Here is a 115,343-nt window from a genome sequence, read left to right as displayed (position 1 = left end):
GTAGCTATCGGATAGGATTTTATCAGTCTGCTTCCTTCATACAAACTTAATCGGTGTTTTGATGTTGATACGTCAATCCATTTCGCCACGAAGATCAACTCCATTTTTTTAATAATGTATGTAGAAACTCAAGCCTTTGTTATTTAACAGAAATTGATTGAACAGCATTGTATGAGAAGTTAATGAACAGTGCGTTGGGATTACATGCAATAGCAGAGAAGGGGCTGGTTAACCAACAGCTAATAAATACCTCTTGTGAAATATCTTCAGCCAATTGTTTTTGTTTAACATAAGTAAAAGCAAGCCTTACCACCATGTCCCCGTACTCTTCCATCAGCCAACTAAGCTGGTCTTCTTTCGATAACTGACCAAAAGGACTAGGTGAGGCAGTAGAATTTATCTTTTCCAAAAGCATTTAACCCCTCTCTTTCTTTCCAAACCTTAGACGAAGCAATCCCATAATTGGTTCCGTAAATATTGCTTTTCATTCATTCTTTTATAAATTTGATTTTTTGGAGAGGTCATCGTTTCGCAGGTGAAACCTAACAGATTATAATGAATGAAGTGAGTATAAATATTGTACTATTTTCATAGAATGAGAAGGATGGATAAGTCTTTGGTCATAAAAATTTTAGTAATAAAAGGGGATATTTCATGAGGAAAAGAATGATACTGCTGCTTAGCGGTATACTGCTGTTATGCTTGCTTGCTTCCTGTGGAAAGGATAAGGATGAAGAAGAGATAAAGGAAACAGAAACAATCGAAAAACCAAAAACACCGATCAAAGAGGAACCAGCTAAAGAAGAGCCAGCCAAAGAAGAACCAGCTAAAGAAGTACCAACCAAAGAGGAACCAGCTAAAGAAGCGCCAGCCAAAGAAAAACCAACCAAAGAAGCACCCGCCAAAGAAAAGCCGAATGAGCAGGCTGCACTTACTATAGAGCAAACGAAAGTGATCATGGATGATTTAGTTGATAAAATTAGAACTGTCTATCATGAAGCTGGACCCAAGTATAATTTAGTCAATCAGGTTTTAACGGATGATATTTATCAATCTATGTCAAAGGATTTGCAGCCATTTGCAACAGAGCAACTCATAAAAACGAACTTGTTTAAGATCGCTAAGGACTATTGTTACATTGGCTGTGATGCAAGTTATTTTCCTGGTCCTACTGGATACGCCCTACGCTTTAAAATGATCGTTTCAACTAGTGAAAAAGTAATTATAGAGTATATTGTCCCTCAGAATGAACTAACGGGCCCTAACACAGAAAGAGTTACGATAAAAAAAGTTGATGGAACGTGGAAATTGGACGATTTTACTTTTTCTAATGTTCCGCTGAACTTGACGAAAGAAGAAGCTATGGTAGTTATGACAATAAATGGCTTCAGCGGATATCAGTTTGTTAAAGAAGCTCAATTGGAAGACCCGAATATGGGACTACGGAAAGTATATGTGTTTCAAGCCAACGGCAATATAAATGAGCAGGTCGTAATCTATGCAGATACCGGATATAACTATATTCTTCCAGAGAACACACCATTAGTAGGCAGCACAGATGACCAAGAAAGAAGCACCATGCTCACAAAGAGAGGAACACCTTCAAATGCTTAACAGCCTCGGGTAGCCGAGCTTGATTACAAAAACTGCTTAATTCATGCCAAAAATGAATAGAAAAATGGCTCAGTTCAACTAGACTGAGCCATTTTGTTTTAATACAGTGTGGGGAGGAAAAAGTTAAGCAGCACGAGGCGGTTCAGCGTAAAATAAGCGGAGATTTTCCGGTTAAATGCAGAATGGAGCTCGTATCGGGGTAAATAAGCGGAAAATTTCCGGTTATACAAGGAAAAATCCAACATTTTTGAACTTTTCGAGTAAATAGGCGGAATCTCTCCGCCTATTTACACCTTTTTTAACTAGAGTTAACGAATTAAGCGGAATTTCTCCGTCTATTTATCAGCTCGGGTGTTAATCAGAACCCCTAATCATTTAGCGGGCCCTCTTAGTTGCTCTTTTAATGTTGTGTCTTTTCAAGAGCCAGCTTTAACCCGAAGCCGATCAGAATCGTACCCGTAATACCTTCCATTACACGTTGAGTCCTAGGCCTTTTCATGAAAGCACTAATTTGGTTAAGCAAATAAATGTACAACAAAAACCATACTGCGGTTAAGGTCGTATACGTGATTCCCATGGTGAGAAACGGAAGAAACGTGTCGCTCCCGGCATGCACAAATTGTGGCAGGAAGGTTAGGAAAAATACAGCGACTTTTGGGTTGAGAAGGTTAGTCAGGAAACCTTGTTTAAAACAGGATTTGCCTTCATATTTACTTTCGGCATTGATTTCAGGTGTGGTTTTCTTGTTTTTGAGTGCCCATAATGTCTTGGCACCTAAATACACGAGATACACAGCACCTGCGTATTTGAAGACAGAAAATAACAAGGCTGACTTCACAATAATCGCTGAAAGACCGATGACCGCCGCCAATGTATGAATGAGTAAGGCGCAGCAGGTGCCGAACATGGTTCTAAATCCACCGGTCCTTCCGACAACAAGCGTATTTTTTGTAGCGATGGCGGTATCAGGGCCAGGCAATAGAATCAGCAGAATACACATAACTACAAACAAATAAAAGTTCTCCATTTTATCTGCACCTTCCCAGAGAAAATTGTTAAACTTACTTTAGCATAAATATTTTGAATAGTGATAATTTATTTTATTTAGAGTGAATGAGTTTTCGAACGAGCTATATATTAAACAGAAGAGTTGAAAATATAAATGGATAAGCGATTGCTGAATACCATAGTTTCCACTCATTGTAATAAAAAAATTTAGTGTGTAGACAAAACCATTCAAAAGCTATTGAGAAAAGGGTCTAGCCTAAGATGTATACTATCTATTTTCGTTTATTACTTTCTAAAGGATATAGATTAAGAAACGTTAGATATCATATATGTTGCGACGTTAAAAATACCAAAACATAGAAATACAAGCTTCCACACAAAGTATTCTCCTTCATACTAATTTCCTATAAATGATTATAAATCAGCTCCATTTTAAAACCTAATTGGTTTAGTCGAAGTGATTCATGGAGAGGGCAGGATGAAAAAAGCAGTGGAGATGATCCACTGCTTTTCTAATGATGAGCCTTTTCTAGAGCCGGTTTGACTCGAAACCATTCAAGGCTGCATTATTTCCTCTTCATCTATACTTATAGGTGAAGAATATTGATTGATAAATAAGATGTAAACCGGGAACAGCAAGCAAGACCCAAAAATCAGCAGGCTAAATCTCGGAAAAAGAGTTACTCCTGAATTAAGGGGAACAACAAAAGTGAAAAATAAGAATAGCAGGATAAAATAAGGCAGCCACAAAATGAGAGACCAAAAGCTTTTTTGTCTCCATTTTTTTGTTAACCTAATGAACATCAGGGTTAATAGTAAAAGTCCAATCACATTTATAACAGCAATGACAATGTAAACATCATCCCATTTCCATCCTGTTATGCTGCTAATATGAGATACATTGATAATGAGTTCGATTGCTGTAAACAACGCTAAAGCATATAAGGCACTAATCGCATTTAACTTTATAAAAAAATTCATCCCTAAACCCTCCGTAAGTGAAACAGCACGTATTCCATTATACAACTTCTTAAAAAAGAATGCTTCTTTAGAAGCACTATAAAAAATGATCGCTGTTAAAATAGAAGAGGGGGTGTGCAAAACATGATGAAAGCTGTTCTATTCGATTTAGATGGAACATTATTAGATAGAGACTCGTCTGTAAAAAGCTATATTAATCGGCAATACGAGAGGTTGAATTTCAGGCATATTCCACGAGAGAGCTACGTGCAGAGGTTTATTGAACTTGATCAGCGCGGGTATGTATGGAAAGATAAGGTGTACCAGCAAATGGTAAAGGAATTTGGGATTACGGAGATTACGTGGGAGGGCCTGCTTCAAGATTATATCGATGAATTTAAAAATCACTGCGTTCCATTTCCCAATCTCATTCGTATGTTGGAAGAATTGAAGAGTATGAATCTCCTTTTAGGGATGATTACAAATGGCAGAGGGCAGTTTCAGCTGGATAATATCAGGGCTTTGGGAATTGAAAAGTATTTTAGCAGTATTTTAATATCGGAATGGGAAGGAATAAAAAAGCCAGATCCTGTAATTTTTAAGAAAGCGTTAGAGCAGCTGAATGTTGCGGCAGGTGAAAGCATATTTGTCGGAGACCATCCTGAAAATGATGTAAAAGCAGCGCAGAATGTTGGGATGATGGGGATTTGGAAGGCAGACCCTCAATGGAATCAGGTAGAAGCGGATTACGTGATAAATGATCTTGCTGAACTGCCATTATTGTTAACGGGAGGCATATGATATGAGAAAGTTAGTATTTTACGGGGCGATAAGTTTGGATGGGTATCTTGCCCGGGATAATCATTCGTTGGATTGGTTGATTGGGACGGAAGGTGAAGACGAGACGGGATACGATGACTTCTATAAGAATGTGGATACAATTCTAATGGGCAGAAGCACATATGATCAAATCAACATTCTCTCGCCGGCAAAATTCCCGTATGAAGGGAAGGAATGTTATGTTTTTTCTCGGACGGTAACGGGTTCTACGGAAAATGTAACATTTATCAATGAGGATATTGTTGGGTTTACCCAATCGCTGAAGGAACAGGAAGGCAATTCGATTTGGATCGTTGGCGGCGGAGAGGTGCTGAAGCCGCTGCTGCAAGCAAAGCTGGTGGATGAGTTTATCATTCAAATTGCTCCCTCCATTCTTGGGCGGGGGATTCCGATGTTTACACCAGGCGATCATGAGAACAGGTTGAAGCTGGTCGATGTTCGACGCTACAAACAATTTGCGGAAATGCATTATATCACTTGATGTATGGGCAAAGATCTTATTGGTCTTTGTCCTTTTTTTATCAAAAACCCTCTACCTGCCAAAATATGTTCCCTACCTGCCATTCTGAAGCTCGAATCTGCCAAAATTCCGTTTTACCTGCCAAACCCCTTTGTTTATTTGCCAAACAAATTCAGCGACCGGAACCCATCCCTGAAAAAGCCAGGCTGCGACCTGGCTCAGGTATTTGTATTTCCTATATATGGATATTATGTTCGAAATTAAACGTAGATTCTGAAATCAGGTTGGTTTTTAAAGTTACCTTTTTTATCAAAAATCCTCTACCTGCCAAAATGTGTTTCACACCTGCCAATTCGAAGCTCTTATCTGCCAAAGTTCCGTTTCACCTGCCAAACCCCTTTGTTTATCTGCCTAACAAATTCAGCGACCGAAACCCACCCCTGAAAAAGCCAGGCTGCGGTCTGGCTCAGGTATTTGTATTTCCTGTATATGGATATTATGTTCGAAATTAAACGTAGATTCTGAAATCAGGTTGGTTTTTAAAGTTACCTTTTTTATTAAAAATCCTCTACCTGCCAAAATGTGTTTCACACATGCCATTCTGAAGCTCTTATCTGCCGAAATTCTGTTTCACCTGCCAAAACCCTTTGTTTATCTGCCTAACAAATTCAGCGACCGGAACCCACCCCTGAAAAAGCCAGGCTGCGGCCTGGCTCAGGTATTTGTATTCCCTGTATATGGATTTTATGTTCGAAATTAAACGTAGATTCTGAAATCAGGTTGGGTTTTTAAGTTACCTTTTTTATTAAAATCCTCTACCTGCCAAAATGTGTTTCACACCTGCCAATTCGGAGCACTTACCTGCCTAAACTCTGTTCCACCTGCCAATATCCATTGTTTATCTTCCTAACAAATCCTCACCTGCTAAAATTAGCCAAATCACCCAGTTTCCCTTTAAAATAGGTTTAAAAAGGTGTGTGGCTTTTATTTTTCAAAAATTAATTTCTTATGTGGAGGATATAAAGGAACGCAATCATAGCAGCGCGGCAGCACTTGTAGTCATCAAAGACAACAAAATCGTGCTTGAGCACTATAGCGGCTATCATTCAAATGTCCCTGAGGCTCGGCCAATTCAAGAAAACTCTCAATTTAATATCGCTTCTGCCCGAAAAAGTTATCTAGGGTTAGCGGTTGCCTACGCACTACATGAGGGGAAAATAAAAAGTCTCGATGACTTAGCATTAAAATACTTTGATATGGCGTTATTAGAGGAAACAACAATCAGGCACTTGGTCACCCACTCTCACGGTTTACATCAGGAGGAGGATGGGAAGATTTTTCGAGAATTCTCCGCTGGCGAAGGGTGGGAATATAGAGGTATTAACATTTTAATGATAACGGAGCTGATCAACAGACTTTACGGCAAAAGTTTCCCTGAACTGCTGGAAGAGAGAGTGTTCAAGCCATTAGGATTTAAGGAAACACATTGGCAAACCCAAAAAAGCGAACATCTGGTGAAGGTCATCCATCATCCCAATGAACCTGCTTCCTATACACTGGGCCTCACAAAGGATGGGACAGAATCAAATCTGCATACCTCTGCCCGGGAGCTTGCTATATGGGGGAATCTCCATTTAAACAACGGATACATAAATGGGGTGCAAATCGTTCCAAGCGAAGTGATTCGGTTAGCGGTACAGGCCCAAAATCCCCCTTATAAAAATAAAGATTTGCCCCAAAATGGATTGTTTTGGTATGTCCAAGATACACCCTCGTCAAAAAGTGAGATAGGTGAAAGAGTACCGAAAGGGTCATACCAAATCCTAGGCATTTCGGGACCAACATTATTAGTGAGTCCAGAATACAATCTCGTCGTCGCGAAATTGTACAATAAAAGATACAACTATGGGGGCGCAAATTATCTCCATTATTTAAGGGAGTTTAGTAATTTAGTAGCAGATACATTCTTAGAATCATCATCCCGCGTAATCATATAGAAATGAGGGGATAGGAATGAAAATGAGAAATAAGCTGGTCCGGATGTCTAAGGTGCTTTCGATGGCTTTTGTCATTTTCCTGCAAATCTATTGGTATAAGATTAGAAGAAAGCCGAAAGAGGATTGGGACCTGCTTTGGGGGAAAATTGGAGAACGGTATCGAAAGACACTTTTTGAATTAGAGGGCTTACTCATTAAAGTAGGGCAAATTTTAAGTACACGAGCAGACTTGCTGCCGAAAGCTTTCATCAGTCAAATCGAGGATCTCACCGATAAAGTTCCGCCATCAGAGTGGAGTGAAATTGAGGCAATTCTCGCAGCTGAATCGCTGCAACAACAGTTTATTTCCATCGGGAAAACAGCTGTTGCTTCCGCTTCCATTGGAGAGGTATATAAAGCGAGGCTGTTGGATGGAACCGAGGTCGCGATTAAAGTAAAACGTCCCCATATTGATACCATTGTACAAACGGATTTCCGGGTTTTAAACATTATCATTTGGTTTGCGGATCATTTTGTTCCTATTCCAAAAGGGTTTATCAATTTTAAAGTGCTGTTTAAGGAATTAAAAGAAGTGATTGAACGGGAGCTTGATTATTCGAAGGAACTCGACAATATTCTATTTTTTCAAGAGCGATTTAAGGATATGGAGGGCATTCAGATTCCTTCTGTCTATCCTGAGCTATGCACCTCAAATGTACTGGTAATGGAATGGGTCGATGGAGTCCGAATTACGGATTTCGAGTCGGAACAAAAGGATGTTGCCCAACGGCTTATCAAATTGTTCCTGCCTCAATGGCTTGAGCCTGGCAGGTTTCATGCGGACCCACACCCTGGGAACGTTCTCGTATCGAGGGAGGGGAAAATCATCTTACTTGATTTTGGGATGATCGGGGAAATCACCAAAAAGGATGCCGCCCAATTTCAAAAATTAATTGAAAGCTTTCTTTCTAAAAATTACAAGAAAGCGGTGGAGTGTTTAGCTCAATTAGGATTTTTACTTCCCGACGCAGAAACAAGAACGATGGAAAAGCTGTTGGCCGAATTCGCCTCATTCCAGCCTGAACAGTTAAAGGAAATGGATTTGCTAGCATTAAAAATGGAAATGAACGATATGATTAAAGCCCTGCCGATTCAGGTTCCAACAAGATTTGTTTTTTTAGGACGTTCTTTGGTCACTATTGAAGGAATCATCCGCAATTTGGCCCCAGAGGAGGAACTGATGGACCTAGGGAAGCCTGTATTCATGGAGTGGCTAAACAAACAAGGGAATAACAAATGGTCATTGGTATGGCAATGGATTCAATCCCAGCCTGTTTTTAAGCTGATCCATTCAGTAACTGAATTTCTAGACACTCCACAAAAATTAGCGGACCTTAAGGAAATCGAGCAACGAAGACAATTTCAATTTACCATCTATGAAAATAATAAAAGGCATTTATTTCAAGTTGTATTGCTCGGATTGATAGGGACCTTTGCGGGTTCCTATACTGCTGATGATTTAATTCGGAACCTGTCCGCAGGAGTAACCGCTGCAAGTTTAATCGGTTATTTCATAAGTAGTCATAAACAGAAAAAATGGATGAAGTACATGCATGAAAAACGATAAAGACACTTATGTTGTTCTGCTTGTTTTTTCATCCAGAGCAAAAAAGATGACGGAGCAAACGATGGCGGGGATAAAGAATTCTGGTTCAATGAAGAATGTACCCAGCCCAAATCCAATATGGATAAATCCCGATATTAAGGAACGATAGTTTAAGAACTTATTCGATGTCAGCTCAGCAATAATGGAGACTGGTAAGCCATAAGCGAAATTTCCAACTAAGGAAAATAACAGCACGATGACTAAAAAGGGTATAACCTCTAGGGTTAAGTTATTATCCGATAGGATAGCTAATAGATAAAATAATACGGTAAAGATCAAGGATGTATAAAAAGCGACTTTTATTTTCCTGCCTTTATTTGCAAGCAGAGTTTTTCTAACTATAGGAAAAAGCAGCGCAACAGCGTTCAAGGCGAGTAAAATTTTAAGGAGCATGGGTGTAGATGAAACAAGTAAGATGATTAAAAAGACGACCACTGTAAAAACCAGAATAATAGAATTTTCTTTGAGCATAGAGACCTCTGGATTTTTTAGTTACATTGTATAATAATTGGGTGGAATTGGGAATCTGATTTAACTTTATTTAACTGAATATTAAGTTCACTGCGTTTGAAAATAAACGGAGAAATTCCGTTTAAATTGGGAAATATCCATATTTCCTTAAAAATAAGCGGAGTTTTTCCGGTTATATGATCCAAATCGTAGGATTTTGTATTAATTAGAGCAGTTAACCGGAATACTCCGCTTATATCTGCTTCTTACGTCTCCTCTACATACATTAGCCGGAAAATCTCCGCTTATGAATGATCATACCTACACGAAAATCAACAATGAACAATAACAGAACTTTATTAAAGAACATACTGGCCCGGATAGTTACGACTAGAAAAAAATAAAAAGGTGTGATGAATGTGAAAAAAAGAATGGGCTGCCTGCACGCACATTATTCGAATATCGACTATATCGAAGGCGCATTTTCATCCTATGACATCGAGTTAAGTCATTTCGTTGATCCTGGATTATTGCAGCGGGTGACAAACGACGAGAGTTTTCCGGATTGGGCTGCGGAAAAGAAAGTGAAGGATCAAATCGAATGGATTGGTCAAACGGAAGTGGATGCCATCCTCATTACCTGTACAAACTATATTGCCTTATTAAAGAAGGAACAACTCTCGATGAACGTGCCGATTTTCCTGATAGATGAACCCTACTTTGAAGCCATTTGCCGTATCCAACGGCCACAGACCATTCTGTTTACAAACCCTGCTACCGTATCAGGAACCATGAATCGGCTGCATGAATATGCACACATTCATCAGAAAACGGTGGATATTGAGGCTGTGATCATTGAGAATACATTTGATTTAATCATGCGTGGGCAAAAGGAAGAATACATAAAACAGGTTTCAAATGCTTTGAAAAAAATGAATGAGCAGAGGGTTGTTTCGGTTGCCCAGCTATCTATGGTTCCGGCCGCACAGGAGGTTGAGCGCCAGACTTCTAAAAAAGTAATTAACCCACTTGATACCCTGGTTTCATCGATTGTGGGCCAATTAGTTTTATCGAAAAAGGAATAACGTTTCCCAGCCAAAAAATAAAACAATGGCCGTAACCTACGGCCATCCCTTCTATGAAAAACCATAAGTCTAAAAAACGATTACATATGATACTTAGAAAATCGCTGAACTTCATTTTCCTCATATAGTTTTTTTACGATTTCTTGATGGATAGCTTCTTCAATAGAGTATTTCCGTTTTTTGATCATTATCGTAAAGGACAATATATTTATCATCATGTAAAGCCCTCCTTTAACTTTCTAATTAAAGTATATACAGTGTTGAAACAAATGAAATCGTGTCAATGGAGGAATGGTTAGTACTCTTTTAGTCTGAGAACTGAAACTAGTTCCCTAGACCCTTTGATGTAGGAGCGATTTATTTTAAAAAATTCGAAAGTCCTAAAAAACAACACATTTAGGTTTTTGGAGGTGGTATAGTTTTCTAAAAAACCAGTAAAAAGGGTGGAGTTGTATGGGGTATCTAAAAATAATAGGAATTATACTTGTTGTGGTAAAACTTGTTCTACTGGCAGTTCGGTGGGGGAAACAGTGGAAGATTAAACAAGCAGGAGAGGAAATCGTAAAGAACGGCGGGATCAGCGAGCTCGTTGAACTAAAAGTTAATGACACGAAGCAGTTTTTACTAATTGAAGGAAAAGATAAAAAGAAGCCTATTATTTTATTTTTACACGGTGGACCAGGGCAGCCTTTTCCTTTCGGTGTAAGTGCAAGGACTGCTTTTCCTGAAATCACGGATCATTTTGTTGCGGTTTACTATGACCAAAGGGGCTCTGGGAAAAGTTATAGCAAGGATATTCCAATGAAAACAATGAAGATTAACCAATTTGTTGAGGACACCGATGTCATTGTGGAGTATTTGATGAAAAGGTTTAATACCGATAAGGTGATGATTGCGGGGACTTCCTGGGGAACGATAGTAGGAACAAAATACAGTGTTCAGCATCCTGAAAAGGTCAGTGCCTATATTGGTATTTCTCAATTTGTTAATATGAAAGAAAATCAACAACGGGCTCTGGATTGGCTATTGGATATCGGTGGGAAAAATAAAGATAAAAGTATGCTGGAAGATCTTGATTCCTTTGGTAAACCACTATTTACCGGAAAAATAGAAGAACGTTTTATGAAGTTTGTTTCAAAATACGGCGGAGATAACTACAGTGATGAGAACGTAAAAAAAGCCGACATTTTCGGAATGCTAAAACCCTCGCTGATTTCCCCTGATTATTTGCTGGGGGACATTTTTAAGGCGACCGTTTCAGGTGCATCCTTTAGCTTATTAAAAGCAAAGGGATTGCTTGCAGAAATGAATGAAGTGAATTTCATTACAGAAGTCGATGAACTGAAAATGCCCGTTTATATTTTTCAGGGATCACACGATAAATTAACAAATTACGAGCTTGCTAGAGAATATACTGCAAAACTTAAGGCACCGGCAGGAAAAGAGTTTATTACACTTGAGCAATCGGCACACTATCCAAATGAAGAAGATTTCAAAGTGGTGTTTGCAAAGTTACAGGAAATCGCTGCTGCAACAGCTGTAGCCCAATGATGACCAAAACCTCAAAAAAATCATAATATCAGTCATCATATGACATCTTAAAAAAGACCTCAAAAAATGAGGTCTTTTTAGATTCATACCTTTTCGAACTAAATTCCCTTTCCACCTCTAGGAATAAGTGTCGATATCCTTTCCATCCCAGCAAGGATCGGTTTCGCACGTTGAATGAGGGTTTTTGTTGATTCCAGAGTTAGGGAGCCTTGATGGGCACTCTCGCTGCTCCATACCTCATAAACATATACAGAGTTTGGGTCCTCAGGTGCTACACTCACGAGATAGAGTTCACAATCATCGAGAGTTTCCATGGATTCCGCTGCCTCTAAAAGAATCGTGGCCAGCTGTTCACGTTCGCCTTCTTTTGCAATCAACTTTCCGTAAATTCCGAATTTCTCCATGTTCATTCCTCCTCATTTTGGTTACCATTCTACTTTGATAGCCGATAAACCTGTTTTATAATCCATCACTTTCAAAAAATATTTTCCCGGATTCCACTTTTTCGGAAAAATATTGGGTAAATTAAAATGGAAAATATGTTCAAGGCAGGGGTTCCGATGAGTAGTGCTCAACGTGAGGCTTTAGATAAATTGGTTAAAGAACAACTAGAGGGTGCAAGCAACTGGCTCCGCTATTGGTTCGAGTATTCTGCATTTGATACGTGGCAATTTTGGCTGCATGTCCTTATGTTTGTGGGACCTTTAATTGTCCTCTATTTTGCGATGGATTGGAAAAGGGCACTTCAGCTTGGCTTCTATGGATTCAATATCCATGTTTGGTTTGCGTATATAGACTCATTTGGGACAACTCAGACGTTTTGGACGTATCCTTATAAAATGGTGCCATTTATCCCAAACAGTGTGGGTTTGGATTCGTCACTGGTGCCGGTACTTTATATATTGGTGTATCAGTGGACGATTAAAAACAAGAAAAACTATTACCTCTTTACTCTGCTATTAAGTTTATGTCTTTCCTTCATCTTAAAACCTATCTTGGTGATGCATCATTTGTTTGAGTTCCACCATGGTGCAAATTATTTTCACCTGTTTCTAACCTATATCGTCATACTGGTTCTCTCAAAGGCCATTACAGATTTCTTCTTATACTTTCAACGAAAAGCAAAACAGGAACCAGTTCAAGATAAAAAGGTAAAGAGGAGGAGGTAGGGGACCGGATTTTCTACCGAATATGCAGTGCTTCCTGCATGGATGGTTTGCTTCACTACTTCCTCCGCGATTCAGTCCCGAAGACAATTCTACATAGCTAAAAAAGCCAGGCACAATGCCTGGCTTCATTTTAATAAAATCGCTTAAACCCATCAAAGTGCTTAGTGTAATAAGGATTAGAAAGGTTTGCTATCGAAACGCCTTTTTTCTCATCGGCATGGATGAATTCGTTGTTGCCGATATAGATGCCGAGATGGGAGATTCCTTTTTTATATGTATTTTCGAAAAATACGAGATCGCCCGGTTGTGGCTGGTCGACGTAGTGCGTGCGACTATAGTAGCCTGCTGCGGAATAGCGGCCAGTTTTGTAACCTGCTTTGTTTGCAGCATAGTAGATGAAGCCGCTGCAGTCAAAGCCAGATAAGGAGCTTCCTGCCCAAGCATAAGGGACACCCATTAAGCTTTTGGCAACACTAACTAATTCAGTCTGGAAATCAGAACTGGATTCTGCAGGTGGTTTGACCTCCGTCACCTTCGCGGTACCGGAAACCTTCAGTTGTTGTCCCACATAAATCATATCGGATTTCAATCCGTTAAGATTCTTCAGTTCCTGGACAGTCATAGTATGTCTAGATGAAATTGCACCTAACGTATCACCGCTTTTGACTGTGTATACAGTCGTTTTTGCAGGTTCAGCGGGTGGTGTAACAACTTGTGTTGTTGGTGCAGGAGGCGGAGTTGTGACACTTGCCTGTCCCGAAACCTTCAATTTCTGCCCCACATAAATCATATCGGATTTCAATCCATTAAGCTGCTTTAATTCCTGAACGGTCATTTTATACTGGACACCAATTTTACTCAAGGTATCACCACTGACAACCGAATAAACAGCAGTGGATGAAACATTTGCCGGCGGCGATGCCACGGCAGCAGGTGGGGGAGTAGCTATCTCAGCCTTTCCTGAAACCTTCAACGTTTGTCCCACATAAATCATGTCGGATTTCAACCCATTAAGGTCTTTCAACTCTTTCACACTTGTAGCAAATTGCTTGGCGATTTTCCCTAGGTAATCACCGCTTTTAACGACATATACACTCGTTGGGGAAGCAGCAGGTGCAGGTAAACTAACAGCTGGCTGGGCTGCAGCGGAAACCTTAAGTGTTTGATTGACAAAAATCAAATCAGATTTCAAGCCGTTCAAGCTCTTTAGTTCTGAAACGGTAGTTTGATATTTTGAAGCAATTTTTGAAAGTGAATCTCCTTTTTGAACCGTATGGGTGCTGGCATATGCCGAACCCGCATATACGACCGAAAGGAAGGCAGCAGTCGAAACTGCTCGAACAATCGTTTTCTTCATTTACAGATCACCTCTATTATTCTGGTATTTTAAACATATTCTACCATGAATTTCCTCGGATTCGTATAAAAACTTGCAATTCAGTGCGAGAGGTGTAGAAATGTACAAGTTTAATAGGAAAAAACGCACTTTTTGGAGAATGAAAATGTTCTGTTAATAGCACAAAAGTGGTATTTTTTTAAGGAAAAATACCTATATAATGAGTGTACCCAAAATCCAAGGAGGTTTCTTTTAGTAGTATTTTTCTATATTACTGCTTGTGAAAAAAGTCTTATTCAACGAATCCCGCGCTATCCACTAGTCTTCTAGGATTACATTAAAAAAGTATCAAATAAAATGCATGGAGTGAAGGAAATGAAAAAATATTGGTTCGTAGCAGCTGCGTCCGTCGTGGTAATATGTTCAGCCCTTTTACTAGTGATCAATAAGGATAAAAAAGAAACAGTAAGCGGAGAGAAAAAAGCAGTGGAATCGACCCAAAATGCAGATAGCAGCGGGAATACCGGAGTGATCAACGTGAATTCAAAAGCAGGTGATAAAGGGATATCCTCAGAAAAAGAAAAACAAGATGAAATGATCAAGGATATAAGAAGAATGTACCAGCCAGAATGGGAAAGGATAAATCAAAATGCGGAGAAAAGATTAACAGCTTTAATCAGGGAAGCTGAGAAAGAGTATAAGGTAAAAAAAGAAAGAAATATTGATGTTTCGAGATTAGAAGGAAAGTATCGTGCTATATACAACGATTATGAAGAAAGTACAAAGACATTGGTCGATACTATCATTTCCAATATGCAAAAGGAAGCAATTGAAAAAGGCCTGAAAGAAAATATTGGTGATGAGTATTTTGATATGTATGAGATCCAAAAAGAAAAACGGATTGAAAAAGTAGTCACTGAATTAAAGAAGCTATCCTAACTATTCACGCTCAACCACCTAATCCTTTTATATGTTTAAAAAATTGCTGTCGATTGCCACACAACGGTGTCAAAAGATCTAATATTTTTGTAATATTTGAAATATTTAGCAAACAAAACATTATAGGGTTCTAAAATGGTCTGAAATTCCTATACATAGTAAAAAAGGAGGAGATGAATTGTTTGAGAGAAAAAAGTATAGGGAGGGCTATGTTTGAAAAGAAGAACCATCGCAATTAGTACTATGTGCGTATTATTAGCCCTGCCAAGCGGTGCTTTGGCACAAGATAATCCAGCACATACTCCACAAACGGTGATAGTGGAGGGAGGAAAGCAAGGTACAGAAGCAGTTAATTCTACTTTTATTACGACATTGACGGAAGATTTCTCTGGACCTGCTCTAGAGGGGATAACCGTCAGTCCAACCACGGTGGTAGTGCGTGATACGGTTACATTTACTACCAAGGCCACAGATGAAAGCGGTGTAGCAGAGGTATATGCTTATTTGAATTTTCCAAATGGAATGGGGTTCAAAGAAATTCCATTGGTTCTTAATACTGCGACACAGGAGTGGGAAGGTACATATACTATCGAAGAATTAGATCAAGAAGGTACCTGGTTTGTTGATTTTATTGCGTATGACACCCTAGGTAATTACACCTGGGAGGGTGCATCTGATGTTGAAGTTACGAATCCAAATGGTGACGCAGAACTTCCAACAATAGGCGATGTATTAGTTTCTCCTTTAAATGTAGGACCGGAAGAAGAGTTTACGATTCGGGCAAAAGTAACTGATAATGTCGGTGTTGCTTCGGTTTTTGCATCTGTTTCTTCTTATGATGGTTTCGGTGGTGAGTATTATTTACCTTTAACCTATGAAGAATCAACAAAAGAATGGGTGGTTAGCCATTCGTTTACCGAAAGTGATATGCCGGGTAATTGGTATTTTAAAATTATGGTTGAAGACAAAGCCGGGAATTACGAGGATAAATACCTCGAGGAAATACTGGTATTAACCAATCCAAATGTTGATTCTACCGGACCAACGATTGGGAAAGAAACCTTTACCCCTGCTACAGCCTCCCCGGGTGAAAGTGTTCATGTAAAAGTTCCGGTAACGGATTCACAATCTGGTGTATCTACAGTCTACGCTGAATTCTCACATGTAGATTATCCATCAGATATCAAAACGCTTTTCTTAACTCAGGATCCATTGACAAAAGAGTGGGTTGGAGATTTAAACATTGAATCAAGTTTCCATTCTGGCGTGTGGGAAGTTGTATTTTACGCTGCAGATAATGCAGGAAATACCACGCTCAAAGAAAATTTTAGTGCCTTTGATGTCATCAACAATGATGGTGACTATGATGCTCCAGTGATTTCAAATGTACAAGTGACACCACAGGGAGACGTCCAAGTTGGTGAAAGTGTCACGGTTACAGCCAAGGTTAGTGACAATGTAGGAGTAGACTCTGTAAGGGCTGATTTATATACCCAAGGGGGTTCCGAGTACATTGATTTGAGATATGATGAAGCAAGTGATCAATGGATTGGGAGCCTTGTGGTCCAAGAAACCACGACACCAGGTTTCTACGTGGTGAGTATTTCTGCTTGGGATACATCATATAATTTTGATTTTACAACTGCAAAAGGTGGCTTTACAGTCGTTAATACTGGTGATCATACAGGTCCTGTCATTTCAAAGGTTGAGCTCGATAAACCAGAGGTCAATGCAGGCGAGCAGGTCACGATATCTGCTAGTGTTGAAGATGTGTCAGGTGTAGCGAAGGTGACAGCATACTACTATGACAATGAAAGTAAAAGTATTGATTTAGCATATGATAGTACCTTGCAGAAATGGATAGGAACAATCAGTGTTCCACTGAATGTTCCTGACGGGGATGTTATTCAGATTGATATGATTGAGGCAGTAGATTCGATAGGAAATCCAACGGTACAATTCCCAGAGGGTGTTTCCTTCCTAGTGCATAACCCGGACGGAGATTTTACCGCACCGGTAGTGGAAAACTTTGTAATGACTCCATCTACAGTGAAGCCAGGAGAATCCGTTCATTTTGAAGCAAAGCTAATGGATGACAAATCAGGAGTCAAATCTGCGATCGTTGATTTGTTTAATAGCTCCAATTCGGAAATAACAAGTGTTGACCTAACGTATGATAAAGCTATTGATGTATGGAAAGCAGACTATGTCATTCCTGCTAACGTTGTAATAGGCTCCTATTCTGTAAGTTTAAATGTCGTGGATAATGCAGGAAATGAAGCGGACTATTTGCAAACTCGGACGTTAAGAGTGGTGGCAGAAGGGACAGATATCACTCCACCAATGGTACCAACAGTGGCAGAAGTAAGTGACCAATCGAGGGAGGTACTGGGAACAACAGAAGCAGGAGCAAATGTAACAGTTTCAATTGGTTCAGAAACCTTCACGGGTACAGCAGATGAAGGCGGAAACTTTAAAATCACCATACCTGTCCAAAGTGCAGGAACTGTCATTACAGTGACGGCAAAAGATGCCTTTGGTAATGCCAGCGAAGTAACTACGGTTACAGTAGTCGATAATACTCCGCCAGCATCTCCAACGGTAATTACCGTAACTACCGACAAAACGACTGTAGTTAGAGGGACGACAGAGAAGAATTCGACCGTTACCGCTAAAATCGGTGACACATCATACACTGGTAGTACCTTCGTTGATGGAGCTTTCAAAGTAATCATTCCTCGCCAAGCAGCGGGTACATCCATTACCTTTACGGCAGAAGATGAAGTAGGAAATGTCAGTGCAGAAACCGGTGTTATTGTTGGTGATGCAACAGCACCATCCGTCCCTCAAGTAAATTATGTATCAGATAAAGCAACACAAGTGACTGGACAAACGGAAGGTGGAGCAATAGTTACAGTAACAATTGGTACTGAAACCTATACGGGAAGTGCGCTTAGTGATGGAGCGTTTAGTATAAGTATCCCAACACAGTCGATAGGCACTATAATAAGTGTTAATGCAACCGATGCAGCAGGTAATATCAGCAATGTGAGAACTGTCACCGTTGTTGATAAGACAGCTCCATCCATCCCAATTGTGAGGTATGTATCGGATAAGGCGACAGCGGTAACGGGCACAGCAGAAGCGGGAGTGACAGTAGCTGTCATTATTGGTACTGAAACTTATACCGGTACTGCAGATAGTAATGGAGATTATAGTGTGACGATTCCTCTGCAAAAGGCAGGAACATTATTGAATGTAAGAGCAATAGATGCAGCAGGAAATAAAAGCACTTTAAAAAAATTAAATGTTGTAGATAAAACAGCACCATCCATGCCGACAGTGGATGATGTATCAGACAGAGCAACAGTAGTTACTGGAACCACTGAGGGAGGGGCTTACATTACAGTGTTGATAGGTACTGAAACCTATACAGCAAAAGCATTTAGTAATGGAACCTTTAGAGTAACAATTCCTCAACAAGAATTAGGTACATTAATAAATGTAAGATCAACGGATGCAGCAGGAAATAATAGCGCCCTAACGAAAGTGAGAGTTGTAGATAAGACACCACCTGAAATACCATCAGTTAATCTGATAACAACTAAAATTACAAAAGTTACCGGAACCACTGAAGGAGGAGCGTATATTACAGTATCCATTGGCACTGAAACTTATACGGAAAGGGCGTTCAGTAATGGAACCTTTCGAGTAAGTATCCCTCTACAAAGTGTTGGAGCGCAAATAAGTGTCGTCTCAGCAGATAGATATGGAAATACCAGTAAACCAAGGAACTTAACTGTAATAGAGTAAAACCTCGTTAAAAAACCCCTTCCTGATAAAAAGGAAGGGGTTTTTAGTTCATGTTAAAAGAATACTATGCGTAGATAATCCCATTGGGACCGTCTATGGTGTTAAAGGCTTTGATTCCGCAATCACGTGCATCTGGAGTTCCTTTTGTTGTGTTTGCTTGTTGAGCATTAATCGTACTGCCACTTAGTACCCTCATATCGAGTCCTTTATTATCCCTGCTAGTTACATTCCTAGCATTAATGATGGAGCTATCGACGCGTATTCCTTCGGCACCACACTGAGAGGCAATAAGTTCACTTGCATCAATATGACAAGCCTCTCGGATATATAATCCAATTTCCTTCGCTTTGGAAACGTCTGATCCTCTCACAGTCCCTGTTGATCCAGTTTCTACTCTTATACCGTTGTGACCGCATTTTGTAGCATTTATAAACTCTCCTGCAATACGGCTTCCTCTTTGAACAATTAAACCTGTTAATCCCGCATTTGAAACATTAGCACCTTCGCAATTTACAATTGATCGAATTACACTAATCCCATTTTGAAAGGCATTAGAGACATTGGCTTCAAGGATGTTCGCCGTGCTTCCCCTGCTAACGTAAACTGCATTTTCACCACCTTTGTTTCCAGAGAAATCGGCTACTTCGGCAGAAAGTGTACTAGCACGGGTAACCCAGACGTTCCTGTTATGACAACCAGTAAACTCACTCCCCCTTGCCTCGACACCGCTTGATTCATTTACGTATAATCCACGTCCTTTCGCACGACGGATGCCGCAATTAACCTCTACAAAACCACGGGAACCTTTACTTACATGATAGCCATCTTCCCCACGATTCCGCATATCAATCTTAGCAGCCAAAATAGGAAGCTGCGAATGAATACCCTTTATAAAATGACTGGAAAAATCATCTGCTACTCGTACTATCGAATCAGAGGTTATTTTGAATTGAGAACAATCAGTGTTTTCAATTGTAATTCCAGTTGAAGGTTGGTGACCTTTTTCAATTTTTAGTTCGATCATCACATTTTTTGCAATAATCATCGCAGCGAGATCATCGATAGCCGCCTGAAGCGTGGCGTAGTCAGAAGGTATGAGGAACGTTTGATTCGAGGTGATGAATCTAACATCTGTATCATCCGCTGCACTACGTTTGTCCATGCCCGTGCTTGCTTTGGCTGTCCCTGTTAAAAAGCCAAATACGAATAAAATGGCTCCAGCAAAAAAATTTATGATGAAGTTTCTTCGTTTCATCTGCATTCCCCCCTCTAAAACTATACCTTGTACTATAGTTATTAAGCAATGATTCAATAGTTTTAGATCATTACGAGGAATTTTCATCCTTCGGCAATATTTGACGATTATTGCCCTTTACCCAAATAACGATAGATGGTAAAATAATTAAGGATTTTGAAGATTTTTGGAAAAACCAGTCAACTAAAAAAGAATACTGTCGAAAAAAGTGACAGTTACATTGTTAATCCAAAAATAGAATAAATATCTAATGAAAGAGTAAGTGAAAAAACTTAAATTTCCATTAGATATTTATTCTTTTTGTTTAATGTCGCTCTCTGCAGAAGAAAATAGAATGAATGGATGTAAATGGTCTATTAATTGGAGCGTAGCGACGGGGGCTTTCGGTTCTCCTCCGGAAAGCAGAATGTCTGGAATAGACATCCATCGACATAGCAAAAAATAAAAGGTGGTTACCTGTTCGTGAAGAGAGTATTAATCATTTCTCAGCATTTTTATCCAGAAATAGGAAGCCATGCGAATCGCATTAAGCACCTTTATATACAGTTGAAAAAAAGGGATTTTGATGTAACTATTTTCACAACTGAACCATCTTACCCGAATAAGAAAATTTATGAGGGCGGAGACTTTTGGGATGAACCGTCTTTAAATTGTGAAAAAGATAACATAGTTAGAATTGGTATTAAGAATAGGAAATATTCGAATAGTATATTTAACCGTTTATATTACTATTTGGAAATTGCTCTAAAGATGATTCTCCTTATCATAAAAGACAAGAAAAAGTATGATTATGTTTTTGCAACCTCCCCGCCAATCTTTACCGGCTTTGTGGGACTGTTTGCGAAGTACAGATATAGAAGCAACTTTATTTTGGATGTCAGAGATTTATGGCCCGAATCGTTAAAGGGTGTTGGTGTATTTAACTATCCTTTTGTACTTAGTATTTTCGGGGCACTTGAAAAACTCCTTTATAAAAAGGCGAACAAAATTGTCATTAACAGCTTAGCTTTTAAGAAATACATCCAAGAGAAGGCATCTATCGCTTCCGAGAAAATTCTTTTTATCCCTAACGGTGCGGTAAAAGATGAACTAGCTTCTTTACCAATAAATGATCATTCGGATAAAAAAATTATCTACGCAGGAAACCTGGGTCTTGCTCAGGATACAGAATTTATCCATCACCTTGTCCCGCATTTAAATGAACAGAGAATTAAACTGACGATCATCGGCTATGGAATTAATAAAAAGCAGCTTGTTGACTCGATCAAGCAATATAAAAACGTAACAGTGGTGAATCCAATGACGAGAAAGGCAGTTTTTAGAGTCATTGCCGAGCATGATTTAGGCCTGGTGACGTTAAAGGATAAAGAAGTGTTTAAAACAGTACTGCCAGGAAAAATTATTGATTATTTGACTTGTGGTGTTCCCGTTGTTGGTGTGATTGATGGGTATTCTAAGCAAATCGTTGAGAGAGAAAGAGTAGGAATTGCGATTAACGGCAATGACCCTGAGCAAATGCTTAAACCTATTAACGAGCTGCTAGAAAATCATTCACTCCGAAATGAAATGTCACAACGGGCACAACAATTGATTCTAAAGGAATTTAACTGGGATAAAAATATTGAGAAACTTGTTGAATATATGAGGTAAACCTCGACGAAGGAATGGAAACTATGTCAAAAAAAGTTGGTATGTTTGTCTGGAATCATTTTACCAATGACGCCAGAGTGTTACGAGAATGTACGGCCTTGTCAGAAGCAGATTATGAAGTAGACTTATTCTGTATTCATGACCCAAAGGATGCATCGCTTCCGATGTTTGAACAACGAAACGACCGATTTAGGATATTTCGGTTAAGAAGATACCCCGTCTTACTTGAACTCATGCAGAAAGTTTATCGGTACTCCATGCAAAATAAGTTGTTTGGGGCTTTTTGCCTAATCGTATGGGCATTAATCGCCTATACAGCTCCAATTCCTGTAATCATACTGACGGTAGTTGCAGTACTGCTTTTAAAAACAAAAGTACGTGTTATATGGGTTAGAGGCAGCCTGATCCTTCGCATGATGATTAAGGGGCATCGTGGTAATTACGATATTTATCATTCAAACGACTTGAATACATTACCACAAGGATGGATCTCGGCAAAATGGCGTTTGAAGCCCAAAAAACTTATTTACGATTCCCATGAAGTTCAGACAAGTCGGACCGGTTATAACAGCCCGATTTATGGAAAGCTTGAGGCTTTTCTTATTAAGAAAATTGACGAAATGATGGTTGAAAATCATACAAGAGCAAAGTATAACGAAGATTTATATGGCTTTTATCCACATGTAGTTCATAATTACCCATTTAAGCAGGAAATGAAAAATCAGGTCGAAAAAGTCAATTTGCATGAAATGTTAAATATCCCTGAAGATGAAAAAATCCTTTTATACCAGGGTGGTATTCAGACAGGACGGGGCTTGGACAAGTTAATCAAGGCTGCGCCCGACTTTCATGAGGGAGTCGTAGTCATGATTGGCGATGGGAAAATTAAGAACGAGCTCCAAGTGATGGTAAAGGAAATGAACCTCGAGGAGAAAGTAAAGTTTCTTCCAAAGGTACCGCTCGCAGATCTTCCAAAGTACACAAAGAACGGCTACTTAGGGTTTCAGGTCTTGAATAATGTCGCTTTCAATCATTACTCGGCTTCATCAAACAAGTTATTTGAATATATGATGGCGGGTGTACCCGTGGTCGCCTGTGACTTCCCTGAGATTAAGAGAGTGGTAGAGGGAGACAAAACAGGGCTTACGGTAGATTCTCATGATCCAAAGCAAATTGCAGAAGCGGTTAATACATTATTGGCGGATGAGAAATTACGCAACGAATTAAGCGAAAACAGCTTAAGAGCAAGCAGCAAATACAATTGGGATACAGAAAAGCGAAACTTCTTAGAAGTATATCATGAATCACAAAGTATGGAGGAGGATTCCCTTGGGACAAAACGTTGATCGCATTACAGAAGCATATCATGGGAAACTAGGACCGCGATTGGCACAAATGACACGGGATCGTGTGCATTGGATTATCAAAAATATTAATGGCAGTACGGTATTGGATGTCGGCACGAGCCAAGGTATTGTACCCATCCTTTTAGGTCGTGAAGGAAAGAAAGTAACTGGAATCGACTTATCAAAAGAAGCAATCACGTTTGCAAATGATTCCTTAGCGTCAGAGCAGGAAAGCACAAAGGAAATTGTTCAGTTTATTCAAGGGAACTTCCTTCATGAAGAACTGCCAGAAAAAAAGTATGAGACCATTATTATTTCAGAAGTCTTAGACCAATACTCCACTTCTAAGGCAATCTTGGAAAAGGCTTCTAGTCTGTTGAAAGATAATGGACAAATGATTATAACGGTGCCATTTGGTATGAACGGGGCTGCCAATCAAAAAAGAACGTTTTACTTAATGGAAATATATCAAGAAATGTCTTCTTACTTTAAGGTCGAACATGTAGAGTTTATGGGAAAATGGATTGGCTTGCAGGGGACAAAGGGTGCAAATCCTGACGTGGTGGTTCCACAGAGTTTATTTGTTGCAGCAGAAAAAGCCTTTTATGCTAATGAACGTAATTCAAGTGTGGAATTGATTGAAAATCAAACCAAGCTTGACGAAACAGTTGGTACATTAAACAGGAAAGTGGAAGAGAGCAAGACGGTCATTAATGGGTTGCATGCGGACAATCTTCAGATGGAAGAAACGATGACCAATATGATAAAAAACTTCAACCTAGAAAAAAGGAAATTGGTTGATACTAATAAAAACTTAATGGATTCCAATAAGAATCTAATCAATCAAATGGATAAAAAGGAACAGCAGCTAACGAAATTAAAAGCGGATATGAAAGAGGAAAGCGCCCAGCTTAAACAGGAGATTGATTCCTTAAAGCACCAGGCAGAACTTCTCGATGTGAAAAATAAAAATACGCTTGAAAAGCTAGAAACAGAAAAGACCGGACTACAGGAAAAAATCGAATCCCTTATCCTTCAATCTGAACAGCAGAGCGAAGAAGCAAAGCAAAGAATGGCAAAACTTGAAACAGATTACCAAAGCTTGCAAGTTAAAAGCGAAACACTAGCTCTTCAATCCCAGCAGCAAATTGAAAGTGCAAAACAAACCATTGCGAAGTTAGAGAATGAAAATCAAAACTTGACCCAGCAGTTCCAGGGAAAACAGGAAGAGTTAAAAAATGCAATTAAAAAGTTGGAAAATGAAAAGCAAACCCTGCACGAACAAAATGAAACATTAACCCATCAATCCCAGCAGCAAATTGAAAATGCAAAACAAACCATTGCGAAGTTAGAGAATGAAAATCAAGACTTGACCCAGCAGTTCCAAGGAAAACAGGAAGAGTTAAAAAATGCAATTGAAAAGTTGGAGAATGAAAAGCAAACCCTGCACGAACAAAATGAAACATTAAGCCTTCAATCCAAGCAGCAAATTGAAAATGCAAAACAAACCATTGCGAAGTTAGAGAATGAAAATCAAGACTTGACCAAGCTGTCTCAAGAAAAACAGCAAGAATTAAAAAGCGTAATTGAAAAGCTGGAAAATGAAAAGCATATGCTGGAAGAACAAAATGATTCATTGTCCCTACAAACGAAGCAGCAGATGGAAGAAGATCAGAAGAAAATTGAGCATTTGATTGGTGAAAAGGATTCATTACAGGAGAACATTAAGCAGGTACAATTAGAAAAGGAAGAAGCCTTGGTCAAGCACCTTGCTGAATTGGAAGAAATCGAGCAACTGCTCGCAACTGAAATTCACGATCGCAAACAAGTTGTGGAGGAACTAACCCAAAAGGTTAACCAGCTTGAAGGAGAGCTTGTACAGGAAAAGGGCAAGTTAACGGTAGTAACTACTGAAAAGTGTGAGCAGATTGAAAGCCTCAATGCGGAGATCCTGAAACTCAAAAGAAGTAATCAAATTTCAGAAATGGAATATAAGAAGGAAGTTCTGCATTTGAAAGAAAACCTAGCAGGTCTTTTGGAAGATACGGAAGAATTGACGAAGCAATTAATTAGAGAAATGAAGGATAAAGAAAAGCTTCATCGTAAATATGAGTCCTTGAAGAATTCCAAGCTTGGAAAAATGACCATGAAATATTGGGACCTTAGAAGGAAATAGCTTTAGAAGGGAGAACCCACCACATGGATTTTACTCAACTAGAAACAAAACTGTCTGAAATTAAAAAAAGAAAAGAATCCTTAAGAGAAGAGATTCAAAAGAGTAGAAAGAACTTGAGCACCATTGAAAATGTGTTTGGAAGTGAATGGTGGTACAGCACGAACTATTCTTACAATGTCTTAAATGATGGGGAAAAGTTGCAGGTAGATCTTCCTGAAAAGCAGCATCTTTATCTTTCTTATAAAGAGAATAATGTTAATTTTTCTATAGCGCCCAATTATCCCATCAACGTTGATGGTACAAAGATCACCTGCAAGCTTAATGGGAAGGCAAGTGACACCTTGAAGGTAACCCTGCATGTGATTGGCTATAAAGCAGGAGAAAAGATTAAGTTTTATAAGGTGCAGCTAAATACAGAGGAAACCTTTGAGATGAACAAAGGGGAGCTAGATAGCTTCCGTATTGCCGTAAAACTTGAGGGAAAAGGATATTTTCAATTAGAAAGCGTAAAATTAGGCGCTAAACTTATCCCTGGCTTTCAAGAACTTGATACCTATGAGGAAGAGGAAGTGATCAATCCCGTTCTCACTCTTGACCGCGGATTTGATCAAACCATGGAAGTCAGCCTGGAGAAACTAAATGTTCCTGTGGTTTTCAATTCTTATGTAGAAAAGCAAGGAATGAATCTAAAGGTAAAAGCGCCAGACGGAAAATACGCATACCTGCAGAATGGCAATGAGCGGTTATTTGAGTTTAGTGGACCGGCAAAAGAAATCAATCCGACCAGCTATTATGAGTTTGGGCTGGCGGCAACAACCATTAAAAATGCTTCGATTGAATTAGTGATTGTGGGACACGCAGAAGGAACACCGGTAGAAGTAAAGGCTGTACCCAACAATTCGAAACAGTTAATCAAATTTACTAGTAATACAAGCAGTGTAAAGCTGTTATATAGGGTTCAAGGTGAAGGCACGATTTCCAGCCTAAAGGTAGGAATCTCCGAAAAGCCAAGAAAATCTACTTTTGAAATGAAGGTAAAGCTTCATGAGGACGAATGGTTTATCCCTAAAAACGCTGAGAGCAAAATGCATACCCAAGCTGGAAACCTAGAGATCAAGGTAGACCTTCCAGGAGGTAAGACAGGATATATTTCTTATCAAGAAAAGAATATCAGCTTTAGTAAAGTACCAAAGGAGTCGGCCTTTACCATAAAGGAAAACGCCTATTACGAGGTCATTCCTAGTGGTGAGGTAACGGGCGCTGGAACGATTACGCCCATTATCATCACCTACAGCGAGGATAAAAAGGAAGAAATCTTAAACCTTAAATGGAATGAAGTGAACAAAATTCAATTTAAGGAAAACATCCGTTATTGCAGGCTAGCTTTTAAAGTGACAGGAACCACACAAGGTAAAGTGAAAGAATTCGCAGTGTCAGAATTTCCAATTATGGAAACTACCGGTGAGATGGAATGGTTAGATTCTAAAGAGGTATCTATGTTAGGCTTAGTACCGAAAAAGGAACTAAGCAAAGTAAAAATGGCAGCAATTTTTGATGAGTTTACAACACAGTGTTTTGCTAATGAATGTCAGCTGATTACCTTTACGCCTGACAATTGGAAAGAGGTTCTGACAGCCGCACAGCCTGATTTGCTCATCGTAGAATCAGCATGGCGCGGGAACAATGGTGCGTGGGTTAAAAAGGTCCAATACCTTGGAGAAGACTCCATCAAGGATTTGAAAGAGCTGCTTTCCTGGTGTAAAGAAAATACCATTCCAACGGTTTTCTGGAATAAAGAAGACCCTGTCCATTATAATCAATTCATTGAAACCGCCAAGAACTTTGATTTTGTCCTTACAACCGATAAGAACATGGTTCCAGTTTACAAAGAAGCTTGCGGGCATGACCGTGTCGACTTTTTACAATTCGCGGCCCAACCTGCGATTCATAACCCGATCACGATTGGAGAAAGAGAAAATGCAGTTAGCTTTGCCGGTTCTTATTATGCAAAGCATGTAGAGCGATCAGAAGATATGCTGCGTATTTTTAATACGGCACTGCCTTATGGATTGGCCATCTATGATCGGAATTATGAAAAAGTGAAACAGGGCTTACTGCCAAATAACCGTTTCCCAGAGCACCTTGAACCATTTGTAAGAGGCTCACTCAAATATTATGAAATTGACAAAGCATACAAAGGCTTTAAAGTCATGATTAATATCAATACGGTGAAGAACTCACCAACCATGTTTGCGCGCAGGGTATATGAAGCACTTGCCTGCGGTACACCAACTGTCAGCAACTACTCAGAGGGTATTGACCATTTATTCGGTGATCTCGTTTGTGTCTCCGAATCCGATCAGGATTTAAAAGCGGCCTTTGAACGTTTATTTAAGAATGAAAAGGAATATCGAAGAATTACGGTCGAAGGAATTCGCAGAGTTCTAAAAGAACATACGTATTCGGAGCGTCTTGAAAAGATTGTGGACCTTCTGCAATTACCGTATGAAAAAGTCAGTCAGAGTGTAGTCGTGATTGGACAAGCTGACAGCAAACAGGAGATTAAAAGCTTAATCGAGAAATTCCATCAACAAACATATGAGAATAAGCGGCTATTAGTGATTTGTCCAGAGGAACTGACGAGCGAAGAAAATAATTACGAACATGTCCAGCTTTATAGCCTAGATACTTTTGTCCAATCTTACAGCAATGTAGTGGAAATCGTGGACTGTGATTATCTAGCTGTGATGAATCCGAAAGTGGAGTACGCGGAAACGCATTTACTTGATCTTATGCTGGCTACGAAGTATGCACCATGGGAAATCATTACGGTTGATAACAGTGAGACATTGAAATTTGAACAGCTTGAGGATGCCGACATGGCGTTGTCGATTGTAAAACCGTCACTGTTTGCGGTGATGTCCTCAGAAGAGACGATTGATTTCTTGACGAAGGATAAAGATATTTCCTATTTAAAAGCCAGAGGGGCTCGTATCTTAGGAATAACAACATATTAAGTCTAGAAAGGATAGATTTATGAATTCTCATGTTATTACAGCTGATGATTTACTCGATGTTCACAGTAAGGTGAGCAATCCGAAGAAATTAGAGAGTATCTTTCATGATTATAAAGAGAAGGTATACATGGTCAGTGGAAGATATACACCAGTTCGGCTAGAAGATGATGAGCTTTGGACCTCCGAAGCTCATGATCGCAGCTGGCTGTTTTGGCACCATTGTTTAGTCAGTGTCGCTTATCTTATTGATTCCTATAATGTGAATCATAACAAAGAAAAGTTATACCTTGCCTTTGAAATTGTAGAGAAGTGGTATGATGCGAACTACCCTGAATCACCGTCTGTGATGGGCTGGCATGATCATTCCACCGCATTAAGGCTTCTTCACATTGTTAAGTTGTATTTAGTGTTCATTGAACTAAATGACGAGAAAGTGTTAAGGAAGCTGGAGGAAGTTTCTGAAAAGCATATGGAAAAACTATCGGATCCAGACTTCTATATGCCAAAGCATAATCACGGGCTTGACCAGGACATTTCCTTGTATCTTGCCTCAAGTGTGTTAGGCAATATTCCAAGAAGTCAGAAGTGGAATGAGTTAGCGCTGAGGAGATTCTGGGGTCAGGTTAACAATATTTTTGCACAAGATGGCTCTTACCTGGAGCATTCGCCCCATTATATTTACTTAATGCTCGAGCGATTGATTAATTTTTATAAAATCGTCATGAAGTCAAACGAAAAAGAGGGAGAGAATTTAAAGAAAAGAATTGTTGCGATAACAAAGTTCTTTATTTATTCTCTGCATCCAGATGCGACTTTTCCAACGATCGGTGATTCAGAATCGCAAAGTTTTGATGTGAATAATGAAACATGGAAAAGCCTTCCGGAGGATATATACTCTGTCCTTGCTTCAATAAAGAAGGAAAATGAGCTTGAGATTGAATTGCCGCTGGACACATTCTATCAAGATGGAGGGTATGCGTTCTTCAGAAGTGATTGGAATAATGATGAGTCCACCACTCAATTGACGTTCTACTCTGCCTTTCACTCAAGAGTGCATAAACACCATGATGATCTATCAGTCCTTTTGTATGGACATGGTAAACCGCTTCTAATCGATGCCGGAAAATTCACCTATCAATATGACCGGGCTGAAAGACATTATGTGGTTTCAGCTTACGGCCACAATACGGTTCGCTTAAATAATAGTGAAACGGATATTTCCAGATTGAATATCAATAAGAGTGGAATCCTTAGCTTTTTAAACACGAAAAACATTGGCTATGCTTCAGGTTTCCATACACTGATGGATGGAGCGACACATAGAAGGCTGGTTTTCTACCTTAAACCTGGAGAGACGATTGTGCTAGACTTAATTAAGAGTAGTACAAGCATAGACAGCGAAATCATTTTTAACTTTCATCCAGATTTACGAACCATGAATATGGACGGGAAAATCGTTGGTTTTAATGAAGGGAACCCAGAAATCTATTTAGAAAACTTAATTGGAAAGACCAATTACCAAAAGGTAAGAGGACAAACCGATCCATTACAAGGCTGGTCTTCGAATTTTTATGGTGAATTGCACGCAAATGATATGATTACCATGAAACAAAATGGTTCACTGACAACATTTGCAACCTACATCCATTTAAATGAACAAACTTCGGTAACTGATTTTGCTTGGAAGGATGACGTCATCAGCTTCAAGTGGAAAAGCTTTTCTATTAAGCTGAAATTGACAGATTTCTATGAGATGCTTGAAATTAATGGGAAATTGTTTAAAACACAAAAGGTGTTTAATAAACCAACTTTATTTGAGAGTATAACAAATAATGAGCTGGAATTTTTTAGAGCAAATAATAAGTAAAGGTCTGATTATTTATGCAACTTTTCTTAGCCTATAAGTTTATTAAGGAAATTGATGAGGCCGATTTAGCTGTTCGAAGGAAAAGGGTTGAGGATTATTACTATTCTCCATCTGATGGCCTTAAAGGTGCAGGAGAATTGGAGAGATATGAGTCAAAATTAGAAAATATAGGACTTAACTTTTGGCAATCCTCTATTGAAAAATATTACTTTATTCCCTGGCAGGAAAATGAAGAGTTTGCTTCTTGTTTTACTTATGCTCCAAATGGTTGGGAACAAATAGTTGAACCTTCGAGTGCGACAACTGAAATTCCACTCCTCTTTGCTAGAGAAATAAAGAAAAACCCTGGAATCATAAAAAAAATGACTCCCCCATTAATATTTTCATTTTTAGATAAGGACAAGAAAGAAATCAATATTTTTAATGACAGCTTGGGGATGGCTAAATTATATGAATTACAAACATCAGAAGGAGTAGTTTATTCAAATAAGTTAGCAGCCTTATATCTGTTTATGAATAAAAAAGCTGAAATGGATATCCACGCTTGGAACGTATTTTCAAGTGTTGGATGGTTTATGGGTAACACATCACCTTTAAAAGGTTCTTTTAGAGTAAAGCCTGGCACAATGATAAAGTTAAGGAACGACAGGAATCAGCCGAAATCTGTATCACAATTAGATGGATTACCAACCTGGGTTTCACCAAGAGAATTAAATAAGGATGCTTTTGAATCTGAAGTTCAAAATATAATAGAATCTACTCGCTCCTATTTTAAAATGTTTAATTTCCCTGTTAAATCAATGTTATCAGGTGGCAGAGACTCTAGGGTTTCATCTGCTATTTTATATAAATCCGGAATTGATGCCACATTTAGAACATTAGGTCCGATAACGGGAGAAATCGAAACAGCAAAAGAGCTAATAAGGTTAGCTGGATTATGGGATAAACATGAGATTGATAATCCCGCCGAAGGAGCATCTAAGAGGGAAATAACTGTTTTATTAGAAGAAAGATTAAAATTATTGCATTTTGCTTATGATGGAGATTTTACTCCGATTAAACAAAAAGGAATGATTCATTTAGTTGATTTCTATAAAGTTAAGGGTGTATCTTGTGTGGGTGCAGGCGGGGAAATCGCAACGGGTAATTATTATTCGAATCAGAGGATATATGAGAGTATTTTAGAAAAGGGCGAAGAAGGATCTGAATGGAGACTAAAGAGATATTTAGCGAGTTTAGGGGACACAAAGGAAGGAATATCCGAAGCTGTTGATCAAGAAGTTTCGGCTATATTAGAAGAAGGAAGGCAATTTGGATTACAAGGTCTTAGTCTGATGGATTACTTCTATCTAAAAGAAAGGTTAAGAAGGTGGGCTCCAATTGGTGGTCAATTTAATTCTTTTACTCCTTTTGCCACACCTGGATTTATAAGGCTTTCGTTTGACCTTACTCCTGAGCAGAGAAGAAATTACGAACTCCATAAAATGCTACTAAAATATTTGATGCCAACTTGGGCAGATGTACCATTCTTTAAAGCAGATATTAAAAAACAACAGCGTGATGAAGTGGCTCAGAGTCAAATGAGAATATGGCAAACTCTCGATAAGGAATATGTAGCGGATGTATTAGAGAATAATTCAATTTGGAAAATGTTCTACAGGCCAGAAGAAACATTAGAACTTTGGAGTAATGCAGTTACTGATGGTGTGGTAGGGAGATACGAGGCACTATTTCAACGAATAGTTTGGATTGCGAGCTTCGAAAATCACTTAAATAGCATAAATAAAGTAATTGCTAATTGAACTGCTACCGGGAAACATTGGAAATGAGTTTTGACACCGTCAGCTTTCAATCAGTTGATATTATTAGAACAAATACGAATAACGAACTTAAGTACTATAGAAATCTTAACCAATAAATCATTATTGGAAAATAATTACCAAGGATAAAAAGCAATTTACGTACTATAATTATATTTGTTGCTGGGATACATAATCAGCAAAGCATAGTACGAATTGCTTTCCGTGAGTAAAGAAAAATTTTACTCAGAGGGAAATAATTATTAAAGTAAATTCCTATTTATATTATCGTTCTATTGTGAATGACCATCAGAGAATGTTCAGGAGTCTAGCAAATACCTGTGTTTGTTAGATTCCGTATGTCCATAAATAAAAAAGTATACTTATTAGGGGGAAACTTTACATGAAATTAGTAACGGTTGGATTGGGATATATTGGATTACCAACATCTATTATGTTTGCTAAGCACAACGTAGAAGTTGTCGGTGTCGACGTAAGTCCTAGAGTAATAGATTCATTGAATAATGGAAAGATTCATATTGAAGAGCCAGGTTTACAAGAAGCATTAGAAGAAGTAATTGCAAAAGGTAAGTTCAGAGCTTCATTGACACCGGAAAAAGCAAATGCCTTCATTATTGCAGTTCCAACTCCAAACCATAATGATTTATATAAATCTTGTGATTTAAGCTTTGTAGTAAGTGCGATTAAATCAGTTCTTCCTCATGTCGAAAAAGGAAATGTTATCATCGTAGAATCTACCATTGGACCACGCAGTATGGATGATGTTGTAAAGCCATTAGTAGAAGAGGCTGGATTTGTTGTTGGGGAAGACATCTTCTTAGTACACTGTCCAGAGCGTGTATTACCAGGTCAAATTATGCACGAACTTGTCTACAACAATCGTATTGTCGGCGGTATTACACCTGCATGTACAGAAGCCGGCGCAATGGTATACGGTACGTTTGTTAAAGGTGAACTCATTAAAACAAACGCAAAAACAGCGGAAATGTCTAAGTTAATGGAAAACACATTCAGAGATGTGAACATTGCCCTAGCGAACGAGCTAGCAAAAGTGTGTAACGAGTTAGAAATAAATGCTTTAGATGTTATCAGCATGGCGAACAAGCACCCACGTGTAAACTTGCATACTCCTGGACCAGGTGTAGGCGGACACTGTCTGGCGGTTGACCCATACTTTATCGTAGCAAAAGCACCGGAAACAGCTCAGTTAATTAACCTAGGACGTACGATTAATACTTCTATGCCTGCGTATGTAGTAGAAAACGTAAACAAGTTAATGGAAAATGTTGACGGTAAAGTGGTAACAGTATTTGGTTTAACATACAAAGGAAACGTGGATGACATTCGTGAAAGTCCAGCAATGGAAATCTTAGAAATGCTTCAACACGAAAACAAATACGAAATCAGAGCATTCGATCCACACGTTCAATTAGACTGGGTCATCTCTGATATGGAACAAGCTGTTGCTGGTTCTGACTTAGTTCTAGTATTATCTGACCATAATGAATTTAAAGTATTAGATGGACAAGAGTTGGCTAAGATGAACACGAAGCGTATTTTTGGTACGAAAAATGTTGTAAATGCTGTAGCAGACGATGTTGAATATCTAAACTACGGTAATCTTTATGAATCTCTTAAAAAGGAAGCTAGCCTTGTATGAACCTTGTTTGGCAAGTCCTGAAAGAGCAAATCTTTCATCTTAACCTGATCTTTCGATTAAGCTTTTATGAAGTGAAGGGCAAATACAACATGCACTATTTAGGTGTATTTTGGCAAATATTAAATCCAGTTGTTCAAATCGCGATTTACTGGTTTGTCTTTGGATTAGGAATCAGAGGGGGAGCTCCTGTAGGGGGTACCCCATTTTTCCTATGGTTACTAGCAGGTATTGTTCCGTGGCTGTTTATTAATCCGACGGTCACCCAAGCTTCAAACAGTGTACACACCAAAATCAGTCTGGTAGCAAAGATGAAATTTCCTGTTAGTATCCTACCTTCCATCAGAATTGTCGGGAATTCCTTTTCCTTTATCCTAATGCTAATCATTACGATTATTATCCTGGCACTTAACGGAAAATTTTCAGGCACTTATTTACTTCAGCTGCCTTATTTTTTGTTATGCCTATATGTTCTATTATTTGGATTAACGTTATTGTTCTCCACCCTTACCACCATTATCCGCGATATCGCAAACATGGTTCAATCCACGATGCGGGTCATGATGTATATGCTACCAATACTGTGGAATGTCGATAGACTGCCAGAAATCTTCGTCACGATTCTGAAACTGAATCCGTTTTTCTATTTGATTGAAGGTTTTAGAAAGGCCTTAATCGGCGGCAGCTGGTTTTACGAGGATCTACCATATATGATTTATTTCTGGTTATTCACGATCTTGATTTTGGTCATCGGCTCGAGTGTGCATGTGAAATTCCGTCATAAGTTCGTTGACTATATTTAATTGGAGGCTTTAAAAAATGAGGCCGAAAATAATCTTTAAAAACGTTTCAAAAAGCTATAACCTATATAAAAAACAAGCCGATAAATTATTGGAAGTTGTCTCGTTAAAGAACGATAAAAACAGCTTTCGGGCGTTGAAAGATGTATCTTTCAGGATTAATGAAGGGGAAGCCATTGGAATTGTCGGTCTTAATGGGTCTGGAAAATCTACACTTTCCAATTTATTAGCACAAGTGATTCCACCTAGCTCGGGTTCCATTGAGATTAATGGCGAGACCTCTTTGATTGCGATTTCGGCCGGATTAAACAGTCAATTATCTGGACTAGAAAATATTGAACTCAAATGCTTAATGCATGGACTTAAAAAAGAAGAGATTCAGGAATTGAAATCAGAGATCATTGAATTTGCGGAACTTGGAAATTTTATTGACCAACCAGTGAAAAATTATTCTAGTGGGATGAAATCTAAATTAGGATTTGCGATTTCCGTTCATACCAATCCGGATATTTTAATTATCGATGAGGCTCTTTCTGTCGGAGACCAAACCTTCTATGAAAAATGTCTGAAAAAAATTAATGAATTTAAAGCCCAAGGGAAGACGATTATCTTTATCAGTCACGCGCTAGGGCAAATTAAAAATTTATGTGACCGCGTGATGTGGATTCACTTTGGTAAGCTTGAACAGTTTGGAGATACAAAAACAGTTGTTCAGGAGTATACCGAGTTTATCGATTGGTTTAATTCTCTAACGGAAAAAGAGAAAAAGGAATATAAGAAGCAGATGTTAGAAAGCCAGTACAAAGGGGATAGCAATCCAATTGAGATTAATCCATTTGGACGGCAGGCTTATCGTCAAAAGAAAACACCAGTGAAGAAAAAGAGTAATGCCCTATTTCTTTTGCAGTGCATTGTGTTGTTCCTGGCTGTCGTAGTAAGTGCAACCTTCATGTTTGGTGCGAATCCCGTGAAGAGCATCGGAAGCTATATTAGCGATAATTTTTCAAAGAACCCATCGCAGTCAGATAAAGAAAAAGTAGACAAGAAAGATCAAGAAGTGGCTCAGCAAAATACAGCTGAAATGGTGAATAAGCCTGGATTAGTTTCAGCTGGAACGGTGGTTCTTTATCGTGATCAGAAGTTACGTTCAACGGCGGGAGAATTAGCTTTCGCCGATCAGATTCAAGTGTTAGAAAAGATTGGGGAAACCTATAAGGTCCAAGCAGAAAATAATCGTGTGGGATATACAAATGCTGAAAATATAACGTTATTAGAAGCGGATCTACCTGTTGCAAAGAGCAGCATAACCAATTTTCTTCCGTTATTCCCTGAACGATTTTCGAATGCGTATTCCTATTTCCTCACTTTCCTAAATTCGGATTCTGATGAAGTGATTTCAACCCTTAATGGTTTAACCAATGAAGAGACTTTGAGTAACGGAAAGAAAACGTTATCCTACTCTGTTTACGACGCACTGTACACCATTAACAAAGAAGATATTGCTGAATCCATCACGATTAATAATATTGATACAAATGCTGAAGAATGGGAAATGCTAAAAGAAAGTGCATCCTTCACTTCCAATGATGAGCAATATTTTTACTATGTAACGAAACCATTTAAAATCGTCATAGATACAGTGAATAAACGGGCCACTGTGAGAGAAAATGAATGAAATCAAAAAAAGAGGGATATAAATTGAATCAAAAAATTAAAGTAATGACAGTTTTTGGGACGAGGCCAGAAGCCATCAAAATGGCGCCGCTCGTAAAAGAATTAGAAAAAAATCATGAAAACATCCAATCGATTGTGACTGTAACGGCCCAGCACCGTCAAATGCTGGACCAAGTATTATCCATTTTTGAGATTAAACCGGATTATGATTTAAATATCATGAAGGACCGCCAGACATTGGTAGATGTTACCACTCGTGCACTGGAAGGATTAAATCAAGTGATGCAGGAAGCAAAGCCGGACATTGTTCTTGTTCATGGTGATACAACCACGACGTTCGTAGCAAGTTTGGCTGCTTTCTACAATTCCATTCCAATTGGACATGTCGAGGCTGGGTTGAGAACCTGGAATAAATTCTCTCCATACCCAGAAGAAATGAATCGACAATTAACAGGAGTAATGGCAGACCTGCACTTTTCGCCGACAAGTATGTCGAAACAGAATTTATTGCAAGAGAATAAACAGGAAGAAACGATCTTTGTTACGGGCAATACCGCAATTGACGCGTTAAAGACAACTGTAAAAGCTGACTATACCCATCCTGTCCTTGAAAAATTAGGTAATGACCGTTTGATTTTAATGACGGCACATCGAAGAGAAAACCTAGGAGAGCCGATGGAGAACATGTTCCGTGCAATCTCAAGATTGGTGGAAAAGCATGAGGATGTTCAAGTAGTATATCCTGTACATATGAATCCTGTTGTGAGACAAATTGCCGACAGAATACTTGGCGATAATGACCGAATCCATTTAATAGAGCCGCTGGATGTAATTGATTTCCATAACTTTGCGTCTAAAGCCTATTTAATTCTAACGGATTCAGGCGGTGTTCAAGAGGAAGCTCCATCACTGGGAGTGCCTGTTTTGGTGCTAAGAGATACAACAGAGAGACCAGAAGGCGTTAAGGCTGGAACGCTTAAGCTTGCTGGTACAGATGAAGAAGTGATTTTTGGATTAGCTGATGAGCTGTTAAGCTGCCAAGAAGCCCATGATCAGATGGCGAAAGCGTCTAATCCATATGGAGATGGTCAAGCTTCTAAAAGGATTATCGAAGCGATTCTCTACTATAAAAATGTTACTCAAACTCGACCTAGTGATTTAGGTGAGGTTTAACAATTAAGGTCTGTTTGGTTATCCAAACAGGCCTTTTTAATTGCACTAAATTGGCCGCTATATTCGTAATTTTTTTGTCCCCTTTTCGGTCGTTGTTCGAATAATACGCTATCATATCCGCATTTAACCAGTTTGACATCCTAAAGTTGGGATCCGTTGGTTCAGGAACAATTTTTAATACACTGCGATTTTCACTACTCAATCCGTATCTCCTAATTTTCCAAAGGTTAATTTATGGTCTACTTCATTTTATATTTATGATCTGTGACAGATATCAGAACCCGCTACGGTTATTGCCCGGTTTTTCTTATTTCTCATAAGTAAAAAAGCACCATTATTTTAGGGTGCATTCAGTCATGTTTGGTGAATCCGAAAGTATATGTGTCTGAATCAAGGGTGATGTATTAACTATCTCTAGGGAAAAACTTCTATAAAGCATGAAATAACTTCATTTATCGACTAAGATTATACTAGTTTAGTTGCCAAATTATGCAGGTCTCTGTCTTTTTTTGTAATATTAGACTAATATATTAATAGGGTAAAAGATTTAGAGAGGAGTTACAAATGAAGAAACTGACAAGTATTTTTTTAATCGGAATTCTTCTCCTTGGTCTAATGCCAATGAGAATGGAAGCCGAAGATAGTATGACAGAACCAGAGCTACATGTAAAACTAGTAAACTATTTAGGGAACCAGACAAGTATTTCCTTAAGGGTTTCCGGAAGTTTTTCTCTAGATGGAACATTGACACAACTATCTAGTACCAAAACTTACACAGTAAAGGCAGAGCAGTCAAAGATAAGCCTTTATGAAGGAAGCAAGAAACTTATTACGGAAGCAGATATAGCGATTACACCTAATAGTGATCAAAATAGTGCCTTTATCAATGGCCGTGAATATTACGGAAGTTTTAATTTTATAGTTGAAAGTGGGCAATACGTACGACCGATAAACAACGTTTATTTAGAGGATTATTTAAAGTCTGTGGTGCCTGTTGAAATGTATGCCTCTTGGGATAGAGAAGCGTTGAAGGTTCAGGCTGTTGCAGCGAGAACCTATGCCTATTACCGATTAGGTAAGGTCATTAATGATACGACATCCTATCAAGTGTATGGCGGAGCGGATACGTTACATCCTAATTCGACAGCAGCCGTGGAAGAAACGACTGGCGAAATTGTAACGTATAATGGACGTGCAATTGATGCTTTATTTTCTTCTTCAAATGGGGGAATGTCCGAGAGTAATCATAACGAATTCGGAAGTCCACCACTACCTTATTTTCCGATCCAAAGAGATGATTATGATAAAAAAGTTGCATGGGATGTTAGTATCCAGAAGCAGCAAGTAAATTTATCAGGATTAGATCTGAAAAATCCTAATTTATGGTGGAATAGTACGAATGAAAAGGATGGAAGCTTCACATCCAAAATCAAATCATGGCTTAACCAGAATGGTTATAGTCAGAAGCAAATTAAGATAGTTTCAATCTCAGAGCTATCATTCTATAATAAAACCGAAAGCGGTCGTGTATCAAGAGGGGATTTAGAATTTCAATTTCTAGTGAAGGATCAGTTTGATTCAACTGGAAAACTCGAGCTTCAACATGGAACCATAAACAATGTGATTGCGGATAGGATCCGTTCTTACATTGGGATGAGTATTATGAAGAGCACGTTAATTACGGAAGCGAACGAAACAAGTACTTCCTTTTCGTTTGCTGGCTTAGGCTACGGCCATGGAGTTGGGTTGAGTCAGCATGGAGCGAATAATCGAGCAAATGCTGGGCATAAATACCAGGATATTCTATCTTTCTATTATCCTGGTACAATACTAGTCAAGCAATATGAACAGAAAGAAGTGTCAGCGTCTTATTCACCTGTTAAGGTCCAATTAAATGGGAATGATTTTGCCAAGGGAGGATATTTCCACAACGGTTCCACATATATTAATTGGAATTCTTTAAAGACGCTGAAAATCGGATACACCTATCAAGGAAGTGGACTATTTATTATAGAGGGTCGTCCTGTAGAAGCGAAAGCAATTAATGGAGACTGGTACATCGAATGGAGATTACTATCACCAAGAATAACAGCTGAAAATATTATAGGCGGATATAACTTTAACTACACAACTTCTATTAAAATCCAGCTTAATGGTGTTGACTTTGCTAAGGGCGGACACTTCCTGAATGGGACAACCTATGTCAATTGGAATGCCCTAAAGACGCTGAAAATCCCATACACCTATAAAGGAAGCGGAGTATTTGTTATTGAGGGCCGTTCTGTTCGGGCAAATGCAATTAATGGAGATTGGTATATTGAGTGGAACTTACTGGCACCGGAGAAGATGACGTTGGAAGTAATAGAAGGCGGATATAACTTTATCTATACTTCTTCTATTAAAATCCAGCTTAATGGTTCTGACTTTGCCAAGGGCGGACACTTCCTGAACAATACAATCTTTGTAAATTGGAATGTTATAAAGACATTGAACATTCCATATTCGTATAAAGGTAGTGGAGTATTTGTTATTGAGGGTCGTACCGTCAAGGCAGATGCCATTAACGGAGAATGGCATATTCCGTGGAACTTGCTTTCGCCTGGAAACATCACATCGAAGACAATTGATGGTGGATACAATCTAATTTATTCCACTCCAATCAAGGTCCAGCTCAACGGGGCTAACTTTGCCGACGGAGGATATTTCCATAATGGTACAACCTATATAAAATGGAATGCTATTAGAACATTAAAGATTCCATACACGTACAAAGGCAGTGGAAGTGGGGTATTTATTATTGAGGGCCGGACTATCAAGGCAGAGGCGATTAATGGCGACTGGTATATTCCATGGAACTTGCTATCACCTGGGAACATCACGTCGAAGACAATTGATGGTGGATATAACTTTATCTATACTACTCCTATTAAAATTCAGCTCAATGGAGTTGATTTTGATAGGGGAGGATACTTACGAAATAATACACCATATATTAATTGGAATGCGCTAAAGGATTTAAACATTCCATACACGTACAAAGGCAGTGGAAGTGGAGTATTTATTATTGAGGGCCGAACTATTAAGGCAGAGGCGATTAATGGAGATTGGTATATCCAGTGGAATTTGCTTTCACCAGAGAATATTACATTCAACGAGATTACAGGTGGATATAATTTCAACTACAAATCATAAAATATTGGTGTCACTCCCCGATTTAAAAGGTAGCGATCTCGAAGCTTCGTAATCAAGATCTAACTGATGTTATTGAACAACTATAAGCTGAGGGACGAGAAAAGGAAATCCAAAAGCCCTTCAAGGTTATAAAGAAAAGAATCCAGTGATACCAAAAAATTTGAAGAATCATCCGAGATTGTTTTTTTATCAAACCCGTTAATAACTTCAAAGCAAGCCAAAAATATACACCTAGAGGATATAAAAAATCATAGTGTAATAGTTTAGAGACTACTTTTAGTCTCTATTTTTTTTCTCATAAGTAAAAAAAGAATATGGTGTCAGGTACCATCCAATGTACAGAGACGGCAACTAATTATAGGAAGTTTGCAAAATTAAAGGAGTTACAGCACGAAAAATTAATTGAACGCCAAAAAGTATTTGATGAAAGAGTCAAGTGCTTGCTTATGCATGTCCAAATTCAGATTACATTATAGTAGAAAAGTTAAGATGAAATATATATTTTTTATGCTGCACACTAAGTTGATTGGTGCTGAAATAACCTGTAAATCTAATTTAAACAAAATATTAAATACTATCTTCGACAAAAATATTATTGGTGAACTCCCAAAATCTAACAAATTAATTATTGACTTTGTGAAAAAATAGAGGTATCAAACAAAGTACAAAGGGGTTGTGGATTATGTTATATGTTAGTGATCCTTTATGTTTTAAAGAGTCTATGTTAATTTCTTTGGAAGCGCTTTCGGGTTATGGTTTTTTAAGAGGGTTTATTGAGTCTATTCCGAGCACTAATACGAAAGTAAGTATAGAAACAACAAAGGAGATAGAAGACCAAGTAAAAAGTTGTATTAAAGAATTTAAAGGGACCAAAACATATTTTTGGCTTAGGGAGGATTTTAAAAATATCCTTTATGACATTGAGATTCAGGCGATGGATAAAATTTCCTGATAATTATCAATTCATAATAAATGTATGATTATGGTAATAAAAATAATAGGCTCTATATATCGATCGAGTTTACTATTTTTTTAGTTGTAAATAATTATGAATATAAAGATACTCAAGTATTCACCTTAATATAGATGATACCACAGTCTAACTTACCTTAATTAATGCACGACTAATGGGTACTTAGCAAACTATGTAAAAAGTGAAAGAGCCTGGAACCAGGCTCTTTCACTTTTAAAAACTCGTATTAGTTTTGTGCTGTTGTAGTATCTAGTTCTAATTGTGCTTTCAACTCAGTTTGAACTCTTAGCTTCTCATCTTGTGGAATTTGCAGATAATAAATTCCATCAATTTTTGTGCCCGTACCCTTGATTTCCATCTGTTCGACATTAGTACCAACAGACTTGTAGTTCTTCTGGATATCGACCATTTGTTCAAACGTTAGGTTCGTTTTAATATTGGTTCCGATTGCGTTAAAGATTTCCGGGAAGTTGGTTAAACTAGAAAGGCTTGCCCCTTCTTTAATAACGGCCTGGATAACTTGGCGCTGTCTTGTGTTACGACCGAAATCTCCATTAGGATCTTGCTTACGCATTCTAACGTATGGTAAGGCTTCCTCACCAGTTAAGGTAATTTCGCCAACAGGGAAATGGACCTTATCTTGAGTAAATTCAAGATTGTTCGTAACGGTAACACCACCTACTGCATCCACAATATCCTTAAACCCTTCCATATTTACCTTCATATAATAATCAATCGGGATATCAAGGAAGTTTTCGACGGTATCCATTGCCATTTCGACACCGCCAAATGCGTGGGCATGGTTGATTTTATCATCAAATCCTTTACCAATGATCTCTGTGCGTGTATCACGTGGAATACTCAACATTTTTGCAGAGTTAGTGTTCGGGTTAACAGTCAGGACAATAATCGTATCAGTCCGTCCTTTATCACCCTTTGAATCAATTCCAAGCAATAACACAGAGAACGGATCCTTTTCTACCAACTCAACAGGTTTTGGACGTTTTTCTGATTGCTTGCGTTCGATTGGCTCGTGCATTGTATTGACAGCCGTTTTCAATGAATTATATACAGTATAAGCATAAGCACCTGCTCCAATAATGAGAACAAGAAAGATAATACCAGTGATTTTTAACCATTTTTTACTCTTTTTATTTTTTGATCTCATATATTTTCCTCCGAAAAATTTACAAATTTTGACCACAACAGATAGAATACCAAAAAAATAGGAAAATAGATAGGTGTAACATGTGGATAAATAATGGAATTATGGGAATTTAATAGGGAGGAATATGTAGATTTGGTAAAATAACCTACAAAATTTCTGAAATTACACTAAATTCCCACAAAATCAGACTGGAAATGTATTTACATTTAACTAGTAATTTATTAAAATACTTAATTAGAGAGAAAAACTAAGGAGGAAAGTCAAGGTGACACCTAACGTAAAGAGCGAGAGCTCGAAACAAGCTGATTTTTCAAGGCTATTGAAAAAAGCCTATGAAAAGGGCTTGAATGAAAATGAATTAACACTTGAAAAGATTATTGAAGATTTGAAGGCTGATTTGAAGAATATGATGATCAATTAATCATTAACAATTATATAGAATATTTTATCAAGGACGGTGGCGTCATGATCGCTTTTGACCAGTTGCCAAAATCGATAAAGAAATCACTGCGCTATATCAATCAAGATGTAAAATCGATTGAGAAATTAGAGCTGCTTGAGAAAGCACTGGTGCTTTCTATCAAGAAACGTAAGCTTCAATTGAAAAATGAGGCCTGATATAATAAATAAAGAAGGTTAGATATCTAGCCTTCTTTATTTATATTTATTATTTATTTACAAAATATTCAACAAGAAACTGTGCCCAGACCTGGTAGCCGAGTTCATTGGGACCACTTTTTCCGTTTAAATAATTGTTTAATTCTGGATCATTACTAGCTGGCCATTGAGTCCAGTGATCAAGAAATGTTAGTTGGTTTTCAAAAGCATATGCTTTCAATGCGGTGACTTGCTTTGGATAGTGTTTGGCTTTATATAATGGATAAGAAGGCTGTAGGATGATAGTTGTCTCCGGGTTTTTCGCTTTGACCGTTTCAATCATCTTCGTAAGGTTATTAAGTGTATTTCCAATTGATACTTTTCCATTATCGTTTAACAAAAACGGTTCAATAACAATTAGCTGTGCTTTTTCAGCAGCAACCTCAAGCTGCTTACCTTGGTCAACAATCTCCTTGGAGGTCAAGTCGTATGAAAAAGTGCTGGTAATGACATGTTCACTGCTGAAACTATCCGATAGGCTCTGTGTGACTTGTTTCTCCCATTGATTTACAGCTGAGCCCACAAAGAGAATCTTAAAAGGCTTTTTATTTTCTATAGCTTGTTTTAATGACTGTTTTGCTGTTTCTGGCCAATTCGCAGCCAACATTATGTACTTATCAATGTTGACATCATTCGACTGCTCTTCTAGTACATTCGACTCGTTTTCTGCTGATACTGACTCTTGGTCTAATGTTGTTGTAGGTATATCATCTGCCCTTGCTGTTGTTTGCTGATTCCAATGAATATGACTATAGGCAAGGATACCTATACATATGAATGCCCATAGGGCTGTTAGAAGATACTTCATTAAGCGCCACCTCTATAATTTAATTCTTCCTGTTATTATAGCAAAATCCATTAAAAGAAAATTATTCCATTACAATAAATCAACATTATTTTACAAGAATCCTTGATAGAATTGTTAAGTGATTTACAAATTCCTACAATTTACTACTAAATCCATTAGACAAATTACATTAAAAAACATGATATACTTAAAAAATAAAACAATATTAAACATTCTTCATAAAACGACAAATAACGACTGCAACACATGGTATAATACTTTTGTTTTATAAGAAGAAAGTACTAGGAGGACCAAATGGAAGAAACAATAAATTTAAAAGAATTATTATCAACATTAAAAAAACGTCTAGTTATGATTATACTCATTGCGATAACGGCAGCATTAGTATCAGGAGTTATTAGTTATTTTTACCTTACACCGATCTACCAAGCTTCTACTCAACTTCTAATTAACCAAAAGAGAGAGAATCAAACCGTTAATTCTGGGGATATCCAAGTTCAAGCAAATGTACAGTTAATTAACACCTACAATGTAATTATTAAAAGCCCGGCAATATTAGATAAAGTTGCATTAAAGCTAGGTTCAGATATTACATCTGGTCAATTAAATGGGGCCATCACAGTTGGTCAAGAAGCAAACTCTCAGGTTGTAAGGATTTCCGTAAGGGATACGAGTGCTAAACGAGCAGCAGAAATTGCCAATACAACGGCTGAGGTGTTTCAAACCGAAATTGTAAAGATAATGAATGTAGATAACGTGAATATTCTTGCTAAGGCAGTAGAAAACAATTATCCGGTTGAACCAAATCCAATCCGAAACATTGCCATTGCCCTGGTAATAGGTTTGTTACTTGGGGTAGGCCTTGCATTCTTACTAGATTATTTTGATAACACGATTAAAAGCGAAGTAGATATTGAAAAAGAGTTAGGGTTACCTGTTCTAGGTGTCATAGCAACAATTGATGAAATAAAATTGGAAGAAATGAAGGAACGAAGGGCAGCGCGGAAATCAACGGCTAGGAGTGAAAACATTGGGATTTAAGAAAAATAAGAAAAAAATCAGTGCAGATAATAGTAGAAAATTAGTGACAAGTTTTGACACTAAATCTCCCATTTCAGAACAATATCGGACAATCCGAACGAATATACAATACTCATCTGTCGACACTGAACTAAAAGCCATTATGGTCACCTCTTCAGGACCTGGGGAAGGAAAATCAACAACGATAGCAAACCTGGCAGTAGTATTTGCTCAGCAAGGGAAAAAGGTATTGGTTGTGGATGCAGACCTTCGTAGACCAACTGTTCATTATACCTTTAGTCGGAACAATCTCCATGGTTTCACAACAGTACTGACGAAACAAACTACCTTAGCCAAGGCAGTCGAGGAAACCGATGAAGAAAACTTATATATTTTAACGAGTGGACCAATACCTCCCAATCCAGCAGAGCTATTAAGTTCTAAATCAATGGAACATTTTATTGAAGAGGCGAAAAATGAATTTGATTTAGTTCTATTCGACACTCCACCGTTACTGGCTGTAGCTGATCCGCAAATACTTGCTAATCAATGCGATGCTTCAATTTTGGTGGTCTTCAGTGGTAAAACCGAAATTGATTTAGCGAAAAAAAGCAAGGAATTACTAGAAAATGCACAAAGCAAGTTGCTAGGGGTTGTCCTTAATCATCAGGAAGTTGCGAAAGATAGTTATTATTATTACTACGGTAGTAGATAATGATTATTCGACAAAATACCACCCTTTACCTACATCGTCAGACAATGATACTATTATAAAAGATATAGAAATTTACACTTTACTGGAAGTGAGGGTGGTACAATGGTCGATATACATAGTCATATATTACCGGGTGTTGATGATGGAGCGCAGGATATTGCTGAAAGTATTAAAATGGCGAAAGCTGCTGTAGAGCAAGGCATACACACGATTGTGGCCACCCCCCACCATTTGAATAATCGGTATGAAAATCATAAAAAGACTATCATAGATAGAGTTGCAGAATTGAATCTGATATTTGAACAAGAGCAAATAGACCTACAAGTCTTTCCTGGGCAAGAAACACGTATCTACGGAGAGTTACTTGAAGGATATGAACTAGGTGAGATTCTACCAATTAATCAAACTCAATATGTTTTAATAGAGTTTTCATCGAATCATGTACCCCAATATACAGAAAAGTTATTTTACGAAATGCAGGTTCGTGGCCTTATTCCAATTATCGTCCATCCAGAACGGAACCAACAACTAATTGAACAACCGGATGTCCTCTATAAACTTGTGAAAAATGGAGCATTATCACAAATTACCGCTGCGAGCGTACATGGTGCATTTGGAAAAAAAATTAAAAAATTTTCTCAGCAATTAATAGAGGCGAATCTTACTCACTTTATTGCCTCTGATGCCCATAATACAACGAGTCGTTCTTTTAGAATGAGAGAGGCATACGGTATGATTCAAGCAAAGTACGGGTCGGAAATGGTTTATTTGTTTAAAGAAAATGCTGCACTTGCCATTGAGGGCAAGTATGTTTATAAAGAGCCACCTGAAAGAATAAAGAAGAAAAAAATATTTAATTTATTTTAGTAATTCTGTTACCGAAAAAGTCAGAACTTTCTAAAGTTAAACGAACAGCATTGTCAGGTAGGTTACCTGACCGGCGAGGTTCCCTGCCCGTTATACATGGGGGCACTCGGTCACACTGTGGGAGGGGAGATCTCCTCCTTAGACGCGAGTCGTCGAGAGTGTGATGTGAGGGCGGGTTAAATGCCCGATTATAAATATCTAATGAAAGGATAAGTGTGAAAGCACTTGCATTTCCATTAGATATTTATTTTTTTGCTCATCATGCTTTAGTAGAGAAAAGTAATCTATAGAAAAAAGGGGGATCAATCAAATGACTTACAAGAAACGCATAACAACACTCGCGTTGCTAGATTCAATTATTGTGTTAACGGCTATCTACATAAGCACATTTACTCTTACTCCGGATTTACAGATTTTGAAAAATCCATTTATACTAGCGACAGCCATTACACTATTAGTGTGCCATCATTTCTTTGCTTCTATTTATAAACTTTATAACAAGGTGTGGCAATATGCGAGCGTTGGCGAGTTGCTTGCAATTGTGAAGGCTGTAACGTTCTCGATTATCTTAACGGCAGTTATGCAAAAGCTTGCTTTTGGCCATATCAATGTAAGAACGTTAATGATTGCTTGGATGATACATGTATTGTTTATCGGCGGAACAAGGTTTTCATGGAGGATGTTCAGGGATAATTATATTATTAAACAAAACAATATGAAGAAGACACTCATTATTGGTGCTGGCCGCGGCGGGACAATGGTAGTACGTCAACTGCTTCATAATCCTGATACGGATTTAAAGCCCATAGCTTTTATTGATGATGATCCAATGAAACAAAAACTCGATTTACTTGGGATTCCAGTCATCGGTGATTCTAGGTATATTGCAACGGCTGTGGAAAAATTTAATATTGATAATATTGTGATTGCGATTCCGTCATTATCTCAAAAAGAAATTAAGCGTATTTTTGAAGAATGTGCAAAAACGAGGGCAAAGACACAGATCATACCAAAGCTAGAAGACTTAATGACAGGGAAAATATCGGTTAATCAATTCCGTGAAGTTGAAGTTGAGGACTTATTGGGCAGAGAACCGGTAGAGTTAGATATTAATAAAATCTCTGAAATTGTTACCGGAAAGACAGTCCTTATTACAGGTGCTGGCGGCTCAATTGGTTCGGAAATATGCCGACAGATTTGTAAGTTTAACCCTCAAAAGGTTGTATTAGTAGGTCATGGTGAAAATAGTATTTACCAAATTGACATGGAGCTGAGAAACATCTATCAAAATCAAATTGAGATTGTACCTATTATAGGGGATATACAAGACCGCGTTAGAATGTTTAATGTAATGGCAGAACATAAACCATTTGTCGTGTATCATGCTGCCGCGCATAAGCATGTGCCGTTAATGGAATACAACCCAAGAGAAGCGGTAAAGAACAATATTTTTGGTACGAAAAATGTTGCGGAAGCTGCAGAAACATTTGGTGTAAATACTTTTGTGATGATTTCATCTGATAAGGCAGTGAACCCTACCAACGTGATGGGATCAACAAAGCGTTTTGCTGAAATGATTATTCAACAACTTGCACAAACGAGCAATACAAAATTTGTTGCTGTACGATTTGGAAACGTCTTGGGCAGCCGTGGTAGTGTGATTCCGCTATTTAAAAAGCAAATCCAAGCTGGTGGACCAGTTACTGTAACACATCCAGATATGACTCGTTACTTTATGACTATTCCAGAAGCGTCAAGACTTGTTATACAGTCTGGAGCACTAGCAAGAGGCGGAGAAATATTTGTGTTGGATATGGGTGAACCTGTTAAGATAGTAGATTTGGCTAAAAACTTAATCAAATTATCTGGATATTCTGTAGAGGATATTGGGATCCATTTTGCTGGGATACGTCCTGGTGAGAAGATGTACGAAGAGCTTCTTAATGAGAACGAAGTTCACCCCGAAAGTATTTATCCGAAAATTCATATTGGTAAAGCCACTGTAATGAATTCGGATGTTTTAAGTGAATTAATAAATAGCTTATTAGGTATGTCGGAAAATGAATTGCATGATACGTTAATTTCAGTTGCAAACAATAAGCATGAATCTTTATCGCCTGCAGCATTAGCCCATTAGTCTAAGATGTTCATTAATAATTTTGGGGTACCAAATATTTTTTGATTATTATCACATATTTAAGGAGATTTTTAAATGAAAAATGTACGTAAGGCTATTATTCCTGCAGCGGGACTTGGTACTAGATTTTTGCCAGCGACTAAAGCCATGCCAAAGGAAATGCTACCAATAGTGGATAAACCGACTATACAATACATCATTGAAGAAGCAGTTGCTTCTGGTATAGAGGATATTATCATTGTTACTGGTAAAGGCAAAAGATCCATCGAAGATCATTTCGACTTTGCACCAGAACTTGAGCAAAACTTGATAGAAAAGGGGAAGTTAGACTTATTAGACAAAGTTCAATATTCTACTAATCTTGCAGATATTCATTATATTCGTCAAAAGGAACCAAGAGGACTTGGACATGCAGTTTGGTGTGCTCGGAATTTTATCGGTGATGAGCCTTTTGCAGTTCTTTTGGGTGATGATATTGTCCAAAGTGAAACACCATGCTTGAGACAATTGATGGATATATATGAAGACACGCATTCTTCGGTAATTGGTGTTCAGACTGTTCCTGATAACGAAACACATCGTTATGGGATTGTGGAACCTTCACTTCAAGAAGGTCGGAGATATCAAGTTGATAACTTTGTTGAAAAGCCTGCGCTGGGAACAGCTCCTTCTAATCTTGCAATCATGGGACGATATATTCTTACACCGGAAATTTTTATGTTCTTGGGTAAACAGCAAGTGGGAGCTGGTGGAGAGATACAATTGACGGATGCGATTCAGAAATTAAATCAGATTCAACGTGTGTTTGCTTACGACTTTGAGGGTAAGCGGTATGATGTTGGGGAGAAGATTGGGTTTGTGAAGACTACGATTGAGTTTGCTTTACAGAATTCAGAGATAAGAACAGAATTGCTTACTTATCTTGAAGAAATTATGGAGGATATTAAGGTGAAATAAAGATTTACATCATATAAAACCCCTGCCCACTTGTCATCTCCTTAATAATATGGGCAGGGGTTAACTAAATTTTGGTTAATTAGTAGTTGGTTGGATAAAAGAATTACTGGGGTTCCAATTGAGTCCTAAGTGACTAAAACAATAATAAATTATGTAACAATGGAAGGAAGTTTTTGATAATGGGAGATAGAATATTCCTATCATCACCACATATGAGTGATGAAGGCTATGAAATGCAATACGTAAAGGAAGCTTTTGATACAAACTGGATTGCGCCCCTTGGCGAAAATGTGAATTTGTTTGAAAATGAACTGGCAGGTAAAGTAGGTTCTAAAGCTGCAGCCGCACTCTCATCTGGAACAGCAGCTATCCATTTAGCTCTTAAAGCAGCGGGAGTAGGGGAAGGAGATATTGTCTTCTGTCCAACACTTACGTTCTCCGCTACAGCAAATCCAATCATCTATCAAAATGCTATTCCAGTATTTATAGATAGTGATTATGAAACATGGAATATGAGTCCCAAGGCATTAGAAGAAGCTTTTAAGAAATATCCCAATGTCAAAGCTGTACTTGTTGTTCACCTTTATGGATTATCTGCTGATTTGGATAAAATAGTAGAACTATGCAACAATCATAACGTTGTGTTAATTGAGGATGCTGCTGAATCATTAGGTACTTATTATAAAGGGAAACATACTGGTACTTTTGGAGACTATGGTATCTATTCTTTTAATGGTAATAAGATTATTACAACATCAGGCGGTGGAATGCTCGTTTCCGATAATGAAGAGAGAGTAGCCAAAGTGAGATTTTGGGCCACACAATCCAGGGATACTGCCAGACACTATCAACATAGTGAATTGGGGTTTAATTACAGGATGAGTAATGTTGTTGCAGGAATAGGCAGAGGGCAACTAAAGGTATTAGACCAAAGAGTTGCAAAGAAGAAATATATTTATGAATTCTACAAGAGTGAACTAGGTAACCTTCAAGGGATTGAGTTAATGCCCAGTAACGAATGGAATGACCCTAATTACTGGTTAAGTTCTATGACTATAAGCGGTAAGGTTAGGCCGCTAGATATTATGGAGGCTCTTGAAAGGGAGAATATAGAAGCAAGACCGATTTGGAAGCCAATGCACATGCAGCCTTTTTTTAAAAATTATGATTTTATTGGAATGGATGTATCTGAGAAGTTATTTGAAAACGGCGTGTGCTTACCATCTGATACAAAAATGACAGATGAAGAATTAGAAAGGATTGTAAGTGTTATTAAAGGGTTGTGGTTTAAGTGATGAAATATTTACAAATTGGTATTTATAAAACATTTTTCAAAAGGCCGATGGATATTATACTATCTTTGGCTGCTATTATAGCTCTTAGTCCTGTATTTTTGATTATCGCTATACTTGTAAAAGTGAAATTAGGTAGTCCTATATTGTTTGAACAAAAAAGGCCGGGTTTGAATGAGAAGATTTTTTCGATGTATAAGTTTAGAACCATGACGGATGAAAGAGATAAGAAAGGTGAATTACTTCCTGATAATGTTAGATTAACGAGATTTGGTGTTTTTTTACGCTCGACATCCCTTGATGAGTTACCAGAACTTTTTAATATATTGAAAGGTGATATGTCAATTATTGGGCCTAGACCCTTATTAGTACAATATTTACCTCTATATAATCAACACCAAAAACGTCGACATGAAGTAAGACCAGGATTGTCGGGACTTGCACAAGTTAGTGGAAGAAATGCAATTAGTTGGGAAGAAAAATTTAATAAAGACGTTGAATATGTTGATAATGTAAACTTAATAGGGGATTGGAAAATAATTCTCTTAACCATCAAGAAGGTTTTCATTAGAGAGGGTATAAATTCAGATAATGCAGAAACCATGGAGCCTTTTATGGGAAATCCACGAAAGGAATGAATAAAAGCATGAAAAAACTCCTTATAATAGGTGCGAGTGGCCATGGAAAAGTAATAGCAGATACAGCATTAAAATTGAATAAATGGGAAAGTATAAGTTTTTTGGATGACGATGAAAATATTAAAACTACTCTTGGTTTAAAAGTTGTGGGGAAAACTTCTGATGTCATTAAATATATAGATGTTTATGATGTGATTGTTGGGGTTGGCAACAATAATATAAGGGGAAATCTTCAAAAATTCCTTGAAGATAAAGGTGCAAGCATACCCGTATTAATACATCCTAATTCTATTATTGGTGAAGAGGTAATCCTTGGAGCTGGTACAGTAGTAATGGCTGGAGCCGTAATTAACTGTTGTTCTAGAATTGGAAAGGGCTGCATTGTTAATACTGGATCTACTATTGATCACGACAATATAATAGAGGATTTTGTCCATATATCTCCAGGCGTACATTTAGCGGGGACTGTTAAGGTAGGCAAAGGATCATGGTTAGGTATTGGGAGTATTGTAAGTAATAATATAAGTATAGTTAGTAATTGTAAAATCGGTGCAGGTGCTGTAATTATTAAGGATATAGTTGAAACTGGAACTTATGTTGGGATGCCGGCTAGGAGAGTATATTCATGAAAATTTTAATTTTAGCCAATAATGATGTTGGTTTATACAAATTTAGAAAAGAATTAATTCAAAAACTAATATCTCAAGGAAATGAAGTATATATCTCCTTGCCAGAGGGAGAATTTATCAAACATTTAGTAGAAATGGGATGTAAATTTGTAGAAACAAATGTCGATAGGCGTGGATTAAATCCCATTAAAGATATTAAACTATTATTACATTATTTTACATTATTAAATAAAGTAAAACCAAATTTGGTAATCACATATACAATAAAACCTAATATATATGGTGGGATATTATGTAGATTTAAAAACATCGCATATGCAGTGAATATAACCGGTTTAGGAACAGCGTTTCATGGTTCTAGAATATTAAAGAAAGTGGTAATTTTCCTTTATAAGATTGCTAGTAAAAGAGCTAAAGTATTATTTTTTGAGAATGATGAAAATCAAAGTATTTTTATTCACAATAAAATAGTATTCCCAAAAAATGCATTAAACCTTAATGGTGCTGGTGTTAATTTAGAGGAGTATCAATTTACTGAATATCCTTCATGTGAAGAAACTCGTATTTTATTTATAGGAAGAGTTATGAAAGAAAAAGGTATTGAAGAATTGTTAGAGGTTGCAAGGCGATTAAAAGGCGAGTATAGTAATTTGTTTTTTGATATTGTTGGTCCAATAGAGGATGATTATAGGCCAATTATAAAAAAATTACAGGAAGAAAATGTTGTTAATTATTATGGGTTTCAATCTGATGTAAGGCCTTATATCAAAAAGTCCCACTGCTTTGTCCTTCCATCTTATCATGAGGGAATGGCAAATACATTACTTGAAGCAGGAGCTTTAGGAAGACCGTTAGTTACAAGTAATATTTTTGGGTGTAAAGAGGCAGTTAATGATAAGGAAAATGGATACCTAGTTCGTATCAAGGATATTGAAGATTTATATGAAAAAATAAAAGAATTTATTCACCTGCCTTATGAAGAAAAGGTAGAAATGGGGCGGAAATCTAGAGAGCATATTGTTAGTAAATTTGATAAAAAGAAAATTATTGAAACCACTTTAAAGGAGTTGAAAAAGTGAGTAATCCCGTTGTAAGTATAATTATGGGTATTTATAATAATGAAAAAACCCTTGATGAAAGTGTTGAATCAATAATAAACCAAACATTCCATGACTGGGAATTGATTATGTGTGATGATGGGTCAACTGATTTAACATATAAAGTAGCAAAGTATTATTCCGATAAATATCCAAATGTGCATTTAATTTCAAATGATGTTAATAAAGGTCTCAACTATACATTAAACCATTGTTTAAAATATGCTAGCGGTAAGTACATTGCTCGGATGGACGGCGATGATATTTCCGAGCCAACTCGTCTTGAAAAAGAGGTTGCTATATTAGAGAGTAATGAAAAAATATCTATTGTAAGTTCACTGATGGGTTACTTTAATGAAAAAGGGGAATGGAGTTACAATAATATGATAGAATACCCCTCGAAATTAACTTTTATTAAAGGGACACCATTCTGTCATGCACCTTGTATGGTACGTAGAGAGGCTTACGATGCAGTTAATGGATATTCAGTAGATAAGAAGTTATTACGTGTAGAAGATTATGATTTGTGGTTTAAGATGTATTCTAAAGGATATAGGGGATATAATATTCAAGAAGTTCTCTATAAAATGAGGGATGATAATAGTGCAATTAAGAGAAGGAAATTTAAATATAGAATTAATGAAACATATGTTAGGATAAAGGGATTTAAAATGCTCAATTTACCACTTTACTATTATCCATTAGCATTTAAACCTATATTAGTAGGTCTTCTCCCTACTAGATTATATGTAATAATGAGAAGGAAGAGAATGGATAAACTAGGTGAAATAGATGGGTAGTAAACTAAACCTTTATAACTTGATATTAGTAACTTTTTTTATATTATCAGTTTTAATTTTTATTCTGACTAAAATATTTTATATACCAATTATCATAGGGATAATATGTACTTTATTGTTCTTATTAAAACAAAAGCTTAACCTATTCGACTATATGATTATTTTTCTTCCAGTAATGTTTTATCTCCGAATTCCATTTACTATTAATACTTCTGTTGCTGATTTTTTCGTAGTAGTTTTATTTTATATTTTTTTTATTAGGAGTAGCAGCAAGTCTAAATCATTAGATATTGTTGAATTAAAATCAAGAAAAGTACTGATACGTTTTGGTCTAGGTATAATAGTTATTATGTTACTAAGCCTAATTAACTTGTTTAGATGGAGTAATCCTTTGTTTTTAGAATCCTTAGTTTCGATATTTAAAATAGTTATATGTCTGATTTATGCTTTATTAACATTAAAATATATAAGTATTTATGGAAAGGATCGATTCTTAAAAATAAGTACTTATACTTATCTAGTATTTTTAATTTTAATGATTTTGGGAGTAATTGCATATAGTTTCGGATTGGATTTGGGATTAACGTTTGCTGGAACGTTTAGGGCTTCAGGAACATTTGAAGATCCAAATTTAGCAGCATCATATGTTTTCATTATGATTTCATTTTTAATGACTTACTTTTCAACAAAGAGAAATTATTTCATGTTTTTTATGGGCATAATTCTTTTCATAGTAGCAATTATGTTAACTGCCTCAAAGGGAGCATTAGTATCATTATCTATAGCTTCCATTAGTATCTTTTTACTACTTTTATTTTTGGGGAGAATAAAAAGTGCTATATTGCAAGTGATATTATATGGTATTTGTTTTTTTATTTTATTCATTATATATAGTGAATCTTATTTGGTACAAACCATAGTTGAGCCAATATTTAATAGGTGGGAAGAATTTACCGGGAATATGGCTGAAGACCATTCCTTTGAACATAGGAAGTTTTTATGGGATACAGCATTTCAATTAGGAATGAATAACCCTCTTTTGGGAATAGGGGTAGAGCAATTTAGAGCAGCAGCTTCTCAAACAACAGGCCTGAATATATGGAACATTGTTCATAACACTTACTTAACATTTTTTAGTGAATTGGGATTGGTAGGGCTCATCTCTTTTATTTGGATATGGTTATATTTAATATTGAAAGGTCTTAAGAATATAAAGTTAAATAAATATTTAATATTCTACTTGTTTTCAGTATTTGCAATCTTAGTAAGCATGTATTCAATTAGTTTAGGGAATTTTAGAGCTATTTGGGTGTTTATTGCTTATTTAGTTTACGAGTTAACTTCGATAGATTATTCAAAAAATAATAAAGTGGGGATAAAATGATACCTAAAACAATTCACTACTGTTGGTTTGGAAGGGGAAAAAAGCCAGATTTGGTATTAAGGTGTATTGAAAGTTGGAAAAAACATTGTCCTGATTATCAGATTATTGAGTGGAATGAAGATAATTTTGAATTAGGAAGTAATCAATATGTAAAGGAAGCTTATGAAAAAAAAAAATACGCATTCGTTAGTGACGTTGCAAGACTAAATGCCTTAAATAAGTTTGGCGGTTTTTACATGGACACTGACGTAGAATTGTTAAAATCTTTAGATTCATTACTTATGCATAATTGTATTTTAGGATTCGAAGAAAAAAACTATATAGCCACAAGTTTTATAGGATGTGAACCAAATCATCAATTAATAGAAAAATTTTTAAATCAATATAATAACATAAGTTTCTATAATTTTGATAGGACTGTTAATTTAACTACTAATGTTAAAAGGTTAACTGAGCTATTAATGAAACAGGGATTAATAAGGGACGGATCACACCAATTATTACCAAATGGTATAACGGTTTTTCCTCAGGAATATTTCTCCCCATATAATTATATTGATTTCGAATTAAAGAAAACTAATAAGACTATTTGTATACACCATTTTTATGTTTCCTGGATGCCTTGGTACCAAAGGATTAAAAAAATAATAAAAAAGGTTACTCATAGAATAAAATTTTAATAAATATAGTTTATAAAGGAAATTGGATGTGCTGATAAATGGCTTTAGTAAGCATAATTGTTCCAGTATTCAATGCTGAAAAATACCTAGAGAGATGCATAAAGAGTATTATTAAACAGACATATAAACAAATAGAAATAATTTTAGTAAATGATGGTTCTACTGATAGAAGTAAAGAGATATGCAAGTATTATGAGGAAGCCTTGGATAGCATTTCTTTCTTCACCCAAAAAAATTCTGGACCATCAGTTGCACGTAATTTAGGTTTAGAAAAGGCTAAGGGTGAATTTGTCTCATTTATTGATGCAGACGATTATATCGAAGAGAATATGATTGAAGAAATGGTCAAAAGTATATTGGAAAATAAATGTGATCTTGTTCTCTGTGACCATAACATAATTAAAGATAATTTTATAATTAAAAAGTCTTCTTTATTTTCAGAACAGGGTAAAAAGGATGTTATAGAATTAAGAAAAAGGTTATTAACTACAGATGAATTAAATTCTCCTTGTGACAAATTATATAAAATGAGTATTATAAATGAAAATTCCATCAGATTTCCAGTGGATATTAAGTATGGAGAAGACACCATCTTTAATCTTATGTATGTAGATATGGCTATGAAGGCTTACTATATAAATAAGCAATATTATAACTATGTTTCTCATCAAAGTAGTTCCTCGAGGAAAATAAGCCATGACCATTTGGATATGTATTTTAAACAGTATAATATAAAGCAATTATATTTAGAAAAATGGAATATGGTTAATCCTTTATTATTAAAAGGCATTATTTTATTAATGTTAAGTAACATAAGTGCTTTTATTTTTTTAAGTGTAAAATCCAAAAGGATATTAGAAAATAAGGAATTCTTTAAAGCAATATATACTAATACACAATGGTATGATGCTGTTCAAAATGTTCGGTTTTATGATTTAAAATTAATACCTAGATCATATAGGATTATTGCATTTTTTGTTATTAAAAAGAATTTATTAGGAGCTATAATATCAGCGAAGCTATTATTTTATTTAACAGTTTTGATTAGGTCAAAGTAAGTTTATTTAAGATTTTCAAATCAAAGAATAATGTGTAGCAATTATTAAATTGTTAGGATTATTATTAATTCATTTTGAGGTGTTATATATGCCATTAGTGAGTGTTATTATGCCGGTTTACAACGGAGAATCATATTTAAAAGATGCAATTAACAGTATACTTAATCAATCATTTCAAGATTTAGAGCTTCTTATCATTGATGATTGTTCGTCTGATAGAAGTGTCGATATTATAAATAGTTATGATGATCCAAGGGTTAAGCACTTAGGAAACAAGGAAAACATGGGACAATCTAAAAGTAGAAATCTAGCTATCAGTAAGGCTAGAGGTAGGTATATTGCATTAATGGATGCGGATGATATTAGCCTACATAATCGTATAGAAAGTCAAGTTAAATATTTAGAAAAAAATAAAGATATATCAATCCTGGGTACTAACATTAAATTTATTGGTAGCAGGGAAATAGAAAATAAACATGTTTATGAAAGGCATGAAGAGATTGCTTGTAAGTTTTTATTCGGATCTCCATTAGTTCACCCTTCTGTTATGATAAGAAAGAGTGATATTGATAGACATAATCTAAAGTATGATGAGCAATTTCTATATGCACAAGATTATAATTTATGGGTAAGTGCATGGGAAAAAGGATTAAAATTTTCATGTACGAATGAGATTTTATTGCATTACAGGGTTCACGATAAACAAGTATCTATTAAGAATTTTTCAAAACAGAGTTATTATGCAAATGAAATAAGAAAAAAAATATTTAGTAAATTAAGATTAAACTTAACAGAAGAAGAGATGAAACTTTTTAATTTAATATGCTTAAACGGATTAACAGAATATTCTGTTGATGATTTAATTCTGTTTGAAAAAATTCTATTAAATATAATAAATAGTAATAAAAAAGTAAGTGTTTTAAACCAGGATATACTAGAGCTAATTTGTGTAGATTATTTTAAAAGCGCGTGTAATAAATCGTTAAGACAATTAAATAGATCTGGACGTTATTTTTGGCGATCTGAAATCAAAGATTTATATAAAAATAATCATTTTGTTAAATTTAAAATGTTGTTAGCTAGTTTAGTTGCATATAAAAACTAACGCATTGGTAGTGAAAGGGATTTTGAGTAGACATGCAGACAAAACAAAATATTAGACAAAGTATTTTGTCAAAAACCTCAAAAGCAGCAAAATGGTCACTACTAGCTGAACTAGCATATCGGGCTATAACTCCTGTTACACTTATAGTTCTTGCTAGACTTCTAACTCCTGAAGACTTTGGTATTGTTGCAATTGCTACAATATTAATATCGTTTTTCCAAACAATTAGCGAATTAGGATTTAACAAAATAATAATTCAAAAGGAAGGCAATAAAGAACAAATAAATAAAATATGTGACATAGCATTTTGGACTAATTTATTAATGTCATTTATCTTAATTTTATTACAAATTATTTTTGCAAATAAAATAGCAGTTCTATTTAAAGCACCAGAGTCAGCGTTACTATTAAAAGTTATGTCAATTCAGGTGCTTTTTTATTCACTTATGTCTGTCCAAAACTCTATATTACAAAGGGAACTAAAGTTTCGATTGTTATTTATAGTTAGAATTATTACAGTAGTTTTTCCTGCATTAATAAATATACCTTTAGCTCTAATGGGATTTGGATATTGGGCGCTAGTATTTGGTTCACTAGTAGGTTCATTTGCAAATTGTATAGGGCTATGGTTGGTATCTAATTGGAGACCTAATCTAGAATTTGATTTGAAGTTGTTTAAAGAATTACTTAAATTAAGCTTATGGAATTCATCGGAAGCTTTATTAGGTTGGATAGTTGGATGGATGGACATTATTATCGTTGCTGTATATCTTACCACGCAAGACTTGGGATTATTTAGAGTTGCTCAAAACTTTACTCAAACAATATTTATTGTTTTTATTAATCCTTTGTTACCAGTTTTGTTTAGTTCATTATCAAGACTACAAAATAATCAGTTAGAATTTTATAGATTATTTTTAATTGCCCAAAAAACTCTTTGTTTAATTGGATTTCCTATAGGAATATTAATTATCGGTTTTGGAGATTTTTTAGGCAAAATGTTTTTTGGTAATCAATGGGGAGAAATAGGATTGGTTATAGGAATATTAGGATTAATGAATGGGTTTATTACTATAATTAGACTAAATCCCGAGGGATATCGGGCGATGTCGAGGACAGATATTAATTCTAAAATTATGTTGATTAATATATGTATATATATACCAACTTTAGTGATTTCAGCGATTTATGGTTTCTATATTTTTTTAATTGTCAGGGGACTAGTTTCCTTTGTACAGTTACCATTACATTTTTACTTTGCAAAGAAGTTATTTAATATTAGTTTTGTAACAACAATAAATAATATTAAATGGGTATTAAGTTCTTCTATATTATTGATTTTATTTATTACAATTGTGAGAAAATATATTAATATTGTAAATACAAATGATTTAATAATGAACATTTTATTTATTTTATTCAGTATGGTGTTTTATATTTTAGTGATTATATTATTTGAAAGAAAAAATATTAGTTTGGTCATTAAATCTTTTAGGGGCTAATACTGTAGCCCGCCAGTTTTTTATCTGCGTACCTTCTATATGTCTAATAAAAATGAATTATATAAAAATAAGCAACCACATACCTAATGGTATTATTAATATGTATTCATGCTATCTACGAGTCAGACAACTAAGGTAATAAAAAAATGTACTCAAATTGGTTTTAAAGCAATAATGGTATGATGGTATTACCACTTTGTATGGACAACATAATAGAGAGTTATTCCCATCTATTGTGAGAGTGTTTGATAGCCAGCATTAAAGTGGTAGTACGCTACAAAAAAAATATAATTGTATAGATTATAACGATTTGTTAATAACACTCCAATCGATAAAAAACTGAAGCGAAGCAGAGGCCTATTTCATATTATGTCATATTATTGGATTTGTAATTAGTGCCAACTTAATTAATTTTTAAATTTAATTATATTACTTGGTTAGTAGAAACATCAAAATCTCTCTTTTTTACTAGTCTCAGATGAAAAAGAGTAGCAAGGTATATTACTTTACCGACGATTTAAAATAGGGCGTTCCCATGAAATTATTCTTATATCGTCCTATTCTAAGGACAAAAATTGTTCGATATTCAACTTTATTTTATTTGATGTTGCCGCGAATGTATCTATATAGAGGAAAGTGGAAACTGGACTCAAATACTCAGAACGTAGAAAGGAAAATAATAATGTTTAAAATAGCTATAGCTGGAACAGGTTATGTTGGTTTAGTAGCAGGAGTTTGTTTTGCTGAAGTTGGCCATTATGTTACTTGCGTTGATGTTGACGAAGAAAAAGTAAGAGTTTTGAAAACTGGAGTTTCACCAATTTACGAGTCTGGGTTAGAAGATTTGATGAAAAAAAATTATATTGCGGGGAGGATAGATTATACCACTGATTTCAAAATAGCCTACAGAGATGCTGATGCAATATTTATTGGAGTTGGCACCCCTGAGCAGTCTGATGGTTCTGCAAATCTATCATATATAGCAACAGTTGCAAGACAAATCGCTGAATCAGTAGAAAAGGACTGCTTGGTTGTTGTGAAATCTACAGTTCCAATTGGAACAAATGATAAAGTTCAACAGTTTATTCAGGATTTTTTAGTGAATGATGTAAAAGTAGAAGTATCATCAAATCCAGAATTTCTAGCACAAGGTTCTGCTGTTCATGATACGTTACATGCAGAAAGAATAATTATTGGTACTGAGAGCAAATGGGCAGAAGCGTTGTTAATGAAAATTTATGAACCATTTCATTTACCAATTGTTTCAGTTAATAGAAGATCAGCTGAAATGATTAAGTACGCATCTAATGATTTCCTTGCTCTAAAAATTTCTTATATGAATGATATTGCAAATCTATGTGAGTTGGTTGGTGCTGATATTCAAGATGTTGCAAGAGGAATGAGTTTTGATCAACGTATAGGTAGTAAGTTTCTAAATGCTGGGATTGGATTTGGAGGTTCATGTTTTCCTAAAGACACAAAAGCACTTGAATACATTGCACGACAGAACGGATACGAACTTAAAACAGTTAAAGCTGCAATAGAAGTAAATAATACACAAAAGACAATGTTATATAAAAAAGCTAGTAATAGGCTTATTACATTTAGTGGCTTAAAAGTAGCGGTATTAGGTTTAACATTTAAACCTGGTACAGATGATCTAAGAGAAGCCGCTTCTCTTGAAAATGTGCCATTACTATTAGATCAAGGTGCAGATATTTATGCGTATGACCCTGTGGGAGCAAGGAACTTTGCTAAAGTACATCCAGAAGGTAAGAATGGAAAAGGTAGTATCAAATATGTTTCTCATGTAGAGGATGCTTTAGAAAGTGCAAATGTTTGCTTCATCTTTACTGAATGGGGCGAATTGAAAGCGTTGAAGCCTGAATCATATAAGATGTTAATGAGAACTCCTTTAGTCTATGATGGAAGGAATATATATAGTTTAAAAGAAATGGAAGAGGCTGGGGTTGAGTACTATTCAATTGGAAGAAAACCTGTAAATAGACAGGGTTTAAAGGAGTCGAAGAGTATTGAATATTCAACAGTTAGATCCTAGTAAAACATATCTAGTTACTGGAACGGCTGGATTTATAGGATTTTTTTTATCTAAGAAACTATTAGAACAAGGCTGCAAAGTGATTGGTGTGGATAATATTAATGACTACTATGATGTAAAACTTAAATATGCACGATTGAGCAGGCTGAAACCTTATAAAAACTTTAAATTCATTAAAGTGGATATCTCGGATAAGGAGCAGATTACTAATATATTTGAAGAGTATAAACCAAATGTGGTAGTAAATCTTGCAGCTCAAGCGGGTGTTAGATACTCAATAGAAAACCCTGATGTATATATTCAGAGTAATATCATTGGCTTTTATAACATCCTAGAGGCTTGTAGATACAATCCGGTCGATCACCTTATATATGCATCATCGAGTTCTGTTTACGGTGCCAATAAAAAAGTACCATTTGAGGAATCTGATATGGTTGATACACCGGTATCACTTTATGCATCAACTAAGAAATCAAATGAATTGATGGCACATACTTATAGCAACTTATATAAAATTCCAGCAACAGGACTTCGGTTCTTTACAGTTTACGGACCAATGGGAAGACCTGATATGGCATATTACGGATTCACTAATAAATATTTTGCGGGAGAGCCAATAAAGATTTTTAACAATGGTGATTTTGAAAAAGACCTTTATCGAGATTTTACCTATATAGATGACATTATAGAAGGTATTGAGAGACTTATTAATGCCCCTCCTATTGGAGATAGTAATGTACCTCACAGAGTCTTCAATATTGGAAACAATAATCCAGAAAAGTTAATGGTATTTATAGCTGCCCTCGAGAAGGCTCTAAGTAATGCATTGGGTAGAGAGGTAATTTTTGAAAAGACTTTTGAACCTATCAAACTAGGTGATGTACCTGCTACCTATGCATCCACTGATTTACTTCAGAAAGCTGTGGGATTTAAACCAAAGACTTCAATTGAAGAGGGATTACAAAGGTTTGCAGATTGGTATTGTGAATATTATAAGTTAAAATAAAGTTGTGGGAGAGTGGTTTTAATACCTTTACCCTTTACATTTAAATAGAAATTAATTTTTATTTCATTTTAGTAAAGAAGTGGAGGTTTTAGTTTATGGCGATATTGGTAACTGGTGGAACAGGTTATATTGGTAGTCATACATGTGTGGAACTGCTAAATACTGGATATGAACCTGTTATTCTTGATAACTTTTCAAACAGTAAACCTGATTCTTTAAGTAGAATAAAAGAGATAACAAATAAAAATATCAAGTTTAAAATGTACAGAAATCGATCCACCTACTGCCTTTAAGCCTGCAAAATGAATAAATGCTTCAATATCATTATTGCGAAAGACTTCTTCCAATGAAGTTCTATCTAACAAATCAATCTCGTAAAATTATTATCATAATAATATAACAGGAACACTCATCCTCTGCGACGCAATGAAAAAGTATGGGGTAAAAAACCTTGTGTTTAGCTCTTCTACTACTGTATATGGTATGCCTGAAAGCGTACCAATTCTAGAAGATTTTGCACTAGGTGCAACTAATCCTTATGGCAGAACAAAGCTTATGATCGAAGAAATTTTACAAGACTTATATGTTTCTGATAATAAGTGGAGCATTGCCTTATTACGCTACTTTAATCCAATTGGGCACATGAAAGTAGTCATATTGGATAAGATCCAAACGGGATACCTAACAATTTAATGCCTTTTATTACACAGGTTGCTGTGGGTAAATTAAAAGAACTTCAAGTGTTTGGTAAGGATTATCCAACAATAGTGGGACGGGCGTGAGGGATTATATACGTGTAGTAGATCTTGCAAATGGTCATTTAAAAGCACTAGAGATAATTATGCCTAGACATGGAATAGAAGCTTATAATTTAGGGACAGGTAAGGGTTATAGTGTATTAGAAATGGTCCAAGCATTTGAAAGTGTGACTGGAAGGAAAATTCCATATCGAATTGTTGACAGAAGACCTGGCGATGTAGCAGTATACTATGCTTATTCATTAAAAGCTAAAGAGCAACTAGGCTAGACAGCTGAAAGCGGAATTGAGGAAATGTGCCGAGATTCTTGGAAATGGCAGGAAAAGAATTCAAATGGTTATAAAGTTAATAAAGAAGTTAACTAGTGAAAATTTATCGAGATATTAAAGTTATAAGACTTATATGTTATAGAAGGATGGATATACATATCCATCTTTTTTACTTAATTTTGTTTTGTTTTCTCATAATTAATAATAAAAAGATTGTACTTAATGATTTGATTTGAAAATTCTCTTTGGGGCCACTTGAATATTAAACGTATGGATTTCCTTCCGACTCGGCTAATAGCAGAAAAGAGTTTTATTATATTATAAACTTATTAGTTTTAAGACATTCTGAGAGTGTAGATATGAAGCTAATAATTTAGAGAAATAATATTACTTTGATTTAATCAGCCTACTGGTGAGGTGGCTGGACATAAATTAATAAATTATTTAATATTCTAAATATTTAAAATGAATTACAGTAATTATTATTTGGTAGTTGTTTGAGGTTAACCATCAAACCTGGAAAAGAAGAGGTAAAGGGAAGCTATTTCCTTATACGATGTTCCTTTATTTATTTTTGAACGGGATACAGGTATCTATGCATATGATGTTGGATAAGAGCTTTTGTAAGAATGCACCAAAAAGGTAGAATCATAGGTTTCTAAGGGGAGCGTTTGAGGAAGGGGATGTCCATTTAATACTTACTAAATGGACAAGAGAAAAATAACAAATCAATCAAAGCTATAAAAAAACCTTTAGTTTTGACGGACGGAATATTAATAACTTTAGAGATTGTTGGAAGCAAGGGTAATGTAGTAGCCCACAATAATAGAAGGCGTTACTAAAGAATGGGTAAAGGAGTTGAAGAGTGCTGGGTTTCAATCCATTAGATACTAATAAAAGATACATTATTACGGGTGCAGTGGGATTTATTGGTTACTATTTATCTAAGAAACTACTAGACCTGGGCTGCAGGGTCTTTGGAGTGGATAATATAACAAATATTAAAAATATCAGGGACAACTCGGGTATATTTGAATATACTATCAATGGTAGAAGGTGGAAAAGAATAAAAGGCGGTGAACCTTTCATCAATTTTAAAAATATTTTGGATGGTTTCAACGTTCATAAAGATGATGGAGTACCTACGAGCGTTGAATTTAAGGCGGCAATGGATTGGTGTAGAGATAATGGGTACATTGCATATGTTCCAAAAGGTGAGTATATTCTGCAACCAATTGTTCAAAACGGAGTTAATTATAATTGTTGGATGGTACCAGACAAAGCTGTGGTTTATTTTGAAAGAGGTGCCACTCTAAAATTAGTTGCTGATCCTAAAATTGAAAGCAAATTAGTCTATATGGGGAATAACATTCGATTTTATGGTGAGCTAACCTTAATCGGTAACTCCGAAATAGGACCAAGATATGGCGAAATGCAAAGTAATATGTTCATTTATAAGAAGAAAGACATATACATTGAACGGTTAATTTCAAAGCAATCATGGGGAGACAACCTCTTTATTGGAGGGGAGATAACATCAAAGGATACGTTATCTAGTAATATCAAAATTGATTACTTTCAAGGCATTGATGCTAAAAGAAAAAATCTTGTATTTCAAGATTGTACCGATGTATATATAAAAACAGCGTATCTTGACAATGCGCGTTATGGGCTTAATTCGCTTGATGTTGAGCCTGACAACTGGGAAAATTCCAACGGTTTGTCCTGTATTAATACCGTTGAGTACATGAATGTACGAGGTCTAGGAATTGATTTAACTGCCAATACACTTAGTAAAACGGCAAAAAACTATATTGTGAATATCAACAGACTTGATGTTCATGTTACACAAAGTTCAGCTTCTGTTTTACTTACCTATGCCATAACACTAAATATGGAGTCATTCTCAGTAACAACAGACGTTAATATTAACCGTTTAATTGATACGACATATGGAAGCTTTATTAGTATTAAAAATTTGTTGATAAATACGGACAATATTAATAAACTATTGCGTATGAGTGCATCTTTCGCTTCAAATGGTCTTCCTGAATACCCAACAGTAGAATTTGGTCAGATTGACTTCAGGAGGGGAAATGTTCAGTATGCAGGCTCTTTATTGGATAATAGCGGCGGAAAATTAAATATAAATAAACTCAGCGTTGAGAACCACCAAGATGTTGTGTTAAGGAGTAACAACACAACAGGAATCTGCACAATTGAAATTAATGAGCTGGTAACAAGAAACTGTGGAAAAACAGGAGCTGGACTTATTATAGTAGACACTGTAAATGCGACTCCTTACTTATCCATGAGCAAGATTAACAATTACTATGCATACGAAAACAGAACGGACGTTAAGTTATTATCTCTAATTCAATTCAACGAACCAGAGACATCTGTTAACTTTAAACTTATCAATTTATACAATGAAAAGGGTACACCAGTATACTATGCAAACAGTACGATAAATAAAACGCAGATGCAGACGTTAGCAGGTTCACCAGGAATGCCCCAAATTTTTTCAGTTGTATATAATCCTGAAGGATTTGTAACTGCAAAAAAGGGAAGTCTTGCTATTTGTACAGACGGGAATATTTACATTAAATCAGTTGATGGTGGTAATACTGGTTGGGTTATAAAGTAGTGTTATATTTTTTTAAATGGTGTTGTTTAAAAAAGTTAGCGTAGCAATAAAAATAGCCCTAATGTAATTACAAAAATTTCAAATCATTTAAATATTTACATTTTGGGGGATAAATTGTGAGCAACCGAATCGAACAACTAGACTCCGTTCGGGGACTAGCATCTTTAACAGTGTTTTTTCACCACATTTATTTGGTTGCAGCCGTTCCATTTGTACCATTTTTATTTAACTACACACCATTGAGAGTTTTAATTAATGGACACGCTGCAGTCATTTTATTTTTTGTTTTAAGTGGATTTGTTTTATTTTTGCCTTTTGAAAAAAAAAATATCTTTTCATATCGAAAATTTACGATTAGACGGATACTCAGGATTTACTTTCCTTATTTAGTAGCAATTTCACTAGCTATGTTTCTGGCAACATTGATACCGCGAGGAAATACGGAGAATTTAAGCCAATGGTTTAATAAATCATGGAATGATCCAGTGAGTGTTCAGTTAGTGATCGAACACATATCTTTTGTCTTAAACATTCATTCAGGTCTTTACAATAATCCAATTTGGTCATTAATACATGAAATGCGAATATCATTATTATTTCCTATAATTGCTCTAATGGTGCTACGTTTTAACTGGAAAGTAAATATCTTAATTAGCCTTTTATTATCAGCTGTTAGTGGGTTAAATGATCATTTTGTTTTCCAGAAAAGTAATGGATATTATACTACCTATTTTGATACATTACACTTCTCATCAATGTTTATTTTTGGTGCTTTAATCGCAAAGAATAGAAAATTCTTGGTAGAGTTAATTAGGAATAGGACTTTGATACTAAAAGTTGGGATGTTATTATCAGCGTTAGTTCTTTACACTTTTTCTGATTTGATTATTTATATGGCTAAACTTCCGGTATTTTTTTACGAACGAATAGTCAGTGATTTTATTATTATGCTTGGAGTCTGTTCCATTTTATTGATCTCTATAGCCTCATCGAGAATAAAAAGCGTGTTGATGCTAAAACCGATTAAATTTTTGGGTGATATTTCATTTAGTTTATATCTATATCATTTAATTATTTTGCTTAGTTTTATGCATTTGTTCTATGGGATCATTCCAGTATGGACAATTATTCTATTGTGTTTAATTAGTAGTTTAGGTGTTGCAACAATTGCTTATTATTTAGTTGAAGTTCCGTTTATGAAATTAGGAAAGAATTTAACGAAATTCAAAAGACGAGCAAACCAATTCGATAATAAAGCAGGTTAATTCACATTTGGAACCAACGGAAACCAAAATTGCTGGTGTTTAATGCTAAATCTAATACCCTTTATTGAAATATAATGGACAATGATGTTGGTGATTATTGCAAAATAAAAGTGCAGACCTTTGCAAGTAAAAACTGCAGAGTCCTACACTTTATTTAATAGGTGCAAAAAAATACTTGCCAACCACCCCCAAGTCCTTCTACTGTATAGGTCTCGAATCAATACAGAGTGGAGGTTTACGAAAGGATGTTAGCAATGTCTAAAATTAATTGTATCAAAAACCTCAGAAACAAAAAAGGACAACCTACAAAAATTAAAAATACTTTAGGGAATAATTGGAGGACAGCTAAGAAATATGCGGATGAAAATTAATTACCCGGATCTACTATAAAACAGCCAACTGGAATGATGTATACAGAAAAGTGGGATATATAATTTCTGATTGGCAATTTGAAGATAGTAAGCTAAAGAAGAAGCTACGCCGAAACAAGAAAGCAATGTTTAAAGAATAACAAGACCATGTGTAACCGTCAAGTTGAATTCAACAGTTTTTAGTAAATAGGATTAAACAGTTTTCATCAATTAAGATTCAACACTTTGCATTATCAAATAATGCTCTTCTGTATTTCATTCTGATACTGTCCTGTTCTTCGCTGAAAATCAAAATTTCACTCCGATGAAGGAGACGATCCAATATTGCTGTGGTTAGTGTCGTATCTCCAAGGAACTTTCCTCATTCTCCATGACCTTAATTAGATGTAAGGATAAATGCAACTTTGTCATACATCTCATAAATGAACTGGAAGAATAAATGGGCATACTGTGGCTCATATGCCATATACATGACATCATCGATTATAATCAGGTCGGATTTGGTGATACGGTTGTACCTCGTCTAAGATCTACTGATATACTCTCTTGATTTTAATACATAAATTAAACGATCCATTGATATAACAGAAACCTGGTATCCATGCTCAATAGCGTGAATACCAAGGGCAGTGGATAAATGAGTCTTTCCTTTATGCAAAGCTTTCCATAAGGAAAAAACCTACTTGGCCACTTCTATAGGAATACCGGTAGCAAAGAAGCGCGACAAGCACATATTTTATCAATTGCCATGACCTCATACAAAATCTAAAGAGAGCATCCCTTGAAAATCTATTAGAATCTAGTTTGGAAAACTGCACCAAGTACTAACTTCTCGTTATCGATGAAATTGGCTATTACAGATTGATGCTGAAGATGCGAAGCTTTTTTTCCATCTAATTGATATGCGTTATGAAAATCGAAGTACCATATTAACAACAAATGTGAATTTTTAATCTTGGAATGGGATTTTTCAAGAGCCGAAGTTAGCAACCTTAATTTTTGACTGAATATTACATCACGCCACTGTCGTTACAATTGTAGGATATTCATATCATTTAGGAATCATTTAGCGAAGGAAAATGAGTAATTTCGTACATTCTTATATAAGCGATAGTTCACATATTTGTGCGGACATTTATTCAGGACTCTGCACTCCTATAACTGCCTCAAGGGCATGCCATTATCCTTAAGTTATTGAAACTGACTTTCCCCCCCTATTTGTCCGTATTAAAAGATAAAGAAAAATTTGTATTTTGTTCAGTAAAAAGTGATATAATGTTCTATATTGAGAATAATTAATTGTTTTAAATAGATTCTTATTATCATAAATCACTAATAATTTTGCAGGTGAGGTGGCAGTTAATAATGACCGAAATAAATATTTTCAATCCCCAAAATTTCTCGCGGGAATTACAATTATTACTAATTTGCATGAAAGCCGAAAGTGAGCAAAGTTTTGAAAATATTTTGCAACCCTGGTTGGAAGACGTAGATTGGGGACTATTTCTGAATTTAGCTAAGCATCATCGGGTTTACCCGTTGATTTACATGAAGTTAAAAAATCTAAAGGAAGGGTCAATACCTTTGGATGTTATTCAAGTCTTGTCTCAGGAATATCGTAAAAATACTTTTCAAATGCTACATTTAACTGGGGAAATGGAAAATATATTTAGACATTTGGGAGAACTTGATATTCAAGCTCTCATGTTAAAAGGACCTGTATTAGCAATGGATCTTTACGGTGATTTATCTCACCGAACTTCAAAGGATTTGGATATTCTTGTGCAACAAAGGGATTTAAAAAGAACAGAAGAAATAATTTTAAAGCTTGGATATGAAAAAGTGGCAGTGGGAGACCATCATTTTTGTTACTTCCATTTTAAGAAAGCTATTAATATTGAGATTCATTGGCGTCTTCATCCAGATTTAGGCATAGAACCTTCTTTTGATTATTTATGGGAAAGAAGAAGAATTACCCCCTTGACTAGCTACCCTATATGTTTTTTGGGTAGGGATGATTTATTCTTATATCTCGTACCTCACGGAGCACGTCATGGTTGGTTTCGATTGAGATGGTTGGTAGATATTGATCGGTTAGTAAGGAAAGGACTGAACTGGGGATATTTAATTCCTCAGTTATTAAAGTTTCAATATCAACATATAGCTGGTCAAGCGCTCTTGTTAGCACAACAGATACTTAATACTCCTTTTCCCATGGATATACAAATAGACTCTTTAATAAGAGGGGAAAAATCATATAAATTAGCACATTTAGCAGTTTTCTATATCCGAGAAATCAAAGAACCTGAAAGAAGCAATTTACCATGGAATGAATACTTTCATGATAAATATTATTACTTTTCTTTATTACCAAACTTGAGACTTAAAATGTCTTATATAATAAGACATTTTAAGCCTCAAAAAAGTGACAGAGAGACCATGCCCTTACCCAAGTCAATGGCAATGCTTTATGTCATATTAAGGCCAGGATTGTGGATGTGGAGAAAAATTAATAGAGTATAAAATAATTTATTGGGTCCTTCCTCTTAACAGTTAATAAGAATTCATAAATGACTATTTGATCCTTAACCTTAGGCTGTTGAAAACTCTGACAGCCTCTTAACCATGTCTATTTATCAGCAAACCTTCAATGAAAAAGACATAGGTAAAAAGAACTGATTTATAAGGGGATAACTTTTTGGATGGTAAGTCCTTTCTATGAAACTCTATTCAGCCATAATAAAGAATGTGGTATCTTGCTTGCATGAAATGTGGAAGGCAGTAAGCATGTAGAATACTATATTTGACTATGACAGAGTTTGAACAAAAAGAATAGAGAGGATAGTTGGTTTAGTGCTTGAGTGGTTGTGGGAATCTTGCCCTACGAGATTAAGATTCCCTAAAATTTTCTAAGAATAATAGATTTGATTTCTAAAAAAAAAGTATGCTTTATTTAATGAAGATATATTTTCCTCAATTTATTAAGTGATGATTATTAAAATAATCAATGAAACAACAAATCGGACTTTACTTCTGCGATTTAATAAAAATACTGTTCTGAGAAGGAGGATTTTTGACTAAATTGCTATTTTTATCGAATACAGGAGATAAATAATCATTTTGATTATAATCGCCTAAAACGCCATACTTAGAAGCTACTCTAGTGTCACAAAGTGAATATTGCGTGTAGTGCACAATTAGTAATCCCTTTTGATTAAGAAGTTTATCGAGTGCCATAATCTGAGTTTCAAACTTTTCAAAGGAATATATTTTCTTCAAATTGCTTATGCCTTTTGCTGCAACTTCATGAGGATTTCTTTGCAAAACAGGCATGCAGAATATGGCATCGTATGGCCCATGTTTCTCAATTTCTCTAGGTGATGAATAGATAAAAGTAATATTATCATCAACAGGAAGCTTTTTACATAGTTCAAGGCTGCGTTTATTAATATCTGTCCCTATTATCTGTGCATTCGGAAAAAATTGACGAAGAGTTAAAACCTCCTCGCCAGTCGAACAACCGTAAGATAGGATCTTTAAATCTTCTTTACCATTAAAATATTCTTGGCAAGCTAAAAATATAGTTGGATATCGGTTTATACAGGTAAGAGATGTCGTTTGGTGGACGTTCTTAGAATTCAGTAACCGCAAAAGAAAGATTGAGCGAAAATTTGAGTCAACAAACATTTTTCTTGTAGTTTGGGCTGCATTCCATAATACATAGAAACATGATACCCCGAGCCTGATAATGAGATTTCTGGAGGAGCGGTGTTCTTTAAGCATCCGTTTCGCAGTTCCAATAAGTTGCATTGCAATCATATATTTAGATCCCTTCATATTCTTAATAATGGCGTTTCCAAAAAAAGAGAGGTTTCAAAAATTGGTTTTTCTTTATGATTGGATTGCTTCCATCTGATATTTTAATAACTTATTAAACACACCCTTTCTATCCTTTGCAAGCTGACCAAAATGTCCTTTTTGGATGATCTGACCTCGATCTAAAACTATTACTTGATCCGCATTTTTAATGGTTGATAACCGGTGTGCTATAACGATAATCGTTAATTTTCCTTTTAATCTTGTTAATGCCTCTTGAATTTTTACCTCATTTTCGGAATCTAAAGCACTTGTTGCTTCATCTAAAATCAAGATTGATGGATTTCGTAAAATTGCACGAGCTAATACAAGCCGCTGTCGCTCTCCGCCTGAGAGTTTAATTCCTCTATCACCAATAATAGTATCTAATCCTTCAGGAAGCTTGCTGACAAACTCAGCTGCAGAAGAAAACTCTAATGCCTCCCATATTTGTTTCTCGGTAGCATCGGACGCCACGATCATAAGATTGTCTCGAATGCTAGCATTAAATAAAAATGGGTCCTGCGGAACGTAACTAATGGCACGCCTCAATGATAGTAGATTATCCTTTGAAAGTGGTATTCCATCCAGTAGTACCTGGCCTTTTTCCGGCTTATTTAGCCCCATTAAAATATCAATCAACGTACTCTTTCCAGCTCCTGAGCGGCCAACAACTGCGGTCATTTGATTCGAAGGTAAATAGAGGTTTATATTTTCTAACGAAAAGGTTGCTGCGTTTTTATTATGGCGAAAGAAAATATTCTTACATTCTATCCCAATATTGATATGTACAGGCTCAATATCATTTGGATTCTTTTCGAAGAATTCCCTTGAATCAATACATTCCTTTTGTAAGGCTAGAAGCGCTTTATAAGATGGTATTCTCATGGCGATTTGTTCCAATGTTGCCTGAATACCAGCCACTCTTGGCCATAATTTTGAAAAAATCACAATGATTAAGAGTAGTTGACCTCCTTGTGCATGAAACAGAATGATTGCAGTCCATACAAATAGAGCAATTAAAATGGCAGATGCAGCCTTATAATAGAATTGGGACTTTGTACTCAATCTTGTGTATTCAATTTGTTCTTTCTGCATCCTTATCGTGACATCCCTAAACCAGCTCATTCGTGATTCTTCAAGAGTATTGCTTTTAATGTCTTTAATTCCATTTAGTTGATCGGTTATTCCAGCAAGATATTTTTTTCCTGATTCATAATTTCTTCCTCCGATCGCAATTGATCTTTTTAAGTAGTTGCGAGAAAAGAAGAGTAAGAAAAGACCACTCATTAATACAAAAATAGTTATTTTTAGAGAAAGCATAAAAGCTAGTCCAATTTGAATAAGTGTAAAAATCAGGGAGGTAAGAAATTGCAAAACAGAATTTGTCCCTGCACTGGCTGTTGCGATTTCAGATGTCATATAATTCATAAGATCGGATTTTCTTTTTTTTACAAAGAAGTCCCAATTTGCGTGAAGCAATGATTCATAAGTTTCAATGCGCAACTGTCGAAAAAATCCATGTTGTAGGATGGAATTACGAATCGTGATTTGACGCTGCAGTATATTTTGACCAATAACCAGTAAAACATAGATTCCTAATATGATGGGAATTCCTACTGTATTGGGAATATCCTGTAGAAAGTTCAAATTCGTTAAAAAAGGGATACCTGTTGTTTCGATATTAATAATTTTGCTCATGCTGATCATGGGAATTAAAAATAATATCCCAACCCCTTCTAGTACGCTCATCAACATCATACCTAGAAGATTGAAATAAAGTATTTTTCCAGAGTAGTTATGTAGTTTTTTTACAAAATATAATATTTCCTTCATTAGGATATCCTCCTAAAAGTATGCTCATCGATTTTTAAGCAGGTATGAATTGGATAAAATATAATAAGCCCTTATCCTTATTGATGTTTGAGAAGGTATAAGGGCAAATAGTTATAAAATTACTAATCTAGCTCTTATCTTGCAAACAACTTGCATTGGACCTTCCGAAATGAGTTTCCTGTTTGCCGTCAGAGACGTCAAAGCAATCAGCATTTGCGTTTCCTGGTCCATTCATGGTCATACGAAAATCAAGAACTTCTAATGATGGCTGATTCCATACTTTCTTCATGTTGTCACCTCCTTTCGGTGAAAGTTTTTTATAAATCGATAAACAATCAAACTTCTCGTTAATATTTTGAAATCTTCGTTATGTACAAATCCTGGATGAGGAATTTCTTCCCCGTAATGAGCAAGGATTGTTCTAATACTTTCTAAATTTATAAAGTCATAAACTAGTGGGTCAGTGGAAAGTTGTTTGAGTTCATGAAGAAATACATTCCAGATAGGAGTCATACGATGGATCGTATCCGCACCTTGTATCCCCCTGACTTGATGATTGAGTCGAACTTTGTCAGGTAGAACACCTTTCGTTACCCTCCTAATAAATGAACGCTCCATCCCACCTTGTACATATTGTTCTGCTGGTAATGATAGGCAAAATCGTATGACACGGATATCATTGGTGGGATCACGATCCCATAATCCATAACGTAGCGATAATTTCGTTGTCGCTGTTCCGCTTTTGTTCCAAGCATAGGGCTGGTTATAATGATTGATTCGGTGTTCATTTAAATCCTTTGCGATATTTCCAGTAGGGTTTACCCCAGATTCCTCCAGTTTAGTGAAAATATTTGTTCTCTTTGCTAAATCAGTATTAATATAAACAGGGAAACCAGGATCAAGTTTAACTGTTTTGGTTACCATATTTGCCAGCAGGGGAAATGCTTGCTTGGCTAGATTTGGCAGCATTCCGAATTTATCAGTATTAAAGTTTTGACAGTAGTTACTTAGTTCTCGATTAAGTGTCAGCCATTTTAACCTTTTCAATAGTGAAGCATAATAGTCCATGGTTAATTGCCATGACCCCCATGAAATTGAGTGGTTGCCCCTTGCCCCATTAAGAAGAATTTTAATTCCTTTTTGGTGGGCTACTTGATTAATTCCTTTTAACCAAAACATATTTTCAAAAAACTTATAAGGCATTTCCATTAATTCAAGGAAATCATCTAATTCGGTTAAAGGAGACTTCCCTGAAAAGTCCAAGTATTGATCTTCTATATTACCGACATAATTTACCGTTTCTTTAATAAATGATGTTTCATTTGGCAGGTAATAATCTGGGGTCCAATCGACAAAGCTTTTTTCTGGTACGGAACTAAACGTATACAACCGCTTGTTCTCCTTTTTTAGAGCTTTAGCAGCAAAACTAACAACGGTTCCCGAATCTAAGCCGCCACTTAAATGAGACCCTACTTTTCCATGTGTCCGCACTCTTGATGTTATTGCCTCTTGAAAGACTTCATTAAATGCTTCATCATATTCTTTTTCCGATTTAAGTTTTAATTGTTTTTTCGCTTCTATTCGGCCATACCTAGAAAAGGTCACCCTCCCATCCTTTACGGTAATACTATGAAAGGGAGGAATTTGGTAGATCGCTTTATAAACGGTGGATTTACTATCTACCGATTCAACCATCCCTGGGATTGCAAGAAACTCCGCTAACCATTCCTCGTTAATTTTTTTTTTGATATATGGCAACTGGAATAAGGGAGCGACCGTAGTTGAAAAAGCAAATCGATTAGAGTCATAGTAAAAGTAAAGAGTTCTCGCACCCGAAAAATCTCTTGCTCCAAAGAGATGGCCATTTTTTTCATCCCAAATCATAAATGCAAAATCACCAATTAGATGTTTGGGGACTTCTTCTCCCCACTTATGGTAAGCTAGTAATATTAGTTGACTATCTGGTATGACTTTTCTATTTGCATGTCCAATATGCAATTTATCAAATAACTCTTCCCTGTTATCAATAATGGCATCTGCGGTGATCGCTACCCTTTTTTCATAATCATAGTAGGGAAGAGGCTCACCGATTGATTCAGGGGTAATCCATTGGGCATGGCAGCCGAGAAAAACTTGATTATTTTTCCAAGTATCTATATGGTCAGCGGGATATCGTTGAAAAGCTTTCATTAAATTTGTAGTATCTTGAGGAATTAATGGATTCTTATTGAAGTTAAGGATACCTGCGATCGCACTCATCTTTATCACCGTCGTTAGTTTATTTAAAAAATGTTCTTTATAAAGAACTTATGGATATAAAAAAATAAGATATCTATTTAAATTTACCCTGTACTTATTGTTGGTAGCTCTATAGGACACTTAAGTAGAATGATCTTAAATTGAAGGTTTGTATATAATTAATTATAGGAACTAACTTGTATTTGATTGTTTAATAATTTACTGAACATGCTTTTCTTTTCTTTTCTTTTGATAACTGTGTAAAACCGCCTGTTTGAACCACTTTCCCTTGATCTAAAACAATTACCTGGTCTGCATTCCGAATGGTGGATAGGCGATGGGCAATAACAATAATCGTCATCGTGCCTTTTAATCGATCAATAGCCTGTTGTATTTTTGCTTCGTTCTCTGTATCTAAAGCGCTTGTGGCTTCATCTAAAACAAGAACAGAAGGTTTTCTCAATATCGCTCGCGCGAGCACAATACGCTGTCGTTCTCCTCCAGAGAGTCTGATTCCCCGATCGCCAATTATTGTATCAAGCTGATGAGGAAGGGCCCTTACAAATTCAGCAGCGGATGAGAATGCCAATGCTTTCCAAATTTGTTCTTCTGAAGCATTGGGTTCTATTAATTTCATATTATCCCTAATACTTGCGTTAAACAGAAAAGGTTCTTGCGGAACATAACTAATGGATTTCCTTAAGGATAATAACTTGTCATCCGAGAGTGGTATTCCGTCTATTAAAACCTTGCCGGTTTCAGGTTGGTTAAGCCCCATTAATAGGTCAATTAAGGTGCTTTTACCTGCACCAGAAGGTCCTATTATGGCTGTCATACCATTGACTGGGATTTGTAAATTAATATCTGTAAGGGCATATGTCGCCAAATCTGGATTATATCGAAAATACACGCTCTTACATTCTAGTTTTTCTTTCAATAGTATAGGGTGTATGTTTTTATCATTCTTAATATTTAGTTCCTTTTCCATCATGCATTCATTTTGAAAATTGAGTAAGAACCGAAAGGAGGGAGCGATACTTCCAATTTGCTCCAAGGTGGTCTGAAGCCCACTGAACCTTGGCCATAATCTAGAGAAAATTACAATGACTAATATTAATTGTGCTGGTTGTGCATCAAACAATTTGACAGAAAGAAAAACAAAAATTGAAATTAAAAAAGCAGAAATAACTTTAAATGCAAATTGTGAGATTGTATTTACTTTCGCCAATTTAATTACATTTTGCTCCATTCTTTGACTTATTGAGAGGAACCAATTAACGTGCGACTCTTCCAATGAATTACTTTTTATATCTTTAATACCGTTAAATTGATCTGTTATGCCTGCTAAATATAGTTTTGATAATTGTATGGCTTCATTGCCAATGACATTAGAGTTTTTTATGAACTTTCGAGAATAAAAAATTAGTGCAATACCCAAAATTAAAACGGTAACAGTCATTTCAAGAGATAACCAAAATGAGATTGTTATTTGTATGAGAGTAAAAATCAACGAGGCTATAAACTTTAGAAATAGGTTAGTACCGCCACTAACACGCCCAATTTCAGCTGTCATCATATTAATAAGGTCTGACTTTCTTTTCCTTAAGAAAAAGTTCCAATTTGCTTGTAGCAAGGCCTTATAAGTTTCTTCCCTTAAGTGCCGGGTAAACGCTTGTTGTATCTTGACATTTAGGATATTCTGCTGCCGTTGAAAAAAACTCTGTCCTAATATTAAGAGAAAATATAAACTTAGAATGATTGATAAACTTAAAGTTTCTGAAAGTGTGCTGAAGGGTCCGGTAAGCCAAGATATGGATGAATCTACTTGAGATGTAACATCTAATAATCCAATAAGTCCTAATAAAGGTACTAATAATAATATTCCTATTCCCTCGAAGAGACTTACCAAAATCATACCGATAATATTGAAAACTAATAATCTCCCAGAAAGGGTATGCATTTTTTTTATAAAGTGCCAAATATATTTCATGCTATTTTCTCCTAGGATCGGAAGTTGAAAGATTACTCTTTTATTTTTTTTGCATATTTTCCAACAACCGTAAATTTCTCCATTCCTTCTGCTCCAGTTAGATAGTAAGTTCCGCTTCGCAACCAAGCGTGTGCAATAAATTTGCCTTTATCATCCCTAGCTGTTCCTAAATAAAGAGTACTGTCGATATTACGTTTTTCTAGCATTTTCATGGCCGCAATGGCTTTAACAAGACACATACTTTCCCAAAAAGTATGACGGCTCATTTGATTAACTGCTTTGCTAATATCTTTGATTATTTTCCAATCCGAATCTCTGGAATGTAGTGACGTTTCCTCCATATGAACACCTAATATAGGGGCAACTTTTGAAAAAGGCAAACTTTTCATTATTCGAGCCCGGGCTAACTGAATCGTTGCTTCAATATATAAGAGCTTTGTTTTTTTATCCAATAGAAAAAAATTACTCACCTTTTTTACAATGGCCATTTCATTATTCATCCCCAGAAAAAATCTAATCTATCAAATTAATGTATTATTACTAATTCCTCAGATAATAAATGTTCTAGAAAAGAAATTACTTGTTCTTCGCATTCGGACTGGTTGATTTCGTATTGATTCATTAGAGTAGAAACCAGCTGATTAATCGAAATGGGTTCCTCAATTAGATCCCATATATCACCACCGATTTCTCCTAAATTATAGTACTTTCCATTTTTAATACTTAACATTACTTTTTCACCAGCCATATCGCTGACAATGTTTCCTTTAACTTGTGAGATAGTTTGGTTTAATAGGATTGTTTGAGTTTTCATTATCATCTATTCTCCTTTATTTGTAACATTTAATATTATGGATACTAAATCTGGAGCACTGAATCCAGTCATTGGGCGACTTAATTTAAATAAATCAACTGATTCTAGAATCCTAGCGGAGGTATTAAAATGCCAGTCTACAATATCTAGGTTTGGGATTAAGAAATTTCGATATGTATGGGTGTAGAGAGTATTTAATCGTTGTAAACCTTTCACTTTACATATTTTTATGTGGTCATTATCTGTTTTGGTTAATTCAAAAATCCCTGCAAGAGGCAATGAATCCGAATAAAATTGGGAAGAGACTGGTACACAAAACTTGGTTTCTCTGCCGTGTATAGAACGAAACTGGCTTGTTTCTACTCCAAACTCTATTAAACTTTCTTGCCAAAGCTTCTGTTGGGGATATGCTGGGGTAACAAATGGTAAACCATGATCATTTGGAAAAGATACAGCAATGACGTCGTCGCTTATAAGCTGATATCCACGGTTTAAGAAAGCAGAAGCTAAAGTGGATTTTCCTGCTCCAGAGTCTCCGACGATAGCATATGCTTTTCCATTAATTGCAATTGCACTTCCATGAAGAGGATAAATCTTTCTTTGCATTAATGTTACGCCCATGCAACTTCCAAGAATATAAAGACGAACTAAGTCTTCGTCATACTCTTCCGTAGGTGATACAATTATTTTCTTTCCTTCATGGATTGAAAATGTAGCAGCTTCAGGGACTCTAAACATAACGAATTTATCATTAATAATTAAATTATTTTGTTTATCTGTTATGGAGTTCCAAAGAGTAGATAAGTCTTCAATTCTAATTTCTAAATCTATTTCATCAATTTCATCTTCAATTTGTGGTAATTCAGGAAGTGGAATTTCACTCACTATGGATAAGCCAAACGCTCTATAAACAACTCTTTTGGCAACTTTAAGCATTTTCTTCACTCCATTATTTAGGGGGTGTATTATTAAAAGCCCTTATATCAAAGTTCATGTATAAGGGCTTTTAAAGGGAAATACTTTTAATAATTTCTTAGCTTTTTCCGATTAAAGGATTACCTTTATCGTCTTTTGGAATTTTTGTATCCTCTACAAAATCTGCATCAAAATCTTCGTAATTTGTTCCACCCATAGTCATATTTACATCAAGAACTTCTAGGGATGGGCTCTGCCATACTTTTTTCATGAATTACACCTCCTTTCAAGTAAAGTTCTTAATAAAACGGTATACAATTAAACTACGCATTAATAGACTATAATCTGACATTGAATATACTTGCTGCGCTCCACCCTTGGCCTTGGTTAAGGCGGTATTTATCACTTGGCCATTAATAAACTGTAAAGCCGTATCATCGGTACTTAGCTGTTTGACTTCGCCTATAAACTTATCCCAACAGGGAGTCATGCGGTGAAGCCAATCGGCACCTTGAACCCCTCTGATTTTTTGGTTTAATCTAACTTCATCTGGCAAAATTTTATCTGTAGCTCTACGTATTAGTGACCGACCAAAGCCGTTTTGTACATATTGGTTTTCTGGAATTGCTAAACAATAGCGGGCAACCCGTAAATCATTAGAAGGGTCACGCTTCCATATTGAGTGTCGTAACGATAATTTAGTATTGAGTGTATTACCGGAATTCCAAGGGAATATTTCTTCAAAAAGAATTCTTCTATGTTCATATATATTAGTTGTAGCAAACCATCCAGATTCATTTAATCCATAATCTTTAAGTTTTTGATAAATTCCGGTGCGTTCTGCAAACTCTGGATTAATTAACCCTAACGGTTTTACGGAAGAGCCTTTTTCCAAAATTTGATTTAGAAAGGGAAATCCTATCCGTGCAAGTAGTGGTATTCTTCCTAATCTAGCACCGCCGGCATTTGTACGATAAAGATCTAATTCTTTAAAAAGGCTGAACCACTTTATCTTTTTTAAAAGCGTTGCATAAAAATGTAAAGGTGATCCCCAAGATATAGTAAAATTACCTCTATCCCCATTTAGCAATACGCCTACATCTTTTTCTTTGGCCTTTTCAAACATTCCTTTTAACCAAAAGGAGTTCTCAACAAATTTATAAGGCATTTCCATCACTTCAAGAAAATCATCAATTTCAGAGTATGAGTTTTTCCCCGTGAAATCGTAGTAATGGTCTATTATTCCCCCAACATGTTGTACCGTCTTTTTAATGAAGGGTCTCTCATCTGGCATTAAATGGTTAGGTGTAAAATCTTCAAAGTCACTTGGTGGAATATAACTGAATGTATGTAAAGATTTATGATTTTCCTTTAAAGCTTTTGCAGCAAAACCAACCACAGAACCTGAATCTAAGCCTCCACTTAATAAAGAACCAACATTACGGTTTGTACGTAATCTGCATGTAACGGCTTTTTGGAAGACATCTTGAAAAGCTTCTACATATTCCTCATCTGATTTAAATTGTATTTTTTCCCCTGTAGAATAGCTTCCATATCTAGTTAATTTCATTTCTAACGTATTGATCGTTATGGAATGAAAGGGAGGCACCTGTTCTATTGTTGAATATGGCGTCGTGCGAGAATCAAGAGTATCTGTCATTCCTGCGATAGCCAAAAATTCAGCAAGCCATTTCTCATTTAGCTGTTTATTAATATATGGTAAGGTTAGTAATGGTTCGATTGTTGTACAAAAAGCAAACCGAGCTTGATTTTTGTAATAATAGAGAGTTCGATAACCGGCTGGATCTCGAGCCCCAAATAGTTGGTGTTTGATCTCATCCCAAATCATAAAAGAAAAATCGCCAATTAAATATTTTGGGCAATCCTCACCCCATTTGTGATAGGAAAGTAAGATCAACTCGCTATCAGACATGTTTTTTTTATGTTTTTTATGTACTTGTAATCTTTCAAACAATTCATCTCGATTATCGATGATAGCATCTGATGTTATAGCTAATTTTCGTTTAGAATCATAGTACGGTAGTTTTTCCCCTATTGATTCAGGTGTAACCCACTGTCCATGACATCCGAGAAAAATATTGTCCTTTATCCATGTTTGAATATCATCGGCAGGGTATTTTTCTAGAGATTTCATTATCGAGTTGCTATGTTCTATAGTAATGGGCTCTTTATTTAGATGATAAATACCAGCTATAGCGCTCATTATTTCCCTCCTACTGTAATAAAAGCCCGCGAACTTTCTTTTAGATGTACAATTTAGTTCTTAATAGAGAACACCTAGATATATATTACCAAATAAACAGGCTAATGTCATCTCTGATTTTAAACAATTGTAATTTTTTGTACTATTATCCGACTTTTTGTTTAAAATGGTTTTTTGTAGGTATTTACGTATAGTGAAAATTTTTTTAATCGATATGGATATTTAAAGACATTGTGAATCTGAGGAACCTCACGATCAGAATACAATATCGGAGACCCTCATCTAAAAGTAATTACAATCCGCAGCATGCCGATTTGCGCCATTGATAGTCACTGGGGGTATTGCAAGATAATTTTCAGAATTGATAAAAACAGACATACCAATAATTTTCACTTAGATACTTCATTAGGATTTTATTAGGTTTGTTCTACTAAAAGAACAAAAGTGTATACTTTTATAACACCAATTACTATGTCGGATTAAATAAATGAAAGAATTATTATGTCTTTATATTAATTCGATATAAAGAACATGTCAACTGAATATTTGTAAAATAATCAACCCTTCTTTTTATTTATGCGTTGAAATATTGTACTTATTAGGTTCCTGCACTATTTTAGTAATCTATCGGTATTCTGTACTAAGAACAAGCGCTACTTTGTGAAATTAGGGATATCTTACTATTTATAAAAAACTTGATATCATTCATTATTAAATTATGTTCTTTAGAAAGAACGTGATATATAATATAATAAAAATGAAAAAGTCCTTCCATTAATCAATTTGCCACAGTTGTTAGAAATATTACATCATTGTTTTAACCCAAGTTGAATTAAAAAAAGGAGAAAGAAACTAATATCTTGTAAAGGAGAAGTGTATGATCGGGGAACGAATAAAAAAATTAAGAAAACAAAAGGGATATTCAATAACTGAGCTAGCCAATCTTGCTAAAGTGTCAAAATCATATCTAAGCAATATAGAAAGGGGCCTTAATAAAAACCCATCTATTCACTTTTTAATGAAGATTGCCAAACCTTTAGAGGTTTCCATTGAGTATTTACTTAGGGGGGACAATCAAGAAGCTGCCCAAACCGAAAATGATAGGAAAGGTATTCTGGATAAAGAGTGGGAAAATATAATTGGAAAAGCTATTGAGGATGGAATTAATAAGGATGATTTTATAGAATATATTAGCTATATTAAATTTAAAATCTGGGAAAGAAATCAATTAAAGAAAACAAATGATTGGTGGTACTCAAAAAAAAAGCAGGAGAAGCTTTAATATTTAAGCTCTCCTGCTTTTTTTAATGGCAATCCCATTAAACGTACTTGAAACTGGGATCTTTTGATATATATGCATTTAGTGAGTTAAGTAAAAAATGGCCATATTTAAAAAGGAATCTCGTTACGAGATTTCTTTGAGTTTTTTACTTTTCTTGCCACATCGAATGCAGGTATGGGTATAATAATTAAATTTATGGTATCCGCGTAAAAAACAGATCAGGGCGCCAAGCCTCACTAATTTTACCTCCCTTCACGAAGTCTAGTTGATAGTGTTAATACCAAATAATTTGTTGTATATTATAATTTTTGTTCTCAATTAAGAACCGTTCGTAATGCCATTGTAAAATAGTTAATTGGTTTTGTAAACTTAAAGAAGGATAAACACACCAACGGGTGCCATTTTGAGAAATCAAGTTCGAAAAACATATAAAAGTTTAACGAAAAAAAAAGACCTCATAGAGGTCAAGGATTTTTTAGGAAATCTCTAATTTCATCAACAGAAATCCCTAAATTTTTAGCTTCCAAAATCAGCTCAAGCCACTCCTTATCTAGTTCCCTTTCCGTCTTTTCAGTAGTAACTATCGACACAAAATAGCCCCCAAATAAATAATTTAGGCAACTCAGCCATCATAGTTTAAAAAACCTTAGACCTGGAGCTTTGCGTCCCTATCTTTCGAAAGGTTTGCCTTTATCTAATTCAAGTGTTAAAGATATAATGTAATGGTACAATAGTTACACTGTTCTTTAAAGAGAAACAATTCGACATTTTTTTCAATTTTATTCCAATTAAATATTCCTTCCTTTACTAGGTATAAGACAATAGACAGGAATTGCTAGGGAAGTGGTAGTAAGACGAATGAAGTTTTAGGGAAGTATGCGAATTACCTGATCCAATAAATGTTAAAATACGATTTGAAATTCTCAATATATAATAAAATTGTTTTAGTTAGTAGCTATCCCAAAGACTAGCATTTGGATTAGATTTAGCCCAAGCTATAAAACTATTGAAAGTTTTTCTATAAAATCCTAGTTTGTTTGTAGGGAAGGTAAATATTGTAATTTTTTGTCGAAATTTTTGGAATTCTAAATATTCGCTCTACGAAATAAATATAGTACTATTACAGTAGTAGTAAAATCCTGGTTTGGGGGCTATGCCGTGTCTGTAGCAACAACTGAAAAGACGGAGAAAGAACTAGATGATGAATGGTTAGACCTGATTTTAGAAGCACGAGATTTAGGGTTGACTGTTAAAGATATTAAAGAAATTTATAGTGCAAAATTCCTAAGTCATTGGGCGTTTTGAGATTCTTTTATTATTACGGCTTACAAGTTTATCTGCATTTTGATAATCATGGTTGTCAAAACATATTGGAATCGCTCTTTCTAAAGAGAGAGGTTTGCAGAGGGTAAATTTTTATAACCCTATTGTATTTATCAATGACTTGGTTCCAAACTATTACAAGTACATACTAAAATTTACTTTATTAAAAATACAATGACACCTTTACTATATTTATTCATTTTATTTAGGTTTCAAATAGATACTTTGAAAAATAGTACAATTTATAATATTTACGATAAGGGTTATCAGCAACAGGAGATGAAAAAGTAAGATGAATGGGGAATATATTAGAAATAGAAGGTTAGAAAAGAGACTATCTTTATCTGAACTTGCTCAACTTGCTAACGTTTCAAAAACTTATTTGAGTTCACTTGAAAGGAATATTCAAAAAAATCCAAGTTTAGATATCGTTAAAAAAATTGCTGGGGTTCTGGAAATAGATACTACACTATTAATAAATAATCTTAAGAATACAGAAGATGATGAATCTATTACAGAAAGTACTCAAAATCTAATAGAGTCATATTTTCATTTGAAGAAATATATAGAAGAGCTAGATACTATTCATCTTGAAAAGCTAAAGGATTTTATTGAATTCACTTTATGGAAAAGAAGATAAGTAATCATTATCCCAGTCAAATGGAAACTGCGATACTTTTCGTAAATGACCTAATCTCTTTTGTAAAGGAAAAAACAATAACCATCACATAAGGTGGTTGGGTTGTCTCACTTTATTGGGGGTTGGACGAGAAGCGGTAACAATTCTAGAGGTGGCTCAAAACGGGATTGTGCTGCATTGACTGCTTTAGTGAAGAGTACCTTTCAGCACCAAACGATTGCGGTGATTGGTTCAGGTTTCATTCATGAGATTCTAGAATGGTGTCAAAAATAAAGGCAAATAAGCAAAAACATTTTTGTGATTTTATAAAAGGGAGTTTTTCCCTAAGTATAAACCTCGTTAGTGTGTTAACAGGCAATATAAAGAGGGCTTACTCTAGTCCCCTCAGATACTTCGGCGTTCTTTCCAATAGCATGTAATGCCTTATTAAATTTTATCTTTGTGATACAATGCTTTATTTAGTAATTGTTTCTTCAAGCGTCCGACTAAGCAGTCATTCGCTAATTGGTAATAATATTTATATCGAAATTCGTACCATAAATACTTTATTCTCCATATCGTGATCACCTTTACTAATTTGACTTAAGTTAAGAATAAACTGAAGTTGTAAAAAAGTACGCTAAAAATTTTTGTCTTTTTTTGAAGCATTCCAATACCAAAACGTAATTGAATAATAAATGATAAACCGGGCTCCTATCAATTGGTCGGATCCTATGCCCGGGAAAGTATCCTACATGGCCATCTCAGGAGGATTTAATTTTATCTAAACCCAAAAAAAAGTCGATAAATTCCTCTAATGGGGATTCCTTTTTGTATCGCTTAAGTGAGACCATTTATGATGTTTCCCTACTTGCTAAAAGTAGATGAAGTATATTTTCATTTAAATAGTTAGCGGAGATAGGAATACATGTTTCAACCAAGGAATGTTAGATCTTTATGCTCTTACAGCCTCGTAATAAAATATCCTTTGAAATTACCTCTTATTGTTTAATGACCAACCACTATCACCTTCTCAATTTTTCGAAAAGACACTTCCTCTTCAATACTTATGGCATTAATAAACAAGCGCGTGCCAATTACTTCAATAACAAATATCGCTTAACAGGCCACGTCAATGAGAAACGGATTTACGATAAGATGATTGAGGTTAGGGAAGGAATGCTAGAGATAAGCTGCTATCTCCATTTAAAACCGGTTAATGATCTTAGGGAGCGAATATTTCCTACGGAGTAGTTATCATTCGTTCAAGCAGCCATAGGTTGGTACCATAACTCATATTCGCTCTTACAAATACGTATGGATTAAACACCATTCGTATTATAGGTTAGTAATTATCTCAGGAGTACTTTGTAGGCACTTCTTACTAATTTTTTATTTACAAATTTCAACAATTAATCTACAATAGCAATATGTATTGTTCTTAATAAGGAACGACCTATTGATAAAGGTGTGAAGCAATGTTATATCCACTTATTGAAGAGAAAAAAAGGCTACATATTGTAAAAGATCAAAATTCATGTGCATGTGGTTTGAGGTACAATTCTGATTTGGTTATTGAACGAAAGACACTTAGGAAAATTAGGTTTGTTGAAATAAGCAGGGTTACCTGTGAGAAATGTGTTTCAAAACTTTTAAACTATGATTAGTAAATAAGATGTTCGTTATAAGATATGCGATATATTGTCGGGGATTTTGGTATTTGATTTCCAGTGAAACTAGAATTATATAGTACTATTGGTATAGTGTATGAGTACTTCTAGTGAATAAAGGCAAACCTCTCGAAAGATTGGGACGCAAAGCTTCAGACCTAAGGTTTATAACTAAGATGGCTGGGCTGCCTAAAATACTTTTTATATTTTGGGAGGATTTATTATGACTGCTAATACTAGTGAGAAGGTATTAGACATTGAATGGTTGGAACTTATTTTAGAAGCACGTAATTTAGGGATTAATATTGAATAAATTAAGGAATTCCTAAATGATAGTTCCAAGAAGTACATATCGTCTGTTCACTTGACTGCTCCAAATGGAGTTTATTTCATTTTTTGGTTTAAAGATGGCCTAATAGCTGCCAATCCTATTATCTATTTCAAAACTCTATCTATGTTTATCGATTCAAGCAATTGGTTCTTAAGATATGGTCGGATAATCTAAAAGATTTAGCCTTGATGAATCTGTGAAAGATGATTATGAGTTTTTACCTATGGCGATAGATTACTAGGTCGTTTTATGTTATTATTTAGGAGAAATATACTCCATAGGAATGGTTTTATATATTATTGGAGTTTGCATTCCATCTAACTAAAACTATGATTGAGTAAATATGGGATCACATTCTAAAAGAGGCAACTACTTATCCACTTGCTAGTTGCCTTTTTAATTTGTAACTTTAGAGATAAGAACGAACCTATAAAATTTGGAATATACACATTTATCATTTTGAAACTGTAAATAATAGTTCACAAAGGAAGGTTGATGTTGATTGGAGCTCCTTTGACCAATTACCAAAAACATTAAAGAAGGTAATACACTATATCAATCAGGATGTTCATTCTCTTGAGAAGTTAGAACAAATCCAAAAAACCTTAAATCTAAATATAGAGAGACGTAGAAGGCAATTAAAAACTCATGATAACATTTGATAAATGTTGAAATGAAAAATAGAAATCTAAATATCAACACTAGTGATAATAGCGATTATATACAAACTTTAACAAGGAGCTAAACAAACCATGAATATTTTAGTAACCGGCGGCGCAGGATATATAGGCTCTCATACCTGTGTTGCGTTGCTTGAAGCAGGACATTCCGTCAGTATTGCAGATAACCTTTGCAATAGTAAGCGTGAGACGGTTGATAAAGTCAAACTCATCGCCAACAAAGAAGTTACCTTTTACGAAATGGATGTAACCAATGCAGAAGCAGTCGATGTTGTTTTTCAAAATCACAAGATTGATGGGGTTATTCATTTTGCAGGTCTGAAAGCGGTCGGTGAGTCCGTTGAATTGCCACTTGACTATTATTATAACAACATTGTGAGCACTCTAATTCTTGCTAAGGCTTGTCTGAAATACAGTGTGAACAAATTTGTCTTTAGTTCATCTGCTACCGTTTACGGTGATAACACGGTTCCTTTTGTAGAGACATTGAATCTTCTCCCAACGACTAATCCATATGGTGAAACAAAAGCCATGTGTGAGCGGATTCTAACTGATATAGCGAAAGCAAATCCTTCCTTCTCCGTATCTATCCTTAGATATTTCAACCCAGTAGGAGCACATGAGAGTGGATTTATTGGTGAAGCACCTAACGGAATTCCGAACAATCTCATGCCATATGTAACGCAAGTGGCAAAAGGAAAACTTAAGCGATTACGAGTCTTCGGAAATGATTACCCTACGGTTGATGGTACGGGTGTTCGTGATTATATTCATGTAGTGGATTTAGCTGAAGGTCATGTAGCTGCACTAGATCATTTAACAGAAGGTGTTCATATCTATAACTTAGGGACCGGACAAGGGACTAGTGTATTAGAGTTAGTAAATGCCTTTGAAACAGCTAATGACATTAACGTCCCTTATGAAATCGTTGATCGCAGACCTGGAGATATCGCTTCGTGTTATGCGGATGCTTCTAAAGCAAAGAGAGAACTAGGCTGGACGGCTAAACGTGATATTATCGCCATGTGCCGAGACTCATGGCGATTTGAGACGAATTCTAAAGAATAAATATAATAGTAGGTTCATGTAAAGTGCCCGTTGAGTTGTGATGACTTGGCGGGCGTTTTTTATTAGGTCGGTTGTGCCTATCATTCCCCGATGATCAGCCTTAAGTGAACACAATCTTCGACAGGTTTCTTCTAATGAGGAGGATAGAATCGTTTTTACAACAGGGTTTTCAGTACTTTTAATCAAATGATTGATTAGTTGAGAAAAGTGTTAATCAAGCGTTTGATTAATGCTGTATTTCCTTTTATATAGAGCTTTCATCCATTTTAAATGTTAAAAATTTAAATACCTAGAAAAAAGATTAAAATGGAATATAAAGATAGCCACGCATTCAGCAAAAACAGGACCAAACGAATACCAGTACCTGATAGGATTGAATCATAAGAATAAAGAGGGATCATAATCATCCAGAATCGGAGCGTTGTATAGAAGAACAAAAGAGTTTCCCTCGACAATAAATTTTCCGGAAAACAGGTAAATGTCCGTTCGTTTTATGGGTTTGCTGCACCTTCAATCAAACGATTAGTTGGTATGGTCACTTGTTTCGTTTTGTATGATTATGTATTTTGTTAGTTTCTATTGTCAGTTTTGAAGATGATTCTTACCAACAACACCTTTTTTACGCCAATTATTTTTAAAAAGACAGGCGAAAATTCGCTTGTTTAAAGGGCTTACGTGCTTTTTAATTAATCGATTAATTGAACTTATTTTCGTTAATCAATCGTCTGATTAAAATTGCTCTAAATGCCGTCAAATATAAGTTTAATCTTCCTTTATGGTAAGGATATTGTCGAAAAGAGGACCTAATAAAAAGTGTAGAAGGGTTTTTATGAAACATAGTTTTGAGAGAAGCAATAACGAAATGGCTCTGTTATTTACTCGAACCAAATACATACTACTCCCTCAATGGTCTCTTTATCCTATGTTTTCAATTAAACCCTGAAGTTGGAGGAACGCTCAGCAGTTGTAATGCTTGTAATGGATGTTATATGTTCTTAATAGCTTGAATAGCAGCCCTTGTTGGATTATGATCATCACGACCGATACCGATTGGAAACTCTTCTGATAGATTTTGGACTTTACCTGGTCTTTTATTGGCAAATGCTTGGATGGAGCCATCTATATAATGGAAAATCTCTACATTATACAATTGACCATTGCTCTCGAACTTTCTCCAAATATCCAATTTAACAATTTCAATGTTCTTCTTGTTCATCTGCCGACCCTAATATTTCGTAAGAATAATTTTAGTAACTGACTGATAATATCCAAAATGCTATGGTCCCATCTTTGATAGTCTATCGGAGTATTATGAAGGGACTATGGAACAGATAAGAGTGAACTATTGTAGAAATTTGATTATCTCTTAAATTTGCTTGTCTGCCATCACACGAAACCGAAGGAGAATAACGCCTTCCTTTATTCTCCTCAACCTAAACCCTTTATCATCCTCTGAAAATTCCATACTCTTACGCAAGTCTTTAATGGTTAATTCCACACATCTTTCTTTAATCGTATTTGTTCCATTACCTCTCAATCTTATTTTTTTAAAAAAGTTGGAATGGTCATCGTAATTTCATTTGTCCATTTTTGGACTAGTGAACTCCTGTTCGAGCATGCTGTCAAAATCTAAACTTTCGTTTACCTTTTTAGTAAATTCTTCAGGTGGCATGCCTAAGCCTTTAGCAAGTTTAAAGATAGTATAATATGATGGAGCTTTTTTGTTTCTTTCAAGCTCACTTATAAAGCCACGATCTAAGTTGATTTCATTCGCCAGTTTTTCTTGAGTCAAGCCTTTTGCTATACGTAAGGTTCTAAGCACCTTTCCTATGTAAATGGTCTTTTCTTTCAAGGAAATTCTCCTTTTTAAAACCATTACATAACTAGGGGTGTTATATCTCCACGGGCTATAGACGACAAACAAGCTCTTTTAATAAATAAATTTTCAGGGTTCACAAATTTGGGGGTTTTGTAGTAATCTTGATCAGAATAATCGCTGCCAGACTACTTTTATTTAATATTTTGCAATCTATTATTAAGGAGTGAATACTTTCCTTGTATGTTAGAACGACGATGCATTCACTCTATCAAATACTGGATTTTTTCCATTTCCATAATAAATTCTGAAGCTTTTATACCAAGCCCAGAAGCAAGTGCTAATATGGTAAATAAACTAGGAAGTTTAAGATTTCTTTCAAGAATACTAATATAGGAACGATCTAGCCCGCTAAGGTCCGCAAGTTTCTCTTGTGATAATTTCCGTTCCTTTCGCAGTCTTTTTAGTGCCTTTCCAAAATCTAGGTGTGAATTATAATCCACCAGGGAACACCTCCTTTGAATAGTAGATAACGAACATATATTTCTATTTTTTGTTTTCCTCTTCTAAAATATTAAAATTATACTTGCCTGATTTCTCCTTAAGAAGCTGCTGATGTTTATTGGGCGGTTCCAGATAAAAAAGGAGGGGACTAGATTGAATTCCTCTTTCCGTTGTAAGGCGTTTTAATTGATTGGCTGTCTGGAGTTTATTGTTAAAGGCAGTTAATTTTGCATCGATAATCATGAAATGGCCATTGCTTAATGCAACCTCTGTCTTGTTACCAATTGCTTTGGTATTGATAATATGTTCAGGATTAAACCAGATGCAGTCATGTTTTTGTGGTGATTTGCTTGGAAAAAGGCAAACGCTTTGATACGGATTCACAATGATTGGACATTTCACACTCTTATTAAGAATAAATTTTGCTCCTGCCATTGCTCCCCGTAAATCAAAGCCTATGTAATTTAATGTATCATCTAGTACATTTAGTGGCGCTCTATCCACTAGTAAAGTTGTTTTTTCTACCATAATCCTGGAACATAGTTTCCCGTTTCGATCATATTCACCCATCATAAGTATTACTTTCTTATTAATATAGAAATTATTAACGGTTCTCCACTCCTTTTGAATAATAGGTTTGAAAAAGGTCCCCTTCCTGCTATTAGAGATGCAATGTATGCGGTTACCTTATAAATCTATTAAACGGTAAATAAGGCTTTTTTACTGCAGACTATAGTGAACAGGTTTCGCCATATTTCGGGTGTATTTTGTCGAAATTACGACAGTTTTTTGTGTATCGGTTCCTTTCGTGTTCTAAAAAGTTAATCATCCTTTATTCATTTGGCTGCAGCCAATCCCAGTCGGGGTCTATGCCATCGATGAAAGCATGGGATATTTGCGTTTTAATCCCCACGGCAGATATTTTTTCTAGATAGATTTTCATGAATTTATTGTTTAAGATTCCATAAAAGTAGGCGACGGGATTTCTTACAAGATTGGTCTTTTTTATTTTTCGAATCAGTTGTCGAAAGGCTTGGATCGAGATGTCTAGTACATTTTCTTTGTCAGTTGTACACTCAAAGCGAAAAGCAGAAATTTGTACCATCTGCCAAAATTCTTCAATGGTTTTTGCATCGGAGAAAAAGCACTTTACCAGCTCGATAAAGGGTTGTGGAACCCGGCTGCTTACATACGTGTAATCTAATATTGACGGTTCTTCGTAACGTTTATTTATCTTTTGATTATTTGTTTTAATAAGATTACTAGTTTTATTTTGGTGGTTCATTTTTTCCTCTTTGGGTAGTTCATTTGATGGAAAACGATTAAACTGATATAAATTGCTAGACTGCGAGCCGTTCTTCCTTTCTGTTTCAAAGACTGCGATGATCCCAAATCCTTTTGCTTTCAAAATCATTCGTTTAAAGGTAGATCTTGATATGCCATTATCATGGCAGTGGTCGTGAATTGATTTTAAAAGGGTCCCAATTTTGGCATTGCAAACGCCGGGAATTTTGGCTGCAAACCGCACGAGCCTTTTTAATCCGACCAGTTCCCCTTTGGTAAAATCTTGCTTGTGTTCTACTAACCACATTTCCATATGATGATTAAATTCCTGAAGGGAACTGAATTGCGAAAACTGCTTAAATTCCCTCGTGTTACCAGATTTTATATTCACGATTAATAACACCCTTTCATTTCAAAGCCTTGTTTACGTTTTCCTTCGTGAGGGATTTATGTTATGTGAGGGCTCACGACCGGCACCTCTACAATAACGAGATTGGCTGAATAAATCGAACTGCGTTTTTTTATTTTTGAGAGCATTTTTAATACGAAACGTCAAAAAACGCCATCAAAAGAGATTTTTGAAAGCGTTTTTTGTATTTTTGTGCCTGTCAGTGCCCGAATTTTATCGGGATTGATAGGTTGGTAGATAGTTAAACAATGATAGAATGGAAATGCAGCTTGTTAGGGTTGTTTGTTCATCACCTCTCTGTTTAAGATGGAGGAGACCATCATGGAAATATTTCTTGAAATGGTACGAATTGTTTTGAAGGGAATAGTGCGTGAAATTGGCGCGTTATTTTTTCGAAGCCGTATTTACTCCATTATTTCTTGATGGTGAACTAATTGTTGCTATAAAGTAGAAGAAGGAAAGAAAGTACAGACTGCTTAAGAAACCCTAACCTTAACCTTTGATCTTTTAGGAGACACACCTGAAAGATATTTTGTTTATAAAAAGATAATTTCTGGCCCAATCATTGCATGAAACTAAAAAAGCAGCCTGAAGGATTATGCAGACCAGGACAATGAACAAACCTGGGGATTTGTTAAATAAAACATTGCTGAGGCATATCGTGTTTATTATTTTGAGAGTTTAGTTACAAATCTTAGAGAAGAGAGCCACTACCTTATGGTAATGGCTCTCGATTTCTAATTCGTCTGTACTGAATATACATTTCAAAATCAACTTTAATTTAAATTAATATCCTGTCCCAAGCATAATGTCCAATCCTTGAGCTAACTCATCCTGACCTATTTCAAATTGAGAAGAAGGGATCATCGCAGTTATTGTTACATATTGATCTGACTGTTTCATCATATCAAACACATCAGAAAATTCTTGGCGGTCAAAATAAACGACCCATTTTTCATCAGTCGATTCATCCCATACCCCAATAGCAAAATGAGATTGTTCTAGTGCGCGAAATCCGTAATTGTAATATGTATCAAGGCTGGCCTTTCCTGATATGAGGAACGGTTTGTCTAGATGATTCTGTATATCATATAAAACATCAATAGCTACTAAACTTAAACCCTTCTGCTCTTTGTATTCCTTTACGACATCAATAACAGAACTATTGTCCTCGGAAGATACAGACTTTGAATTAGCCTCATATGCGATATCCATACCTAGAGCCAACTCATCCTGACCATCTTGATACTGTGCTTTCAGTATTACTCCAGTTGCAATAACAAATATTCCTCCTTTTTTTAGTGTTTGGAATAAATCATTAAACTCTTCACGGTCAAAGTATAACACCCAGCGATCAGAATAACCTGCTCCTTCATCGATGATTGAAACTGCAAAATGGGTTTTCTCAAAATCGCGAAACCCATAATTATAATAGATGTCTAATTCTGCTTTCCCCATTATGGCAAATGGCTGATTCAATGTGTTTTGCATATCAAATAAGACATCTCGTGATTTTAAACTAATGTTTTTGTCTTTCAAATAAGCTGTAAACTTTTCTTCGTAATTTATGGTCGTTGTCACAGTCTCTGCTACTACCACTTGACTCTTATCTTTAACTTTATTCTCACTAACTACATCTTCACTTTTGTTATCGCTACTAACATTTTTTGCATCTGATCCTGCCTCACATGCAGTTGTAACCAAAGCTAGTAAAATGAATACTAGTGTTTTAAACAACATCCTATTTTTGCACACCATATTACCTCCGTTTCGTAGAACTAATATTTTATAGTAAAATATTACCTTATTTGCTACTATTATGTCATTTTTTACTTAAAATAAATGGGGTAAAAGTACTGAAGGGAGAGAAGTGTAGGGAATTTTTCACAAATATTCTATATGATATATTTACTACTATCTCCCAAAAATTACAAAATGTGATATTATTATTTCGTAGAGACAAATATTATATGGGGGTTATTCTTTTGAAAAAGTATTTATTAAGTTTACTTGCACTATTTATGATTTTCAGTTTAGCTGCTTGTTCATCAGAGAGTTCTTCAAATGCGAAAAAAGAAGGGAAAAGTGAGGAAGAGAGTGCTGGTAGTAAAGAAGCAGCAAAGGTTTTAACAAAAGATGAATTCTATAAAATGTTCTCTGACCCCAAGAAGTATAAAAGGTCTAAAGTCGAATTTTATGCAAAAATATTTATAGAGCCAGAAAAAGATGAAGACGGTACATATCTCCAAGCCTATGCGGATAACAATATGGATAGAAATATTATTATTGCTATTGCTGATCCAAATTTAGATGTAAAAACAGACGATATTATCTTTGTATCTGGAGTAGTAAAAGACGTTTTTAAAGGTGAAAATGCACTAGGTGGCACCGTGACTGCCCCAGTTATTACTGCTGACAAAATTGAACTTAGTGATTATGCAACAGCCTTCGCTCCTGCGCTTAAAACTGTAGAGGTGAATAAGGATATTAATCAGCATGGGTATGTATTACATTTAGGAAAAATTGAAATTGCTGAAAGTGAGACAAGATTACATGTTTCGATAACAAACAACAGTGATAGAAATATCTCTTTTTACAGCTTTAATAGTAAAATAGTATCAGGAAATCAACAGCTAGAAACTCAGGATAATTACGATGCCGGATATACGGAAGTACAATCTGAAATTTTACCAGGGGTAAAATCAGAAGGAATAGTTGTCTTCCCTAAAGTTCCCGAGACAGGCACATTAAAGATAATGTTTGAGGGGTCATCAGAAAAATATGAACTTGACTTTCAGCCTTTCCAATTTGACGTAACATACTAATAAATTGCTATGCCTTTGTGATTTCTTATATAAGTAGTGCTATGGAGAATCAGAGATTAATTAGCTCTGATTCTTTTTACTTCTCATAGCACTATTGAGTCAGGATAGATAAATATGGGAGAAGAATATTATAAGGGATATTATTGTAAGTAGATTGTTACCTTTTTGCGGAAAGGATGATATTTTTTTGATATGAATATATATACTAATGGTCTATTAAACAATTCGTAAATGTAAAACTTGTTTATTTTCAAGTTATAGTAAAATCATATAAATACTGGTAGTTTATGTTAAGATTAGAAATATAACTAGGCACTAAGTAGGGGGTCTTATGGTGGTGAAGGTAGGGAAAGTTCTTATTGCGTACGCTTTATCTGCAACATTATTAAGTGGTTGTTCAGCAGTCAGTAAAAATTCAAAAGAAGTTATTACTTTAGTTGAAAGTGAAGATTATAAACAGGCGGAAAAAAGGCTAGAGGAACTTACTGAAAATGAAAAATTGTCCGCGGATGAAAAAAAAGAGGTTAGGAGTAAAATTCAAAAAGAAATATCGACTGAAATTGAAAGCTTAATAGAAAATTTTAAGAATGATGAAGTTAGTGTTAAGGAGGTAAATAAAAACTTTAACGGTTATGATTCTTTAAGACTTTCAGGAGTTTCTGAAAAGGTGGATAAGGCAAAAGAAACATTGAAAGAGCTTATTGTTTCTAGGGAAGCATTTGTTAAAGGAGAAAAGTTTGTTAAAGATAAAAAATATGACTATGCTATTGATGAATTTTTAAAGGTAATAAAGGATGATGTAAAATATGAAAAGGCTCAGGAATACATTAGTGATACAAAGTCTAAACTTTTAGAACAAGTTAAGGTAGAAGCGATAAAAAAGAAAGAGAGCGGTATGGTGAAAATTGCTTTGGAAGATTTAAAGAAACACGAAAAGTATCTAAAGGAAAATGACTCATTTAATACTATGATAGATGAGTATGGGGAATTATACTACGTTGAAAGCATGAAAAATATAAATGGATATAGAACGAACAAAGAATATGATAATGCTATTAAAGAACTAGAGACGTTAAAAACTCTTATTGAACCAACTGAAGAAATTGGAAACCTGCTAACTGAAATTAAAGGCGAACAAGAGAAGCAAAAAAGGGAGAGAAGAGAACAGTTACTAGCAAATATGAGCAGTAACTATGACTCAATGGATGACTTAACTCGTATTGCACCAAGGGGGGTGAATCCTTTTGTTCTTGATATTCCGCAAGGGGGCTTTATTTTCTTTCCTATAATTCAATTTAGTGGAAAAAATATGGACAGCGGTATTTCAGCTATTTCAATTGCTACAGGGTTTAGTCAAGATGATTGGATTTTTATGGACAGAATTAGTTTTAATGTAGATGGTGAACGTTTTAGCTGGGAACTTTCATTCGGAGAAGCTGATTCCCAAGTTGGCTGGGGTTCAATATATGAATGGGTACTTATGAATAGTATATTGAAAACAAATTTAAAAAATGATTTGAAAAAAATTGCTAATGCAGGGTCAGTAACTATTCGGTTTGATGGGGATACAAACTCAAGAGACGAAACTTTATCTAAACAGCAAATCCAACAAATAAAAGATGCGTTGGAATTGTATGAGTCAATAAATAAATATGGATTATAATGATAACTTTAATATCATCTGACTTACAAAAGGTTTGGTATCATTATTTATAGGAATAACACGCAATGAAAATCACTTAAACAAGCATAACCTATTGATATAAACACTTGATGAATTGGAGTTTCTTCGTGAAAATCAATGCTATCACATTCAAGGCTATCTTTTCAGAGGGCCATGTCCGGTTGAGGAGTTTGAAAAGAACTTTGAGGAGTTTCGTGTGTGACGGTTTCGGTCGAGGGCTAATTGGTAATTTTTCCATGGGGGTTTTTTGAAAGGAACCTAAGGCTATATAAGCATAGGTTCCTTTACTTTTGTTTTTTCAGTGAATGATTAAATTTTTTATCCTAAGTTATTCTCTCCAGTAAAAGCATAAACTACTGAATATCCAAGTGCTTTTTAACCGTCTCAGACAGCTTTGTTCGCTCTGCCTCAGGGACAATGTAGTAGTAGACACCATTTTCTTCTTTGCCGCTACCGTTTATTTGGATTTGTTCAAGGTTGTGCCGTGTTTCGGCATAGTTTGCCTGAATTTCTTTCATTTCCTCAAACGTTAAGTTTGTTTTTACATTATCGCCAATTACCTCTAAGATGCTTCCGTAGTTTGTAAGAGTTTCGATTTGTACAGCTTCTTTGATGAAAGCTTGAATGATTTTACGCTGGCGTTCTTGTCGGCCTATGTCACCCTGTGGGTCAAAAGCACGCATACGAGAATACTTCAATGCTTCTTCACCGTTCAATTCCAGTTGACCGACAGGGAAATCTGCCCTTTCATAGGAAAAGTCCAATGTGTTATCCACGGTCACACCGCCAACGGCATCTACAAGATCCTTAAAACCATCCATATTTACTTCCACGTAGTAGTCAATCGGGACATCTAGAAAATTTTCTACAGTTTTAATGGACATATCAACTCCACCGTATGTATACGAATGATTGATTTTATCCTTTATTCCCTTGCCGATAATTTCGGTGTATGTATCACGAGGAATACTTACCATTTGAATAGATTTATCTCCTGGGTTTGCCGTTAATAGAATTAATGAGTCTGGACGCCCACGGTCTCCCTCACGCTGGTCCACCCCGAATAATAATATGGAAATGGGATCTCCATTTGCTAAATTAACAACACGCTGCTCTGATTCCGAGCGTTTCAGTGGTTCATGTGTTTTTTGGAGCGTACCGGCAACAGAGTTATAAACGGAAAATCCGTATGCGCCTGCACCAATAATAAGAAGGAAAATGACTCCAATAGTTATCTTTAAACCCAGCTTCCTTTTTTTCGGAGGCGGGGATATGCGTTCCTGTTCCATTCAAACACTTCCTTTGCAGTAATCTCTTTTTAGTTTAGCATCTAAAAAAATATACTTGTATTCGACAAAATAACTAGAGAAGCGACAAAATGACAAAAAAGCCCCTTAATCAGTAGAATATACCTAGTCAGGAGGAACCTTTTGTATTATCAAAACATTTCTGCCATATTAATGTTCTATTACAAAAACATTAAGGAGCGTTATTTTACTGAAATAATGGCTGTATTCCACTTGAATTTTCATAGTTAGGATATGAAAAGGGCAAAAGAACTAGGTAAATAGGTAAATAAATCATTCGTTTTTAGGTAATTATGCAGGGGAGATTACTTTGAAGTGGTGATGTCGGCGAAAATTAGATAGATTAGCTTATTTCTTCTTGTAAATCCTCTTGTTACTCTTATAATGGATTGGAATACTGGTAGAATATACAACTTTGGTTATCAGCGGTTTCCTTTAAAAATTTAAAGCTACATTAATTGTGAAAGTTTGAGCAAAGTTGGTTGCTTAAATAGCGATATGGAGGATTTTGGGAAGTCCTTCTTATACGAGATAAAAAATGATATGAGGGAAGTAATAAAGTGAAAAAAAGAACCTTCCGTAGCCGAAGTAATAATAATAAAATACATATGCATCTTGAGCCCGGCCAAAACGATTTTATTTTTGAAAGTGAATCGAGTAAACGGTGGAATCTGCTGATTATTTTCTTTGCTCTTCTAGCTATTCTATTCTGTCTGGTGCTCTTTTTCTCTGGTTTAGGTCTTTATGCGAATCCTCAGCTTCCTAAATTGGAGACAAAAGAAACGGATGAATTTTCACACATCAGTCCATCTGAAACCATGACTTCCCCACAGGTTACATCTGCAAATACCGATGGTAATGGGAAATTTCTCCAGCAGGAAGTTGCCTATAAGGATGATGTTTTCGCATTCTATGTGAATTGGGACAGCAACAGTAAACAATCGTTAACGAAAAATATTGATACAATCGATGTTCTAATCCCGCAATGGTTGAGTTTAAATGCTGATCTGGAACTTGAAAGCAGCATTCAGCCGGAAATAGTAGAGCTCGCCAAAAAGAATGATGTTAAGATCGTACCGTTAATTCATAACATACAAAATGGCAAGTGGAATCAGGAGACAGTTCATCAACTTTTAAATTCTCCTGAAGAACAAGCGAATTTGATAAAAAAACTGCATGAACTAATAAAACAGCAGGGCTTTGATGGGATCAATATTGACTTTGAGAATCTAAACAAGAATGACCGGGATTTATTGACCCAGTTTATAAAGGAGCTGTACACGGTTTTTCATGCTGACGGCCTCTCTGTTTCCATTGATGTACCGGCTGCCAATAAGGCATTTGATTACAAAGAGCTGGAAAAGCACGTTGATCAGATGATTGTCATGGCTTACGATGAGAATGTGAACAATCCAGGCACCATTGCTTCTTCATCTTGGTTTAAAGAGATTCTCTCAAAATTACCAAAGGAAAAGCTGATCGTTGCACTTGGAAATTATGGATATGACTGGGAATGGGAAAGCCAGCAGCCGGGAGAAGTCGTTTCCTTTGATGACGTCACAAGACTGGCCGAAAAAGCCAACTTGAACATCCAATGGGATGATATGAGCCATACTCCTTATCTTAAATATATGGAGAACAACAAAGTGCATGAAATATGGTTCCTGGACAGTGCAACCTTCTACAACCAATTGAAAATGTCTGTGGAGGCTGGGGCGCAGGGAATTGCACTCTGGAGACTCGGATCGGAGGATCCATCTATTTGGGATATTCTTAAAGGGCATAAAATGGAAGAATTGCTTACTGTCAAGAATGGAGGAAATATTTACAGCACAGGAGAAGGGAATATTTACCGGGCAAAAGAGAGTTGGAAGGAGGGGGAACGCAGCCTTCGGTTTGATGACTCTGGCTTTATTACGGGTGAAACCTATATTGCCAACCCAGTATCATCCGAGTTTGAGCGTTTAAGCCAACCTGAGGATAAAGAGATTGTCTTAACCTTTGATGATGGGCCCGATCCTAAATATACGGAACGAATACTAGAGATCCTGAAACAATACCAAGTTAAGGCTTCGTTCTTTGTCATTGGTAATAAAGCAATCCACAATCAAGATATTGTTGAACGAATTTATCGGGATGGCCATGAGATTGGCAACCATACGTTTTCCCACCCAAAAACAATTGAAATGTCCGATGCGGAGTTAAAGTTTGAGCTAAATAGTGCTCAACGCATTATTCAAGGAATTACTGGACGAACCACCTCCTTGTATCGGTCCCCATATGGAGATGAAGAGGCAAAGTATATGCCATCACATTTTCAAAAATTATTGGACGTCACCCGAATGGGGTACGTCACCGTCAATTATGATATCGATTCAAAGGACTGGAAGCTGCGTGATAGTGAGGCCATTGTCGAGAATGTATTGAATCAGGCGTCAAGCGGCGATATTATTTTACTTCACGATGGCGGCGGAGATAGGCAGGCGACCGTTGAGGCACTGCCTAAAATCATCGAACAGTTACAGAATAAAGGATATAACTTTGTTTCGGTCAGCGATCTAATGGATAAAGGCAAAGGTACTATCATGCCCCCTGTCAAAGATGTGGAAAATCCGATTGTACAAAGCTTTAAAGTAATGCTGTTCAGTATAGCAAACTTTAAAGAGGGTATTTCCATTTTGCTCTACAGTGTGATGTTCATTTTGGCTCTACGCATTTTGGTTCTGGGCAGTTTCGCTTTTAAACATAAAAAACATGCCAGTCATCCTGTGGGGCAGTCTACTCCGTTTGTTAGTGTCATTATTGCGGCTTACAATGAAGAGAAGGTCATAGGTAGAACCATCGAGTCAATTCTTAAAAGCGATTATCCAAACCTAGAGGTTATTGTGGTCGATGATGGATCCAAAGACCAAACTTCCTTGGTAGTATCCCGAGATTACGAAGCTAATAAAAAGGTACTTCTTTTCCACAAGAAGAACGGGGGAAAAGCTTCAGCTATCAATCTGGGAGTCAGGAAGGCAAAGGGGGACATTCTTGTTGCGATTGATGCGGACACCATTGTTCCTCCTGATTCAATTTCAATGCTTATTCGGCACTTTGCTGATGAAAATATTGCGGCGGTATCCGGGAATGTGAGAGTGGGGAACAGGAAAAACCTGTTAACCTCCTGGCAGCATATTGAGTATGTAACTGGATTTAACTTCGAGAAGCGTGCCTTTGCCTCTCTTAATTGTGTCCCAGTCGTCCCGGGGGCTTTGGGGGCGTGGCGCAAACAGGTGGTTGAAGAGCTAGGCTATTTTACCGATGATACTCTTGCAGAAGATACTGACATGACATTAAAAATCCTCCGCCAAGGCTATAAAGTTGTGATTGATGAACAGGCCTATGCCTATACGGAGGCTCCGGAAACGATTAGAGATTTCCTAAAACAGCGGTTCAGATGGACTTTTGGAACTTTACAATGTTTTTGGAAGCATAAGAAATTGTTTGGAGGAGTAAAGCATAAATCCCTTGGGTTCATTGCCCTCCCTAATATGCTTCTATTTCAATTTATTGTTCCTTTCCATGCTCCGCTTTTAGATTTATTGTTTATTTTAGGAATTCTGGCAGGGGATGCCCAAAAAACATTAATGATTTTTGCCAGTTACTTTTTGGTCGATTTCCTTATTTGCATAATTGCTTTTAGGATGGAGAAGTTAAGCTTTAAACCTCTCATTTCCCTGTTCCTGCAAAGAATTCTCTACCGCTACTTATTGCTATGGGTAACGTGGAAATCTATTTTTGCTGCCCTAAAAGGAACCCGGGTCGGTTGGGGGAAATTAAAGCGGGCAGGAAATCTGACGGTAGAGCAAGGATTAAAGATGAAACACACTAGCTGAATATTCAAGATGTCAACTAAATATTCACAAGGGGAAAAAGGAAGGGGAATGACACCTTCCTTTTTGTGTTGTTGAATCTGGAAGGTAATTCAATAAGAGGAATAAAAATCCGATTCCCCTTAATATCGTATTTGACTCAAAAATTTTAAAATATTGGGGTGGCCATGGGGACGGTTCTACTGGCTTTTTATTAGTAGTGTTTGAAACAAATATGGAACAACTACCTAGTAAATGGCACCAATGTGTATAAGGAAACTAGATTAAAGAACTATAGCTTCAGTCATCATACAATGTAGTCGGTTTTGATATTGAACCATTTGGAAATACCTGACCAGAATCGAACTCGAGAACCGTCCCCTAGCTTAAATACCTGTTCTAAACCTCGACAAAAAATTTTCTAGAAAACAGTCCACAGTTCTCTTTTCAAAAGGGTTTATCCAACATTTAATCAAATGATTAGTTAAGAAGAATTTAGCTGGAATTTGTCGAAAATGGTAAGGTTGTGCTTGGAGGAAAATGGTAGAATGGAAGTAGTTGTAAATCATAGAGATATAGTTATAGTATGTAGGATTAATGGGGGAATGGATGTTGGGTAAAAGGAGAACGAAAAAACAGCAAAAAGAATTAGAACAGGGTTTACAAGCAATTATACTGATAGTTGCAGGGATATCCTATTATTTTACTAGGAACATATATTTAACAGGGGCGGTTGTCATTATTGCTATTTTTGCCACGATTGGTTTTGCTGTTTTAAAAAGTAATAAGGAAAAGGAACGGCTAAGGATGTCTGGAATCAAGGATATTGATTTGATGGATGGGATCCAATTTGAATACTATTTAAAGGAGCTTTATCTGTCTAGAGGCTATGCAGTAGAAGTAACAAATGCAAGCGGTGACTTTGGGGCCGATCTATTGCTTAAGAAGGATAGGAAGAAGATTGTTGTTCAAGCAAAGCGATATTCGAAGGATGTAGGAATAAAAGCGGTTCAAGAAGTAATGGGGGCTAGATCTTATTATAAAGCAGATGAAGCGTGGGTTGTTTCCAACAGCTATTTTACAAAAGCAGCAAGAGAACTAGCTCGGAATGGCAACGTTGCCCTCGTGAATCGTGATGAATTAATTGATTATATCCTTGTCTTAAGTGGCACTAGTCAAAGTCAAGTCGCTGCAACGAGCATTCAGGCCGTTTCAATCAATCATGAGTTAAAATGTGGTAAATGTGGCAGCCCGTTGTTATTAAAAAGAGGTAAGAGGGGCGACTTTTATGGGTGTAGTAGTTTTCCGAAGTGTAGATATACGCAGGATTATTTGGGGTCAAATGAATATATTCAGTAGCTTCTTCAATAATAATTGTAGATTGATATAAATCTAGAAGACCATGGGGACGGTTCTGGTGGCTTTTTATAAGGGGATAAAGCATAAAATTGATTTTGGTGTAAATGGTTGTTCCTGGATTCAATACTTTTATCTATGATCTATTTGTCGTCAAGGACAAACATTTAGAAGTACCCAGCAATCAATTAGGAGCATTGTATTTTTTATATCTAATAGAAAATTCACGTGCCTTTCCTCGACAATAAATCCTTTTGAAAACAGGAAAAAGCCTTTTTTTCAAAAGGATTTGACCACTTTTAATCAAACGATTAATTGGTAGAATAACTTGTTTTATTTGTAAGAACTTGTATTTTGTTAGTTTCTATTGTCAGTTTTGAAAGTAACTTCTAATAATCACCATTTTTATACGACAATTTATTCTCTTGAAAACAGGTGAAAATCCGTTTGTTAAAAGGGCTAATCGGAAATTTAATCAAACGATTAAATAGTTGAGTTTGTTTTACTCAAACGTTTGATTAGAATGGCTATAAATGTTGCTGCACCAAGGTTTAATTCTCTTTTGTTGGAAGGATATTGTCGAATAGAGGAACTAGTAAAAAAGGTGAGAAGTATCCTATTTTGGTTAGTCCAGAAAAGGAGGCAAAGGAAGGAGTTTCTCGCACCTCACGGTGCGAGAAACCCCTTCTAATTGATACGCTTCTTTTCATTGAGAGTAGAGGGTGTGCATAGACTAGGAAGGACCATGGGGACGGTTCTAATGGCTTTTTATTAGTGGCATTAGGAAATAGATGGACACTGTAAACAATTAAAACAAGCAGACACCTGCTTGTAACCTGTACAAGCTGTACTTGGACCATCCATTAGCTAGTTTAGTTGAATAACAATAAAGTCTGTCTCCTGAAAAACCTGTTCTGCTAAAGTCCGTAATAGTTTAATAAAAAATATTAAAGCTTCAACTTTAAACCTTCATGCGTCGCTTTAAAACCTAACCGTTCATAAAACCTTAACGCATCTGGTCTTTTTTTATCAGTTGTCAGTTGTACTAAATGACAACCACGTTCTTCTGCACGTTGAATTGCCCATTTTACAAGTTCAGTACCTATACCCTTACCTCTTACAGAAGCTGATGTTCTCACTCCTTCAGTAAGAGGGGGATTTGATTGGAGGCAGAAATAAGGTTTAGAATGGCTACTGAAGAAGATTTAGATAGTATTGTTGCAATGCTTGCTGATGATGTTTTGGGATAGTAAACCTTTTATTACTTTCTATGCTAACCGAACGAATTTATACCATAAGGTTATTATAATGTTTTGATGACATTCAATAAGTATCGCTTATGAAATTTCAAACATTCTGGTGACTATGTGTGACCATGGGGACGGTTCTGATGGCTTTTTATTAGTGGCATTAGGAAATAGATGGACACCGTAAATAATTAAAACAAGCAGACACCTGCTTGTAACCTGTACAAGCTGTACTTGGACTATCCATTAGCAAGTTTAGTTGAATAACAATAAAGTCTGTCTCCAATCAAATCCCCCTCTTACTGGAAAAAGAAAAGCTGCCAATAGATGACAGCTTGAACTTCAATTTCAGCGCCTTTAGGTGATTAGATTTCCTTTCAAAAAACTCATAAAGGATCAAGTAATTCTCCTCATTAATTAAGTACATATATAGTACTACTATGCGGAACTATCAGGTTTTAAAGGATGGTGAGGAGGAAGAGGGAGGTCACCATGATGAACTACTATGAAGTCATCATGTCGGAAGAACATCGTCGGTTCTGCCTCAGACAGTGAACTGCCACCATCAGATGAAAAACCACCTGTGACACACACTTGAATCAAATCTCTTGATTTATCTACGTTTCCACTAACTGTAACAATCAATATGTGTGGGGCGTTTGACAACGTATTACTGTTGCTAATTGGCATGGAAGGGAAAACTGAATGAGAGAGCATAACTGCTGAATTTGGTTCCACTCTGATTGAAGCTGGTGGATGTAACGGAATACAAGGTGACTGAGGCTGATTCGGATGGGTGAAAACATGGTCCATCTTTACTGTTGCCGTTAACCTTCGATTACTCAAATTTGTAAAGCTTATAAAAAAGAAATTTACAGGATTTCCGTTGCATGTATGATTGGGAACCAGAAATGGTCCCGTACATAATGTGGCCATATTAAACACAACCTTTTAAAAGAATTCTCCAATATAATATATTAAATGAAAAAATCGTAATTTTTGATAGGGACAAGTTTAGTAGTTAAATGGCACATTTATTATTAGTCATCTTTTGTTTGTAGTGTGTGTATTACAAAAGGCACCAAGGGTACCATGGGGACGGTTCTGGTGGTCACACTGACCTCAAAAAGAGCCAGGAGAACCGTAATCTTTTCGGAGAGCGGTCATTTAAATAATTTTATTGAAGAAGGAATTGAGGACATTTATAGAGAAAGATTTCTTACGACTAATATACGAGGAGGGAAATTATGGATGTTGAAAAATATATTGGAGCCAGTGCGGGCCTGCGGAAATTGGAATACAATTGGAGGGACATTGCCCTTTATGCACTTGCAGTAGGTGCACGTAAAGAAGATCTAAACTACTATTATGAAAAAAACATGAAGGTTATTCCAACATACGGAGCAATTCCTTATTGGAACGCAGTTAATACTACACCTCAAAGACCAACTCCATATCCAGCATCCCTTATTGTCATCGAAGCATTACAAAGGGAATTAGGCGTATCGCCAGGCTTCCTTCACATGGAGCATGAATTAATCATGCATAAACCCATTGATCCAATTAAAGGTTCTCTTGTTTTTGAAGATAGGATAACCAATATCTATGATCGTGGGAAGGATAAGGGCATTATTGTAAAAACGCAATTGCCGGTTTACGATGAAGCTGGAAATCTGATTTGCACGAACAATTCCAGCACTGTCATTTTTGCTAAGGGAGGCTTTGGCGGAGAAAAACCTCCTAAGAGTATGGTCGTAATTCCTGAAACTGAACCAGATTATGTTGTTTCTGATCATATCAGCGAGATTCAGAACGTTCTTTATCGTCTTACAGGAGATACCAATCATATACATGTAAATCCAGAACTAGCACAAGAAGCAGGCTTTAAGGCTCCTTTTATGCAGGGATTATGTTCGCTGGGATTTGCATGCAGAATGGGTATTGAAGCCATTATTCCAAATGAGCCAGAAAGAATGAATCGAATCTCCGCACAAATGAGAAGTATTTGCTACCCAGGCACAAAAGTCCAGTTTGCCGGATGGAAAGCAGATAACGGAGTATACTTTCAGTTGGTAAACTCGGATACTGGTGAAGCCATACTTGACAAGGGGATATTTGAGTATGGGTGACCATGTGTGACCATGGGGACGGTTCTGATGGCTTTTATTCTATACCTCTTCGAGGTTGGCATTACCTTACCACCGGGGCGGTTCGTGCGAGGTGTGTACCAGAAGAATACAAGAGTTTTCCTCGACAATAAATTTTCTTAGAAAACAGGTAAAAGTCCATTATTAAAGGGTTTACTGAACGTTTAATCAAGCGATTAGTTGGTATAACAACTTGTTTACATTTGTAATAATATGTATTAACTTGGTTTCTATTGCTAGTTTTGAAGACGATTCCTAACAACCACAACTTTTAAACGACAATTTATTTAATTGAAGTTAGGGAAAAGTCCATTCAATAATAGGGCCTATGAGCAATTTAACCAAACGATTAATTAGTTAAATTGGTTTTAACCAATCGTTTGGTTAGAATCGTTTTAAATGCTGCCATACCTAAGTTTAGCCCTACTTTGTGGGAAGGATATTGTCGAGAAGGGGATCAAGTAAAAAAGGGTGGAGAAGAATTTGTGTGCGAATTGTTATAACGAACTCAAATCAGAAGAACTTGAAGTTCTACTTACAACGTTATGGTAATTCCAATATGAAAAAGTCCAACTTCTCTGCAAAATTAAAAAGAGAAATTGGGCTTTTCCGTTTCTTGATTTAAATTAGGGGTTATGCCAAAGTGAAAAAACCTTAATATTAAACTTGCAAGTAATATTGGGATTTAAAACCAGTCTTCATATCCCATTGTAATTAAGTTATTACGACTCGTAATTAAACAATCATATGGATCTTTCCCATATAATTCGTCTTGCTCTACGAAGAAATATTCGCTACCACTAGCTAAACCAGTTTCGATAATTTCTTTTATAGGTAAGGTTCCTTCGCCAACTTCAGCAAATTGAGTAATCAGATGAAGCATGTAGTACAGTTTTTGCATGCCTTCCCCAAGATAATTGTCCATATTTATTTCTCCAACACGATAATCCTTTAAGTGAATGGCACGGATTCGATTGGCATAACGAGGAATAATGTCTATTGGATTCAACCCTGCTCGCCAAATCCAGTGAACATCCAACTCAAATCCTAGATATTCTGTATTATCACGCATTAAGTCAAGCATAAAATGTCCGTCATAACGGGCAAATTCCATATTATGAGCATGGTAGTAAAGGTCAATTCCTTCTTTTTTTAGCCGTTTTGCATATTCTTCACAAATGGATGCAAATTCTAATGCTTTTTCTTTTGATCCCATATAGTTAACCGGCAACATACCAATACGCAAAATGGTACAATCAACGGCTTTACAATCTTTAACAATTTTATCAAAGTCGTGTTTTAAGGTGTCCCCAGGATATTTTTGCTCCTCAGATATATCTGCAACACCACAGGACATGGCAGCAATTTTCATATTAAAATCACTCATGGCCCTTCTCATCTCTTGTATATTTTCTTCAGTCATAGCTATTTGTGAGACCTCAACGGCATTGTAGCCAATTTCATAGATTCTTTTTAAAACATTATAAATCCCAAATTCAGCTACTTGATCTTTCAACATCATCATTTGCACACCAATTTGGCCTTTTTTCATTCTCTTTTCACCTCAAAATAATTTTAATCTTACAGTCAGGGCAGGAGACGGTTTAATAATGAAAGCGGTTAAAAGACCGTGAAAAGACCATGGGGACGGTTCTGATGGCATTTTTTTTGGTGATACTAGGAAATAGAGGTGGGGACCTAATTTTTTTGTAAGTGCCCCCGTATAAACGAAACTAAAATACAGATAAGTATGGTTCCATAATTGTGGGAAGTAATTTTACTATACCTCTTCGAGGTTGCTAGAAATGAGCTAAATAGTCTAGGTAGTAACCTTCATAAAATGTGGGCGGTAATGATTATTGGATCATTTTAAGATTGAGAGATAATTAACCATAATCGAACCATGAGAACCGTCCCCGTGGCTTCCGTGGCTTCGAACCAATTTGTGAACAGAAGATAACCTTATTAAAATAAAAAGAGTTTTACAATTTTGAATATTTAATATATAATTAAACCTATGAAAATACTATGAATTAGGGGTGTTAATATGTCTAAAGCTCAATTGTTAAAGGTAGAAACAAGTGGTAAGTGGGAAAGCGGCTTAAAAACTTCCATTTCAATTAGAGATTTTTCAAAATTAATCGTTGATGAACCGAAAAGTCTAGGTGGAACAGACGAAGGACCCAATCCTGTTGAGTATGTATTAGCTGCATTGACTAGCTGTACTTCCGTTATGATTGCTTTAATTTCTAAAGAAAAGAAGTTTTCTTTTCAAGGGGGAGATTTTAAAAATAATGGAACACTCGATCTACAAGGATTAATGGGAGTTGAAGGGGTTTCACCACATTTTCAAAGTGTGAGTTTTGACGTTATCCTTGAAACTCAAGAAAGTGATTCAAGGGTTGAGGAATTAAAAGAAGAAGTAGAAAAAAGATGCCCTGTTTATAACTTATTAAAAGATGCAGGTGTTGAAATAGAATCCAATTGGTATAAAAAATAGTAAACTAGCTTTCCGTAATCTAATGGGTACCTTTAAAATGAAGGTATCCTTTTTGGTGTTTACTATCGGTTAGTGGTTAAGCCTCCGAAAAATAGACATTTATGAATCTAAATATGTTAAACATCTCTTGGCAGTAGTACTTTTTGGTAGGGGCTTACCCGATTTTACTCCTTTTATCATAAGAGCACTTTACGTGAATATATATGAATTTGTGTGGGTATTTTTTTCCTAGGAGGGATATACATGAATGAAGCATTTGAAAGGAATGCAAGATTTGAACACCGATTTTGGCTGCAGATTTTAGGTGATCATTCTAGGTTTATTTATGAAGCTCTTGCTCCTGTTCAAAAAGCTGAGATTGAGCAGACAGCTAATTTTATTCATACATTTAATACACTTTTAGATCAATCAAATTCTTCTGAATTGACGCAGTTAACCGCTGAAGCAGAAGTAGAGGTACTAAAATTACGAAAATTCAAATTAGCGTTATTAAGAAAGCATCTTGTCGGAAAAATTAAGATTCACCTTTCACCTACTTTTATTAACCATAAGGTAAATGAATTAGAGGAATATGTAAGAATTTTATAACACTTAAAAGCGGGGCAAGTGCCTCCCGTTTACCATGAACTCCATCATCATCTTTTATGGTTATTGGATGCTGCGGGACATTTTAAGCAATATACTCCAATTTGGATGGAGTTGAAAAAAATTAAAAGAGAAAAGTAACAGATTTAAAAAGGATTTTGAAGGTTTTTACCTAAAAGCGGTAGAGCTAGCAGGGTATTTACGAACCAATTTGACAGTCTTTCCAGCGTTGAAAAAAATGACTAAAGATGCGGAGTTAGAAATTAAGCTATTTCAAAATTTCCTATCAGAACTGGAAGAACTAGAACTAAGTAATCAAGCATTAGGAACATTTGCGCTGTTAATGGCGGATCATATGTACCGAGAAGAAAGTTATTATCTAATGAAATAGGAAGGACCTAGGGGACGGTTCTGATGGCTTTTTAATGGTGGTTATTAGGAAATAGAGATGGACGCCCACCTAATAAGTGACCCCAATGTATAAAGATATGTATGGTTACATAGTAGTGAGAAGCAATTTTACTATACCTCTGCGATGTTCGTAGAAAATAATTTCATGCCCTGTAGAAGACATCACAAAATGTGATTGATATTGCTCGTTAAACCAATTTAAGGTTATATACCTAACCATAAGAACCGTCCCCGTGGCTACCCCCGTGGCTATGGAATCCTCCCAAAAGGAGGATTTTTTTAAAACATTCCTTAATAAAAACTCAATTATCGAGAATATGAGTTCCATTAGTCAGCACTCAAAAATCTTTCTCGATGATAAATTGCCATCTTTAAAATTTTTTGTTTTAAGCTAGAATCTAAACAATCATTATAAAGCTGGTAAAAGTAATTAAAACGTAATTTATGATAATGTTTTATTAGGTTCATTTTCATTTTTCTCACCTCAAAAGAAGAATATATCCTATATTATCGGCTAATTAAAATTAAAGTTTAGGGAATAAAGTCCATTTTTGAATAATCCTCAGAAGAATTTGATAACGGTGTCACTAACTTGAATATGTCGCTCCCTAAATATTCTTGTATCATAGATTTGTTCCACAATCGTAGCCCAAAAAATCGGTTACTTATTACAATCCCTGGATCGTTCTTCGGGTTTATTTTGATCTTCCATTTTCCTGAATTGAATATCATCACTTAATTTGCTTTCATCCTGGTTTTTTAATGCGAGTACTGCCGCCTTCCCGTCACTGGGCGAACCATCTGAAAAATGCATTGGAAATAGTGAGAAAAACAGAATGTAAAATGAGAAATAGGTAAACTGAGACCAAAAAACTGACTTATCTAGAATTCCTTGAGAAATGAGGGCGTGTACCAGAAAAATACTTATCAGGTTGAATAAAGAACCACCAAGGTATATTAAGGTATTCGTGACACGGTTATCATGCCTTAACGATTTAAACTCACAGGCCCCATTCCAGAAGTAGTATTTCCTAACTTCAATATTCCAAAAGGAAAATACCATTGGCCCGCATCCGATTATCATTTTCTTCTCTGATCCTCTGAAAAGCGTAACGAAAAAAGTATGCCCGCATAAATGAATAAGAGTAACGATAGGCAGAATTACGAAAAAAGAGATTAGAAATTTTATTATGTCTGCAAATCCAAACATGATCGTCCTCCTAAAAATATTCTATGTAGAATATGTAATTTGGTTTGAGTAAACAACGTTATTTGATGTACCCGGTAAACAAAGAATGTTAACTGGAAAAAATTTGCAGTATAAGTAGAGTGGTGGATCATTAAAATTATATTAGTAAATAATGGTATAAAGTGAATGAGAGTTTAGATTTAAAACAAGTGATAAACAGGCATTAAGCCTATAACGCTTGCTCAATTATCATTAATAAATAAATTCTGCCAAATACCTAATCAACTTTTGGGTGTTTTTTTATTGATTCGAAGTATTCCTTCTTTAGCTAAAGGGTGCTTGTGTGAAAAATAAGGAGTTGCAGCGGCAGCTCCTATTCTTATTGTGCTGACGGGGTTAGTGAAAGAAGGAATTTTCCAATCTTTACTTGAATATATTTTAGGAGAAGAATTTAGATGGAGGGCGTTTATGGCATTAGTTTCGATCTATACTGTTGGTAGGCTAAAGTACCCCTATGATCACCCCGCCTCTCGTGAATTTTATGAAATGGGATATAAAGTAATGCGTCAGGCATATGTTTCAGGACACCTTATTGAGGAGTTTTCATCAGATGGAGTGCCATTCCCTAAAGAAGCTAAAGGGGAAGGTTACCCAGTTATGACTCTATCGGTATGGAAAAGCCTTGACTCCTTATATAAATTTACTTATTCAGGCAAGCATATCCAAGCGTTGCGAAATAGGAGCAGATGGGTGGAGCCTTATCAAGAGAAACACCTTTCATATGTAGTGTGGTGGACAGAGAAGGTGAAGGATGTTTCTTGGGAAGAGGCTTTCGAGAGATATAACTATTATATTCAACATGGGCCCACTCCTTTTGCATTTGATTTTAAGCATGCATTTGATGAAAAAGGGGAGACGTCCTTGATTAAATAGCAGGGGGGACCCTTAAAATTGGAAATTTATCCATTTAAACAATGGTGACGTTAAGGAAGAATAATCCTTCCTGTGACATTTTCTTGCCATTATTATTTTTTTGATGAAATTGTGAAACATTACACTTGAACTATTGGGAAGAAATAGTTCAAGATTCAGCTGCCACTTGGCGGCTTTTTTGCTAGTTTTATTAAAGGGACAGGATATTGAAAGAAGATGGCAGGAAAGTAATATTACAAAATAAAATAATCTTATCGTGTAATACTTTATCGATTTTAAAGATAGGAAACAACATATCAATCAATAAATAAATCTAAAGGAGGTATTGTAGTGAACCAATACAAATTCATAATAACTCCGTATATTCCTTCTTATGCTGAACAGACAGTGGAAATGTGGAGAGATAGTAAAGAACGAGCTATTGGTCAGAAAGAAATTCATAGTATTGAAAATCATATAAATTTCTTAAATCATATATTACCAGAACAGTTTCAAATAGATTTAGCGTTAATTGATGACAAAGTAGTTGGCATGATTGCCTATAATGAAAGGGAGATAAGCCAACTTTATATTCATATTGATTATCAAGGAATCGGTATAGGCCAAGCGTTACTTAACAAGGTAAAAGAACAATCAAGCGGGAGATTAACATTATATACATTTGAAGTAAATGAAAACGCACAACGATTTTATGGAAAGAATGGATTTAAAATCATTGGTAGAGGACACGAAAATGAAGAGAATTTACCTGATATTCAATATGAATGGAAATCTAAATAATAATGTAAACGGTACTAGACTTGAAGAACTGAAGCTGTTATTTTGGCGACTTTTCTTATTCCATTAAAGGGGCAGTTATTTAGCATTTAGCTGTCTTTTTTGTTTTACTTTTTGCCTTTCTCTTGCTCACATACCCTGCTATACCTTGACATTTCTCATTTTTCTCTTGAAAAAAATGGTAGGATAGGTAAACATTAAAGTCAAATATATAAATTGAGATAGGTGGTTAACATATGTATGAAACTCGAAGGGCAAGTTTTGGCGAATTTGATATAATTGCAGATTATTGGTTCATGATGGCAACAGAAATGGGAGAAATAGATGGAATACCTAAACCAGATTATCAAAGGGTTGAAGAAGTAAAAAAACTATTTGTAAAAGAAAATGAAGCAGGAAATCTTATGTTTCGAATCGCAGTAGATAAGAATGAGAATATTGTTGCTTGTGCAGGTGGTCTAATGAGAATGGAGTATTCTTATCCACTTGCAGAAGAACAAAGCCCTTTTGGTTGGATAATAACAGTTTATACCTTAGAAAATCATCGGAATATAGGGTTAGCTCATAAATTGGTAGATGAGGTTTGTGTATGGCTAAAAGAAAAAGGAGCAAATCGAGCAAGATTATGGTCTAGTTCTAACGGAAAAAGGATTTATGAAAATCTTGGATTTAAACCTATGTTTGATATGTCTAAAACACTCACTTAATCTGGAGGATAATTCATTGAAAGAAAATAAAAGACATCGGTGGGCTGATCTTATCTTATGATGAACTCAGGGTTCATTTTATAAAAAGATTTAATTCCTATAAGGTTAATAAACGAAAATAAAGGTGTTTTTTCTCGACAAAAAACTTTCAAGGAAATAAGTGAAAATCCTTTTTTCTAAATGGTTTACTCCACTTTTAAACAAACGATTAGTTAGGATTACATCTTGTATATATTTGTATGAAAGTGTATTTTGTTAGTTTCTATTGTCAGTTTTGAAGATTATTTCTAAGAAGTAGATAATTTTAATGACAATTTATTCTCTTGAAAATAGGCATAAATCCATTTGCCAAAAGGGCTTATGCATATTTTAATTAAACGATTAATTGGTAGAATTCGTTTTAATCAATCATTTGATTAGAATTGCTTAAAACACTGATACACCAATGTTTATACCTTTGTGGTAGTAAGAATATTGTCGAAAAGGGGATCTAGTATAAATGGTGGAAGGATTTCTAAAAAAGTTACCAAACCATATTAATACTCGTCACTGTTTATCCCCAATCATTACATGAAGCTAAAAGAAACAGAGGCTGGGACAAAACCCT

91 protein-coding genes, 8 pseudogenes and 2 riboswitches (1 of these 101 running past the window's edge) are annotated in these 115,343 nt (G+C 35.8%); of the genes and pseudogenes, 63 read left to right on the top strand and 36 right to left on the bottom strand.

Annotated features, from left to right (window positions below):
* The 3 genes from V7108_RS22435 to V7108_RS26960 all read right to left on the bottom strand — a co-directional run.
* Positions 1 to 89, bottom strand: the 5' portion of a protein-coding gene (locus V7108_RS22435) for a L,D-transpeptidase (RefSeq protein WP_335517162.1). 250 nt of this gene lie to the left of the window's left edge; only the first 89 of its 339 coding nucleotides appear in the window; it begins with the start codon at positions 87 to 89; its stop codon lies off the left edge, out of view.
* Positions 90 to 139: 50 nt separating this feature from the next.
* On the bottom strand, positions 140 to 409 hold the full coding sequence (locus V7108_RS22430) for a sigma factor (RefSeq protein ID WP_335569505.1): 270 nt from the start codon (positions 407 to 409) through the stop codon (positions 140 to 142).
* Between the two features lie 211 nt (positions 410 to 620).
* Positions 621 to 959, bottom strand: a complete 339-nt coding sequence (locus V7108_RS26960) for a pentapeptide repeat-containing protein (RefSeq protein WP_420489209.1) — start codon at positions 957 to 959, stop codon at positions 621 to 623.
* Here V7108_RS26960 and V7108_RS22425 point away from each other — a divergent pair.
* A complete protein-coding gene (locus V7108_RS22425; RefSeq protein ID WP_420489208.1) occupies positions 958 to 1,614 on the top strand; it encodes a hypothetical protein in 657 nt (218 codons plus the stop codon). The two genes, V7108_RS26960 and V7108_RS22425, sit on opposite strands and share 2 nt — an antisense overlap.
* Before the next feature lie 400 nt (positions 1,615 to 2,014).
* Here V7108_RS22425 and V7108_RS22420 read toward each other — a convergent pair whose 3' ends face one another.
* Both V7108_RS22420 and V7108_RS22415 read right to left on the bottom strand, forming a co-directional pair.
* On the bottom strand, positions 2,015 to 2,641 hold the full coding sequence (locus V7108_RS22420; protein ID WP_335569503.1) for a LysE family translocator: 627 nt from the start codon (positions 2,639 to 2,641) through the stop codon (positions 2,015 to 2,017).
* 536 nt (positions 2,642 to 3,177) lie between these two features.
* Entirely contained in the window at positions 3,178 to 3,603 is a 426-nt protein-coding gene (locus V7108_RS22415) for a hypothetical protein (protein WP_335569502.1), read from the bottom strand.
* Between the two features lie 123 nt (positions 3,604 to 3,726).
* On the opposite strand from V7108_RS22415, the gene V7108_RS22410 reads away from it, so the two are divergent.
* From V7108_RS22410 to V7108_RS22395, 4 genes are all read left to right on the top strand, one after another.
* Positions 3,727 to 4,383, top strand: coding sequence for an HAD family hydrolase (locus V7108_RS22410; protein WP_335569501.1), 657 nt, complete (start codon positions 3,727 to 3,729; stop codon positions 4,381 to 4,383).
* A 1-nt stretch (position 4,384) separates the two neighbouring features.
* Positions 4,385 to 4,903 (top strand): dihydrofolate reductase family protein, encoded by a 519-nt coding sequence (locus V7108_RS22405; RefSeq protein WP_335569500.1) that lies wholly within the window; start codon positions 4,385 to 4,387, stop codon positions 4,901 to 4,903.
* Between the two features lie 956 nt (positions 4,904 to 5,859).
* A complete protein-coding gene (locus tag V7108_RS22400; RefSeq protein WP_335569499.1) occupies positions 5,860 to 6,879 on the top strand; it encodes a serine hydrolase domain-containing protein in 1,020 nt (339 codons plus the stop codon).
* A 16-nt stretch (positions 6,880 to 6,895) separates the two neighbouring features.
* Positions 6,896 to 8,485 (top strand): ABC1 kinase family protein, encoded by a 1,590-nt coding sequence (locus tag V7108_RS22395; protein ID WP_335569498.1) that lies wholly within the window; start codon positions 6,896 to 6,898, stop codon positions 8,483 to 8,485.
* 6 nt (positions 8,486 to 8,491) lie between these two features.
* Here the strand turns inward: V7108_RS22395 and V7108_RS22390 are convergent, their stop codons facing one another.
* Positions 8,492 to 8,995, bottom strand: coding sequence for a hypothetical protein (locus V7108_RS22390; protein ID WP_335569497.1), 504 nt, complete (start codon positions 8,993 to 8,995; stop codon positions 8,492 to 8,494).
* Positions 8,996 to 9,387: 392 nt separating this feature from the next.
* Between V7108_RS22390 and V7108_RS22385 the strand changes: the two genes are divergently transcribed.
* Positions 9,388 to 10,059, top strand: a complete 672-nt coding sequence (locus tag V7108_RS22385) for an aspartate/glutamate racemase family protein (protein WP_335569496.1) — start codon at positions 9,388 to 9,390, stop codon at positions 10,057 to 10,059.
* Positions 10,060 to 10,139: 80 nt separating this feature from the next.
* Here V7108_RS22385 and V7108_RS22380 read toward each other — a convergent pair whose 3' ends face one another.
* Complete coding sequence (locus tag V7108_RS22380; RefSeq protein WP_335569495.1) at positions 10,140 to 10,277, bottom strand: YrzI family small protein; 138 nt, start codon at positions 10,275 to 10,277, stop codon at positions 10,140 to 10,142.
* Between the two features lie 235 nt (positions 10,278 to 10,512).
* Between V7108_RS22380 and V7108_RS22375 the strand changes: the two genes are divergently transcribed.
* Complete coding sequence (locus V7108_RS22375) at positions 10,513 to 11,610, top strand: alpha/beta fold hydrolase (RefSeq protein ID WP_335569494.1); 1,098 nt, start codon at positions 10,513 to 10,515, stop codon at positions 11,608 to 11,610.
* 98 nt (positions 11,611 to 11,708) lie between these two features.
* Here the strand turns inward: V7108_RS22375 and V7108_RS22370 are convergent, their stop codons facing one another.
* Entirely contained in the window at positions 11,709 to 12,014 is a 306-nt protein-coding gene (locus tag V7108_RS22370) for a putative quinol monooxygenase (RefSeq protein WP_335569493.1), read from the bottom strand.
* A gap of 156 nt (positions 12,015 to 12,170) precedes the next feature.
* Here V7108_RS22370 and V7108_RS22365 point away from each other — a divergent pair, with 156 nt between their 5' ends.
* Positions 12,171 to 12,779 carry a CBO0543 family protein gene (locus V7108_RS22365; RefSeq protein WP_335569492.1) on the top strand — a complete coding sequence of 203 codons (609 nt, stop codon included), beginning with the start codon at positions 12,171 to 12,173 and terminating at the stop codon, positions 12,777 to 12,779.
* A 130-nt stretch (positions 12,780 to 12,909) separates the two neighbouring features.
* On the opposite strand, the gene V7108_RS22360 is transcribed toward V7108_RS22365, so the two are convergent.
* Entirely contained in the window at positions 12,910 to 14,136 is a 1,227-nt protein-coding gene (locus V7108_RS22360) for a C40 family peptidase (protein ID WP_335569491.1), read from the bottom strand.
* Between the two features lie 354 nt (positions 14,137 to 14,490).
* Between V7108_RS22360 and V7108_RS22355 the strand changes: the two genes are divergently transcribed.
* Complete coding sequence (locus tag V7108_RS22355; RefSeq protein ID WP_335569490.1) at positions 14,491 to 15,054, top strand: hypothetical protein; 564 nt, start codon at positions 14,491 to 14,493, stop codon at positions 15,052 to 15,054.
* 213 nt (positions 15,055 to 15,267) lie between these two features.
* Positions 15,268 to 18,867 (top strand): Ig-like domain-containing protein, encoded by a 3,600-nt coding sequence (locus V7108_RS22350; RefSeq protein WP_335569489.1) that lies wholly within the window; start codon positions 15,268 to 15,270, stop codon positions 18,865 to 18,867.
* Positions 18,868 to 18,931: 64 nt separating this feature from the next.
* Here the strand turns inward: V7108_RS22350 and V7108_RS22345 are convergent, their stop codons facing one another.
* On the bottom strand, positions 18,932 to 20,122 hold the full coding sequence (locus tag V7108_RS22345; RefSeq protein WP_335569488.1) for a right-handed parallel beta-helix repeat-containing protein: 1,191 nt from the start codon (positions 20,120 to 20,122) through the stop codon (positions 18,932 to 18,934).
* Between the two features lie 462 nt (positions 20,123 to 20,584).
* Here V7108_RS22345 and V7108_RS22340 point away from each other — a divergent pair, with 462 nt between their 5' ends.
* The 10 genes from V7108_RS22340 (at position 20,585) to wecB (ending at position 37,302) form a co-directional block, all read left to right on the top strand.
* Positions 20,585 to 21,772: a glycosyltransferase family 4 protein gene (locus V7108_RS22340; protein WP_335569487.1), complete on the top strand. Its 1,188-nt coding sequence runs from the start codon at positions 20,585 to 20,587 to the stop codon at positions 21,770 to 21,772.
* 23 nt (positions 21,773 to 21,795) lie between these two features.
* Positions 21,796 to 23,118: a glycosyltransferase gene (locus V7108_RS22335; protein WP_335569486.1), complete on the top strand. Its 1,323-nt coding sequence runs from the start codon at positions 21,796 to 21,798 to the stop codon at positions 23,116 to 23,118.
* The gene (locus tag V7108_RS22330) at positions 23,102 to 25,294 is read left to right on the top strand and encodes a methyltransferase domain-containing protein (RefSeq protein WP_335569485.1); all 2,193 of its coding nucleotides are present in this window, start codon (positions 23,102 to 23,104) and stop codon (positions 25,292 to 25,294) included. The genes V7108_RS22335 and V7108_RS22330 overlap by 17 nt, the downstream gene beginning before the upstream one ends.
* Before the next feature lie 23 nt (positions 25,295 to 25,317).
* A complete protein-coding gene (locus V7108_RS22325) occupies positions 25,318 to 28,311 on the top strand; it encodes a CgeB family protein (RefSeq protein WP_335569484.1) in 2,994 nt (997 codons plus the stop codon).
* 19 nt (positions 28,312 to 28,330) lie between these two features.
* Positions 28,331 to 30,178 (top strand): heparinase II/III domain-containing protein, encoded by a 1,848-nt coding sequence (locus V7108_RS22320; RefSeq protein WP_335569483.1) that lies wholly within the window; start codon positions 28,331 to 28,333, stop codon positions 30,176 to 30,178.
* A 14-nt stretch (positions 30,179 to 30,192) separates the two neighbouring features.
* A complete protein-coding gene (locus V7108_RS22315; protein ID WP_335569482.1) occupies positions 30,193 to 31,980 on the top strand; it encodes a hypothetical protein in 1,788 nt (595 codons plus the stop codon).
* Positions 31,981 to 32,380: 400 nt separating this feature from the next.
* Positions 32,381 to 33,658, top strand: a complete 1,278-nt coding sequence (locus tag V7108_RS22310; RefSeq protein ID WP_335569481.1) for a nucleotide sugar dehydrogenase — start codon at positions 32,381 to 32,383, stop codon at positions 33,656 to 33,658.
* Positions 33,655 to 34,458, top strand: a complete 804-nt coding sequence (locus tag V7108_RS22305; protein ID WP_335569480.1) for an ABC transporter permease — start codon at positions 33,655 to 33,657, stop codon at positions 34,456 to 34,458. Before V7108_RS22310 ends, V7108_RS22305 begins: the two co-directional genes overlap by 4 nt.
* Before the next feature lie 16 nt (positions 34,459 to 34,474).
* Positions 34,475 to 36,130: a teichoic acids export ABC transporter ATP-binding subunit TagH gene (gene tagH, locus V7108_RS22300; RefSeq protein WP_335569479.1), complete on the top strand. Its 1,656-nt coding sequence runs from the start codon at positions 34,475 to 34,477 to the stop codon at positions 36,128 to 36,130.
* A gap of 44 nt (positions 36,131 to 36,174) precedes the next feature.
* Positions 36,175 to 37,302 (top strand): non-hydrolyzing UDP-N-acetylglucosamine 2-epimerase, encoded by a 1,128-nt coding sequence (wecB, locus tag V7108_RS22295; protein ID WP_420489212.1) that lies wholly within the window; start codon positions 36,175 to 36,177, stop codon positions 37,300 to 37,302.
* On the opposite strand, the gene V7108_RS22290 is transcribed toward wecB, so the two are convergent.
* A complete protein-coding gene (locus V7108_RS22290; RefSeq protein ID WP_335569477.1) occupies positions 37,280 to 37,504 on the bottom strand; it encodes a hypothetical protein in 225 nt (74 codons plus the stop codon). The two genes, wecB and V7108_RS22290, sit on opposite strands and share 23 nt — an antisense overlap.
* 362 nt (positions 37,505 to 37,866) lie before the next feature.
* Between V7108_RS22290 and V7108_RS22285 the strand changes: the two genes are divergently transcribed.
* From V7108_RS22285 to V7108_RS22275, 3 genes and pseudogenes are all read left to right on the top strand, one after another.
* Positions 37,867 to 40,494: a SpoIID/LytB domain-containing protein gene (locus tag V7108_RS22285; RefSeq protein ID WP_335569476.1), complete on the top strand. Its 2,628-nt coding sequence runs from the start codon at positions 37,867 to 37,869 to the stop codon at positions 40,492 to 40,494.
* A gap of 335 nt (positions 40,495 to 40,829) precedes the next feature.
* A pseudogene (locus tag V7108_RS22280) lies at positions 40,830 to 40,952 on the top strand (IS1595 family transposase); the annotation flags it as partial.
* A gap of 224 nt (positions 40,953 to 41,176) precedes the next feature.
* Positions 41,177 to 41,446: a hypothetical protein gene (locus V7108_RS22275; RefSeq protein WP_335569475.1), complete on the top strand. Its 270-nt coding sequence runs from the start codon at positions 41,177 to 41,179 to the stop codon at positions 41,444 to 41,446.
* Positions 41,447 to 41,693: 247 nt separating this feature from the next.
* Here V7108_RS22275 and tagU read toward each other — a convergent pair whose 3' ends face one another.
* On the bottom strand, positions 41,694 to 42,635 hold the full coding sequence (gene tagU, locus V7108_RS22270; protein ID WP_335569474.1) for a polyisoprenyl-teichoic acid--peptidoglycan teichoic acid transferase TagU: 942 nt from the start codon (positions 42,633 to 42,635) through the stop codon (positions 41,694 to 41,696).
* 265 nt (positions 42,636 to 42,900) lie between these two features.
* Between tagU and V7108_RS22265 the strand changes: the two genes are divergently transcribed.
* Together V7108_RS22265 and V7108_RS22260 are read left to right on the top strand one after the other, a co-directional pair.
* Positions 42,901 to 43,056: a hypothetical protein gene (locus tag V7108_RS22265; RefSeq protein ID WP_335569473.1), complete on the top strand. Its 156-nt coding sequence runs from the start codon at positions 42,901 to 42,903 to the stop codon at positions 43,054 to 43,056.
* A gap of 44 nt (positions 43,057 to 43,100) precedes the next feature.
* Positions 43,101 to 43,253 (top strand): LytR family transcriptional regulator, encoded by a 153-nt coding sequence (locus tag V7108_RS22260; RefSeq protein WP_335569472.1) that lies wholly within the window; start codon positions 43,101 to 43,103, stop codon positions 43,251 to 43,253.
* A 49-nt stretch (positions 43,254 to 43,302) separates the two neighbouring features.
* On the opposite strand, the gene V7108_RS22255 is transcribed toward V7108_RS22260, so the two are convergent.
* Entirely contained in the window at positions 43,303 to 44,100 is a 798-nt protein-coding gene (locus V7108_RS22255) for an SGNH/GDSL hydrolase family protein (protein ID WP_335569471.1), read from the bottom strand.
* 294 nt (positions 44,101 to 44,394) lie between these two features.
* On the opposite strand from V7108_RS22255, the gene V7108_RS22250 reads away from it, so the two are divergent.
* From V7108_RS22250 to V7108_RS22145, 21 genes and pseudogenes are all read left to right on the top strand, one after another.
* Positions 44,395 to 45,141, top strand: a complete 747-nt coding sequence (locus V7108_RS22250; protein WP_335569470.1) for a YveK family protein — start codon at positions 44,395 to 44,397, stop codon at positions 45,139 to 45,141.
* Positions 45,131 to 45,835, top strand: coding sequence for a CpsD/CapB family tyrosine-protein kinase (locus tag V7108_RS22245; protein ID WP_335569469.1), 705 nt, complete (start codon positions 45,131 to 45,133; stop codon positions 45,833 to 45,835). Before V7108_RS22250 ends, V7108_RS22245 begins: the two co-directional genes overlap by 11 nt.
* Before the next feature lie 102 nt (positions 45,836 to 45,937).
* The gene (locus V7108_RS22240) at positions 45,938 to 46,702 is read left to right on the top strand and encodes a tyrosine-protein phosphatase (RefSeq protein WP_335569468.1); all 765 of its coding nucleotides are present in this window, start codon (positions 45,938 to 45,940) and stop codon (positions 46,700 to 46,702) included.
* A 310-nt stretch (positions 46,703 to 47,012) separates the two neighbouring features.
* Positions 47,013 to 48,839 (top strand): polysaccharide biosynthesis protein, encoded by a 1,827-nt coding sequence (locus V7108_RS22235; RefSeq protein ID WP_335569467.1) that lies wholly within the window; start codon positions 47,013 to 47,015, stop codon positions 48,837 to 48,839.
* Positions 48,840 to 48,914: 75 nt separating this feature from the next.
* A complete protein-coding gene (gene galU / locus V7108_RS22230) occupies positions 48,915 to 49,796 on the top strand; it encodes a UTP--glucose-1-phosphate uridylyltransferase GalU (protein WP_335569466.1) in 882 nt (293 codons plus the stop codon).
* Between the two features lie 179 nt (positions 49,797 to 49,975).
* The gene (locus V7108_RS22225) at positions 49,976 to 51,091 is read left to right on the top strand and encodes a DegT/DnrJ/EryC1/StrS family aminotransferase (RefSeq protein ID WP_335569465.1); all 1,116 of its coding nucleotides are present in this window, start codon (positions 49,976 to 49,978) and stop codon (positions 51,089 to 51,091) included.
* Positions 51,091 to 51,726 (top strand): sugar transferase, encoded by a 636-nt coding sequence (locus tag V7108_RS22220; protein WP_335569464.1) that lies wholly within the window; start codon positions 51,091 to 51,093, stop codon positions 51,724 to 51,726. The genes V7108_RS22225 and V7108_RS22220 overlap by 1 nt, the downstream gene beginning before the upstream one ends.
* An 8-nt stretch (positions 51,727 to 51,734) precedes the next feature.
* A complete protein-coding gene (locus V7108_RS22215) occupies positions 51,735 to 52,355 on the top strand; it encodes an acetyltransferase (protein ID WP_335569463.1) in 621 nt (206 codons plus the stop codon).
* Positions 52,352 to 53,434, top strand: coding sequence for a glycosyltransferase family 4 protein (locus tag V7108_RS22210; protein ID WP_335569462.1), 1,083 nt, complete (start codon positions 52,352 to 52,354; stop codon positions 53,432 to 53,434). The genes V7108_RS22215 and V7108_RS22210 overlap by 4 nt, the downstream gene beginning before the upstream one ends.
* Positions 53,431 to 54,252: a glycosyltransferase family 2 protein gene (locus tag V7108_RS22205; protein ID WP_335569461.1), complete on the top strand. Its 822-nt coding sequence runs from the start codon at positions 53,431 to 53,433 to the stop codon at positions 54,250 to 54,252. Before V7108_RS22210 ends, V7108_RS22205 begins: the two co-directional genes overlap by 4 nt.
* Positions 54,253 to 54,643: 391 nt before the next feature.
* The gene (locus V7108_RS22200) at positions 54,644 to 55,636 is read left to right on the top strand and encodes an O-antigen ligase family protein (protein ID WP_335569460.1); all 993 of its coding nucleotides are present in this window, start codon (positions 54,644 to 54,646) and stop codon (positions 55,634 to 55,636) included.
* A complete protein-coding gene (locus tag V7108_RS22195; protein WP_335569459.1) occupies positions 55,633 to 56,316 on the top strand; it encodes a glycosyltransferase family 32 protein in 684 nt (227 codons plus the stop codon). The genes V7108_RS22200 and V7108_RS22195 overlap by 4 nt, the downstream gene beginning before the upstream one ends.
* Before the next feature lie 38 nt (positions 56,317 to 56,354).
* A complete protein-coding gene (locus tag V7108_RS22190) occupies positions 56,355 to 57,374 on the top strand; it encodes a glycosyltransferase (protein ID WP_335569458.1) in 1,020 nt (339 codons plus the stop codon).
* An 88-nt stretch (positions 57,375 to 57,462) separates the two neighbouring features.
* Complete coding sequence (locus tag V7108_RS22185; protein ID WP_335569457.1) at positions 57,463 to 58,479, top strand: glycosyltransferase family 2 protein; 1,017 nt, start codon at positions 57,463 to 57,465, stop codon at positions 58,477 to 58,479.
* A 32-nt stretch (positions 58,480 to 58,511) separates the two neighbouring features.
* Positions 58,512 to 59,981 (top strand): lipopolysaccharide biosynthesis protein, encoded by a 1,470-nt coding sequence (locus V7108_RS22180; RefSeq protein WP_335569456.1) that lies wholly within the window; start codon positions 58,512 to 58,514, stop codon positions 59,979 to 59,981.
* 682 nt (positions 59,982 to 60,663) lie between these two features.
* Positions 60,664 to 62,040: a UDP-glucose dehydrogenase family protein gene (locus tag V7108_RS22175; RefSeq protein ID WP_335569455.1), complete on the top strand. Its 1,377-nt coding sequence runs from the start codon at positions 60,664 to 60,666 to the stop codon at positions 62,038 to 62,040.
* Positions 62,015 to 63,046 carry a GDP-mannose 4,6-dehydratase gene (locus V7108_RS22170; RefSeq protein WP_335569454.1) on the top strand — a complete coding sequence of 344 codons (1,032 nt, stop codon included), beginning with the start codon at positions 62,015 to 62,017 and terminating at the stop codon, positions 63,044 to 63,046. The genes V7108_RS22175 and V7108_RS22170 overlap by 26 nt, the downstream gene beginning before the upstream one ends.
* Before the next feature lie 95 nt (positions 63,047 to 63,141).
* A pseudogene (locus tag V7108_RS22165) lies at positions 63,142 to 63,295 on the top strand (NAD-dependent epimerase/dehydratase family protein); the annotation flags it as partial.
* Between the two features lie 126 nt (positions 63,296 to 63,421).
* Positions 63,422 to 64,169, top strand: a pseudogene (gene galE / locus V7108_RS22155) (UDP-glucose 4-epimerase GalE); the annotation flags it as partial.
* A 769-nt stretch (positions 64,170 to 64,938) separates the two neighbouring features.
* Positions 64,939 to 66,720 (top strand): hypothetical protein, encoded by a 1,782-nt coding sequence (locus V7108_RS22150; RefSeq protein ID WP_335569453.1) that lies wholly within the window; start codon positions 64,939 to 64,941, stop codon positions 66,718 to 66,720.
* A 116-nt stretch (positions 66,721 to 66,836) separates the two neighbouring features.
* A complete protein-coding gene (locus tag V7108_RS22145) occupies positions 66,837 to 67,985 on the top strand; it encodes an acyltransferase family protein (RefSeq protein WP_335569452.1) in 1,149 nt (382 codons plus the stop codon).
* A gap of 581 nt (positions 67,986 to 68,566) precedes the next feature.
* On the opposite strand, the pseudogene V7108_RS22140 reads toward V7108_RS22145, so the two are convergent.
* Positions 68,567 to 69,005: pseudogene (locus tag V7108_RS22140) on the bottom strand (ATP-binding protein); the annotation flags it as partial.
* Positions 69,006 to 69,030: 25 nt separating this feature from the next.
* Here V7108_RS22140 and V7108_RS22135 point away from each other — a divergent pair.
* A pseudogene (locus V7108_RS22135) lies at positions 69,031 to 69,443 on the top strand (ATP-binding protein); the annotation flags it as partial.
* A gap of 278 nt (positions 69,444 to 69,721) precedes the next feature.
* The gene (locus V7108_RS22130; RefSeq protein ID WP_335569451.1) at positions 69,722 to 70,879 is read left to right on the top strand and encodes a nucleotidyltransferase domain-containing protein; all 1,158 of its coding nucleotides are present in this window, start codon (positions 69,722 to 69,724) and stop codon (positions 70,877 to 70,879) included.
* Between the two features lie 504 nt (positions 70,880 to 71,383).
* Here the strand turns inward: V7108_RS22130 and V7108_RS22125 are convergent.
* The 10 genes and pseudogenes from V7108_RS22125 to V7108_RS22080 all read right to left on the bottom strand — a co-directional run bounded on the left by V7108_RS22125 (position 71,384) and on the right by V7108_RS22080 (position 82,228).
* Positions 71,384 to 72,175, bottom strand: a complete 792-nt coding sequence (locus V7108_RS22125; protein ID WP_335569450.1) for a class I SAM-dependent methyltransferase — start codon at positions 72,173 to 72,175, stop codon at positions 71,384 to 71,386.
* Positions 72,176 to 72,247: 72 nt separating this feature from the next.
* Positions 72,248 to 74,047, bottom strand: coding sequence for an ABC transporter ATP-binding protein (locus V7108_RS22120; RefSeq protein WP_335569449.1), 1,800 nt, complete (start codon positions 74,045 to 74,047; stop codon positions 72,248 to 72,250).
* A 127-nt stretch (positions 74,048 to 74,174) separates the two neighbouring features.
* Positions 74,175 to 74,336 (bottom strand): paeninodin family lasso peptide, encoded by a 162-nt coding sequence (locus V7108_RS22115; RefSeq protein WP_335569448.1) that lies wholly within the window; start codon positions 74,334 to 74,336, stop codon positions 74,175 to 74,177.
* Positions 74,333 to 76,306, bottom strand: coding sequence for an asparagine synthase-related protein (locus V7108_RS22110; RefSeq protein WP_335569447.1), 1,974 nt, complete (start codon positions 76,304 to 76,306; stop codon positions 74,333 to 74,335). Before V7108_RS22110 ends, V7108_RS22115 begins: the two co-directional genes overlap by 4 nt.
* A gap of 158 nt (positions 76,307 to 76,464) precedes the next feature.
* Positions 76,465 to 78,275 (bottom strand): annotated as a pseudogene (locus tag V7108_RS22105) (ABC transporter ATP-binding protein).
* Between the two features lie 32 nt (positions 78,276 to 78,307).
* Positions 78,308 to 78,763 (bottom strand): lasso peptide biosynthesis B2 protein, encoded by a 456-nt coding sequence (locus tag V7108_RS22100; protein WP_335569446.1) that lies wholly within the window; start codon positions 78,761 to 78,763, stop codon positions 78,308 to 78,310.
* Positions 78,764 to 78,801: 38 nt separating this feature from the next.
* The gene (locus tag V7108_RS22095) at positions 78,802 to 79,095 is read right to left on the bottom strand and encodes a lasso peptide biosynthesis PqqD family chaperone (protein WP_335569445.1); all 294 of its coding nucleotides are present in this window, start codon (positions 79,093 to 79,095) and stop codon (positions 78,802 to 78,804) included.
* Positions 79,096 to 80,025: an aldolase gene (locus tag V7108_RS22090; protein ID WP_335569444.1), complete on the bottom strand. Its 930-nt coding sequence runs from the start codon at positions 80,023 to 80,025 to the stop codon at positions 79,096 to 79,098.
* A gap of 97 nt (positions 80,026 to 80,122) precedes the next feature.
* Positions 80,123 to 80,275: a paeninodin family lasso peptide gene (locus V7108_RS22085; protein WP_335569443.1), complete on the bottom strand. Its 153-nt coding sequence runs from the start codon at positions 80,273 to 80,275 to the stop codon at positions 80,123 to 80,125.
* A gap of 15 nt (positions 80,276 to 80,290) precedes the next feature.
* The gene (locus tag V7108_RS22080) at positions 80,291 to 82,228 is read right to left on the bottom strand and encodes a lasso peptide isopeptide bond-forming cyclase (RefSeq protein WP_335569442.1); all 1,938 of its coding nucleotides are present in this window, start codon (positions 82,226 to 82,228) and stop codon (positions 80,291 to 80,293) included.
* An 877-nt stretch (positions 82,229 to 83,105) separates the two neighbouring features.
* Here V7108_RS22080 and V7108_RS22075 point away from each other — a divergent pair.
* A complete protein-coding gene (locus V7108_RS22075; RefSeq protein ID WP_335569441.1) occupies positions 83,106 to 83,510 on the top strand; it encodes a helix-turn-helix domain-containing protein in 405 nt (134 codons plus the stop codon).
* A 464-nt stretch (positions 83,511 to 83,974) separates the two neighbouring features.
* On the opposite strand, the gene V7108_RS22070 is transcribed toward V7108_RS22075, so the two are convergent.
* Positions 83,975 to 84,100 carry an anti-repressor SinI family protein gene (locus V7108_RS22070; protein ID WP_335569440.1) on the bottom strand — a complete coding sequence of 42 codons (126 nt, stop codon included), beginning with the start codon at positions 84,098 to 84,100 and terminating at the stop codon, positions 83,975 to 83,977.
* A 23-nt stretch (positions 84,101 to 84,123) separates the two neighbouring features.
* A riboswitch (cyclic di-GMP riboswitch) is annotated at positions 84,124 to 84,209 on the bottom strand.
* A gap of 459 nt (positions 84,210 to 84,668) precedes the next feature.
* On the opposite strand from V7108_RS22070, the gene V7108_RS22065 reads away from it, so the two are divergent.
* The 4 genes from V7108_RS22065 (at position 84,669) to galE (V7108_RS22050) (ending at position 89,201) form a co-directional block, all read left to right on the top strand.
* Positions 84,669 to 84,815: an anti-repressor SinI family protein gene (locus V7108_RS22065; protein ID WP_335569439.1), complete on the top strand. Its 147-nt coding sequence runs from the start codon at positions 84,669 to 84,671 to the stop codon at positions 84,813 to 84,815.
* 310 nt (positions 84,816 to 85,125) lie between these two features.
* Positions 85,126 to 85,473 (top strand): helix-turn-helix domain-containing protein, encoded by a 348-nt coding sequence (locus V7108_RS22060; protein WP_335569438.1) that lies wholly within the window; start codon positions 85,126 to 85,128, stop codon positions 85,471 to 85,473.
* Between the two features lie 102 nt (positions 85,474 to 85,575).
* The gene (locus V7108_RS22055) at positions 85,576 to 85,746 is read left to right on the top strand and encodes a hypothetical protein (protein ID WP_335569437.1); all 171 of its coding nucleotides are present in this window, start codon (positions 85,576 to 85,578) and stop codon (positions 85,744 to 85,746) included.
* Between the two features lie 1,485 nt (positions 85,747 to 87,231).
* Positions 87,232 to 87,315: riboswitch (cyclic di-GMP riboswitch) on the top strand.
* A gap of 890 nt (positions 87,316 to 88,205) precedes the next feature.
* A complete protein-coding gene (gene galE, locus V7108_RS22050) occupies positions 88,206 to 89,201 on the top strand; it encodes a UDP-glucose 4-epimerase GalE (RefSeq protein WP_335569436.1) in 996 nt (331 codons plus the stop codon).
* 985 nt (positions 89,202 to 90,186) lie between these two features.
* Here galE (V7108_RS22050) and V7108_RS22045 read toward each other — a convergent pair.
* From V7108_RS22045 to V7108_RS22020, 6 genes are all read right to left on the bottom strand, one after another.
* Positions 90,187 to 90,417: a hypothetical protein gene (locus V7108_RS22045; RefSeq protein ID WP_335569435.1), complete on the bottom strand. Its 231-nt coding sequence runs from the start codon at positions 90,415 to 90,417 to the stop codon at positions 90,187 to 90,189.
* Between the two features lie 360 nt (positions 90,418 to 90,777).
* A complete protein-coding gene (locus V7108_RS22040; RefSeq protein ID WP_335569434.1) occupies positions 90,778 to 91,053 on the bottom strand; it encodes a helix-turn-helix domain-containing protein in 276 nt (91 codons plus the stop codon).
* Positions 91,054 to 91,280: 227 nt separating this feature from the next.
* On the bottom strand, positions 91,281 to 91,520 hold the full coding sequence (locus V7108_RS22035) for a helix-turn-helix domain-containing protein (protein WP_335569433.1): 240 nt from the start codon (positions 91,518 to 91,520) through the stop codon (positions 91,281 to 91,283).
* Between the two features lie 43 nt (positions 91,521 to 91,563).
* Positions 91,564 to 92,115 (bottom strand): competence protein ComK, encoded by a 552-nt coding sequence (locus V7108_RS22030; RefSeq protein WP_335569598.1) that lies wholly within the window; start codon positions 92,113 to 92,115, stop codon positions 91,564 to 91,566.
* 238 nt (positions 92,116 to 92,353) lie between these two features.
* Entirely contained in the window at positions 92,354 to 93,196 is an 843-nt protein-coding gene (locus tag V7108_RS22025; protein ID WP_335569432.1) for a hypothetical protein, read from the bottom strand.
* Between the two features lie 804 nt (positions 93,197 to 94,000).
* Positions 94,001 to 94,969: a hypothetical protein gene (locus V7108_RS22020; protein ID WP_335569431.1), complete on the bottom strand. Its 969-nt coding sequence runs from the start codon at positions 94,967 to 94,969 to the stop codon at positions 94,001 to 94,003.
* Between the two features lie 230 nt (positions 94,970 to 95,199).
* On the opposite strand from V7108_RS22020, the gene V7108_RS22015 reads away from it, so the two are divergent.
* Together V7108_RS22015 and V7108_RS22010 are read left to right on the top strand one after the other, a co-directional pair.
* Positions 95,200 to 96,039, top strand: a complete 840-nt coding sequence (locus tag V7108_RS22015; RefSeq protein ID WP_335569430.1) for an LptM family lipoprotein — start codon at positions 95,200 to 95,202, stop codon at positions 96,037 to 96,039.
* A 334-nt stretch (positions 96,040 to 96,373) separates the two neighbouring features.
* Positions 96,374 to 97,702 (top strand): hypothetical protein, encoded by a 1,329-nt coding sequence (locus V7108_RS22010; RefSeq protein ID WP_335569429.1) that lies wholly within the window; start codon positions 96,374 to 96,376, stop codon positions 97,700 to 97,702.
* A 374-nt stretch (positions 97,703 to 98,076) separates the two neighbouring features.
* Here the strand turns inward: V7108_RS22010 and V7108_RS22005 are convergent, their stop codons facing one another.
* Positions 98,077 to 99,012 carry an LCP family glycopolymer transferase gene (locus tag V7108_RS22005; protein WP_335569428.1) on the bottom strand — a complete coding sequence of 312 codons (936 nt, stop codon included), beginning with the start codon at positions 99,010 to 99,012 and terminating at the stop codon, positions 98,077 to 98,079.
* Positions 99,013 to 99,590: 578 nt separating this feature from the next.
* Here V7108_RS22005 and V7108_RS22000 point away from each other — a divergent pair.
* Complete coding sequence (locus V7108_RS22000; protein ID WP_335569427.1) at positions 99,591 to 102,908, top strand: glycosyltransferase; 3,318 nt, start codon at positions 99,591 to 99,593, stop codon at positions 102,906 to 102,908.
* A 588-nt stretch (positions 102,909 to 103,496) separates the two neighbouring features.
* Positions 103,497 to 104,243 carry a restriction endonuclease gene (locus V7108_RS21995; protein WP_335569426.1) on the top strand — a complete coding sequence of 249 codons (747 nt, stop codon included), beginning with the start codon at positions 103,497 to 103,499 and terminating at the stop codon, positions 104,241 to 104,243.
* Positions 104,244 to 105,187: 944 nt separating this feature from the next.
* Here the strand turns inward: V7108_RS21995 and V7108_RS21990 are convergent.
* Together V7108_RS21990 and V7108_RS21985 are read right to left on the bottom strand one after the other, a co-directional pair.
* A pseudogene (locus V7108_RS21990) lies at positions 105,188 to 105,388 on the bottom strand (GNAT family N-acetyltransferase); the annotation flags it as partial.
* Positions 105,389 to 105,925: 537 nt separating this feature from the next.
* On the bottom strand, positions 105,926 to 106,423 hold the full coding sequence (locus tag V7108_RS21985) for a hypothetical protein (protein WP_335569425.1): 498 nt from the start codon (positions 106,421 to 106,423) through the stop codon (positions 105,926 to 105,928).
* Positions 106,424 to 106,734: 311 nt separating this feature from the next.
* On the opposite strand from V7108_RS21985, the gene V7108_RS21980 reads away from it, so the two are divergent.
* Positions 106,735 to 107,616, top strand: a complete 882-nt coding sequence (locus V7108_RS21980) for a MaoC/PaaZ C-terminal domain-containing protein (protein ID WP_335569424.1) — start codon at positions 106,735 to 106,737, stop codon at positions 107,614 to 107,616.
* Between the two features lie 703 nt (positions 107,617 to 108,319).
* Here V7108_RS21980 and V7108_RS21975 read toward each other — a convergent pair.
* Positions 108,320 to 109,186 carry a sugar phosphate isomerase/epimerase family protein gene (locus V7108_RS21975; protein WP_335569423.1) on the bottom strand — a complete coding sequence of 289 codons (867 nt, stop codon included), beginning with the start codon at positions 109,184 to 109,186 and terminating at the stop codon, positions 108,320 to 108,322.
* 495 nt (positions 109,187 to 109,681) lie between these two features.
* On the opposite strand from V7108_RS21975, the gene V7108_RS21970 reads away from it, so the two are divergent.
* The gene (locus V7108_RS21970) at positions 109,682 to 110,134 is read left to right on the top strand and encodes an OsmC family protein (protein WP_335569422.1); all 453 of its coding nucleotides are present in this window, start codon (positions 109,682 to 109,684) and stop codon (positions 110,132 to 110,134) included.
* Between the two features lie 243 nt (positions 110,135 to 110,377).
* Positions 110,378 to 111,110, top strand: a pseudogene (locus tag V7108_RS26955) (DUF2935 domain-containing protein).
* 681 nt (positions 111,111 to 111,791) lie between these two features.
* Here the strand turns inward: V7108_RS26955 and V7108_RS21955 are convergent.
* Positions 111,792 to 112,340: a hypothetical protein gene (locus tag V7108_RS21955; RefSeq protein WP_335569420.1), complete on the bottom strand. Its 549-nt coding sequence runs from the start codon at positions 112,338 to 112,340 to the stop codon at positions 111,792 to 111,794.
* A gap of 447 nt (positions 112,341 to 112,787) precedes the next feature.
* On the opposite strand from V7108_RS21955, the gene V7108_RS21950 reads away from it, so the two are divergent.
* The 3 genes from V7108_RS21950 to V7108_RS21940 all read left to right on the top strand — a co-directional run bounded on the left by V7108_RS21950 (position 112,788) and on the right by V7108_RS21940 (position 114,736).
* Complete coding sequence (locus V7108_RS21950) at positions 112,788 to 113,252, top strand: DUF3291 domain-containing protein (protein ID WP_335569419.1); 465 nt, start codon at positions 112,788 to 112,790, stop codon at positions 113,250 to 113,252.
* 330 nt (positions 113,253 to 113,582) lie between these two features.
* Entirely contained in the window at positions 113,583 to 114,032 is a 450-nt protein-coding gene (locus V7108_RS21945) for a GNAT family N-acetyltransferase (protein WP_335569418.1), read from the top strand.
* Between the two features lie 233 nt (positions 114,033 to 114,265).
* Entirely contained in the window at positions 114,266 to 114,736 is a 471-nt protein-coding gene (locus V7108_RS21940; protein ID WP_335569417.1) for a GNAT family N-acetyltransferase, read from the top strand.
* Positions 114,737 to 115,343 lie beyond the last annotated feature (607 nt).

Source organism: Neobacillus vireti (assembly GCF_036962345.1).
Lineage (GTDB): Bacteria > Bacillota > Bacilli > Bacillales > Cytobacillaceae > Neobacillus > Neobacillus vireti_A.
This window is presented reverse-complemented; position numbering and strand designations above follow the sequence as displayed.

Bases quoted from the DNA above. Each gene is read 5' to 3' on its own strand.
- V7108_RS22225 (WP_335569465.1), top strand. From the start codon at position 49,976: ATGGGAGATAGAATATTCCTATCATCACCACATATGAGTGATGAAGGC.
- V7108_RS22355 (WP_335569490.1), top strand. From the start codon at position 14,491: ATGAAAAAATATTGGTTCGTAGCAGCTGCGTCCGTCGTGGTAATATGT.
- V7108_RS21955 (WP_335569420.1), bottom strand. From the start codon at position 112,340: ATGTTTGGATTTGCAGACATAATAAAATTTCTAATCTCTTTTTTCGTA.
- V7108_RS22410 (WP_335569501.1), top strand. From the start codon at position 3,727: ATGATGAAAGCTGTTCTATTCGATTTAGATGGAACATTATTAGATAGA.
- V7108_RS22405 (WP_335569500.1), top strand. From the start codon at position 4,385: ATGAGAAAGTTAGTATTTTACGGGGCGATAAGTTTGGATGGGTATCTT.
- V7108_RS22090 (WP_335569444.1), bottom strand. From the start codon at position 80,025: ATGCTTAAAGTTGCCAAAAGAGTTGTTTATAGAGCGTTTGGCTTATCC.
- V7108_RS22275 (WP_335569475.1), top strand. From the start codon at position 41,177: ATGTTATATGTTAGTGATCCTTTATGTTTTAAAGAGTCTATGTTAATT.
- V7108_RS22045 (WP_335569435.1), bottom strand. From the start codon at position 90,417: ATGAACAAGAAGAACATTGAAATTGTTAAATTGGATATTTGGAGAAAG.
- V7108_RS22365 (WP_335569492.1), top strand. From the start codon at position 12,171: ATGAGTAGTGCTCAACGTGAGGCTTTAGATAAATTGGTTAAAGAACAA.
- V7108_RS22385 (WP_335569496.1), top strand. From the start codon at position 9,388: ATGAATGTGAAAAAAAGAATGGGCTGCCTGCACGCACATTATTCGAAT.
- V7108_RS22180 (WP_335569456.1), top strand. From the start codon at position 58,512: ATGCAGACAAAACAAAATATTAGACAAAGTATTTTGTCAAAAACCTCA.
- V7108_RS22210 (WP_335569462.1), top strand. From the start codon at position 52,352: ATGAAAATTTTAATTTTAGCCAATAATGATGTTGGTTTATACAAATTT.
- V7108_RS22415 (WP_335569502.1), bottom strand. From the start codon at position 3,603: ATGAATTTTTTTATAAAGTTAAATGCGATTAGTGCCTTATATGCTTTA.
- V7108_RS22390 (WP_335569497.1), bottom strand. From the start codon at position 8,995: ATGCTCAAAGAAAATTCTATTATTCTGGTTTTTACAGTGGTCGTCTTT.
- V7108_RS21975 (WP_335569423.1), bottom strand. From the start codon at position 109,186: ATGAAAAAAGGCCAAATTGGTGTGCAAATGATGATGTTGAAAGATCAA.
- V7108_RS22315 (WP_335569482.1), top strand. From the start codon at position 30,193: ATGCAACTTTTCTTAGCCTATAAGTTTATTAAGGAAATTGATGAGGCC.
- V7108_RS22255 (WP_335569471.1), bottom strand. From the start codon at position 44,100: ATGAAGTATCTTCTAACAGCCCTATGGGCATTCATATGTATAGGTATC.
- V7108_RS22420 (WP_335569503.1), bottom strand. From the start codon at position 2,641: ATGGAGAACTTTTATTTGTTTGTAGTTATGTGTATTCTGCTGATTCTA.
- V7108_RS22250 (WP_335569470.1), top strand. From the start codon at position 44,395: ATGGAAGAAACAATAAATTTAAAAGAATTATTATCAACATTAAAAAAA.
- V7108_RS22175 (WP_335569455.1), top strand. From the start codon at position 60,664: ATGTTTAAAATAGCTATAGCTGGAACAGGTTATGTTGGTTTAGTAGCA.
- V7108_RS22335 (WP_335569486.1), top strand. From the start codon at position 21,796: ATGTCAAAAAAAGTTGGTATGTTTGTCTGGAATCATTTTACCAATGAC.
- V7108_RS22080 (WP_335569442.1), bottom strand. From the start codon at position 82,228: ATGAGCGCTATAGCTGGTATTTATCATCTAAATAAAGAGCCCATTACT.
- V7108_RS21970 (WP_335569422.1), top strand. From the start codon at position 109,682: ATGTCTAAAGCTCAATTGTTAAAGGTAGAAACAAGTGGTAAGTGGGAA.
- V7108_RS22235 (WP_335569467.1), top strand. From the start codon at position 47,013: ATGACTTACAAGAAACGCATAACAACACTCGCGTTGCTAGATTCAATT.
- wecB (WP_420489212.1), top strand. From the start codon at position 36,175: ATGACAGTTTTTGGGACGAGGCCAGAAGCCATCAAAATGGCGCCGCTC.
- V7108_RS22130 (WP_335569451.1), top strand. From the start codon at position 69,722: ATGACCGAAATAAATATTTTCAATCCCCAAAATTTCTCGCGGGAATTA.
- V7108_RS22115 (WP_335569448.1), bottom strand. From the start codon at position 74,336: ATGAAGAAAGTATGGAATCAGCCATCATTAGAAGTTCTTGATTTTCGT.
- galE (WP_335569436.1), top strand. From the start codon at position 88,206: ATGAATATTTTAGTAACCGGCGGCGCAGGATATATAGGCTCTCATACC.
- V7108_RS22320 (WP_335569483.1), top strand. From the start codon at position 28,331: ATGAATTCTCATGTTATTACAGCTGATGATTTACTCGATGTTCACAGT.
- V7108_RS21950 (WP_335569419.1), top strand. From the start codon at position 112,788: ATGGCATTAGTTTCGATCTATACTGTTGGTAGGCTAAAGTACCCCTAT.
- V7108_RS22310 (WP_335569481.1), top strand. From the start codon at position 32,381: ATGAAATTAGTAACGGTTGGATTGGGATATATTGGATTACCAACATCT.
- tagU (WP_335569474.1), bottom strand. From the start codon at position 42,635: ATGAGATCAAAAAATAAAAAGAGTAAAAAATGGTTAAAAATCACTGGT.
- V7108_RS22305 (WP_335569480.1), top strand. From the start codon at position 33,655: ATGAACCTTGTTTGGCAAGTCCTGAAAGAGCAAATCTTTCATCTTAAC.
- V7108_RS22240 (WP_335569468.1), top strand. From the start codon at position 45,938: ATGGTCGATATACATAGTCATATATTACCGGGTGTTGATGATGGAGCG.
- V7108_RS22060 (WP_335569438.1), top strand. From the start codon at position 85,126: ATGAATGGGGAATATATTAGAAATAGAAGGTTAGAAAAGAGACTATCT.
- V7108_RS22005 (WP_335569428.1), bottom strand. From the start codon at position 99,012: ATGGAACAGGAACGCATATCCCCGCCTCCGAAAAAAAGGAAGCTGGGT.
- V7108_RS22075 (WP_335569441.1), top strand. From the start codon at position 83,106: ATGATCGGGGAACGAATAAAAAAATTAAGAAAACAAAAGGGATATTCA.
- V7108_RS22100 (WP_335569446.1), bottom strand. From the start codon at position 78,763: ATGGCCATTGTAAAAAAGGTGAGTAATTTTTTTCTATTGGATAAAAAA.
- V7108_RS22425 (WP_420489208.1), top strand. From the start codon at position 958: ATGGATGATTTAGTTGATAAAATTAGAACTGTCTATCATGAAGCTGGA.
- V7108_RS21940 (WP_335569417.1), top strand. From the start codon at position 114,266: ATGTATGAAACTCGAAGGGCAAGTTTTGGCGAATTTGATATAATTGCA.
- V7108_RS22325 (WP_335569484.1), top strand. From the start codon at position 25,318: ATGGATTTTACTCAACTAGAAACAAAACTGTCTGAAATTAAAAAAAGA.
- V7108_RS22095 (WP_335569445.1), bottom strand. From the start codon at position 79,095: ATGATAATGAAAACTCAAACAATCCTATTAAACCAAACTATCTCACAA.
- V7108_RS22285 (WP_335569476.1), top strand. From the start codon at position 37,867: ATGAAGAAACTGACAAGTATTTTTTTAATCGGAATTCTTCTCCTTGGT.
- V7108_RS22195 (WP_335569459.1), top strand. From the start codon at position 55,633: ATGATACCTAAAACAATTCACTACTGTTGGTTTGGAAGGGGAAAAAAG.
- V7108_RS22220 (WP_335569464.1), top strand. From the start codon at position 51,091: ATGAAATATTTACAAATTGGTATTTATAAAACATTTTTCAAAAGGCCG.
- V7108_RS22190 (WP_335569458.1), top strand. From the start codon at position 56,355: ATGGCTTTAGTAAGCATAATTGTTCCAGTATTCAATGCTGAAAAATAC.
- V7108_RS22125 (WP_335569450.1), bottom strand. From the start codon at position 72,175: ATGATTGCAATGCAACTTATTGGAACTGCGAAACGGATGCTTAAAGAA.
- V7108_RS21985 (WP_335569425.1), bottom strand. From the start codon at position 106,423: ATGGCCACATTATGTACGGGACCATTTCTGGTTCCCAATCATACATGC.
- V7108_RS22260 (WP_335569472.1), top strand. From the start codon at position 43,101: ATGATCGCTTTTGACCAGTTGCCAAAATCGATAAAGAAATCACTGCGC.
- V7108_RS22395 (WP_335569498.1), top strand. From the start codon at position 6,896: ATGAAAATGAGAAATAAGCTGGTCCGGATGTCTAAGGTGCTTTCGATG.
- V7108_RS22185 (WP_335569457.1), top strand. From the start codon at position 57,463: ATGCCATTAGTGAGTGTTATTATGCCGGTTTACAACGGAGAATCATAT.
- galU (WP_335569466.1), top strand. From the start codon at position 48,915: ATGAAAAATGTACGTAAGGCTATTATTCCTGCAGCGGGACTTGGTACT.
- V7108_RS21980 (WP_335569424.1), top strand. From the start codon at position 106,735: ATGGATGTTGAAAAATATATTGGAGCCAGTGCGGGCCTGCGGAAATTG.
- V7108_RS22370 (WP_335569493.1), bottom strand. From the start codon at position 12,014: ATGGAGAAATTCGGAATTTACGGAAAGTTGATTGCAAAAGAAGGCGAA.
- V7108_RS22360 (WP_335569491.1), bottom strand. From the start codon at position 14,136: ATGAAGAAAACGATTGTTCGAGCAGTTTCGACTGCTGCCTTCCTTTCG.
- V7108_RS22085 (WP_335569443.1), bottom strand. From the start codon at position 80,275: ATGAAAAAAGTATGGCAGAGCCCATCCCTAGAAGTTCTTGATGTAAAT.
- V7108_RS22345 (WP_335569488.1), bottom strand. From the start codon at position 20,122: ATGAAACGAAGAAACTTCATCATAAATTTTTTTGCTGGAGCCATTTTA.
- V7108_RS22110 (WP_335569447.1), bottom strand. From the start codon at position 76,306: ATGAGTGCGATCGCAGGTATCCTTAACTTCAATAAGAATCCATTAATT.
- V7108_RS22215 (WP_335569463.1), top strand. From the start codon at position 51,735: ATGAAAAAACTCCTTATAATAGGTGCGAGTGGCCATGGAAAAGTAATA.
- V7108_RS26960 (WP_420489209.1), bottom strand. From the start codon at position 959: ATGATCACTTTCGTTTGCTCTATAGTAAGTGCAGCCTGCTCATTCGGC.
- tagH (WP_335569479.1), top strand. From the start codon at position 34,475: ATGAGGCCGAAAATAATCTTTAAAAACGTTTCAAAAAGCTATAACCTA.
- V7108_RS22380 (WP_335569495.1), bottom strand. From the start codon at position 10,277: ATGATGATAAATATATTGTCCTTTACGATAATGATCAAAAAACGGAAA.
- V7108_RS22375 (WP_335569494.1), top strand. From the start codon at position 10,513: ATGGGGTATCTAAAAATAATAGGAATTATACTTGTTGTGGTAAAACTT.
- V7108_RS22120 (WP_335569449.1), bottom strand. From the start codon at position 74,047: ATGAAGGAAATATTATATTTTGTAAAAAAACTACATAACTACTCTGGA.